This window comes from Fulvivirga sp. M361 (genome assembly GCF_007097395.1).
Lineage (GTDB): Bacteria > Bacteroidota > Bacteroidia > Cytophagales > Cyclobacteriaceae > Fulvivirga.
Map to the genome: position 1 here is coordinate 1 of NZ_VKDC01000039.1, position 101672 is coordinate 101672.

The 101672-nt window shown below is 42.5% G+C and carries 74 protein-coding genes; 22 read left to right on the top strand and 52 right to left on the bottom strand.

Going from position 1 to position 101672, the window contains the following annotated elements; all coding sequences use genetic code 11:
* Nucleotides 1-93: 93 nt before the first annotated feature.
* Complete coding sequence (locus FNH22_RS26595; RefSeq protein WP_185154427.1) at nucleotides 94-510, bottom strand: DUF4007 family protein; 417 nt, start codon at nucleotides 508-510, stop codon at nucleotides 94-96.
* A gap of 110 nt (nucleotides 511-620) precedes the next feature.
* On the opposite strand from FNH22_RS26595, the gene FNH22_RS26600 reads away from it, so the two are divergent.
* Complete coding sequence (locus tag FNH22_RS26600) at nucleotides 621-1781, top strand: cysteine desulfurase family protein (RefSeq protein WP_143401559.1); 1161 nt, start codon at nucleotides 621-623, stop codon at nucleotides 1779-1781.
* Here the strand turns inward: FNH22_RS26600 and FNH22_RS26605 are convergent.
* From FNH22_RS26605 to FNH22_RS26650, 10 genes are all read right to left on the bottom strand, one after another.
* A complete protein-coding gene (locus FNH22_RS26605; protein WP_143401560.1) occupies nucleotides 1778-2995 on the bottom strand; it encodes a DGQHR domain-containing protein in 1218 nt (405 codons plus the stop codon). The genes FNH22_RS26600 and FNH22_RS26605 overlap by 4 nt on opposite strands.
* Nucleotides 2996-3603: 608 nt before the next feature.
* A complete protein-coding gene (locus tag FNH22_RS26610) occupies nucleotides 3604-5199 on the bottom strand; it encodes an ATP-binding protein (protein ID WP_143401561.1) in 1596 nt (531 codons plus the stop codon).
* A 6-nt stretch (nucleotides 5200-5205) separates the two neighbouring features.
* Nucleotides 5206-5622, bottom strand: a complete 417-nt coding sequence (locus FNH22_RS26615) for a hypothetical protein (protein WP_143401562.1) — start codon at nucleotides 5620-5622, stop codon at nucleotides 5206-5208.
* Nucleotides 5615-7645, bottom strand: coding sequence for an AAA family ATPase (locus FNH22_RS26620; protein ID WP_143401563.1), 2031 nt, complete (start codon nucleotides 7643-7645; stop codon nucleotides 5615-5617). Before FNH22_RS26620 ends, FNH22_RS26615 begins: the two co-directional genes overlap by 8 nt.
* An 8-nt stretch (nucleotides 7646-7653) precedes the next feature.
* Nucleotides 7654-7851, bottom strand: coding sequence for a hypothetical protein (locus tag FNH22_RS26625; RefSeq protein WP_143401564.1), 198 nt, complete (start codon nucleotides 7849-7851; stop codon nucleotides 7654-7656).
* Nucleotides 7848-10013: a DEAD/DEAH box helicase family protein gene (locus FNH22_RS26630; RefSeq protein WP_143401565.1), complete on the bottom strand. Its 2166-nt coding sequence runs from the start codon at nucleotides 10011-10013 to the stop codon at nucleotides 7848-7850. The genes FNH22_RS26625 and FNH22_RS26630 overlap by 4 nt, the downstream gene beginning before the upstream one ends.
* Entirely contained in the window at nucleotides 10014-10415 is a 402-nt protein-coding gene (locus tag FNH22_RS26635) for a DndE family protein (protein ID WP_143401566.1), read from the bottom strand. It lies immediately after the preceding gene.
* Entirely contained in the window at nucleotides 10399-12462 is a 2064-nt protein-coding gene (gene dndD / locus FNH22_RS26640) for a DNA sulfur modification protein DndD (protein WP_143401567.1), read from the bottom strand. The genes FNH22_RS26635 and dndD overlap by 17 nt, the downstream gene beginning before the upstream one ends.
* Complete coding sequence (gene dndC / locus FNH22_RS26645; protein WP_143401568.1) at nucleotides 12452-13774, bottom strand: DNA phosphorothioation system sulfurtransferase DndC; 1323 nt, start codon at nucleotides 13772-13774, stop codon at nucleotides 12452-12454. Before dndC ends, dndD begins: the two co-directional genes overlap by 11 nt.
* On the bottom strand, nucleotides 13764-14102 hold the full coding sequence (locus FNH22_RS26650; protein WP_143401569.1) for a helix-turn-helix domain-containing protein: 339 nt from the start codon (nucleotides 14100-14102) through the stop codon (nucleotides 13764-13766). Before FNH22_RS26650 ends, dndC begins: the two co-directional genes overlap by 11 nt.
* A 342-nt stretch (nucleotides 14103-14444) precedes the next feature.
* Between FNH22_RS26650 and FNH22_RS32155 the strand changes: the two genes are divergently transcribed.
* From FNH22_RS32155 to FNH22_RS26675, 6 genes are read left to right on the top strand one after another with little or no spacing between them, the layout of a single operon-like run.
* Nucleotides 14445-14609: a hypothetical protein gene (locus tag FNH22_RS32155; RefSeq protein ID WP_185154428.1), complete on the top strand. Its 165-nt coding sequence runs from the start codon at nucleotides 14445-14447 to the stop codon at nucleotides 14607-14609.
* 44 nt (nucleotides 14610-14653) lie between these two features.
* Nucleotides 14654-15127 carry a RadC family protein gene (locus FNH22_RS26655; protein WP_143401570.1) on the top strand — a complete coding sequence of 158 codons (474 nt, stop codon included), beginning with the start codon at nucleotides 14654-14656 and terminating at the stop codon, nucleotides 15125-15127.
* Nucleotides 15124-17142: a DNA (cytosine-5-)-methyltransferase gene (gene dcm / locus FNH22_RS26660; RefSeq protein ID WP_143401571.1), complete on the top strand. Its 2019-nt coding sequence runs from the start codon at nucleotides 15124-15126 to the stop codon at nucleotides 17140-17142. Before FNH22_RS26655 ends, dcm begins: the two co-directional genes overlap by 4 nt.
* 55 nt (nucleotides 17143-17197) lie before the next feature.
* A complete protein-coding gene (locus FNH22_RS26665) occupies nucleotides 17198-18376 on the top strand; it encodes an antirestriction protein (RefSeq protein ID WP_143401572.1) in 1179 nt (392 codons plus the stop codon).
* Nucleotides 18369-18677: a hypothetical protein gene (locus FNH22_RS26670; protein WP_143401573.1), complete on the top strand. Its 309-nt coding sequence runs from the start codon at nucleotides 18369-18371 to the stop codon at nucleotides 18675-18677. The genes FNH22_RS26665 and FNH22_RS26670 overlap by 8 nt, the downstream gene beginning before the upstream one ends.
* Nucleotides 18674-19339 (top strand): hypothetical protein, encoded by a 666-nt coding sequence (locus FNH22_RS26675; RefSeq protein ID WP_143401574.1) that lies wholly within the window; start codon nucleotides 18674-18676, stop codon nucleotides 19337-19339. The genes FNH22_RS26670 and FNH22_RS26675 overlap by 4 nt, the downstream gene beginning before the upstream one ends.
* Here FNH22_RS26675 and FNH22_RS26680 read toward each other — a convergent pair.
* Nucleotides 19336-19575: a helix-turn-helix domain-containing protein gene (locus tag FNH22_RS26680; protein WP_143401575.1), complete on the bottom strand. Its 240-nt coding sequence runs from the start codon at nucleotides 19573-19575 to the stop codon at nucleotides 19336-19338. The two genes, FNH22_RS26675 and FNH22_RS26680, sit on opposite strands and share 4 nt — an antisense overlap.
* Nucleotides 19576-19703: 128 nt before the next feature.
* Between FNH22_RS26680 and FNH22_RS32160 the strand changes: the two genes are divergently transcribed.
* The gene (locus FNH22_RS32160) at nucleotides 19704-19874 is read left to right on the top strand and encodes a hypothetical protein (RefSeq protein ID WP_185154429.1); all 171 of its coding nucleotides are present in this window, start codon (nucleotides 19704-19706) and stop codon (nucleotides 19872-19874) included.
* On the opposite strand, the gene FNH22_RS26685 is transcribed toward FNH22_RS32160, so the two are convergent.
* From FNH22_RS26685 to nagB, 24 genes are all read right to left on the bottom strand, one after another.
* Nucleotides 19871-20089, bottom strand: a complete 219-nt coding sequence (locus FNH22_RS26685; RefSeq protein WP_143401576.1) for a hypothetical protein — start codon at nucleotides 20087-20089, stop codon at nucleotides 19871-19873. The two genes, FNH22_RS32160 and FNH22_RS26685, sit on opposite strands and share 4 nt — an antisense overlap.
* Nucleotides 20090-20109: 20 nt before the next feature.
* Nucleotides 20110-20997 (bottom strand): cation diffusion facilitator family transporter, encoded by an 888-nt coding sequence (locus tag FNH22_RS26690; protein WP_143401577.1) that lies wholly within the window; start codon nucleotides 20995-20997, stop codon nucleotides 20110-20112.
* Entirely contained in the window at nucleotides 20987-21370 is a 384-nt protein-coding gene (locus tag FNH22_RS26695; RefSeq protein WP_143401578.1) for a DUF3703 domain-containing protein, read from the bottom strand. The genes FNH22_RS26690 and FNH22_RS26695 overlap by 11 nt, the downstream gene beginning before the upstream one ends.
* A gap of 3 nt (nucleotides 21371-21373) precedes the next feature.
* Nucleotides 21374-22165: a cation transporter gene (locus FNH22_RS26700; protein ID WP_185154434.1), complete on the bottom strand. Its 792-nt coding sequence runs from the start codon at nucleotides 22163-22165 to the stop codon at nucleotides 21374-21376.
* A complete protein-coding gene (locus FNH22_RS26705) occupies nucleotides 22161-23378 on the bottom strand; it encodes an efflux RND transporter periplasmic adaptor subunit (RefSeq protein WP_143401580.1) in 1218 nt (405 codons plus the stop codon). The genes FNH22_RS26700 and FNH22_RS26705 overlap by 5 nt, the downstream gene beginning before the upstream one ends.
* 38 nt (nucleotides 23379-23416) lie before the next feature.
* Nucleotides 23417-27820 carry a CusA/CzcA family heavy metal efflux RND transporter gene (locus FNH22_RS26710; protein WP_143401581.1) on the bottom strand — a complete coding sequence of 1468 codons (4404 nt, stop codon included), beginning with the start codon at nucleotides 27818-27820 and terminating at the stop codon, nucleotides 23417-23419.
* 90 nt (nucleotides 27821-27910) lie between these two features.
* A complete protein-coding gene (locus FNH22_RS33000; protein WP_370513201.1) occupies nucleotides 27911-28219 on the bottom strand; it encodes a DUF6660 family protein in 309 nt (102 codons plus the stop codon).
* A gap of 45 nt (nucleotides 28220-28264) precedes the next feature.
* Complete coding sequence (locus tag FNH22_RS26715; RefSeq protein WP_143401582.1) at nucleotides 28265-28666, bottom strand: Fur family transcriptional regulator; 402 nt, start codon at nucleotides 28664-28666, stop codon at nucleotides 28265-28267.
* A 158-nt stretch (nucleotides 28667-28824) separates the two neighbouring features.
* Nucleotides 28825-29043, bottom strand: a complete 219-nt coding sequence (locus FNH22_RS26720; RefSeq protein WP_143401583.1) for a hypothetical protein — start codon at nucleotides 29041-29043, stop codon at nucleotides 28825-28827.
* Between the two features lie 35 nt (nucleotides 29044-29078).
* Nucleotides 29079-31094, bottom strand: coding sequence for a copper-translocating P-type ATPase (locus FNH22_RS26725; protein ID WP_143401584.1), 2016 nt, complete (start codon nucleotides 31092-31094; stop codon nucleotides 29079-29081).
* Nucleotides 31094-31642 (bottom strand): DUF3347 domain-containing protein, encoded by a 549-nt coding sequence (locus FNH22_RS26730; RefSeq protein ID WP_143401585.1) that lies wholly within the window; start codon nucleotides 31640-31642, stop codon nucleotides 31094-31096. Before FNH22_RS26730 ends, FNH22_RS26725 begins: the two co-directional genes overlap by 1 nt.
* Before the next feature lie 25 nt (nucleotides 31643-31667).
* Nucleotides 31668-33455 carry an efflux RND transporter periplasmic adaptor subunit gene (locus FNH22_RS26735; RefSeq protein WP_143401586.1) on the bottom strand — a complete coding sequence of 596 codons (1788 nt, stop codon included), beginning with the start codon at nucleotides 33453-33455 and terminating at the stop codon, nucleotides 31668-31670.
* A gap of 1 nt (nucleotide 33456) precedes the next feature.
* Entirely contained in the window at nucleotides 33457-34692 is a 1236-nt protein-coding gene (locus FNH22_RS26740) for a TolC family protein (protein WP_143401587.1), read from the bottom strand.
* The gene (locus FNH22_RS26745) at nucleotides 34689-38513 is read right to left on the bottom strand and encodes an efflux RND transporter permease subunit (RefSeq protein WP_143401588.1); all 3825 of its coding nucleotides are present in this window, start codon (nucleotides 38511-38513) and stop codon (nucleotides 34689-34691) included. Before FNH22_RS26745 ends, FNH22_RS26740 begins: the two co-directional genes overlap by 4 nt.
* 114 nt (nucleotides 38514-38627) lie before the next feature.
* Nucleotides 38628-38996 (bottom strand): hypothetical protein, encoded by a 369-nt coding sequence (locus FNH22_RS26750; protein ID WP_255518166.1) that lies wholly within the window; start codon nucleotides 38994-38996, stop codon nucleotides 38628-38630.
* A gap of 128 nt (nucleotides 38997-39124) precedes the next feature.
* Nucleotides 39125-39871, bottom strand: coding sequence for a heavy-metal-associated domain-containing protein (locus FNH22_RS26755; RefSeq protein ID WP_143401590.1), 747 nt, complete (start codon nucleotides 39869-39871; stop codon nucleotides 39125-39127).
* A 92-nt stretch (nucleotides 39872-39963) separates the two neighbouring features.
* A complete protein-coding gene (locus tag FNH22_RS26760) occupies nucleotides 39964-40530 on the bottom strand; it encodes an AraC family transcriptional regulator (protein ID WP_143401591.1) in 567 nt (188 codons plus the stop codon).
* Nucleotides 40531-40534: 4 nt separating this feature from the next.
* Entirely contained in the window at nucleotides 40535-40750 is a 216-nt protein-coding gene (locus tag FNH22_RS32745) for a GDCCVxC domain-containing (seleno)protein (RefSeq protein ID WP_143401592.1), read from the bottom strand.
* A gap of 1 nt (nucleotide 40751) precedes the next feature.
* Nucleotides 40752-41381, bottom strand: coding sequence for a mercuric transport protein MerTP (merTP, locus tag FNH22_RS26770; protein WP_143401593.1), 630 nt, complete (start codon nucleotides 41379-41381; stop codon nucleotides 40752-40754).
* A complete protein-coding gene (locus tag FNH22_RS26775; RefSeq protein WP_143401594.1) occupies nucleotides 41378-41752 on the bottom strand; it encodes a metalloregulator ArsR/SmtB family transcription factor in 375 nt (124 codons plus the stop codon). The genes merTP and FNH22_RS26775 overlap by 4 nt, the downstream gene beginning before the upstream one ends.
* Before the next feature lie 203 nt (nucleotides 41753-41955).
* Nucleotides 41956-43299, bottom strand: a complete 1344-nt coding sequence (locus FNH22_RS26780) for a site-specific integrase (RefSeq protein WP_143401595.1) — start codon at nucleotides 43297-43299, stop codon at nucleotides 41956-41958.
* A gap of 823 nt (nucleotides 43300-44122) precedes the next feature.
* Nucleotides 44123-45208, bottom strand: a complete 1086-nt coding sequence (locus FNH22_RS26785; RefSeq protein WP_143401596.1) for a phosphotransferase enzyme family protein — start codon at nucleotides 45206-45208, stop codon at nucleotides 44123-44125.
* The gene (locus FNH22_RS26790; protein ID WP_143401597.1) at nucleotides 45209-46135 is read right to left on the bottom strand and encodes a nucleotidyltransferase; all 927 of its coding nucleotides are present in this window, start codon (nucleotides 46133-46135) and stop codon (nucleotides 45209-45211) included.
* Between the two features lie 37 nt (nucleotides 46136-46172).
* Nucleotides 46173-48134: a glucosamine-6-phosphate deaminase gene (gene nagB / locus FNH22_RS26795; RefSeq protein WP_255518167.1), complete on the bottom strand. Its 1962-nt coding sequence runs from the start codon at nucleotides 48132-48134 to the stop codon at nucleotides 46173-46175.
* A gap of 140 nt (nucleotides 48135-48274) precedes the next feature.
* Between nagB and FNH22_RS26800 the strand changes: the two genes are divergently transcribed.
* From FNH22_RS26800 to FNH22_RS26845, 10 genes are all read left to right on the top strand, one after another.
* Nucleotides 48275-49324 carry a substrate-binding domain-containing protein gene (locus FNH22_RS26800; RefSeq protein WP_143401598.1) on the top strand — a complete coding sequence of 350 codons (1050 nt, stop codon included), beginning with the start codon at nucleotides 48275-48277 and terminating at the stop codon, nucleotides 49322-49324.
* Nucleotides 49325-49700: 376 nt separating this feature from the next.
* Nucleotides 49701-50270 carry an RNA polymerase sigma factor gene (locus FNH22_RS26805; protein ID WP_143401599.1) on the top strand — a complete coding sequence of 190 codons (570 nt, stop codon included), beginning with the start codon at nucleotides 49701-49703 and terminating at the stop codon, nucleotides 50268-50270.
* 142 nt (nucleotides 50271-50412) lie between these two features.
* Nucleotides 50413-51420 (top strand): FecR family protein, encoded by a 1008-nt coding sequence (locus tag FNH22_RS26810; protein WP_143401600.1) that lies wholly within the window; start codon nucleotides 50413-50415, stop codon nucleotides 51418-51420.
* 200 nt (nucleotides 51421-51620) lie between these two features.
* Complete coding sequence (locus FNH22_RS26815) at nucleotides 51621-54938, top strand: TonB-dependent receptor (protein WP_185154430.1); 3318 nt, start codon at nucleotides 51621-51623, stop codon at nucleotides 54936-54938.
* Nucleotides 54939-54961: 23 nt separating this feature from the next.
* On the top strand, nucleotides 54962-56458 hold the full coding sequence (locus FNH22_RS26820; protein ID WP_143401602.1) for a RagB/SusD family nutrient uptake outer membrane protein: 1497 nt from the start codon (nucleotides 54962-54964) through the stop codon (nucleotides 56456-56458).
* 114 nt (nucleotides 56459-56572) lie between these two features.
* Entirely contained in the window at nucleotides 56573-59200 is a 2628-nt protein-coding gene (locus tag FNH22_RS26825) for an alkaline phosphatase D family protein (RefSeq protein WP_143401603.1), read from the top strand.
* A gap of 37 nt (nucleotides 59201-59237) precedes the next feature.
* The gene (locus FNH22_RS26830; RefSeq protein WP_255518168.1) at nucleotides 59238-60881 is read left to right on the top strand and encodes an arylsulfatase; all 1644 of its coding nucleotides are present in this window, start codon (nucleotides 59238-59240) and stop codon (nucleotides 60879-60881) included.
* A gap of 2 nt (nucleotides 60882-60883) precedes the next feature.
* Nucleotides 60884-62317 (top strand): sulfatase, encoded by a 1434-nt coding sequence (locus FNH22_RS26835; RefSeq protein ID WP_143401604.1) that lies wholly within the window; start codon nucleotides 60884-60886, stop codon nucleotides 62315-62317.
* Between the two features lie 851 nt (nucleotides 62318-63168).
* Complete coding sequence (locus tag FNH22_RS26840; protein WP_143401605.1) at nucleotides 63169-63498, top strand: hypothetical protein; 330 nt, start codon at nucleotides 63169-63171, stop codon at nucleotides 63496-63498.
* Nucleotides 63495-65753 carry an alpha-N-acetylglucosaminidase gene (locus FNH22_RS26845; protein WP_143401606.1) on the top strand — a complete coding sequence of 753 codons (2259 nt, stop codon included), beginning with the start codon at nucleotides 63495-63497 and terminating at the stop codon, nucleotides 65751-65753. Before FNH22_RS26840 ends, FNH22_RS26845 begins: the two co-directional genes overlap by 4 nt.
* Before the next feature lie 42 nt (nucleotides 65754-65795).
* On the opposite strand, the gene FNH22_RS26850 is transcribed toward FNH22_RS26845, so the two are convergent.
* Nucleotides 65796-66662 carry an AraC family transcriptional regulator gene (locus FNH22_RS26850; protein WP_185154431.1) on the bottom strand — a complete coding sequence of 289 codons (867 nt, stop codon included), beginning with the start codon at nucleotides 66660-66662 and terminating at the stop codon, nucleotides 65796-65798.
* Nucleotides 66663-66754: 92 nt separating this feature from the next.
* On the opposite strand from FNH22_RS26850, the gene FNH22_RS26855 reads away from it, so the two are divergent.
* A complete protein-coding gene (locus FNH22_RS26855) occupies nucleotides 66755-67516 on the top strand; it encodes a sugar isomerase domain-containing protein (RefSeq protein WP_185154432.1) in 762 nt (253 codons plus the stop codon).
* 35 nt (nucleotides 67517-67551) lie between these two features.
* The gene (locus FNH22_RS26860) at nucleotides 67552-68580 is read left to right on the top strand and encodes a hypothetical protein (protein ID WP_143401609.1); all 1029 of its coding nucleotides are present in this window, start codon (nucleotides 67552-67554) and stop codon (nucleotides 68578-68580) included.
* Between the two features lie 334 nt (nucleotides 68581-68914).
* Here FNH22_RS26860 and FNH22_RS26865 read toward each other — a convergent pair whose 3' ends face one another.
* From FNH22_RS26865 to FNH22_RS26900, 8 genes are all read right to left on the bottom strand, one after another.
* Nucleotides 68915-70489 carry an arylsulfatase gene (locus FNH22_RS26865; RefSeq protein WP_255518169.1) on the bottom strand — a complete coding sequence of 525 codons (1575 nt, stop codon included), beginning with the start codon at nucleotides 70487-70489 and terminating at the stop codon, nucleotides 68915-68917.
* A gap of 72 nt (nucleotides 70490-70561) precedes the next feature.
* Nucleotides 70562-71959 carry a Gfo/Idh/MocA family protein gene (locus FNH22_RS26870; RefSeq protein ID WP_143401610.1) on the bottom strand — a complete coding sequence of 466 codons (1398 nt, stop codon included), beginning with the start codon at nucleotides 71957-71959 and terminating at the stop codon, nucleotides 70562-70564.
* 300 nt (nucleotides 71960-72259) lie between these two features.
* A complete protein-coding gene (locus tag FNH22_RS26875) occupies nucleotides 72260-74053 on the bottom strand; it encodes a RagB/SusD family nutrient uptake outer membrane protein (protein WP_143401611.1) in 1794 nt (597 codons plus the stop codon).
* 11 nt (nucleotides 74054-74064) lie between these two features.
* Nucleotides 74065-77535 carry a TonB-dependent receptor gene (locus FNH22_RS26880; RefSeq protein WP_143401612.1) on the bottom strand — a complete coding sequence of 1157 codons (3471 nt, stop codon included), beginning with the start codon at nucleotides 77533-77535 and terminating at the stop codon, nucleotides 74065-74067.
* 168 nt (nucleotides 77536-77703) lie between these two features.
* Nucleotides 77704-78768 (bottom strand): FecR family protein, encoded by a 1065-nt coding sequence (locus tag FNH22_RS26885; protein ID WP_143401613.1) that lies wholly within the window; start codon nucleotides 78766-78768, stop codon nucleotides 77704-77706.
* Nucleotides 78769-78905: 137 nt separating this feature from the next.
* Entirely contained in the window at nucleotides 78906-79523 is a 618-nt protein-coding gene (locus FNH22_RS26890; RefSeq protein WP_185154433.1) for an RNA polymerase sigma factor, read from the bottom strand.
* Nucleotides 79524-79786: 263 nt separating this feature from the next.
* On the bottom strand, nucleotides 79787-83215 hold the full coding sequence (locus tag FNH22_RS26895) for a glycoside hydrolase family 2 TIM barrel-domain containing protein (RefSeq protein WP_221420360.1): 3429 nt from the start codon (nucleotides 83213-83215) through the stop codon (nucleotides 79787-79789).
* 252 nt (nucleotides 83216-83467) lie between these two features.
* Complete coding sequence (locus FNH22_RS26900; protein ID WP_143401615.1) at nucleotides 83468-85270, bottom strand: sodium:solute symporter family protein; 1803 nt, start codon at nucleotides 85268-85270, stop codon at nucleotides 83468-83470.
* Nucleotides 85271-85556: 286 nt separating this feature from the next.
* On the opposite strand from FNH22_RS26900, the gene FNH22_RS26905 reads away from it, so the two are divergent.
* Together FNH22_RS26905 and FNH22_RS26910 are read left to right on the top strand one after the other, a co-directional pair.
* Nucleotides 85557-87182, top strand: coding sequence for a beta-N-acetylhexosaminidase (locus tag FNH22_RS26905; RefSeq protein WP_221420361.1), 1626 nt, complete (start codon nucleotides 85557-85559; stop codon nucleotides 87180-87182).
* 152 nt (nucleotides 87183-87334) lie between these two features.
* Entirely contained in the window at nucleotides 87335-88966 is a 1632-nt protein-coding gene (locus tag FNH22_RS26910) for an alkaline phosphatase D family protein (RefSeq protein ID WP_143401616.1), read from the top strand.
* Between the two features lie 766 nt (nucleotides 88967-89732).
* On the opposite strand, the gene FNH22_RS26915 is transcribed toward FNH22_RS26910, so the two are convergent.
* The 7 genes from FNH22_RS26915 to FNH22_RS26945 form a co-directional block, all read right to left on the bottom strand.
* A complete protein-coding gene (locus FNH22_RS26915; RefSeq protein WP_143401617.1) occupies nucleotides 89733-90230 on the bottom strand; it encodes a hypothetical protein in 498 nt (165 codons plus the stop codon).
* Nucleotides 90223-90843, bottom strand: coding sequence for a hypothetical protein (locus tag FNH22_RS26920; RefSeq protein WP_143401618.1), 621 nt, complete (start codon nucleotides 90841-90843; stop codon nucleotides 90223-90225). Before FNH22_RS26920 ends, FNH22_RS26915 begins: the two co-directional genes overlap by 8 nt.
* A 410-nt stretch (nucleotides 90844-91253) precedes the next feature.
* Nucleotides 91254-93539: a starch-binding protein gene (locus FNH22_RS26925; protein ID WP_143401619.1), complete on the bottom strand. Its 2286-nt coding sequence runs from the start codon at nucleotides 93537-93539 to the stop codon at nucleotides 91254-91256.
* Nucleotides 93540-94045: 506 nt separating this feature from the next.
* The gene (locus FNH22_RS26930; RefSeq protein WP_143401620.1) at nucleotides 94046-95653 is read right to left on the bottom strand and encodes a PD40 domain-containing protein; all 1608 of its coding nucleotides are present in this window, start codon (nucleotides 95651-95653) and stop codon (nucleotides 94046-94048) included.
* 16 nt (nucleotides 95654-95669) lie between these two features.
* Nucleotides 95670-96602, bottom strand: a complete 933-nt coding sequence (locus FNH22_RS26935; RefSeq protein WP_143401621.1) for a type IX secretion system membrane protein PorP/SprF — start codon at nucleotides 96600-96602, stop codon at nucleotides 95670-95672.
* A gap of 13 nt (nucleotides 96603-96615) precedes the next feature.
* The gene (locus FNH22_RS26940) at nucleotides 96616-99177 is read right to left on the bottom strand and encodes a LamG-like jellyroll fold domain-containing protein (RefSeq protein ID WP_143401622.1); all 2562 of its coding nucleotides are present in this window, start codon (nucleotides 99175-99177) and stop codon (nucleotides 96616-96618) included.
* A gap of 12 nt (nucleotides 99178-99189) precedes the next feature.
* A partial coding sequence (locus tag FNH22_RS26945; protein WP_143401623.1) for a T9SS type A sorting domain-containing protein occupies nucleotides 99190-101672 on the bottom strand: 2483 nt, incomplete at its 5' end.

Genomic DNA, 101672 nt, shown 5'->3' on the forward strand with positions numbered 1-101672 from the left:
CCATTAGAGTGGCTTACCCAAACCCTGAGAAAAATCCCTGAGTATAAGATCAACCAGTTACATGAATTACTGCCTATAAGAAAATAATCATAATTAAATACACGCCCAACACCGAAGGGATACCATTGGACTTCCTTTACGAAAATGTTTGTCGCTGTGAGGCATCATTTTCATAGCCAATTGATTTTGCAAATCTTCTTTAGTGAATGTCCTGTTCTTCTGTAAAAATGACTGAACAAAGAAGTGCCATGCCTCAGCATTTTCTTGATCAAAGGTCAATTTATGATGCATAAACCATTTCGTAACTGTATTTTGAAGCTTTGGGTCATTAGACCAGATTACTTCACCAAAAGTAGTTAGTTCAGCATGCCTTGAACTTTTAAGTATCCCGGTTTTAACCAGCCAAGTGCGATACTTTTGTGCAAAAGGGGCTTGGTATCCGAAGGGTACCGCTAATTGTTCCGGAGATGCATTTGGGCTTTTGAGTAAAGCTGTCAGAATACCTGACATATAAATGCGATTTAGTCCAAAACTACCATGGAAGTAAACAGACATTTTGTATAATTAGGAATAGTTATCAATATTGGAAGATAATGCTATAATATTTCAGAAGCAATCCGATGACAGAGGAGATAATATATTTAGATAATAATGCCACTACACCGCTCGATCCGAGGGTGTTGGAAGCTATGATGCCGTTTCTCACTAATCAGTTTGCTAATGCTGCTAGTAATCATGGGTTTGGACACCAAGCTAAGGAGAGTGTTAAGATTGCAAGGGAGCAAATGGCTTCACTGATTAAGTCTGAAGTACATGAAATTGTATTTACATCGGGAGCTACAGAAAGTATAAACCTGGCCATTAAAGGTGTTGCTGACTTTTACCAAGACAAAGGCAAGCACATTATCACAGCAGCTACAGAACATACAGCTACACTGGATGTGTGTCGCTTCTTAGAATTAAATGGCTTTGAAGTCACTTATTTAGATGTAGATAAATATGGACTCATTGATTTGGAAGAATTGAAATCTTCTATTGGGCCTAATACTCTTCTTGTATCTATTATGATTGTTAACAATGAGACTGGTGTAATTCAACCCATCAAGGAAATAGCTGATATCGTTCACAAGTCAGGGGCTTTATTGATGACCGATGGTACTCAGGCTTTCGGCAAAATGCCTATAGATGTGGATGAATTGGGAATTGATTTGATGGCATTCTCTGGACATAAAATATACGGGCCAAAAGGGGTCGGTGGTCTTTTTGTCAGGCAAAGAAGACCCTCTCGAATCAAGCTTACTCCACTTATCCATGGAGGTGGTCATGAAAAAGGAATGCGAAGTGGCACCTCCAATGTTCCGGGAATAATAGGACTAGGAGAAGCAGCTAAACTTGCAAAAAAAGACATGGGAAAAGACAATGTATCTATCGGTGGACTCAGAGATCAATTGGAATCTAAATTGCTTGAAATACCAGATACCGTTTTGAATGGCCATCCTGAAAAACGTCTTTACAATGTAAGTAGTTTATGTTTTAAAGGAGCAGACGCAGATGCCATAATGATTGGACTAAAATCAATCATGGTCTCCAATGGATCAGCCTGTACATCCACCAAAATTGAACCTTCTCATGTGCTTACCGCCATGGGGCTTTCTGAACAAGATGCCTATTCGACTATTCGATTTAGTTTGGGAAGGCTTAACGAGAAAACTGACATAACTAAAGTGATCGAGGATATAAACAGGATTGTTTTGAATTTAAGAGAAATGATCAAACCTTAGTTAACAGCACCAGATTTTGTTATCTGATTTTTAAATTGACTATAAAGTTCATTAACTCCCTTGCTACTTAATTGAACATTGAAGTTCACATCACCTATCTTTTCCAATTTTTCAATAAAATTCTCTTCACTCAAGTCATTTTCTATTACACCAATTTCAATTAAATCAATCATTACCTTAAACATAGCGTTAAAACCAACAGTCCTTTTGAAAATAGATTCCTCGGAATTCCATTGTTCGGTAAATATGTGTTTTACAGCTCGGTAGAAATTAATAATCACTTTGGCAATAACTTCTTCCTCTTCTTGAATGAAATACTTTCTAAGCGGAGGAGTTTTTTTTGAATATGGAGTATCCATTGTAAGTTCATCCTTTCTAGAAAGAACCATCATATCCTCATCGGCTTGTTTTGCATTTCCTGATATGAGTTGGAATATATTTTTATTTATCGTACTCTGCGTTACGAATCCCTCGTAGTGATCGGTGGATTTCCCAAGTCTTTTTATCCATTGCTTTATGGGAGACTCTTCAGACTCATTAAGAATCTTTGTTATTTCATGAGCACTTCTGTAGGGTGATCTTCTATCCGTAATTCCAAAAAGTTCGTAAACCAAAGATGATGTTACTCTAGTTTGTTTACCATTGATAGTAGAAAAAATCTCGGCTTGGTTCTCTACAGTCTGATCAACAAATATTGTCACAGGTAAATCAAATTCTATTTCATCATTTACATTAAATCCTGACAATCTATGCTGACCGTCTATTATTTGAGCTATAGATTTTTCATAAGGGAAGATCAATAGCGTTTGGTTTGAAGGTTCATTATCATTTTGGAGAAAGAAATCTACTGCATCTGGAAAATGAATATCTCTCTCTTTCTTAAAATCCACTGCTTTTAATGACACATTGATGTCAACGAGATCGATTTTTTCGTGAGGTAGATTTATAATTATTGATGTGGGAAAAGTAGCATATTCGAACTCAGTAACATATTTTCTAATCTCTTTCTGTCGGGTGCTGGAAAGAATTCTTTGAATTCCGCGATATATTTCATTCCCATCATCATCAACCCCGGTTAGTACTCTAGTATCAGCAAATGAAACATGATATAGTGTCTTCCAACTCAAGCAAGTCATATATAATAGGCCTATTGGCTGCTTTAGTTTTTGACAAATGAGACCTACGTATTTTCTATCGTTTATATTAAAAATCATAGCCTAGGTCGGTTAGTACTTGATTTATTTTTGAGCTTTATCATTTTCCTTTCTTTTTTTTGTAGCTGTATTTGTTCCTTATATGGATGAATAATAGAATAGTTAATTTTCATTGAAAATTTCAAGTAGCACACTACAAATAATGAAATGACAAGTAGTAATGTCGACACAAACATCACCCAGCGAATGAATTCCCAACTCCTATCAAAATTCAGCTGACTTTCCTTAAAAAAAAGAATTGCAATAACATAGACTGGAATAAGAAAAATGTACAGAAGGATTCTATTTTTATTATCGTTTATATTCTTAAACTCAAAAAGATGTCCGGTAAATGATACTAGTACTCCGAAGCAAAATATTATTACAGTACCATCTCCATAAAACGCTCGCTGCTGACAGTCATTTAAACTCATTACATAAAACCAGACTATAGCAATTGGAAGTAATCCTAGTATGAAATTAATTCCTACCAAAATCAACAGGTCTTTCCATTCTTTATCAATTAGGTATCTATAGAAGTAGACAAGGTATTCGACCTCTTCCTTGAAACTTCTTCTGACTAAAGTATTTTCCTGACTCATTTTAGTAAAATTTCTATGGCAACTTCTTTATTCTTTAGAAAAATTAAGATTGAACATCTTAGTTAAAGTGTATTCAACGTACTCTCGGTAATTATTTAATTCATCGTTGCTTATTTGAGTAGTTGACCTTTTATGAACTAAATCACATCTCTTAAGATAGTAGTAATCGATTATTTTCCATGCTTCCTTCTTAATTCTACAGTTGTTTTTCACTTCGCCTTGGAGGTCAACTCTATTCAGATTGGCAATTCGAGATTCTGAATACCTAGAACCAGTTTCATTCAGTAAAAACTCTTTAAAAGCTATTTCTAGCGTACTGTCCAGCACGAGAAGACTTATTCTATTATTTTGTTCCAGATTTAGTTTACTAATCTCATTCACCGCAATTACTGCTTCATATAATCCGACAACCCAAGGTTTTGAAACATTTAGTTCTTTGTTATTTCTCTTTATTAGATCAATGTATTTTAAGGTACGTGATCTTCGTTTGATAACTGGTACATGAATCCTTACAGATTTGGATATATCATTAAGTGATTCCCTTCTTACACTCCCTGTACTGTACTTAAAAACCTCCTCATCCCAACCCCCTGCTGCTGATGCACTTTTAGCTGTTACAGCATAAGCAAGAAACATTCTTTCAATATGTTCTTGAATTTCCAAAAAGGTTTTATGCTTAAAATCAACCTGAGATTTACTGCTATTCCATGGCATCAGGTCTACTTCACCCTTGAGTTTTACAATAACCCTAGCTATGGAATAGGTAGGGTGGGGCTTGCCTATTTTAAATGGTTTGTTAAAACCAATTTCATCCCCCTTATAAGCTTTGATAATTAATCTGTCATTGCAATAAAAGTACATTCCATACTCCTCTCCATCTGAGTCACTGATTTTATGTGATTTAGTAAGGCCTCCAGTGATTGATACTTCTATCTCTTTCCGCCCTTTAATTTTAATTTTGCCTGCACTTTCTCGAGGCTCAAAATCTGGCGGATATGACCAATTGTTAAATATGGTTGGAGAAACTAAATCTTCGTTCACTTGAATATCTATGTTTCCATTTTCAAGAAACATCGCATATGTTTCTCCTAACCGTTGAATAAGTTCTTCATGTTTCGACTCTTCAATTTTTTCTCGCAGGATACTTAAACCTATCTTAGTTGAACCCTCTTCAATTGGATCTACTTCAAAAGTGTCTATATCCCAATTGTCTTCCTCTCCAATCCAAGCATCATCTATTTCAATCATCAAGGTTTTTTTATCTAGATATCGGGACACAATCTTGATGTCTTTTGCCATGGCGACAACTGCTCTCTTAGAACCAACTCCAAAAACACCAATTATCTCATCTTCTTTGGAACTTCTTGATTTCCCAGGACCAACAATTAAGCCTATATCCTCTTCCTTAATTCCACCGCTGTTATCTATAACAGCAATTGTTTGTTGTTCATAGTTAAGATCAATATTAACTTTAAGGTTCTTTTTCCTGCCATTGAATATCCAATTGTCAATCGCATTATCTATTAATTCACAAATAGAAAGGTGCAAATGATAATCCGCAATGATTGATAAGTAGATTCTCTTTGAAGGAATCGCAGAAATTTCTTGAACCTTCTCTTTCATAATTTATTAACTCATATTTTCAATTAAAACCTCCATCAATTTCTCTGCGTTAAAATTGTCATTCATATGTGCGCAAAGCGTAGAAAAACCTAATTCGGCATAAGCTTGAATGACCTCCCGATACCGTTCATTATTCTCCTTACTTTTACCTAATACTTCAAACTCTTGGCAGGCTTCAACAGCTACCATGTTTAGGAAAGGTTTCTGAACTTCATCGTCAAAAGCACCCCAGTGGATTTCGCCCCTTCCTTTTTCAGATACGGGCATTGGAGCAGGAACACCTGTAGCGTGCTTATAACCTAGTGCAACACACCAAAAGAACATATCGGATCGTTGAGGAAATAGTTTTTTATCACCATTACTGTTTTCCTCATACACTTCTCGGGACTGTTTGCTGTAGTAAAATCGAAAGTCGTTATGCATATACAAGTTCTTTTGGTTCTACTATTGAATGTTGCCTGTTTTTATCCATCTCAATCCAGTAGCGTTTGCCTACTTTGTTTTGAAGTGATTTGGGTAGTTCGTTGGGAACGCTTCCATCTTTCAATATGACAATTACCTGATTAAATACTTTAGTAAACCCTGACAAGGCTGATTGGATAGCACTGTCCCCGATTTCTGAAGTAGGCGCATCCATCACCAGAGGATATTCCTCTTTCCAGGTCTCTTTAGCAAGCCTTGTAAGAGCAGAAATAAAAGAGAGGACTAGCAAAATTGAGTGCCCAGTATTCATGATAGACCGTGTCGGGTTGCCATCTGTATCATACACCTCGAAATAGTTATCCTCAGAATTCAGCTTAATTTTGTCATAATTAAGTTTATCATAAACCAATATATCCCAATGCTCCTGAGTGTATTTCTCCAAATCCTCGTAAATGGTCTTTTCATACAACCTCTTCAACTTTCGAATTTCTTTTAAGGCCTTATCAGCTAGATTGGCCTTAATAGATGGAAGTTTATTTTGCTCAAGCTTTTTTTGGCAGTCTTCCAGTTCACCCTCTAGCTTATCAATTTCATTATATTTTTCAGTTATTAGGTTTTTGGTCTGCTTAATCTTATCAGTAGTTTTTTCTTGCTCAGTTTTGGCAGCATCTTGTTTATCCTGTAACTCCTTTAAAGTCTCACTCGTATCTCCTATTTTCTTTTTCCATCCTTCTATGCGAGTACTTCGTTCTTGCATTTCTGACCTTATACTTTGTTCTCTTTCGGATTGCGCTTTAATATCTTGAGGGTATTGATTAAGTAGATTATCCACACGATTTACATCTCCCATCAGTGCTTCAATCGCCCCCATCAAGTGATCAAAGGATCCCACCTCCTTTAGCCGGTTGATCAATTCAAATTCTTGAGATTCCTTTTCTATATCACGTCCACAAATACATCTAAGATCATGTAGTATTTTGTCTATCAGCGTGATTTTTATGTCAGGAGGATAAATGCCTGAATTGACCGCTTGCTGATAACGTTGGTTTATTTTGGTGGTGACATCCTTAAGTAGTAATCCTCCCCATTTTTTTGTAATCAGCTTTCTTCGTTCTTCATGAAGGATATCAAGTTGGCTACCTAATCGTTTAATTTCACCTTCTTCTTTTTCAATTTTATTCTTTAGTTCAAGAACTTCGAAATTTTTCTTTATTAGGTCACGATATTTTTCGTACTCTTCTTTTTTTTGAAGCTCGATATTCTCCAGCCCTTTTAATGCCTCCTGAAAGTCAGAAAGAACTTTCTGTGCATCACTTTTACTGGATAGTGCTTCTTGTATTTGAGTTTTTAATTCGTCATCTGCTTCTTCAGCAAGTTCTCTTCTTAAATCATCTCTCACCGCTTCCAAATGCCTAACACTTCTCTTAAAAACGGCCACCTTGGAGAGTTCATCTAAAGCGTCTTGGAATTTTGTTTTCCCTTGAAGCTGAACCAATTCGGTTCTGTTTTCTCCTCTAAAAAGAAAGTAATTGGATAGAGAAGTAGGAAAAAGGTTTTCTATCTCTGCTACTGCTAATTCACCTTCAAAGCTTTTATTAGTACCATCTAATGAACTTCGTCTATCCAGTAGCAATTGAGAAAGGCGTTGGAAATTCCATCCTCCTTTGCTTTTGTAAGTACCTGATTGTGTCCTCTTCACTAAGTACTTATTGCTATCATCATCGAAAAATTCGATTTCAACAAGTATATCCACATGCTCTCCCTCACTACTTCTTTCTTTCAGAACCCCTTTATTAAACAGAAAAACGGTATTCGGATCAGGAGATGTTTGAAGTTCATGTTTGTCACTGTCCCAATATTGATCAAAAAGGCACCAGTAAAAGGCATTTAACAAATTGGATTTACCATGGCCCATTTGCCCTTCTATCACTGTAATGAATTTGTCCTGATCAATTGAAAATTTCACTACCTGATGATCTCGGTAGGACTTAAAATTTTCTAGTGTAATTTGTGAAATCTTCATGGCAGAAATTAGCTGAGGTTCTTAGCTTCTTTAGATATTATATCTTTTATCTCCTCTTTGATCTTATGAGGCCTTTTTAAACTCAACTTGTTTAGTTCAGCAATCACCACTTGACTTACAATTCTTCGGGTCGATTCTTCTACTTCTCCATCAGTCGAAAACCGAGACATCAGCTCATTATATATTTGGGTGTATTTGTTACTCATAATTCTAATCCGTATTTTTCTAGTATCGGCTTTAATGGTTCTACTGCCTCAACATAATTATAGGCATCATCAGCAAATTCACGATATCTGCGCAATTCCTGATTGAGAATAGCTTTCTCCACCCGTAATGTTTCTTCACTTTCTTGTAACTCGGGCGGTATTGCCAAAATATCATGTAAGTGAGCGAAACTTTTCTTTTTATGAGTTCTTAAAACCCTGCCTCTCCGTTGAATGTACTGCCTTGGATTCGTGCTGCTGGCTAAGAATATAGCTGTTTTTGTTTGTTTTACATCAACACCTTCATCCAGGCATTTCATAGCCAGTAAACACTGTGTTTTTCCTTCATCAAAATCTTTTAAAAGTTTCTGACGTTCTTCAGGAGACGTTTCTCCCACGAACTTTCCTATTCTTAGTCCTTTCTCTAGTCCCAAAAACTTTCCGTAATGATCAATGATTCTAGCATCCTCTTCAGGAGTACTTCCTTCTGGACAGTAGACCAATGTATGTTTGACTTCACCTTCAGACGAAGTGATAAATTCAATAATTTCATTAAGAATTACCAATTTACTTTCCGCTTTGTTCAATATATTTCTACGATCCCTTAATAACTTCTCAACATGAGGGTCTTGTTCTTCAAATTCCCCTTGTTTTAAATGTATTTTTTTAGCAATTCTTTTAGTAATTGATAAATACTCTGCGAATTCAGAATCATTGAGAGTGGCAAAGTGAGGGTAGAGTTTATACTGACATAAATGTCCGTCTGCTATGGCTTGTTTCAGGTTTAATTGATAGGTAGAAAAGTGTTCTGCATTGAAAAACTCTAATAGCCTGGATGTTCCAGAGTCATCAAAATGTCGGTGTGGTGTGGCTGATAGGCCAAGTCTATATTTAATACCATGTGGCATTTTTTGAAGCATCTGAGAAGCACCCATAGCATGGGCTTCATCAGCAATAAGCAAAGTTTCTGCTGGGAGTTTATCAATGTAAAGCTGGAACTTGTCTGTTTTGTAAGAGTCGTAAGTGCTGATACAAACCGTATTGTCGACTGCCCCTAGCTTAAAAGCGTTGATACTGCTAGCCAAATGCTTATCCCACCCAGAGTAGTTAGATGAAACCATTAAAATATTTTGATAACCTACTTTTCTTACTTCTTCTTTCCATTGTTCACCAAGGGATATCGTTGGAACAAGAATTAAGAGAAAGCATTTCTTATTCTTACTCTTCAGAGAAAGAGATGCGAATAGACCTGTAAAGGTTTTTCCCGTTCCTGTTGCCATTTCGAAAAACCCTTTGTATCCACTATTGATCCAATTGGCAATTGCTTCTTTCTGGTATTCTCTAGGTTTGATATCGTTTGTATCTCTCGTATTTAGAAGTTTACTTTTTCGGATTCTTCCCTGTAGCTGTTTTAACTTTTCTACACCTGGAATCTCAACATTCAATTGTTCCTCAATTAGCGAAAGCTCTGTTTTCAGTAATTCATCAATACCCGATGTAGGAAAAGAAGAAGTGATATGTGTTTTTACTTTATCAATCGATATGAATTGGACTGAGCTATTTTGTCCTGTCCATATTTTTCTGAATAAGGTATTGTAATAGTTTACACGTTCATTCTCTGTCGTCCATGAACGATAGCAACTGATTGTTTCTACATTATAGAGGAATGCGCTTTCCGAAAAATTCAATGATCCGGTAAAAGCGACTTTATCAGAGGCCTGATCACTGAAAACCCCAAACTTTTGATGTGCAATTCCAATAGCGTTATTTCTGGGTACGATAGCTACTATGGATAATTTGTCTTTTGAAATTAACCAGGATAAACAATTGAAAAAATGTTGATCTTGTTTCGATAAGGTCTTTTGAAGGGAAATGATATCTGCAACTAAACGATCCTCAATTAGCCGTTCAGTGCTAGTTTCCTGTCCTTTTTCTATTGCTTCTTTGTCTTGAGGAGTAAGAATATTATTAATTATTAACCTCATTTTTCCTCCTCTACTCAAGAAGTAAGCAAAACCATGGCTCAGAACCTTGAAGCCACTTGAGCTGAAAAAACCAAGCCCCAAATCCAAATTGTGACTTTCCATTAAAGCCTCAATATAGAAGGCAATGGGTTCATCCTCACCAGTGGCATAAACCATCCTAAAGTCTGCATCTCGAAGCATTTATTGGATGGATTTAAGACCTTCATCAATTTTTTGCACTAAAAAATCAAATCCACTCAGGTTGGGGTTTTCTTTTATCTCTTCCTCTATTAATTCCAACCCATCGTCAATGTGCATCTTGATGTATTTTGGAACGTCTTTGTCAGTCTTGTAAAGGTTATAGTGAGTACAAATTAGTGCTATATAATGGTTGGAATTGGTTCCAAACAAAACGTTTTTGCTGTACTCTTTTCCAGAAGAGTTTTGAATGTTTTCTAGTTTTAGCAATCTATCCTTGGACAAGGAATAAGTAAGTGCAATTCTGGCAATAACATTTTCCGGCCCCAATTGAAGCTTTCGGGTAAGCTCCGTTACCCTTACCTTGTTGTCGCCAGAGGTTTTTATGTTAGTAAACGTGCTCATTGTATGTTTCGAAAAGTTTATGAGGCAATACTTTTTGGAATTCGGAACTATCATGGTTCTTGTTCTTGATCAGGAAGGCGCTGTTGATATTAGGTAACAATTCCTGATACTCTTCAATACTCAATTCCTTTTCAAGCAAAGGAAACAAAACAACTTGTTCCGAGATGTTAGGATAGAAATCAGTAATGATATTCTTCGAGTGCCTTTTATCGAACTTCTGAAGCGGACTGTCTATGAAAATTGGAAATTTTACATTTGACTCATCAACCAAAGCTTTTAGTATCGAAGTGGCATAAAGTTGCTGCTCACCTTTTGAAAGAGACTCTTTCAAAATTAACTCTCCGACACTATCATAAAGGTTTATGTCTATTATTTCTCCATCAATATCGACTTCAACTTGGTCTATGAAATCAACTTTATGCATCAGTCGATTGAGTTCCTTTTTTATTCGCCTTTCAAGTGTTTCTTTTTTATCTGCCTTTAGCTTGCAAATAAAATCATCGAGATAGTCAATAAGCTTCTGTGCTTTTTTATCCTTCTGCTTGTCAGATTCATCAAGCTGGATTTTCTTTGATAATTCTGATACTTGACGAGAAAGAACCCCAACCTCTTTCTGTAGTCCTCCTATATCTTGGTTTAGTTCGGCAGTTTTTTTATCTATCTCAGAAATGCGCTTGTCAACAATCGTCTTTTCACGCCTTATCTCTTGGACTAAGAGGTCATTTTCTTTGGATTCAGCATTCGAAATTTTTCTAATCACCTTATTGTAGGCTACTTTATTGCTTTTATCCGCTTTAATTAATTCTTTGAAGAGATTGCTGTATGAGTGCCTTAAGTTTTCCCAGATGGCCATGAATTCATTATGCTCTGAATCATTGAATTCTAACAGGACTTTATGACCTTCATTCTTAGCTGAGAATTCACTCACTATGTATTGGCTAAGGGCATCTAGGAATTTTGATTTTGATTCAGTATTTACATCAATGTTTTTTAATTCATTCTCGCTCAATTTCAAGATGATATTTTCCGATTTTTCTTTTATTGAGATAGGGTCAATTCTGTTCACACTGTTCAAGGATTCGTTCAACACTTGAGCTTGTGTTTGCTTTAACTTGGTGCCTGCTATTGCGAAAGGAGCAAGTTCCAGTAGTTCCTTCAATTTTGAACGAATTCTTTTCCCTTCTTCAGATAGACTATCTCTTAGTTTCTTTATATCAATTAATTCCTCTACCGAAAGGGAGTTACCTTCTCTTATTAGTTTTTCTTGGTATTGTTCTGACTGCCTCCTCTTCGTTTCTTTTTCTTCTAAAAGATTGGCTATTTGTTCTTCATTGAACTCAACTAAACCTTGTAGTTTGTATATATCCTTTTGAAGTACTTCAAACCTGTCTCTATCTTTTTTTGTAGCAGAATCTCTTGTAAACCTTAGTCGTAAGTCTTCCAGATTGTTTTTTAAATCCACATATTTCTTAATACCCAATACTTCAGAATAGGCCTTACTGAGTTTTTGCTTATCCTCGATAGACTTCATTTCAGCCAGAGAGACTATTTTTTCGGCATCAAAAAAGAAGAACTTGGCCACTTCTTTAGGAAGGATGAAATCATGGATAAATATTTCAGAACCAACCTCTTTAGTTAACTCGTTTGGGCTTCCATCCACCAGAATTTCTACATGATCTTCCTTTTTCTCTAGGTCAAAGACTCTTGTGATTCTTACTTCCTGACATGGAATTGAAGGGATGAATATCTCTGATAAAGTAATACTCACAGAATACTTTTTTACTTCATTCGCTGATCTGTTTAGATTATTTGCTGCATATTTTTTATAACCACCAGCTTCATAAATCTCCCTTTTGTATTTCTCATCTACATCAACAATTAGTTTACCATAAAGACACCAAACTAATGCCGTGAGAAATGTTGTTTTTCCAAAACCATTTTCACCTGAGATAACAAAAACATTTTTCTCAGGGTGAGGGAAAAACTCAAGTTCATTTTGTCCCTTGTAAATTCTAAAATCCTCTAATTGAACCTTTTTAATTATCACTGGCTATACTTTTTCCTTTCACATATTGTTCAAGCCTGTTCTCCAAATCATTTTGAAGACCTCTATTATTCATCAAAATGGTTTTAGATTTTTGAAGAGACAATAATTCATTTATGAGTTTGAAATCTTCCTCGTCATTCTGACAGGATTCTTTCAACATTTTCTTTTCCTGAATCAGTCGGTCATCAGACCCTTCTAGTTCTATAGTCTGACCAAATACATTGCTATATATCTCAGCAACATTGTAGTTGAATACATTATCCCTATGCCATAAAACTTGAATGGCAACCAATTCTTGATAGTTGATCAAGTTAATATCAGGTTGTTCTTTTTGAATTTCTTTTTGACCTTTGAGAAGCATTTCTAAAAATCTCGCTCGAAATTCAGGTTTATATGGTCCGAGCTGTCCCTCTTTTTCCGTACCATCTCTTCTTCTTTTTTCTCTGACATTTTCATCATCTCTTGAAGCGGCTAAAAGATCCCTTAACTCCATCAAGGGTTCCATCCATTCCTCTCCATTTTCGATCAATGCTTCCATTGATTTATCTCGCTTAACCACCGTGCACACCCAGCATCCAAAGCGACTGTTTCCACATGATGGAGTAGTAGTATCAATTACCAATGGGCAATCTCCACTGTTTGCGTTTTTGTAAAGGGTGATAAGCTCTTTATTAGAAGATTTCCAAGGAGATGGAACTTGTGCTAGATATTGCCATAAATCGTCCGTTTTCACATCTTTAATGGCTGCATATACATAGGCATTGGGTAACACATGTTTTCTCAGTCTACTACCTTTAACTTCTCTCTTTTTTAAGTTTTTGGCTCTGTTGGCACTCTCATCACTTCTTGTTCCTAAAAGAATTATCACTTCCCCCGAGTCACTGATCTTCTCAAGAATGAATCTGGTAGTAGGATTGATTTTCAGTCTTTCAGTACACCATCTAAATATGTTATTAGGAGAGGGGTAACCTTTGCCTATAAGATTGACCCAAAATGTATCTTCCAGTGCAGGTGTGGTCTGCTTCACAATGATTGGCATAGACTGATTATGCGCCTCTTCTTGTATTTTTTTTAAAACACCTTCTACATAGTCAATGACTTTAGGATTCTCTACGAGCGTATTATTACAAACGACATAGACTTGCCTTGTTCTCATTTGTTCAGGAATTTGCTTTAAAGCAAGCCACGTTAATTGTAAGAGTAGTGTAGAATCCTTCCCACCACTAAACCCTACTATCCAAGGCCTATTATTATCTTCCTCTTGATATTGATGCCGAATTTCATCTATAAGTTCTTTATGATCAAATGCCATTGAAGTTCAGTTTTCCTTGGTTGTAATTTTTACTTTTTATGTACTCAAGTTTTTCTTTTGCTGTTTCCAAAATTCTCTCAGCGTTTTGATCAAACAATATTTGTTTAACCACTTTGTCACCAAAATATGACAATCTCATTTCCTCAAAATCAACTTCAAAATATTTGGCTATTTTAGGAATGATTTCTTCTTTGGGTAATCTCTCACCTCTTTCAAACTTGCTCAAAGTGGACTGATCAATATCCAATGCAGCTGCTACCTTTCTTATAGGAATATCCTCATCTTCTCGAAGATTCCTTAAATACTCACCAAAGCTCTCTTTCACCATTTTAGAAATTAAGTTTCTGGACAATTTTTGTCTATGCAAGATAAGGATTATTACTATTCAGATAAATAGTTATCTGTGAAAATTATTAAAGAAGTGACCTTTTATAGTGAGATTATTCAATCCATAATATCAACTCATTTCCTTTTTTTGTTAAAAATCACAATTTTAAGAAACATACTATACTAAAAAATCAAGCAACCTTTGTTTGATTAGGTGATAGTTTTTGATTGCATTGAGTACTAATAAATGGGACTGAACGCAAAATTGTACTAATCAGTCCTCATCCCGAACCAACCCGAAACTCCATTTTCAACTCTTGTTATCCTTACCTAAAAAGGTAAGATGATCTACAAGAAGAAACGCAAGTCCACTGCAGGCAAACGAGCCAACACCAGTAGGGTGACTATGATCAGTCGGAGGGCGAAGAAAATCCGAAAGAAAAATGAAGCCTGGACTAAAGCTATCCAGCGAGCCACCAAAGAATTGAAGAAAGAGGGTAAGCTATAGTGGGCAGGAAGAAGTACAGGAATACTACTAAAGCCCAGCTGCTGATGGGAGAACTCTCAGGTTTTAGCAAACAGTTGAAGCCTAATCTTGTACCGGAGATCAAACTTCAGTACAACAAAGGACGAAGGGTGTTAGGCAATGTAAAGTCCTCTGATGATGCCGCTGATTTTATTAGGGCACAATACAAGCGTGGTACGATTGAAGCCCAGGAATCTTTCAATGTCATCTACCTTGATAACCGGAACAGTATCCTCGGTTATTACCAGCATTCCAAAGGCAGTTTGACAAGCACCCTTGTTGACACCCGATTGATCTTTGCAGTAGCGTTGAAAAGCCTGTCGACAGGAATTATCCTTTCACATAACCATCCTTCTGGGAAACTAAAACCTAGTCAATCTGATATCAGGGTCACCAGAAATATTAAGTGGATAGGTGACATGCACAATATTAAAGTGCTTGATCACATCATCGTAACCAAGGATGGTCATTATTCATTTGCAGACGAGTTGATACTATGAGAGACTTAGTTTTACTCGATCTATTCAGCGGGATTGGTGGTTTTCCTAAAGGACTGACTGATGCTGGTCTTTCGTTTAGGAAACACTACTTCAGTGAGATTGATAAATACGCCATTGCCAATTATCAACATAATTTCAAACACGCCATTTATGTCGGAGCAGTCGAAGAAGTCAAAAAAGGAAACATCGAAAACCCGGATATTACCACGTTCGGATCTCCATGTCAGGATCTATCCATTGCTGGAAAAAGGAAAGGCATCAAAGGGAAAAAGAGCCGGCTCTTTTTTGAAGCAATTAGGGTCATCGATGAACTCGCACCCCGTCTGTTTATCTTTGAAAACGTCAAAGGACTTTTCTCCAGTAACCAGGGCAAAGACTTTGAAATCGTATTGCGAGCGTTTGCCGACCTTGGGGTTTATGACCTCCAATGGCAACTGCTTAATACTTCCTGGTTTCTACCCCAAAACCGAGAGCGTGTGTACCTTGTCGGATCTCTTAGAAACCAGCCCCGACCCCAAGTATTTCCTATCGGAGAGAACAATCAAGCGGTTAAAGAAAGCCATGAAAGCATCACACAAGCCAATATTGCTCCAACAATAAACACTAAGGTTGGCGAGTCAGGTAACTACTCCCCTTACATCCTTACACTTCGAGGTAAGAAGTATGAAAAAGGTGAGAATCTCAACGTGAGAAAGGATGGAGTGGCCAATTGCATTACTAAGGCAGATGACCATAATCTCATTTTGGATGAATGGCATCCTTTGCGCTCTGTCCGGACCGAAAAAGCTAAGACCATCAGAAGGATCAATCAAAAAAAGGGGATCGATTATGCACCCTTTAGGGAACGCCAATTTGAAGTGAGGGAAGATGGTATTACCGGGGCACTGACCACCAATACCGAACGTGAAAACCTACTCACCAATATGGAGACCATCCGCAGGTTCACACCACTGGAATGTGAGCGACTACAGGGCTTTCCTGATGGCTGGACAAGTAAAGGATTATTTGATGGTGAAGTAAAAGAGATCAGCGACAGCCGTAGGTACCAGCTATTGGGAAATGCTGTGAGTGTACCAGTAGTGAAAACAGTCGGGCAGAATATCAAAGAGAGTCTAGAGATGAATGTGAAAGAATCACCACTCGAAGGTTTGGATTTTGTAAAAACACCCATCACCTACTATGGTGGGAAGCAGCGATTAGTGAGCTTGATTCTTTCTCTAATTCCAGATCATAAACTCTACTGTGAGCCATTTGTAGGAGGAGCCGCAGTATTCTTTGGCAAGGAACCTTCTGAGATGGAAGTAATCAATGATCTGAATGGTGAAGTAGTCAACTTCTACAGGGTCTGCCATTCTGATTTCAAAAAGCTGGAGAAACTGATTCGATCTACCCCTCATAGCAGGCAAATCCATCGAGAGACTCATGACATCCTGAAACAAACAGGAAAGCATGATCAGATTACCAGAGCCTGGGCTTTTTGGGTACAAACCAATATGAGCTTTTCAGCTAGAGTCTTTGGAGGTTATGCTTATGAGCGAAAATCTAATGGTACACTCAAGCGATTTGTGAATAAGAAGCTCGCGTTTAACCAAGAAGTATACGAACGCTTGAGTATGGTAGATATTGAAAACAATGATGCCTTACAGGTTATCAAAAGTCGGGATACTAAGGACAGTTTCTTCTACTGCGATCCTCCTTATTTCAATTCCAATATGGGTCATTATAAAGGGTATTCGGAAAAGGATTTTGAAGAGCTATTAAAAATACTATCGAGCATACAGGGTAAATTTCTATTGAGTAGCTATCCCTCAGAAATTTTAGAGAAGTATACCAAGAAGTACAAGTGGTATACACTTGAAAAAAGCACCGGTATATCCGTAACCCATCAAACAGATAAGGTCAAGATCGAAGTGCTAACAGCTAGTTATCCTTTGAGAAGTGAGTTAGACGGAATTGATGAGCTACTCCAGCTAAAAGCAAGATCAATAAAGATCAAACTTGCCCTCACTCATTAAGAACAAACGGGAAGAAAGCAGAAACCTCATTTATAAATGAGCCTATCATTACTCTATGATCTCCATTTCCAACTATAACAAGTCTATCAAGCAGATCAATCTTTCAAGGCTGCCGAAAGTGTTTCAGGAAGGTCATGACTTTTTGATGGAGGCAAGAGACTGGTATGAGAAGGATAAAACGATCAAAGAATCCATTGACCTCTATCTAACAAGACTCAATGAACACCTCAGCCAAAAAAGAAGGAGATCGAATACTGGCAGAGATGTATCCTTTATTACCCGGTTTGTAAAGCTCAATAACAAAACGTTGACTCGAGAAGAGATAGGGAGGTTCATTCAATCCTTGCAACGAACCATCATCAAAAAGCAAATCCGAAAATCATCGCTGTATGCACGACACATTGAGAAAATTCAGGACAAACTCATCAGTCAATACAACATGCTTGGTGATGGTGAACAGATCAAGGTTCAAATCAGCAAGGATTGGTTAGCAGAGCTTACAACATGTCAAAAACCCACCACCTTAGATGGTATTCCGGATGCTTCGGCAGCCAAGATAAGAAGCCCAAAGAAATCATCCATCTTCGAATCGATGGATCACATACAAAGTGACCCGTCTGAGGATTCCTTTAAGCTGCCGGGAGACTTAGGAAAACTACTAGGTGATTTGGAGCGTTTTGAGTTGGCTATCACGCTTGAGGGAGATCAGGGTGGCGGTAAGACCCGGTTTGGTTATCAATTAGCTGACGCTTTTGCAGCACTAGGCAATCGTATAGCGGTATTCTCGCTGGAGATTGGCAAGCGATCTGATCTGATACGAAGAATGCGAGAGGAATATGTGCATCCTTCAAATCAAGACAAAATTTTCATCACGGATCAGTTGCCTGACGGATTTGAGACCATCCGGAAATCAGCCAAGGATTTTGATGTGGTGATCATTGATAGCTGGAACAAGCTCAATGTCCATTCTTCCTTGTTTGACAAACTAAGAAAAGAGTTTCCTGACACCATCTTTATTGTGATTTTTCAGCGTACCACCCAGGGAACGATTAGAGGTGGCACAGCTCCTCTTTTCGATGCAGGAATTAACCTGGAGGTAGTGAAAGTGGATGACACATTCAGGAATAACTATGCTGTTGCAACCAAAAATCGGTATGGAGAAACAGGCCTTCAGTATAACATTCACTCACGTCAGCTATTGCAGGAGGATTTTATTGAAGAAGGCGATGAATAAAGATAATATAGATCCATCCATAAGATTGAATACGACTTTGAATGTAGGGCATCTATTGATGAGCTCGATCAGTTTACTCATAGTCATAGTCGGTCTTTGGGTTAATGTCAATGTAAAATTGGCGCAACTTGAATTTGAAATCGCCAGTGAAAAGGAGAAAAGAGCCGGATTGGAAAACTCACATGAGAAGCTGATACTTCAAGTGACGAAGCATACCAATGAAGTGACCAAACTACTGTATGAGATCAAGCTGGAGCTAAAAGACAAAGCGGATAAGTCAACCAAAACCAACACCCCATGATTATGATATTGACTACACTGAGGTACGTATGGAAATATTATTGGATCGTTCAACTGCTCGTGATCATCATACTTTCTTACTTGTTAAGGAGGGAGATGTCTAAAACAGAAGATTATAAGGACATTTATGAGATCAGTCGAAAAGAGATCCAAATCTGGAGAGACGAATCAGGAAAGAACAGGGCAAGGGCGCAGATTGCAGAGATCGATGCAGCCAACGCTAAGTTGGTTTTAGAATCCAACCTCAAAGAAACCATTCGAAAGGAAGTGGGCAACCTGAAGCGGAATCTGATTAGCTATTCATCAGTCAGATCATCCACAGCAGGGACTTTTCAAACTGGCTCAATTGATACTGTTTATTTAATGGAACAACCTAAAGCCATGATTCCTATTCCCGCAAAGAAATTTTTGATTGACAAACCTGATTTGAAATTTCAAGGCCTCTATGTTCCCGATCTGGATACTTTGATGGCCAACTATCAGGTGATTCACAATTTTGATATTTTCTACTATTACAGAAGACCCGGAAAGAAACCTTTTAATCTATTGCGAAGAAAACGAGCAGTGGCAGAAATTAAGTTTGACAACCCTGGATCCAAAGCTGACAGTCTATACACTATAGTGCTGGACAGAAAAAAATCGTTGATTGGTAAAATTTTCTAGTCAAATCCTTCGCTAAAAAACTCAGGCAATGTCATGCCGAAAGCTTTAACAACCTTCACCAGACTGCTAAATCGTAAATCTTCACCTCGTTCATATCGGCCAAACTGCGCCCTGGGAATATTGTGTTCATAGGCGAAATATTCGTAGTTCGTATAACCTTTTGAGATCCTGAGAGTTTTTATGCGGTCTCCTAGTTTTTTTAGATGTTCTTTTGTGAATTCATCGTGTTTGGACATCCGGCAAATAAATAAGCCATCCTATTCATTTGTTACCACTTATTAATTCATACTTATTAGTAACTTTTTGATCAATATTTGAAAATCCATTTGGTATATTTAAATTCACGATTAGTCGAAAAACCATCATGAAACGTCAAAAGTCAAAGGAAGAGGAGAGAGAAGAGGCGGTTGAGGTGTTATACACCTCGCTTAAGGCCAAGCAACCTGTCTCAAAAGAAGAGTGTTACAAGATTTATGATAGAATGCAAAAGGAGACTTCTGCATCCGATAAAAGCAATAATTCTGACATAAACTAAATATCCACTTTCTGTTTATCCAGGTTATCGTTAGCAAATTCCATCAGTTCAACTAGTGACCTTTCATCAATTACGGTCACTCTCCTTTTACTGTCATAATATCCTCTCACGAGCTTACACCTGAGAAATATGCCTATATCCTGCTTTCTCCAGTTTAGTTTCGTCTGTAGTTCAGGATACTTAGCTAATATTTCTTCAGGGGTATATTTTGGCACAACAGTATTGCTAGAATTATTTAGCAGTCTTGCAATCCACAATGCTCATCTTGTCCTTCAAACTCAATAGTGATGTGATTGATGGATTCGTCTTTCAACTTAGAGCGTACGGTTTCCTTTAGTCTGGCTTGCTCAGATAGTTTGTAGTCTTTGTCCAATTGCAGGTGTATGGTCAGGATATTGTATTGACCATCCATTGACCAGGCATGGCAATCGTGAATGTCAATTACTTCCGCCATATCCTTGAGCTTCTGCCGAATGTCGTCTATGGATACTTTCTCGGGAATGCCCTGGAGTATGACTAATAAACTCTTTTTAAGATTTTTATAAACGTTGTACAATACGAAGAGCGAAATGAGCACAGAAAGTAATGGATCGATAAAAGGGGCATCAACGAGCATCATCACAATACTACCGATGAGAACTGCTACCCAACCTAAAACATCTTCCAGCAGGTGTAGTGAGACAACTTTCTCATTTAAAGATTCACCTTTTCTGAGTTTGAGTACTGCAGCACCATTGACCACAATCCCCAGGATTGATAGATATAGCATTCCCTGCACATTGGTTTCTTCGGGATTGAATAACTCTGGAATCGCTTTGGTTAGGATAAATATAGATCCTGCTACTAGTACAATGGAGTTGATAATTGCGCCAAGCAATGAGAAGCGTTTGTATCCGTAAGAAAATGTTTTGGTTCTGCCTTTTTTGGATAGCTTTTGAAAATACCAGGATAGCCCCAAGCTCAAGCTATCTCCCAAATCGTGTAACGCATCGGAAAGAATAGCTAAACTGTTGGTGTAAAGCCCTCCGATAATCTCAATAATGGTGAAACTCAGATTGAGAAAGAAAGCAACTTTTACATTGCCTTCTGAATGGTTATGTGAGTGATCGTGGTTATGTCCCATAGTTTTCTAGTCCTGCTTTTTTGAAAATCGATAGTAATTCTTCTGAAATCGGTAGGGGTTTCAATGGTGGAATATTTGCCCCACCTGTATTGCCCACGGGGATCTTCCCCACAAATGATTTAACCCCTCCAATCAAAAGACGTGGAATCTGGCCAATCACTTCTTTGGTGTCTTTGATTCGAATGCCGAACAAAAGCATTTTCCAGTGTACATAACTATGACGGTAAGGGTATGCTTGACCGATGATATGCGCTCGCTCTAAATGACACCATGCGGTTTGAAGGTTGCCTGAGTCCAAGTGCCTTTTATATTCCTTCAGTTCTTGATCGAAGTAGGGTTTCAGCGTTTTGGGTATTGTTGTATATAGCTTCATAGGTTACTTTGAAAGGTTTAAAATTCGAATAGCTCCCCGCATTACGAAACCGAAGACAATACCACCAACAATCAAGTCAGGCCATTTACTATCAAGCCAATAAACCAGCCCTCCAGCCAGTATTACCCCTCCGTTGACGATGATGTCATTTGAAGTAAAAATGGCACTGGCTTGCATGTGAGCCTCATTGCTTTTAGCCTTGTTGATCAGCCAGAGCGAGACCATATTGCCTACTAAAGCCAGAGTTGAAATGATAATCATCCACTGGAAAAGTGGTGTTTCACTTTCGATAAAGAACCTTCGGAGTACTTCTGAGAAACCAAGCAAAGCCAAGCCCATCTGAAAATAACCACTGATCTTTGCCACTTTTTTCTTACGTGAAATAGCAGCTCCGACAGCAAAGAGACTTAGTCCGTAGACTATAGAGTCGGCCAGCATATCCAGCGAGTCAGCTATTAGCCCCATAGACCGGGAAATCCATCCGGTGGTCATTTCGATTACAAAAAATCCGAAGTTGATACCCAGCACCCACCACAATATCTTTCGCTGATGTGAATCATCGGTTCCTATAGGAAGTTCTGCCTCTGATGTGTCCTCAAGTCGATCATTGAGGTTGAGTTCACTAATAGCTTCATGTATAGCTTGCACTTCCTCCTGATGGAAGACTTCCAACTTACGTGCGGGAATATCAAATTCTAAATGCTTTACCTGGCTAAGAGGTTCCAATTTCATCCGAATCATTTGCTCCTCAGAGGGGCAATCCATGTCCTTAATATGAAATGTGGTTTTATTAATGCTCATGTTCTGTTTCTCCTTTTTTCATTTCCGAAATGAGGTAATAGGCATTGTTCCAGGCGACTTTAGTCCCATCGGGAAGAGGCTCCAGCAATTTAATTTCCACCCATCCTTCATCAATTAAACCCGTTCGAATTTCAACAGCGTTGAAGCTCCACTCTGTCTCTCCATCTTTCTGACGAACCTCTGTAGTGAAAATGTAGGGCTTACCTTCCTCTTCTATGATTGCTGATTCAGGTAAAGCCATTACTGGTTTTTCTCCTGTATGGATTCTCCCATTGATGTACATCCCTGGAAGGAGAAAGTCCTCCTTTCCAGTTATTTCAGCATGAACGTGAATAGCCTTGGGGTTTTGCTCGAACTTTTTACCTACAGAGTAAATTTGTGCGGTAAGCTGAGAGTCTGGCACGGATGTTATAGTAAAGGAAATTTTTTGGCCTTTCTTCACCTTGTAAACGTCTTTTTCAAACACCATCAGGTCGGCATGCACATGATCTGTATTAACAATCATAAACATTTTAGTTTGGGGTTCTACAAACTGCCCAACCTGTATCAGCACCTTCTCAATATGACCATCAATGGGACTAATTACGGGTACATACTGGTAAATATCCCCCTCCTGAACTTTAGAAACATTCAGGCTAAGTTGTTTTAGTTGGACTTCATATCCTTTGACTTCTCCCTTCATTCCCTTATAATCTGCCAATGTTTCCTGATAGGTTTTTCCTGACCCAACTTCTTCTTCGTAGAGCCGTTTCTGTCGCTGCATTTCTTGTTCCAGGTATTGTAATCGACTGTAAGCCTTCACATAGTTCGTTTGAAGCTGTGTTAGATTTGGGTGTGATAGATATGCCAAAACTTGACCTTTACGTACCTTATCCCCTTCAATTACCTTGATGGAAGTAATATTTGCGCCAAGAATAGCGGTAACAGTTGCTTCGTGTTGAGGTGGCACCTCCAATTGACCATTAGCCTCAACTATGCCCGATAAAACGCGGGTAGGAAGCGTATCTATTTTGACCCCCAGGCTTTCAAATTTTAATTGAGAGAGGTGCACAGTTGCCATTTCACTTTCAGCGTGTTCTTCATGTTCGGTTTGTTCTTCATGTTCGGTTTGTTCTTCATTATTCGGTTCAGCTGAGTTGTTACCACAACCGGTAAACACTACAACTGAGATGATCAGGGTAACCAGGTATATAAATTGACTTTTCATTGCTTTTATATTTTTAGGGATTAATTAATCCGTGAATTCTAATTCGATGTTTTTAAGAAATATTCCAGTTGATAGCGGCTATCCAGATAGTTGCCAAATGCTTCCCATGCATCTACTTCCATGCGAATAGCATCCCGGATGTTTTGGAGAAACGAAACGTAATCAATAGCTCCTTCGCGATAAGCTATGATTGCACCCTGTCGCTGTTCCTCAGCCAGCGGAAGTGCCGTATCCTGATAGTATCTCCATGAATTACGCCATTTCAGGTATTGCTCTCTCACATTTAGATAAGTGGCGTTCAATTCTAATTGAGTTTGAAGCAAATTTTGATTGGCAATGTCTCGCTGAATCTTCGCAGATTGGGTTCTCCCTAGCTCAGGGCCAAAAAACAACGGTATGCGAACACCTACCTGGTATTGGTAGAACCCGGATCGACCATCCACTTGCTGACGTCCATACTGTCCCTGAAGCTGCGGAAGAAATTGTGATCGTTTTTCTTTTACTGAAGCATCAGCCACTTCCAATTGTTGTTTGGATAAATTCAATAGTGGGTGATTAACAAGTGAATCAGCTACATCATTTAGCGGCTGATCAAACGCACTTGCTGGAATATCCGGAACTGTGAAAAGGGTATCGCTTACAAACCAAAGGTTTAGCTGTTGCAGGGCACTTAAGTAATCACGAAAAGCCTGCTCTTTCTGTATCTGTACCTGTGTTGCCTGATTGGAAGTAGCGAGGTATTCTAGCTTGGAAGTTGCTTCTGTTTCCAATCTGATTTTGGCAGCTCGTTCGATATCCACAAACACTGAATCTAATTGCTCATAAACACGGAAGGTGTTTTTTGAAGCATATACTTGCGCCCAGGCCGTACTCACTTCTCGTTCCAACTCTATGACCGTGAGATCAAGTGCAGCTTCCGCCATTGCTATCCTTTCTTTTTGAAGTCTGAGCCTTGGGGCTATACCAAAAAGATCAATTTGCTGCTGCTGAATACCGAATTGGGTGACAACACCCTCTGATCCATTTCCTACTTCCTCTTTTCCAGAAAACACCTGTGTATTCCCAAAATCCCAGGCTGTCTTTTTTAGCGCCTCCTGATTATCTATTTCTAATCGTGCTGATTGGATTTTCGGATAATTATCAATTGCTCTTTTTTTGGCTTGCTCTAAAGTGATGGTTTGCAATTCGCGCCTGTCATGCCCTTGGCCGTTAGAGATAGTTGGCCCTAAAAAGAGACCTCCGAAGCAAATGAGTACCAGGATCAGATTGGCATTCGGCATCTTCAGACCTTTTCTTTCACTTCGCCCCTCTACGAATGTGTACAGCACTGGCAGTACAACAAGCGTAAGCAATGTAGCCGTAAGCATTCCGCCTATCACTACGGTAGCTAAGGGTCGCTGTACTTCAGCACCTGCCGATGCAGAAAATGCCATTGGCAGAAATCCAAAAATATCTGTGGTTGCTGTCAACATAATAGGTCTGATCCGTTCTTTTGTTCCTGTCAAGATCCGTTCTCGGATGCTGGTCACACCTTCCTCTTTCAGTGAATTAAAGCGGTTGATCAACACCAGTCCATTTAACACCGCCACACCAAACAAAACAATGAAACCGACACCTGCAGAGATACTAAATGGCATGTCTCTCAACCAAAGGGCAAATACACCTCCGATGGCTGCTAGAGGAATAGCGATGTAGATCATGATGGATTGAGTGAAAGAGCCTAGGGCGAAGTAGAGTAAAACAAATATGAGGAAGAGAGCTATTGGTACTACAATGGACAATCGGCTCTTTGCTCTTTCCAGGTTTTCAAACTCCCCACCATAGGTGATATAATAGCCAGCAGGAAGATCAAGTTGTTCATCCAGTTTTTGCTGAATGTCTTTCACTACAGATTCCACATCTCTGCCACGAGTATTTACACCGACATAAGTTCTCCTGTAGGTATTGTCCCGTGAAATCTGCATCGGGCCAGGTACGTAACTGATATCAGCTACTTCTTTGATGGGAATCTGAGTGCCATCAGGTAAGTCGATGAATAAGGTCCTAAGATCATCGATGCTTTTTCGGTGGGTTTCATCAAACCGGACAACCAGGTCAAATCGTTTCTCACCTTCAAAAACAACTCCAGCCACGCCACCGGCAAAAGCAGCACTCACATATTCATTGAGTTTTTGAATATCCAATCCATACTGTGCCACTTTCTTTCGGTTGTAGCGGACGGTCATTTGAGGAAGACCGGAAGTTCGTTCAGCATTTACGTCTCCGGCACCTGGCACAGTCGAGATGATGTCAGCCATCTCCTGCACTTTGGTAGCCAGAATGTCGAGATCTTCACCGTATAACTTCACGGCAATATCTTCTCTTACACCCTCCAGTAATTCATTGAAACGTAACTCCACAGGCTGGGTAAATACCAGGTTAACACCCACAAGTTGTTGATCCAGCTTATACTTGATTTTTTCAATCAACTCGTCCTTACTCTCAGCAGATACCCATTTATCTTTGTTCTTTTCCAAAATGAGGTACATATCCGCTATGTCCATGGGCATAGGATCTGTAGGAATATCAGCTACTCCAATACGGGCGGTCACCGTTCTGATTTCAGGGAAGTTGTCCAGCAAAATGTTCTCAATCTTGATCGAAACATCTTTGGATTCGCTAAGTGAACTACCAGGTCGGATTAATGCCTGCATCGCAAGGTCCCCTTCGTCCAGTTGAGGAACGAACTCCCCACCCATCCGTGAGAAAGTAAATGCCGCCAAGCCAAGTAAAATGATAGCTACCACGATTACCTGGGTTTTGAATTGTAGTGCACTTTTTAATACGGGTAGATAACTGCGATGAATCCCTCCGATGAGCTCATCGCTGACATTCTCTAGTGATCGCTCCAAACGTCCAAACCAGTTTTTCTTGTTCCGAATGGGCTTCATAAGCAGTGCGGACATCATGGGAACATAAGTCAGGCAAAGCACAATAGCTCCGATCATGGCAAAGCCAAAGGTGTAGGCCATAGGCTGGAACATTTTACCTTCAACCCCAGTGAGAAAAAGTATCGGTGCGAAAACAATGAGGATAATGATTTGACCAAAAAAGGCTGAACTCATCATAGTACTACCAGCTTCATAGGCCAGATCATCCATAACTTTTTGATCAAAGCCAAGCTTTCCTGACCTGATCCTTTTTTGGATTTCGTACACAGTACCTTCAATGATAATCACTGCCCCGTCAATGATGATCCCAAAGTCTATTGCTCCTAAACTCATCAGGTTAGCCCACACGTTGAACTGCTTCATCAAGATGAAAGCAAACAACAATGAAAGAGGAATGGTAGTCGCTGTAATGATCCCACCACGTAAGCTTCCCAGTAAAATCACCAGTGCAAAAATTACGATTAATGCACCTTCAATCAGGTTGGTTTTTACTGTGCTGGTAGTTCTGGATATGAGGTCGCTTCTGTCAATAATGGCATTAATCTCCAATCCTTCAGGAAGTGACTTTTCCACTTCCTCCATACGGGACTTTACATTCTGAATAACTGCATTGGGGTTGGAGCCCTTTAGCATCATAATGATGCCACCAACTGCTTCTTTACCATCTTGAGTAAATGCTCCGTACCTTACCTGATGACCGAAGTGTACCTTGGAAGCGATATCACCAATGGTGACAGGAATATTGTTTTCTGTTTTGACAACAACTTTTCGGATGTCTTCCAGCGAGCGAATGAGTCCTTCACCACGTATGAAGTTCGACATCCTGTTCTTCTCAATGTAGGCTCCACCGGTATTGACATTATTTCTTGCCAGAGCCTCGTAAACTTGCGATATACTTACGTTCTGAGCGTTGAGTTTGTCCGGACTGATGGCGACTTCATATTGCTTGATGTAACCACCGAAAGAATTAACCTCAACCACACCGTCCAGCAAGGTAAGCTGCCTTTTCACTATCCAATCCTGAATAGTGCGTAACTCAGTCGGAGAATACTTAGTCTCATAGCCCTCTTTTGGCTGAATAGTATATTCATAAATCTGACCCAAACCCGTGGAAATAGGCCCCATCGTTGGGCTGCCGAATTTTTCCGGTATTGTTTTCCCAAGTTCGTTGAGTTTTTCTTGTACCAGCTGCCGGGGCAGATAGGTGCCCATATCATCTTCAAAAACGATGGTCACCACAGACAATCCAAACCTGGAAATGGAACGAATTTCATCTACCCCAGGTAAATTCCCCATAGCAAGCTCCACTGGATAGGTTACAAATTGCTCAATATCCTCGGTAGCAAGATTTGGCGATACAGTCATTACCTGCACCTGATTGTTGGTTATATCCGGAACCGAACCCAAGTTGACAGTAGACATGGAGTAGATGCCTACTCCGATCAGAGCCAACGTAAGCAGACCCACAATGAATTTATTCTTTATGGAAAAAGAAATGATTTTATTAATCATGAATAGAATGATTTAATATCAGTGAAAATGATGTTGTATCGACTTTAGAAAATGTCGAAAAGGACAGAGCTGTCCTGTAAAATGCTGATATTAAACCTGTGGCGGTTGAAGTAAAGAACCAATAAAAGGCTCTGTTATAGGCTCCTTATAAGAGCTTTCTTGTATAGGAAATAGAAGGATTTCAAAATTGCCTAGCGCAACCTGGTGGACTATTAAATGTGTATGACAACACTGGCATACACAGAAAGGAGAGCAAAGATCGGATTCAGAACTATGCTGGTGTTCAAGCCCGTTCTCCAAAACCGTTTCAATAGTATCTCCTGCAACTTCTGCGTCAGTACACGGGATTACGGTTAATCCTGCAAAAAAGACTGCCAATATGAGTGCCACTGAACGCATAAAACAAACATAGGGTAAAAACAATGCAACCTGTTTGCAAAGTTGCTACGGGCAATTGGCGCAAACCCCTTTATATACCATACTTGCACTGGAAGCTCTAAACCCCGTGGGTATTTGAGTTTGAGGTATTTTAGATTGTGTTAGACAATAAGTCTCACCGCACTTGACGCAATGAAAGTGGATATGCTGGTCTTGCGGTTCACATTCACAACCTTCCTCGCAGAGTGCATATTTGACAGCACCTGTACCGTCTTCAATGCTGTGAATGAGCTTCTTGTCTTCAAAGGTTTTGAGGGTTCGGTATAAGGTTGCCTTATCCGCTCGTTCGAACTTTGCTTCAAGGTCACCCAAGCTAATAGCAGCACCCGATTCAACCAACTGGCGTAATACGAGGAGCCTCATAGTGGTAGGCTTGATATTTTTATTTTCTAGTTTTCTTTCGAGCATAATTCAATGACTGGATAACTCAACGTAATTCATGAGTGGAGCTCCAATATAACTATAACATATACAGACATCTGCTTCTATTGGTTACAAAACACTTCGTATAGAACAGCAGCTTGTCATTAATTTTTTAAATCAAGTGATACAATCATAATCCTGTTTCAAATGTCTACTTTCTGTTTATCCAGGTTATCATTGGCAAATTCCATCAGTTCAACCAATGACCTTTCATCTATTACGGTCACTCTCCTCTTGCTGTCATAATAACCCCTAACAAGTTTACACCTTAGAAATATGCCAATATCCTGCTTTCTCCAATTCAATTTCGCTTGGAGTTCGGGATACTTAGCCAGTATTTCTTCAGGAGTATACTTCGGCACAAGGGTTCAATATGATATTTTGGAAGTCAAGATATTTACGACTTAAACTTCAATCTCAGTAATTGAGCATTTGCCGCACAAACTATGGTACTCAAACTCATGAGTGCTGCACCAACTGCCGGGTTGATCATAATGCCTTGATAAAATAAAACACCAGCTGCTAATGGAATGGCAACCACATTATAACCAGTAGCCCAAACCAGATTTTGAACCATCTTCTTATAAGTGGCTCTACCAAACAGGATCAGGTTGGCAATATCAGAGGGGCTACTCTCGGTAAGAATAATATCTGCCGTTTCAGCAGCTACATCGGTTCCTGAACCCACTGCTATTCCAATATCTGCTTTGGCCAGTGCCGGGGCATCATTCACTCCGTCTCCTGTCATGGCCACAAACTCACCTTCTTTCTGGAGTTTCTCTATCAGTTCTGATTTCTCGTGTGGAAGCACCTGGCTGTAGTATCCATCCAGTTGGAGTTCTTTAGCGACTGCTTTGGCCGTCTGTTCATTATCGCCAGTGGCCATCAACACTTTGATGCCTTTATCTTTTAAGGTCTTAATAGCCTCACTGCTTTCTTTTCGTATTTGATCGGCCAAAGCGATGAATCCAATCAAATTACCTGCTTCCAAAATGAAAACAACCGTTTCAGCTTTGTCGGTTGTGGCTTCTTCGGGTAGCTCGATTCCCTCTTCTTTTAGATAACCAGGACTTACAATCTGATACGTTGATCCATCCACTTTTGCACTTACACCTTTCCCTTTCGTAGAGCTGAAATCAGATGTTGAAGGGAGTTTGAGTTCACGCTTTTTGGCTTCATTCACAATACCCCTGGCGATAGGGTGTTCTGAGCTTTGTTCAATAGCTCCAACCAAAGCCAATAATTCATCTTCCGAGCTGTCATCAAGAACCTCTATCCGGTTCACACCAAAGTTGCCTTCTGTGAGTGTGCCTGTTTTATCAAAGACTATCGCTGAAATCTTCCTGCTGTTTTCAAAAGCCGTTCGGTTCCTAATGAGCAATCCATTTTTTGCGGAAAGGGCTGTAGAAATAGCGACTACCAATGGTACAGCCAGTCCTAAAGCATGAGGACAGGTAATGATCATCACAGTCACCATTCGCTCCAATGCAAAGTCCATTCCCTGAGAGCTAAAGAAAGCCCAGGTGATAAAGGTGATAACTCCAACTCCGATTGCGATATATGCCAACCATCCAGCAGCTCTGTTAGCCAGGTTCTGCGTTTTTGATTTGGTCTGTTGTGCTTCCTCGACAAGCTTGATGACTTTATTCAGATAGCTATCTTCACCCGAGGATTTCACTTCCACTTTTATACTTCCGTCACCGTTGATCGCTCCTCCGATTACTTCATCACCTTTGGTTTTTTCCACTGGTTTACTTTCACCAGTCAATGCACTTTCATTCAGGTCGCTATCACCATTTACGACCTTGCCATCGGCAGGTACTTTTTCTCCTGGTTTGATCAGGATGATATCACCTTTTTTGAGTTCACTGATCTTGACATCATGTATGTCATCACCTTCTACTTTATGAGCTTCAGAGGGCATTAACTCAGCTAATTTCTCCAAGGCTTTTGAAGCACCCATGATAGAACGCATCTCTAGCCAGTGACCTAAAAGCATGATGTCGATCAAAGTGACCAGCTCCCAATAAAATACCTTTCCATTTAAGCCAAGGACAACAGCTGTACTATATGCCCAGGCTACTGTGATGGCTATAGCTATCAGAGTCATCATGCCCGGACCACCTTCCGATAGTTCGTCTTTCAGACCTTTGAGGAATGGCCAACCTCCATAGATGAAGATGAAGGTTGCCAATGCTGCTGCCACATACCCCATACCTGGGAAGCTAAATGAGAAGCCCAGGAAGCCCTGGATCATTTCAGAAAAGGCAAGGACAGGTATCGAAAGCGCAGTGTTGATATAAAATCGCTTCTTAAAATCCTCGATCATATGGGCGTGGTGGTCATGATGTCCACCTGAGTGATCAGCGTGATCATGATGATGTTCTTTGTGTTCGTGATTTGAATGATCCATTAGATTTCTTCTTTAACGCTTCCACATGTCAACATTCGATCCCCGAAATAGGGATTTCTGATCTCTTTCTCAGCACTCAACCAATAGGCTCCTTTGTTATCAAAAGCCATAGGGCAATATTGTCGGTATATCGTATTCTCGTTGGCAGAACTGCTTTTAATCAGCTCATAGATATTATCTGAAAGGGTATTGAAATGATCCCGTTGATGGCTTGCATCTTTGGTTTCATTGATGTGTTCCGAATCAAATCGTATTTTATCTAAAAGTTCACTCTTACCGTCTCCCAGGTTGTCCAGAAGCCCTTTTGCCGCAGCGCTGGCCTTTTCACCATCGGTTTGTACCAGAGCTTCTTTTATCGTGAGGTACGAAGCGAGGACTTGTTGAGTTTGTTCTTTTGTAAGCATCACGGATTGGTCAGAAGAGTGATCCATTGCTTGATGATCCGCATGGTCATTTTCTGCAGCTTGCTTTTGTGAATTCCCACAGCTTGAGAATGTGAAAATGATTACTGTTACTACTGTTGCTACTATTGATTTTCTCTGTATCATGATTATTAATTTTAGGTGTTTCTATTTATTTAAGTTCTTGTGTTACTTCCCCACAAGTGAGCATGGAAGCTCCGAAATAGGGATTTTTGATTTCATCTGAAAGACTAAGCCAATCAGCTCCATTATTACTATCTGCCATAGGGCAGTGCTGGACATACATGGCTTCATCTATTGGGTCGAAAGCCTTAGCCAACCCAATCATTGCGATGGATAATGGCTGGAAAGCTTCTCTCATTTCTTTGATATCCTGAAAATGCACTACATGCTGTACAGCTTGCTTCGCCTGACTGCTGTAGTCCATCCAAACTTGATGGGCATCACCTTTGAAAAGGGACATATTGATTTTGTCTAAGCTCTTCTGAAATAGTGCTGCAGCTTTTTGTGCTCCTTCCAAATTATCATTGACCAGTGCATCTTTTATCTTCAGATAATCGGTGAAAAGAGGTTGTAGCGTTTTCTTCGCTTCCCCACTGATAGTGACTTGTTTAATTGATTTTTCATGGGATTGATTTGTCTGTGGTGAAGTCGAAACAGAACCTCCGTGATTGTGACCTGTCATGGCAGGCCCTCCATCTGGATTCATCATACTTGGTTTTCCAGCAAGTTGTGCCGCAGCATCAATACTGAAAGTACCGTTTACGGCTATTTCTTCTCCCGGCTCCAGACCTTCCTCTATGAGATAGCTTTCACCAAGTACAGCTCCCAACTTAACTTCCCGCATCTGAAAGCTGATACCTTTTCCTGTGGTTTCCTTCACATATACCACAGATCGTTTTCCCGTCCACATGACGGCTGTTTTAGGGATAATCACAGCATCGGATTGAGCAGGTAGTTGTGCTTTTAACGTACCTGAGACAAACATTTCAGGCTTGAGTTTGAAGTCTCTGTTAGCTACTTCCAGTCGAGCTTTGGCCACCCTCGTCTTTGGATTAATTACCGGATCTATGAAGTCTATTTTACCTTCAAATTCCTCTCCCGGAAGGGAGGCTACCGAAAAAGTGATTTGGTCACCTTTTTTTACCCAGGTCATATCGCTTTCATAAAGGTCAAAAAGCACCCATACTTTGGATAGGTTAGCGATCTCATAGATAGATTGACCTCTTTTAATGTAATCTCCAAGGTTCACCTTCTTCTCAGTGACATAGCCAGAAATGTCTGCATTGATAGGAAACTGGTCTATTGGTTTTCCGCTGCTAATGATGTTGTCAATCTGTTCATCAGTCAGCTTCCAGTTTTTGAGTTTACCACGTGCTGCCTGATAAAGTGCAGGCTGACTTTCCCTGATCTTTACCGCTTCAAAGAGTTCTTCTTGTGCAGTAACCAAATCAGGCGAATAGATGTAGGCGATAGGTTTACCTTTTGTTATGTATTCTCCTGTAAAGTTGACCATCAGTTTTTCGATCCTGCCGGGAATGTGAGAGGATTGAGAATAGACGAGTCGCTCATCTTCCTGCACTTTACCATTCAGACGAAGGGATTTTACAGGTGTCATTTTGCCAACTATCTCGGTGGTTACATTGGCCAGTTGCATAGCCGTTGGAGACATACTTACAGCCATTGCATTGACTTCATGCTCATCTTGATCGACAGGAATTAAGTCCATGCCACAGATGGGACAGTCTCCAGGTTCATTACTTCTTATTTGCGGGTGCATCGAGCAGGTCCAGGTAGTTTCACCGGCCATTTCTGTTTCATGATTGTGTTCTTCTGTTGAGCTATTCCCTGTACCTCCAAAGAATAGCCAACCAAGCAATAATCCACCTGCAAGGGTAGAAACGGCTACTATGATTAATGTCTTTACTGTTATTTTCATCTTAGTATTTTTTAGCTGTGATGTAATCGAGTTTCGCCAGTGCCGTATGGTAGTTTGTGATCGCAGTGGCTTTCATTTTTTCATATTTCAGCAATTGCTGCTGCATCCTGAGCACCTCTTCAAATTCTTTTCCTGAGTTGCTGTAAGCGGTGTAGAGCAGGTTAAGGGCTTGTTGAGATTCTTCGATCTGCTGATCATAGAGTTCAATTAACTGCCTTTCTCTGTCCAGCTCAAAGGCCGTTGATTCATAGTTGGCAATCAGACGGTTTGTGTAGTCTTCCCGTTGAAGTTGATAGCTTTCCTGTGAAAGCTGCGCCTCTTTGATCGCAGCATTGTACTTCTTGCGAAAAATGGGAATGCTAATGGAAACCATAGGCATCAGAATGTCCTGACCATTATCTGGTAATTCCACTCCTGATCTATTTCCTACAATGGCGTAATCCAACCCTACTCCGAATTTTGGCAACCCTTGTTTGATAGCCACTCGCTCCATTTCCTCACTCGCCTTCAGTTTGAGTTCTATCTGTTTAAGGATCGGATTGTCCAGGAACAGGCTATCCCTTCGATAGTCATCCAGTAGTGTTTCGATTGCCAATGTATCGTTGATTGCCACTTCCTCGTTTTCATTTCTGTTTAGCAAAGCATTGAATGCTGCCAGCAACGGCTTTCTTTTCTCTTTCAGAATTTGAAGGTTAGTAGCGGCATCTTTGAGCATAATATCCGCTCGCAACACATCGACCATGGCACCATTACCATTTTCAAATTGCTTAGTGGAGATCGTTTTGTAGGATTCGAGTATTTCCATGTTTTCCTGCTCCAGTACAGTCCATCGTTCGAGCTCATACAATGGATAGTAGGAAGCTGCTACCTGGTAGTAGAGTTGGTTTCGGACATCCAGAAATGCCTCGTATTTTGCATCAGCCAGTAGTGCTGCTGCGTCTCCCTTTGATCTCAGTGTGCCGAACCATGGAAACATTTGAGTCAAAGAGAACCTGGCTCTTTGTGGACCGACCCTTGTCTCTACAGGTGATATGAAATAGCCGAATGAAAATGTGGGATCCGGTAAGGTGCTGGCTTGCGGTATCTTTTGAAGAGCTGCTTCAAAGTCTTTGTACCGGGCTTGCAGTCCTGGGTTATTTTCTGCGACCAATTTGAAATAGTCCTCCAGCGATTGCGCTTTGAGTTCGTAAAAGCCGCAAGCAAGGATGGTCAATAGTAAAATGATGTTCTTTCTCATGATTGTAGCTTTTTAAGTTTTCGTTCTTCACGTATGGCATAGAGCACTGGTACAATAAAGTAGGTGACGGCAGCTATCATCATGCCTCCAAAGGCTGGGATGGCCATAGGAATCATGATATCTGATCCACGTCCGGTGGAAGTCAAAATGGGCAGCAACGCAATGATGGTGGTTGCTGAAGTCATGATTGCTGGCTTAATCCGTCTTTGACCAGCTTCAACCACAGCCGCTCTTAATCCTTTGAGATTGTCCGTTTTGTTCCGTTTAAAACTTTGATCCAAGTAGGTGGCCATCAATACCCCATCATCGGTAGCAATGCCAAACAATGCGATGAACCCAACCCAGACAGCCACACTCAGGTTGATGGTGTGCATTTGAAAGAGGTCTCGGAAATTGGTTCCAAAAACAGAGAAGTCTGCAAACCAAGCCTGCCCGTATAACCATAGCATGATAAAACCACCACTGAAGGCCATGGCTATTCCCGTGAAAACCATGAGTGAAGTAGTGACAGACTTGAATTGGAAATAGAGAATTAGAAAAACGATACCAAGTACCAGTGGTACGATGATGGCCAGTCTTTTTTCGGCTCGAACCTGGTTCTCATAACTGCCTGAAAATTTGTAGCTGATACCAGCAGGTACTTTAAGTTGCCCTGAATCAATCCTTTCCTGAATCAATTCTTGTGCATCGTTTACCACGCTCACCTCCGAGTAGCCTTCATTTCTGTCGAATAGCACATAGCCTACCAGAAAAGTCTCTTCACTTTTGATAGCCTGTGGACCCCTGACGTATTCAAAATCTACTAGCTGACCCATTGGGATTTGCGCTCCTGTCGGGGTTGCGATCAATATTTTACTTAGCGAGTTGGGATCATCTCTTAGCTCCCGAGGGTAGCGTACCCGAACAGGGAACCGCTCTCTGCCTTCCACCGTGGAAGTGATTTTCATACCACCAATGGCCGTTTCAATGGTCTGCTGGATATCTTCTACATTCAGACCATATCTTGAGATTTCCTCCCGATCAATGTTCAGGTGCAAGTAGGGTTTGCCCACGATTCTGTCTGCAAATACTGCTTCTGCTTTTACCGAAGGGACTTCTTTTAATATACCTTCTAACTGCATGCCAAATGCTTCAATGGTCGCTAGGTCTGGGCCATAGACTTTGATTCCCATGGGTGCTCGCATACCTGTTTGTAGCATCACCAGACGGGTTTCGATGGGTTGTAGCTTTGGTGCTGAGGTCACGCCTGGGATTTTGGTTACCTTGATGATTTCATTCCATATATCATCAGGAGATTGAATATGAGAACGCCAGTTTCGGAAGTACTTGCCATTGTTGTCTGTGGTCAAGTCCTCAATACCGATTCCCTGGCTTAGTGCCTCTTCGTTGGTCAGTGTATCACCGGATTTGAGTATAAACCGTCCTTCTTTATCGACTTTAAACCGAACTCTGTGCCCTTTCTTATTTAGCAGGTATTCTGATTTGTAATTGATGGTGTTTTCATACATGCTGATGGGTGCCGGATCCAGTGCAGATTCTACCCGTCCTAATTTCCCTACTGTTAGATCGACCTCCGGAATATTAGAGAGCAGCATATCCAGCTGGCCAACCACCTTGCGGTTATACGCCATGCCGGAATGAGGCATGGACGTAGGCATGAGCAGGAAGCTTCCTTCGTCCAGTGAAGGCATGAACTCTTTTTCAATTCCAGGAAAAGTAGAGACCAAACCTGACCAACCTTTTGAATTTCTAATATCCCAGCTTACCGCTTCAGCTCCTTTGGCCACTAAGCCAAATACCTTATCAAACCCCAGCCAAATAGTAGCCCCAAATAGTACAATGAATGAAGGGATTAAAAGAAACTTGACTCTGTTGTTCAGGCACCAGTTTAGGATGCTCTTATATTGATACTCCAATAGTGTAAATCCACCTAGTATCACGCCAACCAGGATGGTCACAAATAAAAAGTTGAGTAATAGGGACTGTGAGGCACCTAGTGGCAGCCAATATTTGGCTAAGAGCCAGATTACGCCAATGAGTACAATGATTAACTCGGCATAATTAAAGAGGAATGATAAAGGCTTTGAGAAGCTTTCTTTTTTAGCGTTGAAAATATTCTTTAGGATTCCGATTGCCCCAAACAGTATAAGCAATACACCACCCCACACCTGACCAATGAACAGTCCTGCAATCCCAATAAGTACTAAAGCGTAGCTCCCATATTTTTTGAGGTACTTGTTGTTGATTTTGAAGCCAAAAAACCAATGTGCCAACGTGGGCATGATCAATAAACTCACCAACAATGCGGCTATCAAAGCAAAGGTTTTTGTAAAGGCCAATGGGCCAAATAATTTCCCTTCTGCGGCTTGCATGGTAAAGACCGGAATAAAGCTCACAATGGTGGTTGAAACAGCCGTCAGTATCGCTGTGGCAACTTCCGATGCTCCATTGTAAATCGTATCAATCAGTTTTTGACCAGGAGGTGCTTCATCTAAGTGCTTGATAATATTTTCAGACAGGATAACGCCCAAATCCACCATCGTACCAATGGCGATGGCGATACCTGATAGTGCCACTATGTTGGCATCAACGCCAAAATAACGCATGGCGATAAACACCATCAATACTGAAATAGGCAAAATACTCGAAATGAGAAATGAAGCTCTCAGATTATACACCATCACGATTACCACTAAAATGGTGATGATCAATTGAAGTGAAATGGCTTCCTCTAACGTTCCTAGAGTTTCATAAATAAGTTGAGAACGATCATAGAAAGGGACAATGGTCAGTTGACTTTCTACTCCATTGCTCAGGGTTTTCTTAGGCAACCCTGGCGCAATTTCTTTGATCTTGTCTTTGACGTTGTTGATCACCTGCAAAGGGTTGGAACCATACCGGGCTACAACTACTCCGCCCACTACTTCTGCTCCGTCTTTATCTAACAGCCCTCTGCGGGTAGCAGGACCCAGGATCACCACTCCAATGTCCTGAATTCTTATAGGAACATTGTCCTGAACAGCTACGACTGCCTTTTCAATGTCTTCAACTTTTTTGACATAGCCCAATCCACGCACTAAGTATTCGGCCTGGTTAATCTCGATGGTTTTGGCTCCCACATCTCGATTAGATTTCTTGACGGCCATCATCACCTTATGTAAAGGGATGTTGTAAGCTTTCAGCGCATCAGGATTTACATCTATCTGATATTCCTTTACAAATCCGCCAATGGAGGCTACTTCGGAAACTCCTTCTGTAGCATTGAGTCCATATTTGACATAAAAGTCCTGAACGGTGCGAATTTCATGGAGATCCCAACCTCCTGTTGGGTTGCCATTCTTGTCTCGTCCCTCAATGGTGTACCAATAGACTTGCCCAAGGGCGGTGGCATCTGGCCCAAGTGCTGGCTGCACAGCATCCGGCAATAATCCCGAAGGGAGCGAGTTGAGTTTTTCTAAGATGCGTGATCTTGACCAGTAAAATTCAATCTCTTCACTAAAAATGATATAGATACTCGAGAACCCAAAAATGGAGGAACTTCGAATGGATTTTACTCCTGGAATTCCCAATAGGTAGGTGGTTAGTGGGTAGGAAATCTGATCTTCAATGTCTTGAGGAGAGCGCCCTGGCCACTGAGTGAATACAATTTGCTGGTTTTCACCAATATCCGGAATAGCATCAACAGGGACAGGATCGGAGGGCAAAGCTCCCACTTGCCATCCGAAAGGGGCGGTCACAATACCCCAGGCAATGAAACCCATGAGGATGAGAACAGTGACCAGTTTGTTCTCTAAAAAGTACTTTATTATTCGATTCAGCATAATATGAATGATTAGAATTGAATTCTGGTAAAGCCAGAATAAATTCGTTCAAAAAGGCAAATAGCCTATTGACCCGGCAGGCATGCAGGGTTTCAGAAATCATATTATGCGATCCTATATTAGGAATACTTGATGCAAGACCGATATGTCCTGATCAATCAGAGGGGGCGAATAATTCGCGTATTGTGGCTCTTCGTTAGTGGAAGAAATGGGTAAGTGAAGGAAAGTAACAATGAATGCTGCTACAAACTCAACATTGACCATACTTTGAGCAATGGTTGGTTTGAAGTCATCTTCAGTATCAATAGATTGATACTTATTTTCACAGCAAGGCTTTTTGCTTAGATGCATGCCTTCCAGCGGAGGAGTTTTACAATCCTTATCCATATTGGCCATTCCACAATCCAATGCTTCATGACCTAATACCACCTTCGATTCTACTGCTAGACCACCGCAATAATGGGTTGCTACTGCAAACCCCATGTTGCTAGAAAGCAGAATCAGTGCTAATGATATGGATAGAATTTTTTTCACTTATACCAAAGATACGAAATTATCAGAGAGAAGGATTTACAGAATTTTGAGAAATGGTTATAGAATTTTGTAATTACCTAGATGAAAACAAGCATAACGGCAGCCATAGAAACCATGGATAGATCCTCTACAATGGTAACTGTACTCATGGGTAAATTGAATACTTCACCCAGGCAGGCACATTTGATTTTTTTCTTGTCCAGATTGCTTTTGATCACTCCGATACTACTTACACCTAAGACGATAATAGTTATTATATTGGTGTAAAACGGTTCTAAATTGATTAAGTAGAGTATTCCAAGAGCTAATTCTAAGAATGGATAGACGTAACCCCAGGTTTTCCATTTGGCAGCTACTATATCGTACATGCGGTAGGAGTTGGCAAATCCTTGAAGATTTAGCAGCTTGAAAAAAGCAAAGACAATGAAGAATCCTGCCATAAAATGGCGCATCCAAAGCATTCCTGAAAAGTCGCTAAATGGGTATTGGCTCAAAGCTGTTACTGCAGCTATAAAGCCTACAATGAGGATCAATGGTTTGTAAGTAGTGATGGACTTTTCGGCAAGTGATTCTTGTTTTTTAATCTCTGGAAGCGGAGCTTGTATAGTCTCCTGGTATTCTTCCGAAATAGTATAGTTACCGACTTTCTTGAGTGCCTGATTGATATCCTTCAGGTTTAAAGATTCATTAGCAGTGATCTTTGCCTGAGGATATTCCAACTGTATCGTAGCTTCTTGTATCTCTTCAATTCCATTAATCGTTCTTTTCACTTTAGCTAAACAGCCATTGCAAGTCATTCCTGTAACGGTATATTCTTTGGTCATCTTATTGTCGTATTAATTGTCACAATACAAAGATGACTAGAGAGGTACTTGTTGATGTTACACAATTTCGCAAATGGTTTACGAGATTTTGATTACAGCTGGTCCAGGGATTGTCGACCCGAATTCCTCATTTGCTTAAATGCTGTTGGTGTCATGCCAGTTTCTTTTTTGAACTGAGCAGATAGATGAGCTACACTACTATAGTCCATTTGATGGGAGATTTCTGATAGTGTCAATTCATTATAAAAGATCAATTCTTTAACTCGTTCTATTTTTTGTTTCAAGATAAATCGCTCGATAGTTATACCTTCAACAGATGAAAAGAGCCTACTCAGGGATGAATACTCTTGGTTCAGTTTATCTGATATTAGGGTCGAGAAGTTCACATTTAAAGCTTCTTTGTTGTGATGGATTTGATCGATAATGATTGCTTTAATCTGACCAATCAGTTTTGATTTTTGATCCTGAAGTAATTCAAAGCCTCGTGCCGCCAGTAATTTTTCTAACTGTGTTTTCTGATCTCCGGTGATATTTACTGGTGTATTGACTTCTCCCAGTTCAATAGATGTGGTTTCTATACCCAGATTATCGAAAATGTCCTTCACTGTATCAATACACCGAGGGCAAACCATATTTTTTATATACAGGGTAACACTCATTTTATTAACAACAATTTTTTCCTTTCTGCTGAATGGGGGGACAAGCGTTGGTTCCGTAAGAACAATACACACAACAATCACCTTGTTTTGGTTTCAGTACTTCTTGACATTTTTCACACTCATAAAAGTACTGGCATGCATCAGTGGGCATGGTTTCCTCTTTTTGATATCCACAGTTTGGACAAGTGATCGTGGATTCTAAAACTACTTCTTTCTCCATGTTACTGGTCTTTTGCATTGAGTATTACAGTATAACCTGTTTTATTGATGGCTTCTATAATCACCTTCTCTTCAAGTTCAGTAGGTGAATACTCAATAGTAGCTGAACCGGCAGAGTAGATAGCATCCACTGATTTTACTCCTTTGAGCAATCCAACTTCATGCTCGATATGGCTTTCACAACCTGCACATGTCATCCCTTTTATTTCAAGTATGATCTTGTTTGTTTTTGTGGTGTCTTGCTCGAAAACAAGTGATGTGCTTGGATTTCCTTCATTGGAATAAAACATGTGTGAATAGCTGGGGAAAACGAGCATCAATACTGCAAAGGCAGTAATAAGTCCTAAGAATTTCTTTGATTGCCAAAATGAAGGCTTTTGGTTTTCATCGCAGGCACAGGCTACCTCCTCGGCAGTACGAGGCTTTAACTTTTGATACCAGGTAAACCCTAAAATGCCAATTGTCAATACAATGAGATATGGCCTGAATGGCTCCATCCACGAAAAAGTGGCCGCTATTCCTCCAATACCGGCAAGCAATGAAAACACGGGCGTGATACAACACAATGAGGCTACAATTGCAGCGAATAGTCCAGCACTAGCACTTTTTGATGAAATGTTTGAAGTACTCATGATACTGATTCTTTTTGATTCTCTTTTGAAAGATTCTCCAATACAGGTTTAAGGATTTCGATATTCTCATTAACTAGAGAATAAAATACTGTTTGGCCAACTTTCTTATCCTTGACGAGCTTGCCATCTTTTAGTTTTCTTAAGTGCTGAGAGATACCACCTACTGAAATGTCCAGTATATCACTCAAATCACAAGGACACATCTTTCCTTCTTTGTAGAGAAGAAGTAGAATCTTAAGCCTTGCGGCATTTCCAGAAAGGTTGAAGATCTGAGTGGTGAGAGCAAGGTCTGCATCCAATCTGTTTAGGGTTTCTTTACATTCTTTGATCTGAACTGGGTCTGCCAATACTCTTATACATGCACTGCTCATATTTTAATATTTTAGTAATTACTAAAACGTTAAGTCAAGAAAAAGGTTCAGTATTTTAGTAAATACTTAAATACGAGTTAAGGTGTCATGATATCAACTCGGTTGTTAAGCAGAAGTGGCTATATTGGTCTGTAGTCCTTGAACTTTAGAGATCGCAAAGAAGTTTACCAATCTTCTCAAGTAATGACTTACTTGACTTTCAATTATTTTGATTTTCCTAAGAGAAGTTCATCAACCTGTCCTAGTAAATTCTCAATTTGAGATTCATCCAGTTGGTTAATTTTAGAAATAAGCTCTTGACGTTGACCATCAAGAGTTCTTAAATCGTTAAAACTATCCCACTTATCCATTTCCTTCTCTCTAAGCCGATCAACTACTCTCGCATAACGCTGGGTTGTGGTTAATTCAGAGTGACCTAGAATATCGCTGACTACCTCGATTTTTAATCCTAAAAGAAGGGAGTTAATTGCGAAAGTATGTCTGAACCCATGAAAAGTCACGTGCTTATCAATACCGGCAATTTTCAATATTTCTTTTAAGTAATTGTTAGTTGTTCCATTTTCCTGAACGGGCTGTTCAAACAATAGGTCCGATTTTTCATCGAGGTTTAATAACGAAAGCAGTCGAGCCTTAATCGGTATTCTTACCGTTTTCTTTTTGCCCAAGCGATCCTTCTCCATCGCTTTAACGATGTAACCGTTCTGAATGTGCTCCTTCCGAAGTGTCTTAACATCAGAATGCCTTAATCCACAATAACAGGCTACTAAGGCTTGCTGAAGCGTACTCTGATATCTTGCACCAATATGAAAATCCTGAGCATGCTTACTAGTCGCCTTTTTGATATGTCGAAGGAGCTCCTTGCTATCGTAAAGGTCATGAAGCTTGGTGATTTCTTCCGGCTCGAGGTAACTCACTTCTACTAGCTCTGGTTGGCCAACGGTGAAATTGGTAAATGGATATTTCTTGATCTCTCCGGATTTATGCAGTCGAAGGGTATACTTCCTCAAAAAAGAGAACACATGATATTGAGTGTTCGCTGCATATTTTGGCATGAGGTACTTTTTGAGTTTCCCCAAAAACTCCTCATCAATTTCATGGATCGTAAGTTTGCTTTGGAAGCCTTTGAGAATATCAATTTGATTTCGATAACCCCTGAGTGTTGATTCTTTGATTTGAGTCTCCTCCTTTTCTCTTTCCAATTCACCTTCTACATACTCGTAAAAATCATTCGTCTGAATTTTACCGGTAATCCCTCTGTAAACATCCTTGATCTTTTTGAACGTGATCGCCTGATCGGTTCTCTCCAGTTCATCAATAATGTTGTCGACTTTAACTTCCTGTCTTCTGATGAATGAATTGATCTGTGTATAACCTTTCGTGCCAGGCTTAATTCGTTTTAGCTTGGGATCATATTGGTCGACACTAATCTTCCTACCCAAATTCAGGTAGTTATTCTTACGATTCAGGGTAATCCTCAATGTAAGAGGGATAGTCCCGTTTTTTGAAACGTAACCCGGTCGACATTCAAAATTGATGCTTACGTTCATGATGTAAAGGTCAAAAATTAGTGAACAATTAGTGAACAGAATTCACAATTATTGAATTTAAGTCAACAATCGCTCCAAAAGAAAAGCTTAATTTAGCGATTTAAGGGGGTTTTTAGAGATAGGTCTCCAAATAGATTGATAAAACGAACGTTTAGGAAACCACTATTCTATCCATTGAACTACGGAGCCATTAATTGGCATTTTGAAGTTAAAAGAATAAAAAATTGAATAAACCAAAGGTAATTTTTTATGGCAAATTGTAATCCCTTAACTCCTGCACCATTTTTCTGCAAAAGAAACAAAATCCCTAGCCTAAGACAATCACTCCAACTATTTTCCACTTTTCTTTATTTTTTTCCTGTAGACACCGTGTAAGCCGGTAGTTTAATTTTTCAGAAGTTCCCGTAACCTTCCCTTACCCTACTACCATTACCCTGTCTTTATTCACCTGTCATGCGTAATGGAATGATCCCTCATTAGCATTCAAATTTAATTACGATACTATGACAACATAGGATCTAAGTCAACCAGCAACCCGAAAGGATCTGGAACTGCTTTACAATAGATTGATTAATGATATCGACGGAAGAACTTCAGGAAAGACTGGATGATCGTGATCACCACAACCACTGGCAGAAAACTCAGGGATGGCATAGGGCACTGTGGCCTTTCTCAACCCGTGAAATCCGCGAAATATTACTAAAAACTACTGAAGGCTGGGTAAATTTATGGGTAGAGATTCGTTAAGATACTAAAACTATGCAATGCATGAAGGCTCATAGGAATTTACGGAACACCCTTGAAGGTCTTTTAACATTCCACTTTAAACATGATATTGGATAATGGTTTTGAGGTCTTTTTTTCGCTTTAGCATGATCTTACCCAGGTGCAGTTGGTTAGCAGCTCTTTGCAGATTATGATCGGGAAATTGGATCTTATAGTAAATATCACCATTTAAATAATCCGTAATAAACCGGACTCCCATTATAAATGCCATAAAAGCTCCCGCCAAAGGCAGGTGATCTATCTCTATGGGGGTGAGTACTTTACGGGTAGTCTCAAGATACCCTGCTGTAAAGGCTTCATAACGATGCTGGTCCAATTCTATCAATGATAGGTCTGGCTCATCTTCTTCACATGCTACGGCACCCGTCCTCACCCCGTCTCCAAAATCATAATGTACTATTCCGGGCATTACGGTATCCAGGTCTATCACACACGCCGTCCTTCTGTTGGCAGTCAGAAGTACATTGTTAAACTTCGTGTCGTTGTGAGTGACCCTGGAGGGAATGCGGTTCAGAAGCGTCAGCTTGTGAAAAACCAATAGGTCATCTGCATAGTTATGTATAAAACTGAGTAAGTCTTTCGACGCCAACAGCCTTTCTCTATTGGCAGTAGGCACAGCCTGTGATAATTGCTCAAGCCTTAATTTAAGATCATGGAATCCAGGTATGGTAATGGCTAGCTTATTACCCGGAAAATCAGACAGATCTGTTAAGAAACTACCGAATGCCCTGGCCCCCTCATAGGCTTGCGACGGTGTTTCTGCATGATCTGATGAGACCGTATTCTTTATAAATCGGAATACACGCCAGAAGCACCCTCCATCAGGATAGAATAGTCCACCGTCATGGGTGTATATAAGACTGAGTACACTATCTTTATCATCATTCACATCTGACATCCTCCTTTTTTTTCGGATATGGGAAGTTACCTGATTAATGTTTTGCATTAACCCGGGAACATCCTTAAAAACATGATGGTTAATTTTCTGAAGAAGGTAATCTGGTTTGTTGGGATCAGCATTCACCAGGTGATAGGAGTCGTTGATATGCCCTGTTCCGAATGGTTCGCATTCTGTAATTACACCATCAATGACAAAGCCGTCAATAATTTGTTTGAGATCCATTTAGCTCCAGAGTTTACGAGGATATAGGCCTTTTTCAACCAAAGCATTAATCTTTTTCACAGCCATTGATTTATCTTGGCGGTAAGTGACCCCAAACCATACATCGTTACTCAATATCACGGGTATGGATATGCCTTGTAAACGAATGTTCTCTAAAACGGACGGGATATAATATTCAGATGTAAGATTATCATGATTTTTCTTAAGAAAGACAGGAAAATCCTGGCCGATCAGCTCAAATACCTGCGGTGAAAAACCCATAAGGTTCATGGATACTATTTCACTACCCGTTAGTGGGTATTGCTGTCCGTTTTCTTCAAAATAAGCCGATGACGATCCATTTCTATAAATATCCGTGCGCTCAATGATCCCCTGGAGCCACCCTCCGCCCTCCACCTCACAGATGCCCCTGGAAACTCTCCCGTGATCAGACAAGGTGTTTTTCAGAACATATCCTAACAGGCAGGCGTTGAGCCTAGTCCGGTCCATTTTTAAGAGGTGTGCGTAGATGCTATGTATGGATTGCCGCCCATAAAAATCATCCGCGTTTATCACGGCAAAGGGCTCATCTACATAAGGTTTCGCCATCCATACCGCGTGACCAGTGCCCCAGGGTTTTATTCTGCCCTCGGGAATACTGAAACCTTCTGGAAGAGTGTCCGGCTCTTGGAAAACATACTTTACGTTTGCCCGATCATAAAGAAATCCGAATACCTCCCTGAAATCATCCTCCATATCTTTACGGATTACGAAAACGATCTTCTCGAATCCTGCCAACAGGGCATCATAAATAGTGTAATCGACAATGGTTTCTCCTGAGGGACCGAATTTATCGATCTGTTTCAAGCTGCCGTAGCGGCTACCCATTCCTGCGGCTAATACCACCAGGGAGGGGTTATTCGCATTCTCTTGTTTCTGCTGCTTCATTTTTATCTGTTTCTTTCAATATCCGTCTACCGAAAGGCTAGAATTTATATCGAACAAAGGCTTCCATAGCCTCGTATTCTGTAAAACCTAATTTATCATACATTCGCGCAGTTTCATGGTTTCTATCCTCTGTCCGCTGCCAAAACTCCCTTGGGTCGTTACCTGGAAAAAGGGGGGTATCTTTCTGCGACTGGTGTTTGAAAATAGCCTTACGTTTTTTTTGGAGGTCGGAAGGGCTTAAAGGGATCGCCATTTCAATTTCATCTAACGGCCATTCGTGCCATGCACCTCGGTACATCCAAAGCCAGCATTCTTCAATCCATGACTCGCCCTTCAACTGCTTTAGTGCTGCCACAATAGCATCGAAGCATATTTTATGCGTACCGTGCGGATCTCTTAGGTCTCCGGCAGCAAAAACCTGGTGAGGTTTGACCATTTCTAACAGGTTTTTTAAAAGGTCAAGATCCCCATCTCCAATTACACCTTTTTTCACCATACCGGTTTCGTAAAATGGCATATTAAGAAAGTGAATATGATCGCCTGGTGTACCTACATAACGTGCCGCTGCGGTAGCCTCCCCTTTCCTGATCAGCCCCTTAGCGGTTCTCATCAAATGGGTATCCATAAGGTCCGTCTTGTTAGTTTTGCTATATTCTAAGATCTCCCCATACTTCTCATTAGCAGCGTTAGAGGTATTAGCGACTACCGCATTCATATCCCTGGCAAACTCCACAAAACGAATTACATCATCATCTGCAACGGCTATATTCCCGGAGGTCTGGTAAGCCACGTGCACATCATGCCCCTGCTCCACCAGTTTCAGGTACGTCCCCCCCATCGAAATAACATCATCATCCGGGTGAGGGCTAAAAATGATCACTCTTTTCCGGGCCGGGGATGCTCTTTCCGGCCTGTCGGTATCATCGGTACCTGGCTTACCCCCGGGCCAACCTGTGATGGTATGTTGTAAGGCATCAAAAATTTTGACATTTAGCTTCAATGCATCGCCGGCATAAGCTAATAGATCGTTAAGTCCATTTTTCCTGTAATCTTCTTCCGTAAGCTTTAGTATTGGGATAGAAAGTTTCTGACTTAACCATATTACAGCGCTTTTTGCCAGACTATCCGTCCAGTTAACTACGGAAACTACCCAAGGCGTTCTTACCCGTGTAAGGTCGCTGGCCGCATCTTCATCTGCCAGTACTTCCACATTTTCATGATTTTGTAAGAAGGTGGCTGGAATATCTTCTGAGACCGGCCCCTCTACGGCTTCACGCACTATAGGAGCCTTTTTTTCTCCCCAGGCCAGTAAAAATACTTTTCTTGCTTTGGAAATGCTCTTTATTCCCATGGTGATCGCACGACGCGGCACAAGATCCTCTCTTAAAAACTCCCTGGTTGCATCCATTATGGTTATAGGGTGTAGCTTGACAAGCCTGGTGACTGACTCACGGTGTGACCCGGGTTCGTTGAAACCAATGTGGCCCGTTCTCCCGATCCCCAGCAATTGTACATCAAGGCCACCACAAGCATCTATTTTTTCCTCATAATACCTACAAAAATCTTCAACCTTCTCAATGGGAAGTTCACCGTCAGGTATATTGATGCTTTCTTCCGGTATGTCTATGTGGTCAAAAAGATGATTCCGCATGAAATGGTGATAGCTCAGTGCTGAATTTTTTTGCATAGGATAATATTCATCCAGGTTGAATGTGATCACGTTTTTAAAGCTAAGGCCATCCTCATGATGCAGCCTTATCAGCTCGCGATACACCTCCACGGGGCTTTCGCCTGTGGCAAGACCTAAAACAGCCATTTCATTGCGCTGTTGTTTTTGCCTGATCAGGGCAGCCAGCTCGCTTGCAGCATACCTGCAAGCCTCGATCTTATCTTTTACTATACTTAATCGGAGTCTTTCCAGCATAGTAGAAGAAGCATCTTTTTTAGTAAGGATAGAAACCATTGGAAATGAGAATAAACGTGTTATACTTTTACTCAAAAGTGAAAAATTATTAATTCACAATCAAGTGTTTTTATAAATAGTGTTCGAAAACGATATAATTTTGTTCGAACACGAAATAAAATTAGACAGATTCATTATTATTGCATTAAAATACTATTATTGAGCCACAGCAAGGAATGAGTAAAAACCTCACGATCAAAGACATCGCCAAGCTCCTCAATCTTTCACACGGCACTGTAGACCGCGTGATCCACGACAGGTATGGAGTTTCAGATACTACGCGAAAAAAGGTGAAGGATTTCCTGCAAGAGATTGACTTTAAGCCCAATATAATTGCTCGTTCTCTCAAAGGAAGTAAGGCTCATTCAGTGGAAGTGCTTATACCAGGGGAAACTGGAGATAGCTTTTGGGAACAGGCAATCAGTGGTGTGAAGGCTGCACAAAAAGAATTCAACGAATTCACGTTATCTGTGAATATCCGACGCTACAACCCGGATAACACCCATGAATTTAAAAAGGTGGCCGATGACGCCCTGAAAAGTACACCTGACGGTATTTTAATTGCTCCCATGTTCTACCGGGAGTCACTCGACTTCTTTATGGAATGTAAGAATGCAGGGATTCCATACGCTATGTTCAACTCATTTGTGAAAGACGCACACGCTTTATATTTTATTGGTCAAGACCTTTACAAGAGTGGTAAAGTAGCCGCAGACCTGGTGAATCGTATTGGGTCCGGGGAAGGCAGGATACTTATCGTTCATCTTGATGAAGATCCAAGTAACTCTTCTCATATGTTAGAAAAAGAACGTGGTTTCAGGGATTTTTTCACTGAAAATACAAAAACCCAATATGAGTTAAACACGATCAATGTCAATATGCATAACCCAAAAGAAGCCAGGACATTCTCAGAATTGCTCAAGAGTCAAAATAACATTGCAGGTATTTTTGTTTCTACTTCCAAGGCATATGAAATAATAGAAATGGCACCAAAAGCAAGTTTAAATGAGATCCCTTTCATAGGTTATGACCTGGTAGATAAGAATGTTTCATTCCTAAAATACGGAGTGATAGACTTCCTTATCAACCAGAACCCTTTTCTGCAGGCTTACTACGGAGTTACATTTTTGTTTGAGCATCTTCTGTTCCAGAAGACCTTACCCTCAAAAAAGCTTTTACCTATTGATGTGGTGACAGACCAGAACTATGACACTTACCTGGATTAGAGCTAATTATAATTTTATGTTTTATGACGTCCGTTGTGGATCAAAATCATGACCTGTTCTTCTATAAGCACTCACCGGCGTTCTTTTGAAATGATCTTTACTTATTGAATATCACTCCAACCCACCGCTGCTTCACCACACAGTCACTTCCAGTGCTTCCACCTGTTAAACCAACTTTTCCTGTTGGGTCAGGTATGCTCCTCACTTGTCATTATGTTCTTTTTCAACTATTTCATTTTCAACACTTTTGCAATTACACATAGTATTCTTAATTTTTAAGATAAGTTCTGCAGATAGCAGTACATCCGGAGGCTTCCCGGTTCTGTTACATTGCAACCGGCTAAATAATTAATTATCAGGGTATTATTGTTCGGCAGTGAGGGAAAAAGACTTAATCAGAAAAATAAGAAATGGGAACGAAAAGGCTTTCAGGCAGCTTTATACACTTCATTTTCATAAGATTGCTAACTACGCTTTCCGGCTTCTCCGTTCCGAAGAGGATACCCGCGAAGTAGTTCAGGATGTGTTTTTAAAGATCTGGAATAAACGGCGGGAGCTTAACCCGGAGACACCTCTTACCCACTTACTCTTCAAAATAACCAAATTCACAGCTATAGATGCGATCCGGAAGCAGCAGACACGCCCAAGAATAGTGCCCCTGGGTGAAGCCCATCAGGAATATTTGCTTTCATTTGACAATGAGCTGAATAGCCGTGAACTACAGGCCACCTATACAAAGATGCTGGAAAGACTACCTGAAAAAAGAAAACGAATCTTCCAGATGAGCCGGGATGAAAATCTATCTCACAGGGAAATTGCAGAAAGGCTTGACATTTCCGTTAAAACAGTAGAAACTCATATCAGGCTGGCGCTCCAGCAGTTTCGGGAATACTTGAAGGATCAATCCAATACATTGATGCTGATAATATTGTTCCTGCTGGAATAATTACTACCAATCCCTTTCCTCACACCCTCCGAAAACAATACCTCCTTAAATAGAGAATCAACATTTTTTTAACACCCTTTTAAGGGTTGCCGCTTTTTTATGCGAATTAAATAGTAGAGACAAAATTTTTTCCCATAAACCAATGAAAAAGGAAGAGCTTGCATTGATCAGGAAATACCTGAACGGAAATACCTCCAAAGATGAAATTATTTCGGCCCGGAAAATACTGGTAAGCAATAAGGAAAACAATGACTTAAAAGAATTGTTAAAGAATGAATGGAATCGTACCCCGACAAGGCAGGAGCTTTTACTGGATATTGAAAAAGAGTGGCACTGGATGAGCAAAGTTATAAAAGATGATGTGCATGTATCTTCCGGGCGATCCCAAACTCCTACATGGCATCGTATGGCCATAGCTGCTTCCTTAACCCTGATAGTTACAGTAGGAGTAATTCTTTTGCATATATACAATGAAAACGACGGTAAAATACCCGTTAATCCCAGGCCCGAATTCATACAAAAAGTAACCGGCAAGGGAGAAAAAATGAATGTATCACTGCCAGACGGCAGCTTTATCAAGCTGAATTCATCTTCAAAGTTAAGCATCCTCACCAACTATCAATCAGGTCATGAACGAATAGTTCATCTGAAAGGGGAAGCCTTTTTTGACATTGCCGAATATGAGCATAAACCCTTCAGGGTGATCACCGGTAGAGTAACCACCACTGTATTCGGTACATCTTTCAATGTAAATGCACCTTCGGAAAGTGAAGAAGTGGAAGTAGCTCTTGTGACCGGTAAAGTAAAAGTGGCCAATGACAAAAACGAAATAACCCTGGATGTTATGGAAAAAACCATCTTGCTTCCTTCCACAACTGAGCTTTCAAAAAGCTCTTTTGACCTCGAAACCGTAACAGGATGGCGAAACGATATATTGGTCTTCGACGAGATCTCATTTCATGAGATCATAAAAAGACTGGAACAATGGTATGGTGTGGAATTTGAGATCACCGGCACACCACCCGACACGGATAAGACATACAGTGGCAGGTTTCAACACAAATCCCTGGCGACTGTTCTGGAAGGCCTTGGTTTCTCTTCAGAGTTCAGTTATGAAATAAAAGACAAAACAGTTCTTATCACATTTTAAATTGTTTTCTCACTCTAAAAAATATTGTATGAATCACATCGACTCCGGATAAAAGGTAAGTGGTAACGTGGCGGACTGTGCTCCGCACAAAAAAAGGTACCCGGTCAAAGTCCTGGCAAGGCGGCTATGACCAGAGTACCCCATGTTTAATTTAATTAGGTAAAAATATGAATTCAAATTCTACAAGACAACTTATCAGTATGTCTCGGACAATCTTTAATGTTATACTCGTCAACTGTTGTCTGGCAGGCACATTGGCGGCAGGTGATACGAAGGGGCAGGTGAAAAGCCTCGAAGAGATAACCATCTCCCTGGAAGCACGGGAAAAAGTACTAGCAAATGTGCTGAGAGACATAGAAGCTGCTACTGTATTTCGCTTCTCTTATTATCCTGACGACCTGGATAACAAATGGGTCACTGTAAATGCCCGCGACCAGCCCATAGCAGATGTGCTGAGAGCTATTTCGAAACAGGCAAATCTTGGATTTAAAAGGATCGATAATGATATATACGTGCGCCCGTTAAAAAACCGGCGAAAACCTTCAGTCACAGAAAATATCAGCGCTCCGGCCACACAAAGTATAACGATCACCGGCAGGGTTACTTCGGTTGACGGAGAAGGTCTGCCTGGTGTGAATATTCTTATAAAAGGAAATAGTACGGGTACGGTCACCGACGTGGAGGGCAACTACACTCTGGAGGTCCCTAATGAAGAAACCGTACTGGTATTCAGTTTTGTAGGCTTCCTTACCGAAGAAATTATTGTGGGCAGCCAGTCTGTTATAAATGTCAAAATGGTGCCCAATATTGAGTCCCTGGAAGAAGTAGTCGTGATAGGCTATGGCCAGGTACAAAAAAGTGACTTATCAGGAGCCGTTAGCACCATAAAAGCTGAAGATATTAACAATGTGCCGGTTCCAAATTTTGATCAGGCATTACAAGGACGGGCCAGTGGGGTATTTGTTACCTCTACCAGTGGAGCTCCCGGCGCAAACACCACCATCAGGATCAGGGGTGGGAACTCCATCACCGCAGGAAACGAACCCTTGTTTGTAATTGACGGTCTTATTGGTGGAGGCAACCTGTCCACTATCAACCCGGAAGACATCGAATCCATAGAAATACTGAAAGATGCCTCCGCTATAGCCATATATGGCGCCAGAGGAGCCAATGGGGTTGTGTTGGTCACTACGAAGAAGGGCGAAGCAGACGCGAATAATTTTACCATTCACCATTACAGCGGCGTACAGGAAATACCTTCCCTGATTGATATGATGAACGGCAGGGAATATGCCGAATTGGTCAATGAAGCAGTCGTAGCCGCCGGTGACGATCCTGTCTACGACGATCCCGCATCGATAGGAGAAGGCACCAACTGGCAGGAGGTAGCCACACAAAGTGCGCTGATTACCAATACCACCATCAGCTATTCCGGGGGGACTAAAAACACACAGGCCTATATTTCGGCCAATTATTTTGATCAGGAAGGTGTTATTAAAGAGAGCGGTTTCAAAAGATACCAGTTCAGGGCCAATGTTAACCAAAAAGCAGCTGATTTTATTGAGCTTGGATCAACCGTTAATGTCAGCTTCACCCGAAGTGAAAACAATAAAACCAATCTGAATACATTGCTCAGGCTGAATCCGGCAGATCCAGTTTACCTGGACAATGGTGAACTAAACACGGAGAATTCCTTTACAGGTACTTTTTTTAGTAATCCTGTAGCTGACATTGAACAAAGGACGGACCATACTATTAGAAACCGTGTATTTGGAGGTCTGTTTGCAAAAATTACATTCCTGGAAAATTTCACTTTCCGTCCTTCCTTTAATTACAATCTTTCTAATGTGACGACCAATATATTTCTGCCGGGCTCACTGCCCAACAGGGCCGTCAATGATAACGGCGGTTTTGCACGCATCACCCAGTTACAGTCACGGGACTTTCTGACGGAACATACGTTAAGTTACGATAAAGATATAGGACAAGACCATTCTATCAATGCAGTAGTAGGTTTTACCTATCAGCAGGACCAGAGCCAGAGCACCGATATCCAGGCAGATCAGCTTTTTACAGACATTACCAATTTCAACAGCGTAGAGTTGGCTGCCGCCGACCAAAGGACGATCAACTCCGGTATGGACGAAGCCGCATTAGTGTCATGGCTGGGAAGGATAAATTATATATATAAGGGAAAATACATTTTTACATTAACAGCAAGACAAGACGGGTCTTCCAAATTTGGCGCCAATGACAAATATGCCTTTTTTCCTTCGGCAGCAGCAGCATGGAACATAGGCGATGAGGAATTTATGCGCTCCCTGGACATATTCGATAATTTGAAATTAAGGGCGAGTTATGGATTTTCAGGAAACCAGGGTATCAACTCCTTCCAGACCATAGGAGCCCTGGGAACCAATACGGCCAGCTTTGGCGGTATTGAATTTGTTGGGCTGACCCAAACAAGACTACCTAACCCCGACCTGAAATGGGAAACCACCGAACAACTGGACCTTGGCCTCGAAGCCGGTTTTTTTGAGGGCATTTTAAACATTGAGTTTGATTACTTCCGCAAACGCACTGAAGACCTGTTGCTTGATGTAGAGCTACCTTTCCAGGTCGGCTTTGATTCACAATTGCGAAACGTGGGCATAGTTGAAAACCGGGGGTTTGAATTCATGATCAATGCGATTGTTGTATCGAAAGAGGATCTGAAAGTAGAACTGGGCCTGAATATTTCAAGGTTCCAGAATGAAGTGGTCTTTTTAAATGATGGTGTAGAAGAAATTATTATTGAACGAAGTGGTTTGCCTGAACAAAATGCGGCGTCGGCCCTGATCCCCGGGCAGCCCCTGGGTGCCTTCATTGGCCTTGAATACCTGGGAACATGGAAATCACAAGCGGAAATTGACGAGGTAGGAACAATGCCGACCGCACAGCCGGGTGATCAGAGATATGGTGATTACAATAATGACGGCACCGTGGATGCCAATGACGCTCATGTGATCGGCAACCCTAATCCTGATTTTTTCGGGGGGCTCAATACGGCCGTACAGTATAAGAATTTCCAGTTGAATGTTTTCTTTCAAACGAGTGTCGGTAATGACTTGTATGGCAGAGTCTGGAATGATTTTGCCTACGGAGATACCCGCGCGAATAATTATCAGTTTGTAGTAGATCGCTGGAGCCCGGAAAACCCCACTTCAGATATTCCGAGGGCTGATGCTGTTCAAAACATTCTGTCCAGTACTGCAGATGTACACGATGGATCATTTTTGCGGCTAAAAACTGTCAACCTTGCCTATAATATACCTTTGAAAAGCCAGGTCTTATCAAATGCCCAGGTCTATTTTACCGGAACCAATCTTTGGCTTTTGAAAAGTGACGAGTTTCAGGGGTATGATCCCGAAGTCAATAATGTAAACACAGCAGGAAGAAGTACACTGGAAAGGGGATTTTATCAAACGGACTATCCTCAGAACCGCTCCTTTATCTTTGGAGTAAGAGTAGGTTTTTGATCACAGAATTAAAAATGTAGCAAATGAAACGATTATATAGTATTAAAGTAGCAGCAGGTATCATTACCATAGTCATGGGAACCCTGATGGGATGTGACGACGCACTTGAAGAAAATCCGGAAGGTTTTATATCACCGGAAAACTTTTACCAGACAGAGGCTGATGCACTTACAGCGGTCACCGGTCTCTATGCACGATGGTCAAGTGGTGACCTTTTTGGCAGGGACCTCGAAATGATCACCATGCACGGTGACCCGGCTGTTACTCCGAACAGGGTAATTACGATCCCACAGTCTCGTTATGATTACACTCCTACATTTGGCGATTTTGCCGATATATGGGAATCACTATACAGGATAATAGGTGATGCAAACAAGGCGATAGGCCGGCTGGAAGAGTCACAACTTGACCAGGAAGCAAAAGATCAATTCATTGGGGAAGCTTTGTTCCACAGAGCCCTCGCCTATTATTATTTATCTGCCTTATATGGAGGTGCGCCTCTTTGGACTGTGGAGCTTACAGATAATGCTGATGAAATCGCGAATCTGCCAAGAGCTACTGCCCCGGCTATTCGGGCCCAGGTGATCACTGATCTTACCCGGGCGGCCGATCTCCTGCCAGATAACTATAGTGGTAACTTTGATAAAGTAAGAGCCACCAGGTGGGCCGCCAAATCACTATTGGCCAAAACCTATCTGTATGAAGAGGATTGGGAAAATGCCGCCCGGGAAGCGGATGATGTCATTACGGAGTCAGGTCATAGCCTTTTGCCGGACTATGGCGATGTTTTTACCGAGGAAAACGAATATTCCAATGAGATTATTTTTACCGTAGACTTTCAGCAGGAAGTTGTAACCACTAGTAGAGGTTTCAGGTATGCTCCAAGGTCGCGTGATGAAGATCCGGCTAACCGGGAAAACTGGATGAATGGTTTTGGGCATTACGTTATGCGGCAAAGCTTCATCGACACCTATGACCCAGCCGATAGCAGGTTAGATGCGATCATCCAGGACACGAATAATGCAGGGGAAGCGCTCAGATTCATCTATTTGAAAAAAATGCAGCGTACTGCTAATCCACTTGATAAACAAGGTGTCAATATGATCCTGTTCAGGTTTGCAGATATGCTGCTGGTACATGCTGAAGCCGCTAACGAAGACGACGACCTCGCGGGAGCTTTAACAAGCATTAACAGGGTAAGGCAAAGAGCGGGGCTCCCTGACCTTTCCGGATTAGATAAAGATCAACTCCGCCAGGCCATCTACCAGGAACGCTCATGGGAGCTTGTGGGAGAAAACCATACAAAAATGGACCTTGCCCGTTGGGGGTTACTTATAAGTGAAATCAAAGCTTTGCCGGCAAAAGCCGAAGCTGCAGGCGAGCCCAATGGACCGCAGGCAATGGCCCAGATCCAGGCGGATAATATCTCAGACAAACATCTGCTTCTACCGGTACCTCAGGCTGAATTTGAGAAAAATCCAAACTTAGGTCAGCAAAACCCAGGCTGGGAAGGAGGTTGATAATACACGTCGGATATTCATCCTGATACACCAGGACAACCGGTATCAAAGCCCGGTTGTCCTCCAACGCCCGGGATTTTCAAACTACAAAACCCATGTCAACCGAAAGAATAAATGATGGACAAAAAAAAACACTCACCTTTTTACAAACGTGAGTTTTTCTACCCTGCAGTACGTATTTACAGCTTACTTTTTTTATTCTTTTCGGTTGCCTGTTCCAATCATGACGCTACCCAGGATGAATCCGGCTTCGGAACCGGCAGCAGACATTGGATAGGGCCGGACTATTGGGCCAATCCACTGCAGGATTGGGAAATGCAGGATGGTTCAGTTATCTGCAATGTGGCCAAACCGGGACGTAATCTGCATCACCTTAGCTACGAGGTGAACGGCCGGCCGGGAAACTTTAGAACAACAGTAGAGGTAAAAGTGTTGAACGACCTGCCTCCTGGCAAGGATAATTGGGTAGGGTTTGAGATCGGAAAAAAAGGAAAGTTTGACGATTACCGTGATGACGCCATTTATGGAAAGGGCATTAAAACCGGAATTACAACCAGTGGCCGTGTATTTGCAAGAAACGATGTCACAGAGGTTACGGGAACAGAGAGTATTAACGCTGAACTGCTCAAAAACGGTCTGTCTTTGTCAGTAATTATTGACCATATCGATGGCGGAAATGCTCAAATGACTTTCAATGTGGCCCGTTTGTCAGGGGAAATTATTAGTTCATTGAAATTCAATGATTGGGAAGGTTCAGAGTACCAGGGAAGCTTTGCGCTGGTCAGTCATTTTACTCCACCTGACAGGAAGACTGTGCATCCCGGAGCAGCATTTACCAATTGGCAATCCGAAGGCAGCAAGCTGGTGTATGACAAAACGCGGAGGTTGGGGCCACTATTGTTTGCACAGTATACACAACAACAGGCGGAAGTAAAAATGAGCGTGCAAATGATGCCCGTAGGGGCAAATGACGGGAAAGAAGTCTGGCTGGAAATGTTGAATGATGAGCAATGGGTGAAGATCGGCACATCGGAGATCGATCCTGGCTCGCGTACGGCCCATTTTCGATTTGTAAACCCCTCTCCCGTGTCGGATACTCCTTACAGGGTATGTTACACCTACCAGGACAGACATACCATGAGTACCGATACGCTCATGGGCACGATCAGGGCGGAGCCCGGCAAGAAGGACGAGGTGGTCATAGCCGCGTTAAGCTGTAACAGGGACCTGGGCTTTCCTGCCAAAGATCTTGTCCAGGCCATCAAATACCATCATCCTGATCTTTTGTTCTTTGGAGGAGACCAGATATACGAAGGAAATGGCGGATTTGGAACACAAAGAACACCGACAGACAAAGCCACGCTGGATTACCTGAGGAAGTGGTATCAGTTTGGATGGGCCTTTGGCGAGTTAACCAATCATTTTCCCACTGTGACGATTCCTGACGATCACGATGTATATCATGGCAATCTGTGGGGAGAAGCCGGACGTCCCGTACCTGATTCCCTGGGGCAGGGTGCCAAAGCACAGGATTATGGCGGTTACAAAATGCCTGCCGAATGGGTAAATATGGTCCAGAAATCGCAAACGTGGCATCTGCCTGACCCCATAGATCCGGAACCGGTTCAACAAGGTATTAAAGTATACTTTACCGAGCTCAGGTACGGAGGCGTCAGCTTTGCCATACTTGAAGATCGAAAGTGGAAATCCGCCCCCAAAAACCTTTTGCCGGAAGCCGATATATACAATGGCTGGCCCCTGAACACGATGTGGGATGCACGGACACAATCAAATACAGATAAGGCTACGTTGCTCGGAGATCGTCAGCAACGTTTTCTGGAAGACTGGAGCAAAGACTGGAGCGGTGGCGCCTGGATGAAAGTACTGCTTTCGCAAACTATCTTCCACAACATAGGCACACTACCCAAAAGCGCCGTAAACGATAACGTTGTACCTAAATTGAAAATTATGAAGCCGGGAGAATACCCACCGGATGACCGTCCTGTATCCGATTTTGATACCAATGGCTGGCCACAGCAGGGCCGGGACAGAGCAATCAAAACGTTACGCAAGGCTTTTGCCTTCCACATTGCCGGCGACCAGCATCTCGGCAGCACTTCTCAGTATGGTGTGGAGGGGTACAGTGATGGCGGTTATGCCTTCTGTGTTCCCGCTATTTCCAATATCTGGCCCAGGCGATGGTTCCCTTTCCGGTCGGGCATTGATCCTTTCCCAACAAATCCGAGGGTTACCGGTGGCTTTCTCGATGGTTTTGGTAACAAAATGACCGTTCACGCCGTAGCCAATCCCGTATCGACAGGGCAAGAACCCTTTGAATTATATGACCGGGCCGCAGGATATGGAATCGTCCGGCTCAACCGGAATACGAGGGATATAGTCATGGAATGCTGGCCAAGATTCCAGGATCTGAGTAAAGGAACCGGTGTTCAGTATCCCGGGTGGCCCATACGAATCAACCAGTTGGATAACTACGGAAAAAAAGCTGTTGCCCACTTGCCTGAGATCGAGGTAGAAGGCATGGAAAACCCCGTCATTGAAGTGATCAGTGAGTCCGGAGGGGAACTGATCTATTCTGTAAGAATCAAAGGAAGATCCTTTCAGGCCAAAGTGTTCGATACCGGGACTTACACAGTCAGGCTGGGGGATCCCGATGTGGAAATGAAAGTAGTAAAAAACATCAAGCCAGGCTCGAATGAAAAAATCAGGTTCTCTTTTAAATAATGTCGTGAAAGAATTGTGGCACGTCTCTGGATATACCATGAGACAATTCAACCACGCCGGGGTCAATACGAGTGCGAGTATCCCCATAACCATTAAAACGATGTATACTATAATACTATTGAAAAGGTTTCGAACAAGGTTATTTGCCTTAGGATGCATCAGTGCTTTGCTATGGTCCTGCACTACCCTGGCACAGCAGCATAAAACAGACGAAGCCAAACCCAATATTATATATATATTGGCTGACGATCTCGGATATGGTGAACTGGGCTGCTATGGCCAGGAGAAAATTGAAACTCCTAATATTGATGCACTATCCCGAACCGGTATGATGTTCACCGACCATTACGCGGGCGCACCTGTATGTGCTCCTTCAAGAGGTGTTCTATTGACCGGAAAGCATAGCGGGCATGCCTATATAAGGGGCAACGACGGAATGTCTTCCAGGGGCGATGTATGGAACTACATGGCGATGGCCAGGGATTCTACCCTTGAAGGACAAAGGCCTTTGCCGGAAGGGACCATAACGCTGGGAACAAAGCTACAGGAAGCAGGTTACAAAACTGCCGCAGTAGGTAAATGGGGCCTTGGAGGTCCGGGATCTGAAGGAACTCCAAACAAGCAGGGTTTTGACCATTTTTACGGATACCTATGTCAGCGACAGGCACATACATACTATCCACTTCATCTGTATGAAAACGAGCACCGGGTATATTTGAATAATGATACGGTCGCATTCAGAACAAAACTGGCTGAAAATGCGGACCCACTGAATGAAAAAAGTTATGCTCCGTTCACATTGACTGAGTACTCCCCTGACCTGATGTTCGATGACATTAGCAAATTTATCGATACAAACCACGGGCAATCGTTCTTCCTGTACTGGGCCACACCCATACCACACGCCGCCATACAGGCTCCAAAAAGATGGGTGGACTACTATGTGGATAAATTTGGAGATGAAGAACCCTACACCGGAGATAAAGGATATTTTCCTCACCGGTACCCACGTGCCGGGTATGCTGCTATGGTTTCCTATCTTGATGAGCAGATTGGGCTGCTGATCAACCAGCTTAAGGAGCTCGGGGTTTACGAAAAGACATTGATCGTATTCACTTCCGACAATGGGCCTACCTACAATGGAGGTACGGACTCTCCGTGGTTTGACAGCGCCAAACCTTTCCGGAGCGATTACGGTCGCGGAAAAGGATTTGTTTACGAAGGAGGGATAAGGGTTCCAATGATCGCATCATGGCCAGGACATATAGAATCGGGTAGCACAACAAATCTAATCTCGTCATTTACAGATATGATGCCTACGTTTTGTGACCTGGCAGGCGTTTCGCCTCCCGAGGATATCGATGGCATCAGTATAGTTCCTACCCTGTTGGGAAAGCCCGGCCAAAAGACGCATGACTTTCTCTACTGGGAGTTTCCCTCCTATGGAGGACAGCAGGCCGTCAGAATGGGAAAATGGAAAATAATACGAAAAGGACTATTGAAAAAACAACCGGTAATAGAATTATACAACCTGGAGGAAGACCTGCTGGAAGAGCAAAACCTTGCTGAAAAACATCCCGATATCATTAATAAAGCTTTGCAGTTATTCCAGCAGGAACATGAAGAACCATTGGTAAACAACTTCAAAATACCCTTTTTGGGAGATCATAAGGAGATGTAATAGTGGATAAAAAAATAACCAAACACTGGCCGGGTAAACCAGCGATATGTCTTGTCTTTTTCTTAATGGGCTGGGGTCACATTTCACCATGCCAGGAAACGGACCACCCCAATATCATCCTGTTTTATGTGGATGACCTGGGTTGGAGTGATCTGGGCTATACAGGTAGTGTATTTTATGAATCACCCACCATAGACCTGATGGCAGCAAAGGCAATGATATTTACAAATGCCTATGCCAACGCTCCAAACTGCGCTCCGTCACGTGCGAGTCTTTTGAGTGGTTTGTACACCCCCAGGCATGGTGTGTACACTGTGGCGCCTGCAGCACGGGGAAAGTCATCCAATAGAAAACTGGTGCCAACACCTACTAAAACAGAACTATCTCCCTCTTTCCCAACCATTGCCAATATGCTGCAACAGCACGGCTATGAAACTGCACAGATAGGAAAATGGCACCTGGGAAAAGGGCCTTCAAATGCGGTTCATCAGGGGTTCGATATAAGCAGTGGAGGAACTGCCAGGGGTTACCCACCTTCCTATTTCAGTCCTTACAAAATACCTGGTTTTGAAGATGGATCCACGCGTGAATACCTCACAGATCGTCTGACCGATGAGGCGCTGCGGTTTATTGAAGATCAGGCTGAACAGCCTTTCTTCCTTTATTTGTCCCACTATGCCGTACACACTCCACTGCAAGCCAAAGAAGCAGACAAAACGCCGTTTTCAGACAAGAACTCAGCCAAAGATCAGGACAACATTACTTACGCCGCCATGATCAGGAGTGTAGACAGAAGTATGGCAAGAATAGAGAGCAAGCTGAAAGACCTTCAACTGACGGAAAAAACATTGATCATATTTTATTCGGACAATGGAGGTTTGGGTTCTGTGACTTCCAACAAACCCCTGAAAGGTGAAAAAGGCATGCTGTATGAGGGAGGAATACGGGTACCAATGTTTTGGTACTGGCCTGGTAAGATAAAACCCCATACCGTATGTAACGAACCGGTAATAGGTATTGATATATTTCCTACCCTAATGGCCGTAGCCGGTGTATCAGCGGAAGACCTCCGGCTGGATGGTGAAGACCTCACACCCCTTTTGTTTGAAAAAGGGATGTGGGAACAACGAAGTTTATACTGGCATTTTCCTGCCTACCTTCAGGGGACAAGATCCACAAAGTATCCCCAGGAGTTGGTACGTGGATGGCGTGCCGTTCCTTCCGGTGCCATACGCAAAGGGGACTGGAAGCTTATTGAGGATTTTGAAACCGGGGAGTTATTCCTGTACAATTTAACACTGGATATTTCTGAAAAAGAAAACCTGGCACTTAAGAACCCCACAAAGTTGTACGAATTGAAAAGAGAGTTGAAGAACTGGAGAAAGGAGATGAACGCTCGCGCGCCTGCTAAAATCAACTCCGACTACTTTAAATAACGTGAGTACCAGATAAAGAACGGGTTTATCAACGTATGAAAAAAGTGGCTGTTCCTTTGATGACCTTTCTCAAAACCAAAAGGTTGGGAAAGCGAGGCGAACGTATCTAATTTGTTAGTAATTTATTTTTTTCATGATTAACCCACGTCAAAATACCCGGGATGTAGAGCCTACGAAGAGTAGACTCTTCCCCTTAGCGCCTCCGCAATAGGAAAATTAAAATGCGTTTGCCTTGGGTCATCCGGATTCCCATACCGTGATAACTTTAAGCAGGAAAGACAGAACCAGGTCGGTGATCTTTATTTTGAGCCAGGCAAGACTGGGTAGATGGATATAGTTTCATGTTCCCTTTAACGGAGGTGCAGTTTGGTATTCACTGATTAGAAGTGTTCAAAACCAGTAAAATTCAGATCGGGAACTATTCTTTTTGAGTAGATCAAGTATAATACCTTTCATATCAAAAAAATGCTATAACACACAAAAGAACAATGTTTTATTGAGGTGTACTTATTTTTGGTGAGCCTATAAAAAATGTTAGGTAAGATGAGTACAGGTAGTAAATACCAAAGACTTAAGATTTCTCAACGAGCTTGTCATAAAATTTGAAGAAGAGCAAGCTTCATCACCGGAGAAGACAGCTATAAAAATGACGGACACCATTGCGGAAGACCGGCTGATATACTATTGATAATAAAAAAATGGGAAAGGAAACAGGAGTATTTTCCTCATCAACATATTCGTGAAAAAGGTATTTGCAACAAAGTCTAATACTTTTTCACAATCCCTTTGAGGGTGGTAATGTTTTCTACGAGTTAAAGTCTGAGAATAGAATTTAAACTCTTAATAAACCCATGAAACAGGAAGAATTTAGACTGATGAAGAAATACCTGGAGGAAAATACGCCGGAAGAAGAAAGCCTTACCGACTGTAAGGTTCTGTTAAGTAACAAAGAAAAATACTGGTCAAAGGAAGAAATAACCCGTGACGCTCTGCATCTCAACTCCGTTTCATCTGGCGGTATTCTCATGCTTTGTAATATAAAAGACATTATGTCAATTCTGCCCGGTAAAAACAAAATTTTTGGATTTTTAGCCAGCACCGGTGATTATGCTCCTAGAATTTATATTCCCGATGGCCACGGTTATTTTTATAAATCATTAACAATCGTCTCTGATCTATGATACACATTTTAAAAATATACTATGTCCAGTTTCTGTCCTACATTATTGTATTGGGTTTTGCCATTTCCGGATGTCAACCAGAGCGTCGTTCACTGGTAGTGACAGCGTCTAAAAAGCTTATCGGGCGATTGGTCCCTCAGCATGATGAAGCATTTATTGTAGAAGAGATCATGACCGATCCAGGAAAAGAAGTATTTGAAATTGAGCAGGCAGACGGACGCAAGATAATTATCAGGGGAAATAACCCCGTGTCCATAGCATCTGGTATGAACTATTATATGAAGCACTTTGCCAAATGCCACTTCTCTTGGAATGGAGACCAATTAGATCTGCCAGAAAAATTGCCCCCTGTAGATCAAAAAGTCAGGAAAGAAAGCCTCTACACCCATCATTTCAATTTCAACTACTGCACATTTAACTATACCATGCCATGGTGGACATGGGAACAATGGGAGCGGGAGATTGACCTGATGGCTACAAACGGGATCAATATGCCGCTGGCCATTGTGGGGATGGAAGGGGTATGGCTGAATTTTCTGCAACGGTTCGGTTATTCTGACGGTGAAGCCAGGGAGTTTATAGCCGGGCCAGCCTACACGGCCTGGTGGCTTATGGGTAACCTGGAGGGCCGTGGCGGACCAGTTACGAGTGAATGGATCACAAATCGTATCCACCTCCAGCAAAAAATCCTGGAGCGTATGCGGGAGCTGGGCATGCGACCCGCACTACCCGGATTTGTAGGCCTGGTACCTACTAATCTGGAGGATAAGCAACCCGCTGCAAAAATACTAGAGCAGGGACGTTGGCTTAACGACATACGGCCTGCCGTACTTGATCCGGAGGACCCACTTTTTGATCAGATGGCAAAGGCATGGTATGAAGAGTTGGAAAAGCTTTACGGTAAGGTGGATGTCTTTACCGGTGATCTCTTCCACGAAGGAGGGAGAACCCATGGGCTGGATGTAGGTAATATCGCCACCAAAGTACAGCGACTCATGCTGGATCATAACCCGGAGTCCACCTGGGCCATCCAGGGCTGGGGTGGTAACCCTAAACCTGCGCTCCTGGACGGCCTCACCACTGACAACACACTGGTATTAGAGCTGTGTGGTGAATACTTCAGGAACTGGGAAAGCTCCAATGGCTTTTATGGTAAGCCGTGGGTATTCAGTACGATTATCCAGTATGGCGGCAACATCGCACTCCACGGACGTATGGAGGCACTGGCAGATAACCTGGATGACGCCCTCAAAATAAATAACCCTCCGGCCGGTATAGGCACCACCTGGGAGAGTATTGAGATCAATGCAGTGGTGAACGACTTCCTGGCCGATATGCGATGGGAACATGAGGTGCCGGACCTTACCTCATGGACCAGTGAATATGCCGCACGCCGGTATGGTTTTGACTCTCCGGCGATAAGGAGGGCGTGGGATATTCTCTTGAAAACGGCTTATGGCAGTTTTGAAGGGCACCGGCGCCCTACGGAGCCCATTTTCTGCGCCCGACCGTCATTTCAGGTAAAGAAGGTCTCACCGTTTGCCGCTTCCATCGAAGTTCACTATGATCAACGGGAACTGCGTGACGCTGTTAAGTTGATGCTTGAAGGATCAGAAAAAGGACGCCACGCTCCCGGGTATGTTTATGATGTAGTGGATTTTACCCGTCAGTTCATGGCCAATGCTGCGCAGATCCCGTACTACGAAATGCTGCAGGCTTTTCATGAAAAAAACCTTGCTGAATTTGAAGAACACGCAGCCCGCTTCCTGGAAATGCTCGATGACCAGGACCGGCTACTCGGTACGGAATCTTCTTTCCTGCTCGGAAAATGGCTGGACGATGCCAGGAATATTGCACCGAATGAGGAACAAAGAAGACAAAACGAGAGCAATGCCCGTATGCTGATCACCACCTGGACCAAAGAAAGATCCGGACTGGGAGATTATGCCTGGAGGGAATGGAACGGCCTGCTGAAAACATATTACAAACCCCGGTGGGAGATGTTTATCAATGAACTCAGGAGGCGATTGCAAGGGGCGCCGGCACAAGAGATCGATTTCTTTAACTTTGAGTCAAAATGGGCTGCGCAAACCTGGGCAGACCAATCCTACCGAGTAGAACCTACTGGTGATGGGATAGCGCTGGCCCGCAAGCTGATCAGGAAATGGGGAGCGCTTCCGGATAAATATGACGGAAAAGTACCTGTTAAGTCTAAGGGGTCGTTCAAGAACGAAAAAGCTCAGGATGCCCGTTGATATGGGCTCTGAGATCTGATCAGACACTTCGATAGTCCTATCCTAATGCTCGGAGTAGTAGGTGGGTGTCTGGCCAACAAACTTCCTGAAAACGGTGGCAAAGTAGTTACTGGTTTCAAACCCCAAGGTATACGCTACATCGCGCGTCTTCAACCCTTTTTTGAGTAACTCTTTTGCCTTTTCTATTTTCAGACGCATGATGTATTCGCCAGGCGGTATTCCCAACTCCTCCTTAAAACGGTGTTTGAACCGCGAAAGGGACAGGTTTGCCCTGGATGCCAGCTCGTCCAGCACCAGTTCCTCGTAAATGTTCTCATGAATATGATCACAAATCCCTTTCATTAAATAGGACACGCAGTCTTGCTGCTCATTCTCACCCGCTTTTATCACTTTAAGCAGGAAGGAAAGCACCAAATTGGTGATCTCTATTTTGCGGTGTACGGGGTCGGCCGTGTTATTGTAAGCCTTAAAAATGCCCTTAAGATCATTGACCATTGTTCTCATGCCACGGAAGTGGGGCGTATGAAAGCTTTTCAACTGATGAATTAGGTAGTCTGACTCCATATCAGCTAGGTTTAAAAGTCCTTTTCCTTCTCCAGGTATTTTCAGCAGCATCCAATAAAGCTGGCCTTTCTCTTCCGGATAACCGCTTGTGCCATGCCTCCTGTCGGGCTGGGTGACTAGCACATCCCCGCCTTTCAGCAGGTATTCTGTTCCCTCTACTTGGTATACCTGTGTCCCACGTTCAAGGTAACAGATCTCAATCATCCCAGGGTGAATATGTGCTTCAAGCCCTTCCTGCACAGAGGTATAATTATAGCGTCCGATGGTCAGAACGTGTTCGAACCCAATAAGCCTCATGTCAAGGATCTTGCGGATTGCCGTAGAACGGGTATCAACTCCTTCCATGTTTAAAAAAATGCTATAACACACAAAAGAACAATATTTTATTGAAGTATACATACATTCGGTGAGTCTAAAATATAATTTTCGCAATGAGCATGGATAGCAAAACAAAAGATTTAAGATTCCTCAACAAGTTCCACGAAATGGCCATGAAATTTGAGGAAGAGCAAGCGTCATCGCTGGAAAAGGCCGCAGAAAAAATGGCAGACGCAATAGCAGAAGACCGGCTGATATACATTTTCGGAGGAGGTGGACATACTACCCTGGTAATGCAGGAGCTTTTCTGGAGGGCCGGAGGCCTGGCGAACCTGTGTCCTATGATCGATTTTGCCATCCACCCGGTTACACCAGCTTACATGTATTTGGCACATGAAAGAATGCACGGTGTAGGTAACTCTCTGGTGGATTATTACGGCATCTCGGAAGGCGACGTTATCCTAGTATTCCACAGTTATGGATTCAATCCCCCAACTATAGACTGTGCTTTACGAGCCGGGGAAAAGGGTGCAACAGTGATTGGCGTTTCATCGAAAGACTGGGATGTAAACATTCCAAAAGATTTCCCCATACGCCACAGTAGTGGTCATCACCTGTCCGGCATATCTGATATCTACATTGAAAATTACGTGCCTTTCGGGGACACAGTGATTAAACATGAAGGTTTTGATCAACCCACCACCGGTATTTCCAGCACGATCGACTTTTACATTGCACACCGGCTTGAGATGGAATGCGTTAAAGCCTGCCTGGCACGTGGCATCACCCCTCCTGTTTGGTCTAGTGCCAATATCCCCGGTGGCGACGAGAAAAATGAGGCCTTGAGAGACAAGTATAATTCAAGGGTAAAGTTTTTGTAAAGATCTAAGTCTGTAACCTATTGATCAATGGAAATATGGTAAAGGAAACCGGAGTAAGCTATTACGGCATCTCTTACACGGAGCATGCCCGAAAAGATTTTGAAGAGATGAAGGTGCACAACTGTACAGCTGTGCTGCTGGCGCTCACTGAGTTCGATCTCTTTTTTTGGAAGCCCAATATTCCAAAAATCGTGGATGAAGCAAAAAAAGTTGGGCTGAAGGTTTATCTCAATACCTGGGGGATAGGAAAATTTTTCGGAGGGGAGCCCCCCTCCGTATTTCTACAGGAATGCCATGTAAATGACCGGCAATGGACTGCTCTTACGGGTGAGCCGATTGCAGCAGCTTCTCCCAGCTCCCCTGCTTTCAGGGAGTACTTCTGGGGGCTGCTGGAAGAACTGGCGCTCACCTGCGATGCTGACGGCTTCTTTTGGGATGAACCTCATTATGCCATGCCGGTATATCCTATAAGCTACCAAAGCACCACTGATTTTACGTGTAGGAATCCTGTGACCAAACAGGTATTTAAAGACAAGTATGGCTATGAAATGCCTAAAACTCTTTCTAAAACGGTCTTGAAATTCAGGTTTGACCAGGCTAATGAAATTTTATCGGAAGGTAGCCGGATCGTCAAATCCATCAATAAGGACTTGACTGTAACTCAGTGTTCATTACCAGCTGACAATCATTTTTATGCCACACATGCCCGGGGATTTGACAATTGGGAAAAAATCGCTTTTAACGAAAATTATGACATATTCTCAACTTCTATACTGGTGGATGGCAATGACCCGCTTATCGCACATCGTAACCTGGCCCATAAAACAGTGGAGCTCGCCAGGCATAACAATAAGCCGTCGCAGCGATGGATACAGTCCTTCTTCCGCTCACCAAAAGACCTGAATACTATAGGTAAGATCGTCCATATCTATGCCGAAGAAGGAGTGGATTCCATCTTTTCGTGGACGTACCGAGCCGGTAAGGGCACTTTCCTTTCAGCACCTGAGGCAGACAGCGTGTGGAAGATCCTGGGCAAGGCGTATGGAGAAGTACTGGCCAGTTAAAATGAATTTAGGATATGACAACCTCATAAATCAATACTTACATTATTAAAACACTTCTTCGAAGTTAGGTTAGATTGAGAAAGCCGTGGCAGTTCTTATGTTTAATAAGATTGCCGCGGCTTTTTAACGCTTACCTACCCAACAGCTTTATCACATGTTTACCGGTAAGTTGCGAGATAATTTGATACAATGTTTCAACCCAAAGTCATGCCAAAACAGCATCAGTGTTTTCCAAGCCTTATATCAAGAACGGGTAAAAATTGACTTTTCTGATATAGTATGCTACTCAAGAATTTTATCATGGCGATTGACACCTTGAAGCGGGATCAGTTGATCAGAGGTCATGCTCACCAGGAACATTTAAACGGAAACTTTCTAACTCCGGATCAGTGCGTTCGGTTGCCATTAACCGCGCCATCTTTTTGATTATTTCCGGGTACTGGTCTGCCACGTTAACCTCCTCCTTTGGATCATTTTCGAGATTGTAAAGCTCAATGGTAAGGTTACCTTTATGGATGTTTTTGCGAATGCCCTTCCAATTTCCTATTCTTACTGCCTGCTGACCACCATATCCCGGAAATTCCCAATACAAGTGGTCATGGTCTGCTTGGTCACTATTTCCCAGCAAAGCAGGGACAAAGCTAAGGCCATCAGTGTTTTTAGGGATCTCGGCACCGGCAAGCTCTGCCAGTGTAGGCATTATATCCCAAAAAGCCGAGATGTGTGCAGTTTTGCTCCCGACTTTTATCCGGGCCGGCCAGTGTGCGATCATAGGCACACGGATACCACCTTCATACATGAAGCCTTTAGTACGTCCATAGGTATCCTGGAAAGGCCCGGCACTGTTAAAAAATTCCGGGTCCACCCCGCCGGCGTAGGTAGGGCCGTTGTCACTACTAAAAATGATCAGCGTATTTTCATACTCACCCAATTCCTTGAGCACTGCCACGATCTCACCTACCTGGTCATCAAGATAGGAGATCATACCCGCATAAGCCGCCCTTGGATAACGGTGAGGGAAGTACCCTTGATTTCCGTTATAGGGCTCTTTCTCTCCGAAAAGCTTTACATATTTATCCACGTACTCCTGCGGGACCTGCAAAGGGACATGAGGCAGCGGTGATGCATAGTAAAGGAAGAACGGCTGATCCTTACTGGCTCTGATAAAGTTCAGCGCTTCCTGGTGCATGAGTGCCGGAGCATAATCCTGTTGAGTATACACCTGGTAGCTGCCTTCAGCATACGGATCTGCTGTTTCGGGTAGTTTCGTGCCGGGCGGTATTACATCATTGTCGAGCAGTACCTTTGTTTCATTTTTCCAAAGATGGGGAGGGTAAAGCTGATGAGCCTGACGCTGGCAGTTGTAGCCATAAAAAAAGTCAAAGCCCATTTTGGTGGGAATGCTTTCAGTCATTGGCGCTCCGAGTCCCCATTTCCCTACTATACCCGTCCTGTAACCACTTTCCTGCAGCATATGCCCAAGGGTGAAGGTACTTTCAGGCAACGGAAGCTGTCCCTCAAGCCGTCGGTCTTCCGTAGCTTTGAGATAGTTCCAGACCTCTCCACGTTCGGCCCACTCATCGTTGCCACGTATATAGGCATGACCCATATGCTGGCCCGTAAGCAGTGAATAGCGTGCAGGCGCACATACCGGGGCTCCCGAATAATGTTGTGTGAAAAGCATCCCATTTGCGGCAAGATCATCGATATGCGGTGTCTGTATCTTCTGCTGTCCATACACCCCTGTTTCTCCATATCCAAGGTCATCGGCCAGGATGTAGATAATGTTAGGAGTGGAAAATTCCTTATGACCTACACCGCATGACACTAGCAATAAGACAAGCAGAGTAGCAGGCAGAAAATGTACCATACATGATGTATTGAGGTTTGCTCGAATCGTTGATTTCATTTTATTATCCTATTGAACACAAGATCTCCGGTTAAGATATCTGATCCGGTTGTTATTATTGATCTGATTATGTTACAGATAAGCCTCTACACCAAGCTTTCTTGCCTCTTTCCAGCGACCGCGTGTAAAATCCGGGAATTTGACCGGCACATTACCAAGTTCAATGGAAAGCTTTGACAGCGGGGTCACTGCAGACCATGCAGCAGCATCGTAAACATCCATGTCCAGCGGCCAGCCATTATTAAAACAATCGATCAGCCTGTATATCATAATAAAGTCCATGCCTCCATGACCCCCATGTTTTTTGGCTTCATCTGCCAGTTTAGTCCACAGCGGATGTGTGAACTTTTTGCGGTATTCGCCATATTCTTCTTTCGAAAGGAAACCGTGTCCCTTACCCAACAGCGAGAGCCTGCTAGGGTACCCTTCATGATAGGCTCTGGTGCCGGCAAGCGCATTGATACGATTGTAAGGGCGTGGGGTTATGACATCATGCTGAAGCAGGATGGTACGTCCCTTACCCGTTTTAATAAGGCTGTTGTTCATGTCGCCATGTGCATAATCCTTATGGTTGTGGAACTCATGGTCTTTGTCCAGGGTACTGGCCAGCTCGGTCAGACCCGCTTCACAGCTACTCATGGAGACCATATGCTGAAAATGATCCCCCCGGTTTACTCCCAGGTATTGCGCCACAGGCCCTAGACCATGGGTAGGATAAAGATTACCGTCATTTTTTATATGTTGCCGTACACGCCAGTCGTTGTAATAATGCTTGAAAAAATATCCCCTGAGGTCATGGATATAGGCGGCTTCAGCATAGGTGAGCGTACCAAACACTTCGTTTTGCACCATGTTCAGCACCCAGAGCTCCTCATTGCCGTAGCATACATTTTCCAGCATGATACAGTTGAGTTGTTTTTCCTCGGCCTTGTCTACCAGCTTCCAGCAATCCTCCACAGTAAGAGCCGCAGGCACTTCTACCCCTACGTGTTTGCCTTGATCCATGGCATAGAGACTCATAGGAACGTGGTATTCCCACGGGGTAGCAATAATGATAAGGTCTATATCATCCCTCCGGGCAAGCTCTTTCCAGGCATCTTCCTTACCATGATAGGTGGCAGGTTTCTGTTTTCCGTTTTTCTTAAGATACTCAAGAGCCTTGGTAACCTGCTGCTCCCTGATATCACATATAGCTGTGATTTTGGCTTTTCCAATATTACACAACGCATTGACCTGCCCCATGAGGCCAGAGCCTCTCATACCAACACCTATGATACCGACTTTTACCTGTTTGATCGGTGCTATTTTTAATCCTATGACGGACTTGTTAGCAGTAAATTTTACCTGCAAGTCCTGGAGATATGTGTCCGAAGGGTCTTTACCCTTGACAATCCCCGACATCCCCAGAAACAATCCGGCCAGAGCCGATTTTTTCAGGAATTTTCTTCTTTGATCATTTGATTTATTCATTTCTATATTGATGATAATACACGATACTTTTCTTTAAAAAAGAGAAATATTCGTGTAATTAGCAAGTCTTTTTTGATATAGTGTTCGAAAACGAAATTGTTTTGTTCGAACACGAAAACTTATTGATTTGACGGGTACTATTGGCTGATAATTTTTAAAAGTTTCAAAACCATGGTGCATACAGCAATCGTATGATCAAGATCGGTGAATCCGGACAATACAAAGTGTTTAAAAGGAATTATACCTAAGGCAAGTCAACTATTGACTTGCCTTAGGTATAAACTTAAGCTCTTCCTTCTGCTACCAGTTAGTGTTTTGCCTAATGTTATCATTCAAAACGATCTGGTTAGAGGGTATGGGATACAGATAATAGTGCTCCGGGAAAAGAGGTGGTGTGCCGAACCAGGAAACATATCCTTCGGCCGCCCCATTCTGCACAGGTACAGTATTGTTAAGATCGGACGCTACAATGTACCTACCCAACTTCTCCTTAGCTGCATAATCGTCCATTTTTCTCCACCTGCGTAGGTCATCAAAACGAAAACCTTCTGCCATCAACTCAACAGCACGTTCTCTTCTGATCTCCCATAGAATGGGATCAATCTCAGGATCTCTGACAGGATCAAAACCTGCATCTATATTAGCCACCGTCAGAGCTGCTACCTGACCCCTGGCCCTGAGCAGATTAATGGTCTGGTCCGCAACCGCCTGATCAAACTCACTCAATTCAAACTTCGCTTCTGCATAGTTCATCATAACCTCTCCCATCCGGAAGATAGGAGCATCTGCAAAATCCCGGTTTTGAACACCTGTATTCAGCGCGTTGTAATATTTGAAAAGCTTATAGCCCGTACGTGTCACGTTGTACGGTTGACCGTTGTTGAATGGCCTCCAGTGTGGGGTTTCCCGTACGATCAGGCCACCCCAGTTAGATGTAGGCAACTGCTTGTGTAATTCGTCAGACAGGGTAGCCATCAGGTCGATATACTCACGATCCGCGGGGTCGCCGGTATGTGACCATTCCTTTACATTCTGATTTCCCGGGGTGTTCACTTTGAAGGGCGGTACGGTAATAAAATACATCCTTCTGTCGCGGTCGCGGAACTCACTGTACGGGTCACTCTCTAGCCCCGAACCACCGGCAAAGGCAGGGTTTGCGCTTACCGGTGTACCGTCTGTATACAAGAACATATCGGCTGCCTTTTTGGTCAGATCCCAGTTACCCGCTGAATTCCTGTGCCGGGAAGTCAAGATTTGCGTCAGAGCACCTTCTTCATACTGCTTATAAAGCAATATACCATTAACACCATCCAAAGAAGCACTATTGAATACTTCATCATAGTTAGGATGCAACGTAGAAAAAGTATTGATAAGTTCAAGAGAGGCATCCGCACTGGCTCGCAGGAATTCAGTTTCTCCTCCAAGCTCATGGTATTTCCTCCAAGTACCTTCGAATAAACCAAAACGGGAAATGAGAGCCCTGACCACATGAACGTTTATCGTATTCTTTCCGTCACCCTCCTCCCGTATATTCTCTTCAGCATAAGTAAGATCACGGAGTATATTGGCCGCCACCTGGTCACGCGTATCCCGAGCGGCATAAAGCCGTGGATCTGCTTCGGTAAGCGTTTCCTCTACCCATGGAACATCACCATATTTAATCAGCAGGTTAAAGTAGGACCATGAACGGAAGAAAAGGCCTACGCTTCTCCAATGAGCCTGATCATTCTCGGTAAGTTGAGAACTTTCCAGGTTACCCAGCATTATGTTTGCTCTCCGTATCTGCTGATAGGGTATAGTCCACTCATCAGAATTGGTGGGTACATTTATACGGCCCCATATCCATGCACTAGCGCCGCTGTTATCAAAGGCAAAACTGTTACTGAACAGATCCCCATGAAATTCTGAATTAGGTACGCTAAGGTTATACGCGGGGAACGTCTCATAAAACCCCCATGCATAGGTTTTAAAATTTTCATAATTAACAAACGTGGTTTCCTCTACCAATGCATCTTTGGGAAGTTTTTCCAAAAAATTATCGTCACATCCAGTGCTTACTAGTATGGCAAACAGTATAAAATATATCTTCTTCATTGTCTTCACTTTTAAAATGTAATATTCAGACCGACCGCATAGCTCCTGAGGTATGGATACGTTCCTCCAAAGCCGAAATTCTGGAACTCGGGATGGATACCATCAGGCAGTTTGTCATTATCGATCAGATTTTCAGCAGAGACATAAACCCGCAGGCTCTCCGCAAAAATCTTATTCACGATCTGCTTGGGTAAAGTGTAACCTATGGTGATGTTTTGCAACTTCCAAAAGGCTCCATCAGAAAGATACCGGGTCTGCACCTCACGACTTCTAGGGTAGTTGCCGCCTCCACCTTCGTATACCCGTGGATAAAAGGCATCCGTATTTTCAGGCGTCCAATAGTCGAGGTGATGCTCAAAAACATTATTGAACCGGTTGAGGAACGGCCAGTAAACATTATTACTGATCCAACGCTCACGTTTTCCTACTCCCACGATACGGAAAGAGAGATCGAAACCCTTGAAGCCAGCACTACCGAAGACCCCAAATTGATACCGGCGTGTACTGTTACCAATTATTTTCCTGTCACCAGGGTCATCTAGTGTACCATTGCCTGAGAATATTTCGCCATCACCATTGAGATCCTTATACTTAATATCCCCGGGATTTGGATTTACTCCCTGGAAAGCAGGTATACCTTCTTTTAACATGCCACCAGTAAGATCATCATTTAGTGTGCCTTCTACAAAATCATCAATGGTATAGAATCCATCGGTTTCATAACCCCATATTTCACCGATTTCCTGGCCTACATAATACTGTGATATTAAACCTTCTTCATTGTCAAATTTCGTGATCTCCGCTTGGTTATCGAACAGGTTGAAACCAATAGAGTATTTAAATTGCCCTATCTCATCTCTCCAATCCATTTGAAGTTCCCAGCCATTGGTCTCAAGATCAGCGACATTCTGGCGTGGTGCGCTTGCTCCCAGTACAGCCGGTAATTCTGCTCCCGGGGCCAGCATATCCAGCGTTTTTCGAATAAACCGATCAAATGTTACAGCCAACTTATTGTCGAAAAATTCAGCATCTAACCCCAGGTTGAGCGTCTGTACCGTTTCCCATGTGAAGCTGGAGCTTACCAGTCCAGGAGTTCGTAATGATGTAAACTGTTGGTTAGCAGCCGGGTTTATCCAGCTTGCTTGGTAAGGATCAAGGGTAGGCAGGAAGGGATAGAGTATAGGATTACCAGCTGCATTTACTATATTTTGATTTCCGATCTCACCCCAGGATCCCCTGATCTTAAACCCATTCACGATGTTTTCAATAGAACTTAGAAAGGGTTCAGACATGACCTGCCATCCTGCGGATACTGAAGGGAAGAAACCAAAACGATCATCGGAAGGAAAGCGTGACGAACCGTCATATCGTCCGTTTAATTCAAGAAAATATTTCTGCTTGTAATTATAGTTGATCCGGCCAAAGTAACCGGCTACAGCCCATTCACCGAAACTATCAGAAACCCTTGGGTTATCCAGTGCTACTGAAAGTGAGGGAAGATCAGTGCTGATCAAGTTATCTTCTGTAGAACTGAAAAATTCCGTAGAACTGTTTTCCCGGTTCATCCCCACAAGTGCATCAAAATTATGATCGTCAATTGATTTACTATACTTAGCATATAGGTTTAAGGCGTAATAGTCACGATTTTCATTAGACCTGTTGTAAGAGGTAATTGCCGTAGCATCATTAGGCACAAGACGTACGGCAGAAAAAGTTTCGGGATTATTCCTGGTCCTTTTAAAGTTTCTTACACGATTTTCATAGGTGTATTCTGTCGTGATGGTGAGCCCCTCTAGCAGGTTGAAATCCAGCTTACCGGTAAGACGCAAGTTGTTTCTTTTCTCCTCATCTGCCGGTTGCAGCCTTGTCAGGTTTGCCGGGCTATCATAGGGCAAAAAAGTGCCGTCAGGCATTTCATGGCTCCCGGTGCGGGAAAAGGAATAAAATGTAATGGCACGGTAATAGTCGGTAGTAGGGTCCAGACGGGTACTGGCTCGGTAGTTTATCGCTAAACTTGACGAAAGCTTGTCTGATATCTCTGTGCTTAAAAAAGTATTCAAATTGTAGCGTGTAAACCGGTCTTTACTGGTGACCATAACCCCGTCTTCATCGCTATATCCTAGTGAGATCCTGTATGCCGATTTTGCAGAGCCCCCGGATACGTTGAGGTTATGTATATGAGTGAAACCCGGGTCATCCAAAAACTCATCGAGGGGATTGTTCTCTGTTAACGGGTAGATGGTTCCTGCCTCCTCGGCATATCCCAACGGGAAAGCCGAAGGATCCTGTTCGTATTGTTCTACAAAATCAAGCCAAGTAGGCATATCCTGGCCCGTCCACAAATTTGGATGTCCCCAACTATTCAAGGCCCTTACAAAATCAGCCGTTTTGGCTGCTTTAGGTATTTCTGTGGGATCACTTATACTCATCACATTTGAATAACTAAGGCGGGCGGGCTGATCTTTTTTTGCCTTTTTTGTTGTAATAAGTACTACTCCGAAAGAGGCCCTGGCTCCATATATAGAAGCCGCAGCAGCATCTTTCAACACAGTGACTGATTCGATGTCCCGAGGATTGATATCGTTCAACTCCACGGGAACATTATCCATTAAGATCAGGGGTTCTCCACCGTTTATAGATTCAAAGCCCCTGAGTTGGATATCGGTATCTGTCCCTGGTCTTCCTGAACCAAACGAGACTTGCAGCCCAGGTACGGCTCCCTGTAACGCACGTGCAGCATTATTCTCAGGGCGATCTCCAATAACCTCGTCCATTTGAACAGTAGCCGCTGCCCCGGTGATGTTGGCCTTTTTCTGTGTTCCATAGCCTACTACCACAACCTCGGATAAAGATTGTATGTCGGGTATCATGGCAATTTCAAAGGAGGTTTGATCTCCAATGGAGACCTCTTCGGTGTCATAGCCTACAAAGGAGACAAGCAGTACTTCGGCGTTATCAGGAACGGATAATGTAAAATTACCGTTGTAATCCGTTATAGTACCGACAGTAGTGCCTTTTACCAGCACCGATGCACCGGGCAAGGATTCACCTGTAACGAAGTCTGTTACTTTTCCGTTAAGTACACGATCCACTTCTTCTGTAACAGGGTCAAAGGCCTGTTGCTCCATAACCTTAATCACAGAGACTGTCTGGTTAATTCTTTTGAACTGTAGACGATGATTTCTTGAGAGCTCCATGAGGATATCTTTCAAAGAAACGTTAGACCTTACCATGTTTATGTTGGTAATATTACGTATCTCGGAATCCTTGTAAAGGAAGTTGAAGCCAGTCTCCGTTTCCAAGGAGCTCATGGCCTTTTTCATAGACACTTCCTCCCACTTGATGGAAAGAAAGATTTCACTTACACTCTGCGCACCACTTTCCGCAGCGGAAAGAGATAAATAAGTAATACACTGTACGAACGCTATTACAAGTACGTACCTGGACATTTTGACTGCTTTTTTTAGTAAATTTGCATTCATATCTGGGTTTTTTGATTGGAAATGATAAAGACCGGATAAGGGCCCTTATTATGATGTGCGACCAAACTCCTCATAGTACAGGGTCCTTTTTCATATTTTGAGTTAAACTCTTCTAGGTGGCACTCCATTAACCGGAGTCAAACAGTATTTTATTGATTTTCATAGCTACTACAGACTTTGTATTAAAATTATCTTGTCTTCTATTTGGTAATCGAAGGCTCCCTGGTGACGGAGTCCTTTGAGTACTACTTCAAGGGGCTCATTCTGGAAAGCCCCTGAATACGACTGGGTCAACTCTACCGTTTTATTAACCTCAAAGGAAACGTTGTACCAACGTTCCATTCTTTTCAATATCTTGTCGAGGCGTTCGTTATCAAAAACCAGCCGCCCATCCTTCCATGCAAAAGCATTTGTACTTTCCATGTCTTTCTTCTCAGCATACTTCCTTTCTACATCATAGATAGAGATCTGGTAATCCGTGAGGATGTGTTCAAAATTGGCCGTAGCACCAGGAAACGCCGTAACCCTCACTTTACCTTCCTCCACAGCCACGCTCACCGTCTTTTCCTGGGCAAAGCCCTTCACATTGAAAGATGTGCCTAATACCTGCACTATGACATCACCGGATTGTACCTGGAAAGGCCTTAACGTGTCTTTTTTTACTTCAAAAAACGCCTCACCTACCAGGACTACCCTGCGAATAGAGTCAGCAAATATGTTTGGATAGCTGATGGAAGAACCTGCGTTGAGTTTTACAGAAGTGCCATCACCAAGTACTGTGGTTAATTTTTGGCCCATAGAACTGGTCTTAGTGATCATTTTAGCAGTTACGTTTCCTGACCTTAACGCGTCGGACCTGTGTGTTTGATATTGGAAAACCAACCACCCGCTAATGGCAAGAAGGCACACTGCTGCGGCATACCTGTACCCTCTTCGTAAAAAGTGAGAAGGAAAAAACCTGTTGGATGATTTGCTTTCTTGTCGAGTCAAAAGCCTTTCAAAAAGGGTGTTATACTCCAAATCTGTTATTGAAAGCTCATTCTTATACTTCATATCCAGAATGAACTCTCTTGCCAGCGATACTTCAGTTAACTTTCCAGGATGGTTGTCCAGGAATTGCTTCCAAAACTTGTCAGAATGAGTATCCGGATAAATCACCCACCTTACAAAGTAAGGATCATCCAGGAAATCCCATTGGTTAAAGGAATTATATTTGCTTAAAGCCCGATCCATCTGGCAACAACTTTGCTTTATACTTAGGGTATTTGATATTCTCAATATATCCCATTTCGATAGATTAAATATTTAATCGGTCATTTTTTTACTTTATTGGTATTTAATTAACTTAATCGGAAAATAATCATTAGTCATCACTGCAATATTTTACGCAGCAACCGAAGACTTCGGCTGATCAATTTGGAAGCAGAATTTTTGTGTTTCAGGCCCATGATATCTGCCACTTCCTGGTGTGTGAAGCCTTCATAAAAATAGAGAAGTATTGCTTGCCTTTGCTTGCCGGATAGTCCGGTGAGAGAAGCATTCATCTTTTGCAATCGCTCTGAGTAGGTTTCATCAAAAATCATACGGGTTTGTGAGCTGAACTCTATTTCGAATTCAAATCCTGCCTTGTCCAACCGGGACTTTTCCAGCGGACGGTTACCTGCCAGTTGCTTCATTAACTGGTGATACAATGACTTATACAGGTATGGGCGGATGCTACGAATATTCTTCAGGTCATCCTTTTTGTCCAGCAAGTACAAAAACACCTCCTGAATGCTATCCAGAACAATATCCCTGTCAGTGGTGAACTGACTGGCATACCGGATCAAATTTTGTACATGGGTATTGTAAACTGACCCAAGTGCTGCTACGTCACCTGCTTTCAGATCTTCAATCAATTCTCTATCATCAGGTCTGTTTAAAGGGCGTAGCCTTGGCTCTTTTAGTCTGTAACCTTCTCCTCCTGTTGTCTTTGCTTTTTTGAACATAACCATTCAAGCCTCATTTCATATCCATCAATGGGGGTTTATGTTGGCAGGAGTGTTCAGAATAATCTCTTTTTCATCCTTGTTTTTATCATCAGACCCCTTTAAAACAAAAGGATGCCGAATACCGATTTATGCTCTATAATTTTCCTTGGTAATCATGTAAATTATTGAAAAACAATGCTTTATGCAAATCTCAATCCGACCCGACACATTGAAAACAAATCCATAAACTATCAATTGTTCCGCATCTACACCTTAGTTGGTTAATTCAATTTATCACCATGGTTATATTTCTTACCCAGCCTTATCACATCACCCGTTTTTTTATTCATGAATGGAACCAGGTAAAAGCCATAATGATAGGACCGATCACTTTTCAACAAATATGAATCTTGTGGCTTTGCACCCCAGCTATTATCCCCACCTACCCCTCTTTGAGACAAGTCAATGTTAAGTTGCACCAGGTCATGTTCCTTAATATCTGTGATGTGTTTGCGGTAATTGACATGCTTGTCCTCTTTCCACCTGTATTCCTTGTCCACTTCATAATTTTTGTCATACATCAATCCGGGGGTAACATCAAAATCTTGACCAGGGGTATGCGAAACACTCATACTTAACGGCTGTTTCCTGTTAGCTGCTACTACGATTAGCCCTGTTCCATTACTTGTAGCCAGCGCGAACCAGCGTACATCGGTTTTGTTTCCATTCTCCTGTGGCCGCACGTAAGGAACGTACTGATCTCGAACTTTCGAATGATAGATATCCAAAAAGGCAGAGGCTTTTCTGTCCTGGTAGTTTTCCCATGGCCCACGGCCATAATATGTCAAGTCTGTATAGGATTTGGGCATTTGCATTTGCATCCCAACCCTCGGGATATCCGCCCGGTATGCAGACGGATCCAGGGTATTGAAGATACCGATGACCCCGTTGCCATCTATCTTATAAATACTTTGATAAGAAGTATTTACTCCTGGCAATTCAAAACGCACGATTATCTCTACCCGGTTATCTGCCTTTCGGTTCATGTTGATATCTGTAACCCGCGAAAAGAGAGAAGCCTTCTTCCATTCGATATTCTTTTTATGCATCCTGTTCCCCAGGTCGTTGTCAGCAGGTGCCCTCCAGAAATTGGGTGTTGGGCCATGCTCGTTATTAAGGAGCTCTTCACCCCGGTAAGCATAAGAACTCAACCTGCCCTTTTCCTTATCAAACTGTATGTTAACCACACCATTATTAATATGCATAATGTTTCCCTCCGTTTTAATGCTTAATGGATCCCCATAATCCTCTTCCAAATCCTCGTGTTGGTACAGGGTTTCCATGAGAAACTGTTCACGTGCTACCTCGAACCCCGCCGGAAGAATTCCCCATGTCTGCCTGGTGCTGGCCGTTAATCGCACATGATATTCCGTATTGGGCCGGATGCTAATGTTCAATGGAACCCTGATCAGTTTCCCGGTATGGGGCTCAACTGATATCTTTTCAATATCAATGGTTTGAAGCGCTTTCCCGTCAGCGATGATCTCAGCGCTAAGATCAAACCGATCCAGGTCAGTAAAATCGTAGAGGTTTTCTACCAACACCCGCAATTCATTATATTTATTGATCCCTTTATCTTTAAAATTAATGTACTCATATGCCTTTTTAACCTCATAAAGCGCAGGTTGCGGAGTACGGTCAGGAAAGACGATACCGTTGTTCAAAAAGGAGTTATCAGTAGGCATGTTTTCGCCATAATCTCCGCCGTAGGCATAAAACCGCTCCCCGTTTTCGTTCGTTTCCCAAACAGACTGATCTACCCAATCCCAGACAAACCCCCCTTGCAGGTTGTCATACTTTTCGATGATGTCCCAGTAATCCTGGAAATTACCTGTGCTGTTTCCCATGGCATGAGCATACTCGCTAGGGATAAAAGGCCGGTCAGTTTTTGCCTGGCCCATAATTTCAAACGTATCAGGTGACGGATACTGGGGCACTATAATATCCGTATTCCAGTCCATATCAAACAGGTTTCCATCGCGTTCTTTGTAGGGCCTTTCGTACTGCACAGGACGCTTTGAAGCGTCCATCGCCTTGATGGCTTTGTAGCCGGTGTAAAAATTGACACCGTTACCGGCTTCATTCCCCATAGACCAGATGATCACAGAAGGATGATTCCGATCGCGGATCACCATGCGCAGCATACGTTCAACATGAGCATGTTCCCAATCCTGCTTTTTAGCAAGGGAATGTTCCCCGTAATACATCCCGTGTGACTCAATATTTGCCTCATCCACTACATAGATGCCGTACTGGTCGCAGAGTTCATAAAACCTTCTGCCCCGAGGGTAATGACTTAATCGTACCGCATTGATGTTGTTTTCCTTCCACATACGAATGTCTTTAAGCATAAGGGCTTCACTCATAACATGGCCTGTTTCCGGGTCATGTTCCTGCGCATTCACGCCTTTAAGAGTAATGCGTTGGCCGTTAACCAGCAATAATCCGTTTTTGATCTCTACCTCACGAAATCCGATCTTTGCCGGCACAGCTTCAAGAGTACTCCCTTTCCTGTCTTGCAATGTTAACAGGAGGGTATAAAGATCAGGATGCTCGGCACTCCATTGCATGGCATTCTCTATGGTCGTCTTAACGTGATGGACCGTCTCGGCATTTGGCTGTAACATAATGTCAGCCGCACCAGAATATTTCACCGTTCCTGCAGAGTCTATCACTTTATAAGTAAGCCTGGCCTTGGACGATTTTGACTGGTGGTTCCAGAGCATAACTTCGAGATCCAATTCCCCATGCCGGTAACCGGCATCAAGTCCTGATACTACTTCAAAATCCCTGATGCGCTGCCTGGGTTGTGCATATAAAAACACACTGCGTTCTATGCCACTGATACGCCAAAAGTCCTGACATTCCAGATATGATCCGTCTGTCCAGCGGAAGATCTGTAGTGCAATCGTATTCTTCCCTGCTTTTACATAAGGAGTGACATTGAATTCGGCGGGTAATTTGCTGCCCTGGGAATAACCAGCATACTTACCATTGATCCAGACAAATCCGCCCGACTTCATAGCACCGATGTGTAGGAACACTTCCTTTTCCAGCCAATCCTTTCCAAGGTCAAATTCCCTTCGGTATGACCCAACCGGGTTGTAATCATGAGGTACTTTTCCAGGGTACTTTGGGTATATCTTATCAACAAATTCCATCTGTTCGGATACTGGAGCTTTGAAGTCGGCGAATTCGTACTGATGATTAACATAGATCGGCACACCGAAACCTTCCATCTCCCAGTTAGCAGGTACCCTTATGCTATCCCAGGTATCTACGTTCTCATCTGGATCCATAAAACTCAACGGCCGTTCTTCCGGTGACTTTACCCAATGAAACTTCCATATTCCGTCAAGTGACTGGAAGAAACGCGCTTCAGCCGGCTTTTTATTCAAGGCTAAAGCTTCAGAAGTATATGATGTAAAGGAGGCATGAGCCTCTTCCTTATGCTCGCTCACCATTTTTTCGTTTTCAATGTAGCTCTTAATGTCATCAACATTAAGTAAGCCCTGAGCCCATACTGAACTGCCTACGCATAAGGCCATGAGCAGAGTCGTCAAAAATTTGTCTTTTGTTTTCATTCGCTTTTTATGATGTGTTTTTACCTCTTTTTTAGTACCTCTATCCCTCAGAGGCTCATTTTCCATTTTTCCTTATACTTACTACTTCACGCGGATCATTATTTGGGTTTTCCCACAATAGACTGTCCCAGGACATCACAGGTGAAAATTGTATGAACTCGGTGCGAGGTTTGTCAATCAAAACCAATAACAACTTAAAAACGCATTTTGCTCGATAACGAAATTTGATCATTGTGATACTTAGCATTTGCATATAACTAATACGGATCATCCTGCTTAAACTTAGCAAGGCATGAAAATGGATTCCGCTACCGATCTTTATTCTATATTTAATGTTGACCATAACCTAAACAGAAAGTAGATCAGCACAACAAAGACCAGTAAAAGACACAACCCTGTGACCACGTCGCCATAGATAAAGCTGCCAATGGCAAAAAGAGCGCTGTAGATGGCAAGACACCCAAGCAACACGCTTAATATACCCTGTGGTAGGTCCCATTTCTGATCAGAAGCCTGAATCGGATCCTCTTGATTATCAGCAAACTGAATGACAGCTTTCCATCCAGGGCCTCCGGGATGCGTCAGTTTGTAGAATTTTATCAGTGTTGCCATGTTCTCAGGAGCAGTGACAAACGTGGTTATGATCCATGCCACTGTAGTAATGACTATAGAAAGAAGTAGTTTCATTGTTGTTCCGTCAATCATTGCATTTGCCAACGCTTCGTCAGGAATAACGAGTACAAGGACAAAAGCACTGATAGTGGCTGTGACCATGGCAATGATCTCTGTCCAGGCGTTTATTCTCCACCAGAACCACCTTAAAAGATAGATAGCCCCGGAACCAGCTCCTGAAAGCAGTAGGATATCAAAGGCCTGCGTGGCGTTTTCCAGTACCGTCAATGCCATAAATGCTGTCAGGACCATCAGGACCAGGGTGGACATACGCCCCATGAACACCAATTCTTTCTCCGATGCTCCGGGTTTTACAAAGCGCTTGTAAAAATCATTGACTAAATAAGATGATCCCCAATTCAGATGGGTACCTATCGTGGACATGTAAGCAGCAACAATGGAGGCCACCACTAGCCCCAGCCACCCAGGGGAAAGCCGGGATAACATCGCCGGATAAGCAACATCATGTCCAAGGTACTGATCCGTAATCCCAGGAAATTCCTGTTGGATAGAGGCCAGGTCGGGAAACACGATGAGAGAGGCGAGAGCTACAACGATCCAGGGCCAGGGACGTAGAGCATAATGGGCAAAGTTGAATAATAAAGTGGCGCCAATAGCATTTCTCTCATCTTTTGCGGAAAGCATACGCTGGGCAATGTAACCACCACCGCCAGGCTCTGCTCCCGGGTACCATACGGCCCACCATTGCACCGCTATAGGTATGATGAACAGGGTAATTAATGTAGAAGTATCGTCAAAATTGGGAAGTATGGATAGCTTTTCCTGCAGCTGGGGATGTGCAAGCAAACTGGCAAGTCCACCCACTTCCGGTTGGTTAACAGCATCAATAGCGGCATATACCGCACCCAGCATAGCTATGCTGTACTGAAAAAAATCAGCCCATATAACTCCTTTTATCCCACCAATGGCCGCATAGACTACCACAGCAAATGAGGCAATACATACGGTAACTATCGGCGAAAGCCCAAACATTACAGCCCCGATCTTTATGGCTGCCAGAGTGACAGTCCCCATAATAAGGCAATTGAAAAACACCCCCAGGTAGAGCGATCTGAAGCCTCTTAGGAACGATGCCGCTCTACCGCTGTAACGAAGCTCATAAAACTCAAGGTCTGTCATGACATTGGAGCGCCTCCATAATTTGGCATAAATAAAAACGGTGACCATACCCGTGATCAAAAAAGCCCACCATGCCCAGTTCTTGGCCACTCCATCTTCACGTACCATCCCTGTAACAAGGTTAGGCGTATCAGCGGAGAACGTACAGGCAACCATGGAAACCCCAAGAAGCCACCATGGCATAGACCTTCCTCCTAGAAAAAATTCACCCGTGTTTTTGCCTGCCGTAAGTGAGGCTGCCCAGCCAATACCCAGCACTACAATAAAAAAAACAGCTAGAATGCTCCAATCAATGGCTTCAAGAATCATATTAAAATTAAGGTTTCATGATCAACAGTTGTGTTACGTACTTTTCTACCTCCAAAAAGGTGAATAATTATGTATTAAACAAGTATTTTTTAAAATAGTGTTCGAAAACGATATAATTTTGTTCGAACACGAAAAATGTAGTATATTTATAGGTGTGATATAAACGCGCTACCAAGCCACTGTAAGACTTAAAGTACAAGCCTTCAACTAATGATCAGAGTTCATACCAATCTAACTGTAAATTCCTATGTACAAATTAATGAGTTGCTTACTCATACTTTTACTAATGATGGTATCGTGTAGTCAGCCCGTGCCAGAAGAGCCTAATCAGTATCATTTAATTCCATTACCACAAAAAGTAGTGACCAGAGAAGGTAAATTTCATTTGAAAGCGGATACCAAGATCATTCTGACACAACAATCTGAAGAGACAGGCCCTATATCAGAATTCCTTCGTCAATTTTTAAAGGAAGCTACCGGCCATGACCTTGAAATAATGCATAGCAGCAAGCCAGAGAACGGCAGTATTTTCCTCACGCTGGACCCATCCCAAACCGCGCCGGAAGGTTATACCCTAAAGGTGGACACTGAGCAGGTTACTATTTCTGCAAAGGCGGCGGCGGGTCTCTTCTATGGTGTACAAACCATGCGTCAGTTGCTACCCGTTGCTGTTGAAGGGCCGGCAAGCCATGATGCTATAATAGCTATCCCTAATGTGGCAATCGAAGACACTCCACGTTTCAGCTATCGTGGTATGATGCTGGATGTAGCCAGACATTTTTACACCGTAGATGAAATCAAGCAATTTATCGAACTGCTGGTCATGCATAAAATGAACATTTTCCATTGGCACTTGACGGACGACCAGGGATGGCGTATTGAGATCAAAAAGTATCCTAAACTAACAGAGATAGGCGCCTGGAGGAAAGAGACTCGCGTCGGGCACGCGGGTGACGGATCGTCAAGGTATGATGGAAAGCGATACGGCGGTTTTTACTCCCAGGAAGATATAAAAGAAATTGTCACCTATGCGAAAAAAAAGTTTGTAACCGTGATACCCGAAATTGAAATGCCCGGTCACTCACAGGCAGCCCTGGCAGCTTATCCCAAGCTGGCCTGTAATCCCGGTCCCTACGAGGTATCGACTACATGGGGAGTCCATAAAGAGGTGTATTGTCCAAAAGAAGAGGCTTTCGGATTCCTCGAAGAGGTATTAAAGGAGGTATTTGCGCTGTTTCCCAGCAAGTATATCCACATTGGGGGTGATGAGTGCCCCAAAGACCGCTGGAAGGAATGTCTTGATTGTCAGACTCTGATCCAAAAAGAAGGCCTGGAAGATGAGCATGAGTTACAATGCTGGTTCATAACACGTATGGAAAAGTTCATTAACGACCATGGACGAAAGATCATTGGATGGGACGAAATCCTGGAAGGTGGTTTGGCCCCAAATGCCACCGTCATGTCCTGGAGGGGAGTAAAGGGAGGTATTGAAGCTGCAAAACAAAAGCATGACGTCATTATGACACCAACTTCCCATTGCTATTTCGATTATTATCAAAGTGAGGAGACAGATAAAGAACCGCTGGCCATAGGAGGTTTCCTGAATGTACAAAAAGTATATTCCTATGAACCCGTTCCTGATGAATTGACCGGCGATGAAACAAAATACATACTCGGGGCTCAGGGAAATGTCTGGACCGAGTATATCCCTACTTATGAGCACGTGCAATACATGGTACTGCCCAGAATGACGGCCCTCTCGGAAGTAGTATGGAGTGACAAACAAAACCGCAACTGGGATGACTTCAAGGAAAGGCTAAAGGTACAGTTAAAACGTTTTGATGCTGCAGGAATAAACTACGCTAAACATTCTCTTACTAAACCGTCGGCCGGCAATGAAAAAAATCAGTGAGCTGTTAGTGTGATAAAATGGCGGCGTTACTCCTGATTTTTTAAGACAGAGGTTGTAATGTAGCTGTGTTTTCCCTGTGGCCGACCTAACAAAATGTGTCCGGACTCCTTCGGTATCAACTATGATGTAAAACCTGAAAACAGATTAAAAAAATGAAAATTCACCTATCCGTACCTGTCCTGTTATTCTTCTGTTCAATGGCGTGCAGCAACACCGGAAATCAATATAAGGAAAAAGAGCAACGAATAAGTGATAACTACGTTCGTGCGACATTTAAAGGTATCGACACCCTTGCGACCAATGACTGGTGGAACCGGGGCAAAAGCGAGATCATCAATCTCAATGTTGATCGTGACAGTGTGGTAGCGTTCGGCATCTATACGGTTTCAAATAAAACCCTTAAACTAACCGCCCAGCTATTTCCTTTATATCCGGATGAGACGAAACAAGTAAGGCTGGAGGTGAAATATGCTGATGAATGGGAAGAAGTGCAAAAAAAGTCGGTCAATGAAATAGGCTGGTCTTCTACTTTTCGTGTCGAAAACTGGCCGGATTCTGCCGACGTCCCGTACAGGATACTACATGGTGAGAATGCTATGTTTGAAGGCCTGGTGAGAAAATCACCAGTAAAGGATGAAATAGTACTGGCAGCACTTTCGTGCAATAGTAATAAAGACCGTGGTGGACGAGAAAATTATGTAAGAAATATCAATTACCAGGACCCGGACCTCATCTTTTTTGCCGGAGACCAGTCCTATGATCATACCGAGCATACTGCAGCATGGCTCAAATTCGGTAGGCAGTTTCGTGAAATTTTTCGTAACCGCCCGTGCATAACCATTCCTGATGATCATGACATAGGCCAGGGGAATCTTTGGGGAGAGAGTGGCAAAAGGGCCAAAAATCCGGCCGGGGCAGATGGTGGCTATTTTTATCACCCGGAATATGTAAAAATGGCAGAGCGATGCCAAACCAGTCACTTGCCTGACCCTTATGACGCCTCCCCAATAGCACAGAGGATCAATGTATATTATACGAATCTCGTGTTGGGGGGAGTTGATTTTGCCATTATAGAAGACCGCAAGTTCAAATCAGGACCGGAAGGAAAGATACCGCAGCAAGGACCCCGGCCAGATCATATCAGGAACCCTGGTTACGATCCTACAACGGTCGATGTCGAGGGACTAAAGTTACTAGGAGACCGACAGCTCAGCTTCCTGGAAGATTGGGGGAAAAGGAAGGAGTCCGTCTTCAAGGCCGTACTATCACAAACAGGGTTTTGCGGTGGCGCGCATCTGCACGGTAGTAAAGAAAATCGCTTACATGCGGATATGGACTCTAACGGCTGGCCACAAACAGGCAGGAATAAGGCACTAAAAGCGATCCGAAACGCCAATGCCATCCACGTTGCAGGCGATCAACATCTCGCAACAGTGATAAAACATGGTATTGAAGAATATGATAACGGACCATGGGCATTTGTAGTACCGGCCATTGTGAATGATTACTACAGCCGGTGGTGGTGGCCAGCCGATGAAAAACCAGGACAGTATGCCAATAAAACACTGCCCTGGACTGGCCGGTATCTCGACGGATTTAATAACAAGATCACTATGCATGCCTATGTCAACCCCGACAGCGAAGCAAATGGGGCTGGTTATGGAATCATCCGCTTTAACAAAGCGTCAGGGAAAGTGACCTTTGAGTGTTGGCCCAGGACTGTAGATGTAAGGTCTGAAAATGCAAGGCAATTTGATGGCTGGCCAATAACGGTAACTCCGTAGTTTTAAAACCCTGGCAAGAAAACTGTACCTGATCGTTATTTCATTCGCACGGTAATTGTAATCCACAATTATGAGTACGAGGTGATGAGAATTAGAGATGTATCCCTGAAATTTGGCAATCAGATTTAATATGACTTCATTAAAAGTTATTGGGATAATGCGTATTACTCATTGACCCGTCTTCGTACAGGTCTATGATCGTATACCCTGGAGGTGTTTCATGATACCAGTATTTTTGGGCTAAATTCTCATCTCCTTCCCTCACCAAAATCCGCACATGGAGCCATTGCAATAGAAGGTCACATGATTACATATTACTTCACCCGACAAGTGAACATGGCCGGTGATACAATGTTTTTTTATTTCTATGTTTATAAAACAGCTTTGTAAGCTGTTTACTGTCTGTATAGTTTCCACCAACTAGAATAGTGGAAGCACCGTGTATGGGATAATGGTTCATAATCAGAACAGGTGTGTGTATCCATCGGCATTTGTTCTAATTTGTGCTCCAACCATTTCATTTGTTTTTCATCCAGAGAGTCAGCATTTTTATCGTTACTATCCAATACCACTCCTTCTTCTCGAAACTGTAATATCTACCAGGGATATGGATAATTGAAAACTTATCAAAACTACCTTAGGAAGCCAACTTAAAGCGGCACACATATTGGATGACCAGGTTCAGGGAAGTTTTGGTAATAAAGAGTATTATCCCAAAGGTGGCAGGTAGTTGGGCAAATCAGCCAGTGTTATGATATAACGGATCTCAAAAAATACAATGCAGATCTTGCGAGCATTGCTTCAGGGTCCTTGATTCATTTTGTCCACAGGTATGATTGTTGGGACTATGATTGGTACAAGTCCAGGAGCCCCAGGTATCAAATTTCAACGAACCGCCCTCCCATTTTAGCTTACCGGTATTATTTTCCAGGTCGAAGACATATTTTATCTGTCCCAATTCATTGTCAGTAGTCGTGATCTCCAGCTTATTTTTATTCCTTTTGTATTTTCGGATCTCAAATTCGTTATTGAATATCTCTGACAGCCTGGTGGCATCCATGTTGTCTGCATTATAACCTGAACCAGGCCTTGGCACCAATGTAATGGTGTTAGGAATTAGCTCTCCTTCCAGGTCTTTCTGCTCGGAAAAAATGCTTTTGTCTTCCAGTTCAATATTATATGCCGGGCTTTGAGCATATAAGAGTCCGGCCATGCAGCATAACATCGAAGCGAGCACATATTTTGTAATGTGGCGGTTATTCATTTTTACCATGTTGTTTTAAATAATTTGAAAATCTTGACTCAAGAAAAGCGAGGAATTCCTTTGAGTACATGCCCGCAAACATGCTTAGAAAAATAAGGGTCGTAGCCCTGATCTCTACCTCGGATTCAGTGGTGATAATTATAGGGATCAGGTAGCTGATGCCAAGTACAATAATGCCAATGAGAGCGCCTAACATAGGATGCCAAAAAGTTCGCAAGTCATCAATTCGCGCATTTTCCAGGGCCAGCTTTTTCACAAGCGATATTAATGAACCCAATCCTCCCAGGGCCATCGAAGTGATGAATAAGATTAGCTTATTGGGTAGCGTTTTGTACCAGTTGAAAACAGATTCCGCGGCCTCTTCCTGCCCTCTTAATTTTATCTTCTCCAGGCTGGTAAATTTTACGCCATTCATTTCGTAATAGGCATTACCCAGTGAATCGATCCCTTTGGTAACCCCAGGCGGAAGCTGCACTTCTTTCTTTACCTGATTTGATCCGCCTATGAATTCCTTTTCTTCCGTGAGGTCGGCGTATAATATTCCTGCCAGGCCAAAATAAAGGCCAAATAGCAGCCATAAGGTCAATGAAATGTAGCTAAATATTGATTTCAAGCCAGGATAAGGGGTTTAGTATGATGTTTATACCTGGTAATACAGCAAAATATTAAACTTAAAAGTCTTAACCAAATAACGGACTCGTTATACAGAAATCCCTATTATAAAATATTAAGGGGGAAATTAACCGGTTCATATTCGATTTTTAAAGCTAACGGCTGGTGTTATAAAGTACATGCCTCAGAGCTTCAGAATACCAAGGCTCTCCAAGCTGCCACCTAAGAGACCTATAATAGTACTGAAAGAAGGATTCAAAGTCCTCATTTCAGTACTATCAATGGCATAAAGCCCGAATTATGGCTATTGATATTTCAACAAAAGTTTATATGTCAGTAAGAAACAGTCCCAAAGACGATAAATAGTCTTTGTAAACATCTATTTCGAATTCAGGCATGATTGACGGTTTATTACTTCATCAGCATCTTCAATTTCCCAATTCGTTCACCATTGAGGTAAACGTGGGTCAGATACATCCCTTTGGCTCCCAGAACTGCTTCACTGACACTAATCCTGTGATTTCCGGCACTGGTTTGCTGATCATAAATTACATCGGTTTGTCCCTGAAGATTGGTGACCGTCACCCTTAACATGCCGGCTTCTGCTGTTTTTATTGCTAATACTGACTGGTTCGTCATAGGGTTAGGAAAGAATGAAATTTCATTGAGTTCCTTCCTGTCATCGATTGGAATATCATCTGCAAAGGTGCCGGTTCGTGCTGAAGAAGAACCTGAAGGACAGGCTGTGGTACAGTTGTTCGACCAAACTCCGGTGCTTTGCCCGCTACTTGTTCCGGTTATTCTGAACCAACCGTCCGTGCCCCGGGTAAGATCCTCTGTTTGCTGTCCGCTGCCATTGTTAAATACCACGCCAATGTCATTGCCCGAGACACCGTTCGGAATGGTAAACGTAAAGGTATTCCATGATGAACCACTAATATTACTCATCGAAGCCCCTGGCCAGCCTGAAGTCCCTGCTAATACACTATTGGTAGCTTTGTTATAAAGATAGATATTGGAGGCGCTACCCCAACCACTGCCCGGAGGAAGTAAGTTAAGAGTGACCTGGTTAGAAGATGTACCAGGGCAGTTTTGAAGGCAGTTATCAGACCAGGCACTGTCACTATACCACCCGTCTGTACTTCTGGATAGATCACCTGTTTGCTGAGTCCCATCATTAAAAATTACTCTTATGTCTGATGCGTTAACACCCGATGGAGGAGTTACAGTATACGCATACCATTCACTTCCCGTTAAATTGGCCATACTCTGTCCGGGCCAGGCGTTAATACCTGGAAGTACCGAATTAGATGCTGCATCAAAAAAATACGCGTTAATATTACTTCCCCATCCTGAGGGTTTAAGAAAGTTAACAGTGAATGGAGGCACGGTTACTACGGGGCCACTTCCCTGAGTCCAGACCGCATAGTCATTTCCGGAGGTACGAAGTACCCAGCCACTACCATTCGGAGACCAGTTGCCACTACCCAGTTTCATAGCGACTGTCCCACTTCTACCGTCAATATAAGCGGCATACAGGTCATTCCTGGCTTCAGCAATATTGATCGTTGAACCGGCATGAACACGAACACTTTTACGTATATCAATTAAATCGACAATCGCATTACGAACACCTAAACCAGCATCGAAAAAATGTGTCCAGAAGACCATAGGATTACCCGGATGGGTCAAAATATAAGCATACCCTTTTCTCAGGTTGGTCTCTCCTCCGGGGAATACAAAATTAGAACCACAGCATTGCTGTGCCTCTCCTGTATCGTGATTGTCCAAAAAAGTTACCGACTTTGAAGGGTTGACGCCAATCATCCCGGAAGGTCGGCCGTTACCATCCCGGAGGTAGGATAGGTTATTATCACGAAGGGCATTCTGTAGACTCACTTTTGTATTAAAATCAAATGCTGAAGATGACTGCTGTGTGAAATTTACCCAGTTGTTCGTTTGCACCCGACTGCTTTCTAATAATTCACCTACGGCAAAATAAGGATTTGTCGCGTCATTATACTCTTTGTTGTAGATAGGATCATATCCATGGACAAAGTCGTATCGCCAACCATCAAAGCCGATATCATTTTTCAGGAAAAGCATCCATTGAATGATTTCTGCTCTTACGGCAGGGTTTCTATGGTCCAGATCCCTGGCTGCCGCGAAACCTCCGCTTGAGCCGTCTGCTTTGAGCGCAGTTCCGGGAAAATAGTCGGGGTTAATGCTAAACTCTACAGGATAGCTCACGAAATCCCTTCCTTCATCATCAGCAGTGATGTAGAAAGTAGGCCAATCAGGATTCACAAATGTTACGGCATCGGGAGAACCGACACGGTGATTAATGACAATGTCACTCAACACTTTGACGTCCAGTTGATGATATTGACTGATCAAGTTACGCAATTGGGTCTCAGTACCATAAGCACTGTTTACATCATAAAGCTCACGCGGCAAGTAGCCTTGAGGAGCTGCCGAGTTGCTGGGAGGTGGCATCCAGATAACATCGATACCCGCATTACTGATGATATTCCTGTTTTGAGTTACTACATCATACCAGGTTTGACCCGGAGGCTGGTTCTGAACGTTCCAGTCAAACGCCTGAAACATAACGTCTTCATCCTGTGCCCATATAGGAACATAAGTTAGACAAAATGCCAAAGTCAATAGAAAAATTTTCGCAATAGGTGTTTTCATTTTGTAAGGTTTAAAGATTTGATATTCTTATTCAAGTTCTTTATTAAACCTCTTAAAATATCCAATAGGTAAGGTTATTGCATTTTATTTTATCGGAAACGATACCGCAAAGGTTTGAAAATTTTGATAGGATTTAGGTATGTAAGACTGGAAATAAACGTAAAGCAATCTCTAATCGATGGATGTGAGCCAGGTCGATTTCTGTCATATAATAAGGAGACTGCTGAAGTTGTATCCTCCTTCGCAGGAACGCTGTTTTTTTAAATTGTTGACATCCTAAAGAAGACAAGACAGGAGAACAAAAGCTAACCGAAAAACATAGTAAAATCTGAATAAAGAATAAAAAAAAACACGCGATGAGCATGCCTTACTCTGATATTTGAGCAGTTTTTCTTTGATACCAGAGTACCCTATCAATTCGGATCGTTCGACAATCTGGCCCAGATAAAAAGGCACAAAATTACCCGGCGATATCGGATCTCATTAAAAAATCAAAACGTTGCGACTCACTGATTCAGCAGCTTCCTCACATCACGTCCGGGGCCATGAGATAATTCAGGATAACGCGCCACTTTTCTGATAAAAGCATCATGATATCCTTTGCTCCTGATTATTTCCAGCGTTTCCAAAGCTTTGTCCAGCCCTGTATATTCTCCGAAAGTATAACGATGGAATCCATCTCTTCCATCATGTTTCAGCACACCCTCAAGGTCCTGCAAAAACTCTATGTATACCGTTTTCGGATTAAGAAGGGCAAGTATTTGAACGGTATATACATACTCTACTACAATGGCGGTGTCTTTGACTACAATTTCTTCCGGTATGACTTCTTCCGGTGGTTCAGGCTCTTTTACAGTGAACCTGTATATATCATCGTCACCAACACCTCCCGGGCGATTAGATGAAAAATACCCCCAATCCCCATCGCTATGTAATACAAACCCGAAATCATCCCTTGCTGAGTTAATCGGTTTACCTAGGTTTTCGACACCTCTTTGTTGCATCAAACTTGTTCTGAATACATCCATACCGCCCAGGCCTCCATGACCGTCCGAGGCAAAGTAAAGCACCCCCTCTTCACTCATAAAGGGGAACATTTCGTTGCCTTCGGTGTTGACCTCATTTCCCAAATTCATAGGTGCACCCCAGGTCTCATTGGAAAACTGACTTACATAAAGGTCCGTTCCTCCAAAACCTCCGGGTATATTCGATGAAAAGTATAGTTGTTTTCCATCCTGACTGACCGATGGGTGGCCTACAGAATATTTGTCCTCTACCAGGTCTAAAAGCACAGGTTTGCTCCATAACCCTTTCTCTGTTTTACTAGTGTGAAAAAGCTGTAAATGGATCGTGTTATCTTCATTTTTGCTGGCGCTTCCATGAAAGTTGTTACGTGTAAAGATCATCTGGTTACCACTGTCATAAATAACTGCCGGGCCTTCATGATATTTGGTATTCACCACTTTTGAGAATTTTTTGGGAGTTCCCAAAATACTATCGTTGGTATATTCACTCAAATAGATATCCAGATAGGCGCTATTGGTACGACCATATCGTTTTCCCTGGGCCACTTCTTCCCTGGCAGAAGCAAAGATAATCCCGCCCTCATAAAATGCAGATCCAAAATCCGCATAGATCGAATTGATATCTATTATATGGACCTCATAACCGGTTTCATTTTTATGATAAACAGCCATTTGATCCATGAAAGCGAGCTTTTTCTTAGTTCGGTTATCATGAGGTGCATTTTGACTATACAGCTCATACCATTTCCTGGCCTCCTCATATTTGCCATTCCCCATTAGCACTTCTGCAAAGTTGAATTGTTCTTCAACCGGTAGTTCCGCTACCGTTGCCTTTCGATACCACTCTTCGGCTGACTGCAGATCTCCGACTTTATAATAGGAAAGGGCCGTTTTCATGTAAATGAATGGGTCATCCTGAACTGATGCTATCTCTTCATATAGCTCAATCGCCTTAAAATACTCAAACTGATCAAAAAGTTGCTCAGCGTCATCACGTTTTCTTTTCAGTTTAGCCTGATCGCCCTGTGCACATAGCTCCGGGCAGAAAAATGCAACGACTAAAAAAAATACTACACCTGATGTCTTCATGTCAGAAGGGTTTATTTTAAAAATACCTGGGAGAAATGACCTTTTCGGGTACTCCTTTGAATACCCGGTAGTTCAACATAAATTCCCCCGAACCCGAGTTGACTTGTCCCAAATCAGAAGTAACAAAGTCATAGGCCAGCCCTATCTTGAGTCGTTTGCTCAATTGCATTCCAAGGATAGTATTCAAAGAATTCAAATTGCGCAGGGACAATCCCACCCATACCATTTCCTTAATGAAGAAATTCGCACTCAGATCAAAATTGACAGGTGCCCCTGTGACGGATTTTACTAACACGTGAGGTCTGAATTTCAAGGAAGGACTCAGGTCAAACAGATAACCTCCGGACAAAAAATAGTGACGAAGTTGCTGTGCTGCCGAAATAATGTCACTTTTATCAAAGGAGTTTTGGACCAGGAAGGGTACTGAAAAACCAATATCAAACCTGCTTGTACGATAGTACAGACCACCCCCGAAGTTAGGCAACAATGTTGAGACGTTTTCATCCAGGCTGGGATCTGTCACACCGGGTGGCAAAGCCAGGTCACTCAGGTTTTGTTTTTGATTCGTAACACCTGCCTGAAGTCCCATGGCCAGCTTGCCCCTGCCAATGGGTATCTTGTATGCGTAGGAAGCATAAAAATTCAGCACCTCGGTCACTGCGATCTTCTCCCGCTCCACCTGTAATCCTAACCCCATCCTATCAAGCAGACCCAGAGAAGTATGCCCGGAAAACATCTGGTTCGTTGGCGCTTCATCAAAACCTAACCATTGCTCCCGGGCCAATATTGTCAGGTTTAAAGTGGAATCACTTCCGGCATACGCAGGATTAAGCGCCAATCCATTGAACATGTATTGGGTAAACAAAATTTGTTGTTGCCCAAGACTTATGTTTGTGAGACCATGCAAGGCAACCGCACAAAAGAATACAGTGAAAAATTTGCCTCTCATAACGCTAAACTATTTATCGCTTAAGCACCACGTGACCTTTTAGCAATTCCTCACCATTTTGTAGGTCAAGAACATAAAAGTAGGTGCCGTCGGGGGCCTCTTTGCTACCAATTACAGCCCCTTTGCCCGTTTGCCCGGTCCATGCTCTTTCATCGTTGTTATAACCGGATTGCTGAAATATCAAGTCTCCCCATATATTAAAAACTTTAACATGGTTATTTGGAAAGCGCTCGATCCCCGTAATCTCCCAGTGGTCAAGTATTCTATCTCCATTGGGGGTCAGCGCCTCCGAGATAAAAAAATCACCTATCGGAGGTGGTGGAGGAGGTGGAGGCGTTTCCAACCGGACCGATACAACCACTTCAGTACAAAGTTGGTCCGGTCGATTATCACAAACGGTAACAGTAAACGCTTCCGTACCCGTAGAACCTTCTTCCGGAGTATAAGTAAAGCAAGTGTCGAGTGGTGTAGCAATGTCCGTATCACCCGTACCTGAAAGCACTCCTGATACTGAAATGCTGACGCTGTCACGATCGGCATCTGTGATATTCAGACAAACCACCAATGTGGAATCCGTCGGGATCTGGTAGAAGAGCGTGTCCGTTGCAACTACCCCCTCACTTGTAACTACCGGCGCACGGTTAGGAAATGAACACCAGGTAAAATTACCTATTCCTAAACTTTGTTCCGAAGGATTGGAAGATGCGCCACTTGCATTTGTGAAAACAACATGCATGGAATCGATCGGAACGAAAAAACATAAAGAAACATTTCCGTCTGTTCCAACGGCATCATCTACCAAAGTATTTCCGGTAAAACTATTCTGACCTTTAAAGTCGACAGCGGTTCCGGCGGTAAAATCACGCTCAGTTAACCTAACCAGATTACCCTCCCGATAGGCATTCACCACGATAGAATCTGCAAACCCAGCAGGATCAGCATCAATATCCATCAAATCCAGGCAGAATTGGTCTACTTTACGATTAAAAGTAAGTTTCGTAATACTCTCTTCGGTATTCGTTGAAGGGTCTTGTTTCCATACAAGTGCATTCGTACTTTGAAAATCACTTCCTATTATGAAAGAGGTCAGGATACCATTGTTATCGGTAGAAGAGAAATCAAAAAAGAGTCCGTTTTCAATAATGGTGGCCGTGGTCACATCACTGCCTGGTGATCGATCATTCCAATTTAACTCATCTCTTTGATTACATTGGACATATACGAATACCATAGCCGTATCTTTTTCCGGGGCGGTGTTGCAAAAAACTGCCGTGTCCGATACAATATATTTTACCGTATCTACTCCAAAAAAACCACTGTTTGGCGTGTAACTTACGGTGCTATCATTATTCATCAGGTTAGCATTTCCGGACAACGGATACCCTGACATCAAGGTCCCAACCAGAGGCATGGTACTAATACTGACATCATTACTTTGAATATTAATGGTACCGGAAGTATTTTCTGTAATAAGACCAAAGTCATCCCGGGCTACCGGGGTAAAGTCGATAATGTCAATATTGTTACCACCATTATTGGCGTTAGGCGTATAGTCATATACTACCGGGACTTCAACCTCTTCTTCATCAAAGTGCCATAATCCCAGCAGACCGGACTCATCTCCCCGGAACCGGGTACACTGGTCACTCATAATTTCTGCTGGGGTACGCACCCTGTCCCAAATATAAAGTTCATCCATATATCCATCAAAAAAACGATTATCTACTGTAACATCAGCACCGATTACTAACCGGCCATCCACACTGGACAAAGGATCCGCTATGATAGAACTCGTCTGATCATCAGTAGTTAATATTCCATTTATATAGATCTGAACCTCGCCAGGAAACACAAATGGACCAGAAGGATTATTATTGTAAACAACTGCAATGTGATACCAATTATTTTCAGTAAGTGTTTCCACCGTTCGTTTAAAACTACTAGCTGATCCATTTGTACGAAACTCTAATTGTCCCGTATTATTGAACCTTAAGGCATAAGTCTCATTATTAGTCCCATTTTGGAATCGTGATACCAAATATGCTTCATTTCCTCCGTCAGGCAAACTTTTGACCCTTACCCAAAGCCCGATCGTAAAAGACTCATTCGCTAATTGAAGTTCATCACTATTGTTGATAGTGACTGAGTCTGTACTTCCATCAAATACCATGAATTCTCCAAAATCACTTTGAGGCTCGCCTGCGTCTACTATCGAGGCTGGACCTTCACCTGTCCCATTTGTGGCTGTTAAATAGTAGAAGTAAGTTATGCCATTTTCCACTGTGTTGTCAGTATATTGTAGTGTGGATGAACCTGAAATGGTGGCAAGATTAGTAAAACTCAATTTGTCCAGTGAGCGATAAACCGTATAGTCTGTTACCCCCTCTGCTGCAGGGTTGGCTGACCAGGACAGTTCATTTTGACCATCCGCGCTGATTACATAAAAATTAATAGGGGCAGTAGGGACCTGCGCGGCAACTATGTGACATATTAACCAACCTATGGTTACCAGAAGGCCCCGCCTCAGCAGGCCTTCCGGTAACACTTTCAGATTAAAACTCTTACAGTATACCATTGATGTATTTAATTAATGTAACAAAATCCGTTGTTCACGTATGTTATTCCCATAGATCAGCCTACACAGATACAGACCCTTTGTAAGGTTTTCAGTATCCAGGGTCACTTTATGGCTACTATTGGCTTCCACCGTGCCAGCATCCAGTGTCATCACTAAGTTTCCAAAAGATGAATAAACCTCCACCCTTGCTTTAGCCTCTTCAGGCACGGTAAATTCCACCGTGGCAACATCACGCACCGGATTAGGATAAATATTGAATATAGTTTCCTGATATGTTTCAAACCATTCACTTTCAACCGTTGGAGTAGTAAGAGGTTCAGATTCAGGTTGACTAGCAAGCCTGATCTCTCCACCACCTTCAGAAGTGGATACAACTCCACCAGGCGTATTCTCCAGTTCTATACTACAATCCTCTCTACAGCCGGTGACTGTATTTAGAATATCGACGGTAAATAAGGCAATGGATCCCAGTGATCCTGGTGTGAAAGTAATATCAGTAGACCCTTGTCCACTTGCAATTCCCCAGGTTCCTCCGTCATCGTCCTCTACAGTCCACGTATAGGCACCGTTAGTTGTGGAGGCTACACTTAGCATGAGAACATCCCCCGCTGTATACGTAATCTCACATGTGGGTAATGTAGAATTATTCGTCACTGCTATGGTTTTGGAATTAACACAATCGTTGGCTGGGTTAGTAACAGTAACTGCAAACTCACCTGTGATGAATTCAAACGGTACAGTGAGGTTCTGCAAATTAGTAGTACTATCAGGGAAAAAGCCAGCCCACTGTGAAGGCACATCCCATGAGTACTGAGCGCCAGGCACTGAAGAATTCGCTTCAAGCACAAGATTGTTAGGTGCCGCCGTCAGGCAAGTGTGTTGTGCATCTTCTGCAACAAGGTCCGGTATTACGTCATCCTTGATCACCTCAACTACGGCTTCACTGGTACAGCCATTCGTCGGATGAGTAACCGTCAGTGTGTAAGTTCCGAGTTCAGTGACCGCCGGATTTTGTAAGGCTGAACTAAAGTCAGGACCACTCCACGAATAACTAACACCGGTGGTAGTTGAACCTCCCTGTAATGAAACACTGGTAACCGTACAGGTCAGCTTGCCATTTACATCAGCAGTTACATCGGGCCTGGTTGAACTTCCTTGTACCAACACCTGGGCGGTAGAGGTACAACTGTTCGCAGGATCAGTTACTGTCAATATATAAGTTCCGGGTTCAGTGGCCACAGGATTTTGCAACACGGAGGTAAAGCTCTCTGGGCCACTCCAGGAATAGGTGACGCCAGCCGTAGGGGAACCTCCCTGCAATGAAACACTACTAACAACACAAGTCAAATCGCCACTTACACCAGCTGTAGCGCCAGGTGCTGTAATATTCTGTCCTAATATTAACTGTGCGATAGAGGTACAACCATTGGTCGGATGGGTAACGGTAAGTGTGTAAATTCCAGGTTCAGTGGCTGTAGGGTTTTGCAACGATGAAGTAAAGCTTTCTGGACCACTCCACGAGTAGGTTACTCCGGGCGTAAATGAACCGCCTTGTAACATGACACTTTCCAGACTACACGTCAGTACATCACTGACACTGGCGGTTGCACCGGGTTCAGTTATATTCTGCTCCACCGTCACCTGGGCTGTGGAGGTACAACCGTTCGTCGGATGAGTTACCGTCAACTCGTAAATGCCAGGTTCCATGATGGATGGATTTTGTAAGGCTGAAGTAAAGCTTTCAGGGCCACTCCACGCATAGGTCACTCCAATTGTAGCTGAAGCTCCTTGCAACGTGACACTTTCCAGACTACAGGTCAATACATCACTGACACTGGCAGTTGCACCGGGTTCAGTTATATTCTGCTCCACCGTCACCTGGGCGGTAGAGGTACAGCCATTCGTCGGATGAGTTACCGTCAATTCATAAATGCCAGGTTCCATGATGGATGGATTTTGTAAGGCTGAAGTAAAGCTTTCAGGGCCACTCCACGCATAGGTCACTCCAGTTGTAGCTGAAGCTCCTTGCAACATGACACTTTCCAGACTACAGGTCAGTACATCACTGACACCGGCGGTTGCACCGGGTTCAGTTATATTCTGCTCCACCGTCACCTGGGCTGTGGAGGTACAACCGTTCGTCGGATGAGTTACCGTCAACTCGTAAATACCAGATGCGGTAACCGTTGGATTTTGTAAGGATGAACTAAAGTCAGGACCAATCCACGCGTAGGTTACTCCAGTTGTAGCTGAAGCTCCTTGCAACGTGACACTCTCCAGACTACAGGTCAGTACATCACTGACACCGGCGGTTGCACCTGGTTCAGTTATGTTCTGCTCCACCGTCACCTGGGCAGTGGAGGTACAGCCGTTCGTCGGATGAGTTACCGTCAACTCGTAAATACCAGATGCGGTAACCGTTGGATTTTGTAAGGATGAACTAAAGTCAGGACCAATCCACGCGTAGGTTACTCCAGTTGTAGCTGAAGCTC

Bases quoted from the DNA above. Each gene is read 5' to 3' on its own strand.
- FNH22_RS26595 (WP_185154427.1), bottom strand. From the start codon at position 510: ATGTCAGGTATTCTGACAGCTTTACTCAAAAGCCCAAATGCATCTCCG.
- FNH22_RS26600 (WP_143401559.1), top strand. From the start codon at position 621: ATGACAGAGGAGATAATATATTTAGATAATAATGCCACTACACCGCTC.
- FNH22_RS26605 (WP_143401560.1), bottom strand. From the start codon at position 2,995: ATGATTTTTAATATAAACGATAGAAAATACGTAGGTCTCATTTGTCAA.
- FNH22_RS26610 (WP_143401561.1), bottom strand. From the start codon at position 5,199: ATGAAAGAGAAGGTTCAAGAAATTTCTGCGATTCCTTCAAAGAGAATC.
- FNH22_RS26615 (WP_143401562.1), bottom strand. From the start codon at position 5,622: ATGCATAACGACTTTCGATTTTACTACAGCAAACAGTCCCGAGAAGTG.
- FNH22_RS26620 (WP_143401563.1), bottom strand. From the start codon at position 7,645: ATGAAGATTTCACAAATTACACTAGAAAATTTTAAGTCCTACCGAGAT.
- FNH22_RS26625 (WP_143401564.1), bottom strand. From the start codon at position 7,851: ATGAGTAACAAATACACCCAAATATATAATGAGCTGATGTCTCGGTTT.
- FNH22_RS26630 (WP_143401565.1), bottom strand. From the start codon at position 10,013: ATGCTTCGAGATGCAGACTTTAGGATGGTTTATGCCACTGGTGAGGAT.
- FNH22_RS26635 (WP_143401566.1), bottom strand. From the start codon at position 10,415: ATGAGCACGTTTACTAACATAAAAACCTCTGGCGACAACAAGGTAAGG.
- dndC (WP_143401568.1), bottom strand. From the start codon at position 13,774: ATGGCATTTGATCATAAAGAACTTATAGATGAAATTCGGCATCAATAT.
- FNH22_RS26650 (WP_143401569.1), bottom strand. From the start codon at position 14,102: ATGGTGAAAGAGAGCTTTGGTGAGTATTTAAGGAATCTTCGAGAAGAT.
- FNH22_RS32155 (WP_185154428.1), top strand. From the start codon at position 14,445: ATGATCTACAAGAAGAAACGCAAGTCCACTGCAGGCAAACGAGCCAAC.
- FNH22_RS26655 (WP_143401570.1), top strand. From the start codon at position 14,654: ATGGGAGAACTCTCAGGTTTTAGCAAACAGTTGAAGCCTAATCTTGTA.
- dcm (WP_143401571.1), top strand. From the start codon at position 15,124: ATGAGAGACTTAGTTTTACTCGATCTATTCAGCGGGATTGGTGGTTTT.
- FNH22_RS26665 (WP_143401572.1), top strand. From the start codon at position 17,198: ATGATCTCCATTTCCAACTATAACAAGTCTATCAAGCAGATCAATCTT.
- FNH22_RS26670 (WP_143401573.1), top strand. From the start codon at position 18,369: ATGAATAAAGATAATATAGATCCATCCATAAGATTGAATACGACTTTG.
- FNH22_RS26675 (WP_143401574.1), top strand. From the start codon at position 18,674: ATGATTATGATATTGACTACACTGAGGTACGTATGGAAATATTATTGG.
- FNH22_RS26680 (WP_143401575.1), bottom strand. From the start codon at position 19,575: ATGTCCAAACACGATGAATTCACAAAAGAACATCTAAAAAAACTAGGA.
- FNH22_RS32160 (WP_185154429.1), top strand. From the start codon at position 19,704: ATGAAACGTCAAAAGTCAAAGGAAGAGGAGAGAGAAGAGGCGGTTGAG.
- FNH22_RS26690 (WP_143401577.1), bottom strand. From the start codon at position 20,997: ATGGGACATAACCACGATCACTCACATAACCATTCAGAAGGCAATGTA.
- FNH22_RS26695 (WP_143401578.1), bottom strand. From the start codon at position 21,370: ATGAAGCTATATACAACAATACCCAAAACGCTGAAACCCTACTTCGAT.
- FNH22_RS26705 (WP_143401580.1), bottom strand. From the start codon at position 23,378: ATGAAAAGTCAATTTATATACCTGGTTACCCTGATCATCTCAGTTGTA.
- FNH22_RS26710 (WP_143401581.1), bottom strand. From the start codon at position 27,820: ATGATTAATAAAATCATTTCTTTTTCCATAAAGAATAAATTCATTGTG.
- FNH22_RS33000 (WP_370513201.1), bottom strand. From the start codon at position 28,219: ATGCGTTCAGTGGCACTCATATTGGCAGTCTTTTTTGCAGGATTAACC.
- FNH22_RS26715 (WP_143401582.1), bottom strand. From the start codon at position 28,666: ATGCTCGAAAGAAAACTAGAAAATAAAAATATCAAGCCTACCACTATG.
- FNH22_RS26725 (WP_143401584.1), bottom strand. From the start codon at position 31,094: ATGGATCATTCAAATCACGAACACAAAGAACATCATCATGATCACGCT.
- FNH22_RS26730 (WP_143401585.1), bottom strand. From the start codon at position 31,642: ATGATACAGAGAAAATCAATAGTAGCAACAGTAGTAACAGTAATCATT.
- FNH22_RS26735 (WP_143401586.1), bottom strand. From the start codon at position 33,455: ATGAAAATAACAGTAAAGACATTAATCATAGTAGCCGTTTCTACCCTT.
- FNH22_RS26740 (WP_143401587.1), bottom strand. From the start codon at position 34,692: ATGAGAAAGAACATCATTTTACTATTGACCATCCTTGCTTGCGGCTTT.
- FNH22_RS26745 (WP_143401588.1), bottom strand. From the start codon at position 38,513: ATGCTGAATCGAATAATAAAGTACTTTTTAGAGAACAAACTGGTCACT.
- FNH22_RS26750 (WP_255518166.1), bottom strand. From the start codon at position 38,996: ATGGGGTTTGCAGTAGCAACCCATTATTGCGGTGGTCTAGCAGTAGAA.
- FNH22_RS26755 (WP_143401590.1), bottom strand. From the start codon at position 39,871: ATGACCAAAGAATATACCGTTACAGGAATGACTTGCAATGGCTGTTTA.
- FNH22_RS26760 (WP_143401591.1), bottom strand. From the start codon at position 40,530: ATGAGTGTTACCCTGTATATAAAAAATATGGTTTGCCCTCGGTGTATT.
- FNH22_RS32745 (WP_143401592.1), bottom strand. From the start codon at position 40,750: ATGGAGAAAGAAGTAGTTTTAGAATCCACGATCACTTGTCCAAACTGT.
- merTP (WP_143401593.1), bottom strand. From the start codon at position 41,381: ATGAGTACTTCAAACATTTCATCAAAAAGTGCTAGTGCTGGACTATTC.
- FNH22_RS26775 (WP_143401594.1), bottom strand. From the start codon at position 41,752: ATGAGCAGTGCATGTATAAGAGTATTGGCAGACCCAGTTCAGATCAAA.
- FNH22_RS26780 (WP_143401595.1), bottom strand. From the start codon at position 43,299: ATGAACGTAAGCATCAATTTTGAATGTCGACCGGGTTACGTTTCAAAA.
- FNH22_RS26785 (WP_143401596.1), bottom strand. From the start codon at position 45,208: ATGGATCTCAAACAAATTATTGACGGCTTTGTCATTGATGGTGTAATT.
- FNH22_RS26790 (WP_143401597.1), bottom strand. From the start codon at position 46,135: ATGAAGCAGCAGAAACAAGAGAATGCGAATAACCCCTCCCTGGTGGTA.
- FNH22_RS26800 (WP_143401598.1), top strand. From the start codon at position 48,275: ATGAGTAAAAACCTCACGATCAAAGACATCGCCAAGCTCCTCAATCTT.
- FNH22_RS26810 (WP_143401600.1), top strand. From the start codon at position 50,413: ATGAAAAAGGAAGAGCTTGCATTGATCAGGAAATACCTGAACGGAAAT.
- FNH22_RS26815 (WP_185154430.1), top strand. From the start codon at position 51,621: ATGTCTCGGACAATCTTTAATGTTATACTCGTCAACTGTTGTCTGGCA.
- FNH22_RS26820 (WP_143401602.1), top strand. From the start codon at position 54,962: ATGAAACGATTATATAGTATTAAAGTAGCAGCAGGTATCATTACCATA.
- FNH22_RS26825 (WP_143401603.1), top strand. From the start codon at position 56,573: ATGATGGACAAAAAAAAACACTCACCTTTTTACAAACGTGAGTTTTTC.
- FNH22_RS26830 (WP_255518168.1), top strand. From the start codon at position 59,238: ATGAGACAATTCAACCACGCCGGGGTCAATACGAGTGCGAGTATCCCC.
- FNH22_RS26840 (WP_143401605.1), top strand. From the start codon at position 63,169: ATGAAACAGGAAGAATTTAGACTGATGAAGAAATACCTGGAGGAAAAT.
- FNH22_RS26845 (WP_143401606.1), top strand. From the start codon at position 63,495: ATGATACACATTTTAAAAATATACTATGTCCAGTTTCTGTCCTACATT.
- FNH22_RS26850 (WP_185154431.1), bottom strand. From the start codon at position 66,662: ATGGAAGGAGTTGATACCCGTTCTACGGCAATCCGCAAGATCCTTGAC.
- FNH22_RS26855 (WP_185154432.1), top strand. From the start codon at position 66,755: ATGGATAGCAAAACAAAAGATTTAAGATTCCTCAACAAGTTCCACGAA.
- FNH22_RS26860 (WP_143401609.1), top strand. From the start codon at position 67,552: ATGGTAAAGGAAACCGGAGTAAGCTATTACGGCATCTCTTACACGGAG.
- FNH22_RS26865 (WP_255518169.1), bottom strand. From the start codon at position 70,489: ATGAAATCAACGATTCGAGCAAACCTCAATACATCATGTATGGTACAT.
- FNH22_RS26870 (WP_143401610.1), bottom strand. From the start codon at position 71,959: ATGAATAAATCAAATGATCAAAGAAGAAAATTCCTGAAAAAATCGGCT.
- FNH22_RS26875 (WP_143401611.1), bottom strand. From the start codon at position 74,053: ATGAAGAAGATATATTTTATACTGTTTGCCATACTAGTAAGCACTGGA.
- FNH22_RS26880 (WP_143401612.1), bottom strand. From the start codon at position 77,535: ATGAATGCAAATTTACTAAAAAAAGCAGTCAAAATGTCCAGGTACGTA.
- FNH22_RS26885 (WP_143401613.1), bottom strand. From the start codon at position 78,768: ATGGATCGGGCTTTAAGCAAATATAATTCCTTTAACCAATGGGATTTC.
- FNH22_RS26890 (WP_185154433.1), bottom strand. From the start codon at position 79,523: ATGTTCAAAAAAGCAAAGACAACAGGAGGAGAAGGTTACAGACTAAAA.
- FNH22_RS26895 (WP_221420360.1), bottom strand. From the start codon at position 83,215: ATGGAAAATGAGCCTCTGAGGGATAGAGGTACTAAAAAAGAGGTAAAA.
- FNH22_RS26900 (WP_143401615.1), bottom strand. From the start codon at position 85,270: ATGATTCTTGAAGCCATTGATTGGAGCATTCTAGCTGTTTTTTTTATT.
- FNH22_RS26905 (WP_221420361.1), top strand. From the start codon at position 85,557: ATGATGGTATCGTGTAGTCAGCCCGTGCCAGAAGAGCCTAATCAGTAT.
- FNH22_RS26910 (WP_143401616.1), top strand. From the start codon at position 87,335: ATGAAAATTCACCTATCCGTACCTGTCCTGTTATTCTTCTGTTCAATG.
- FNH22_RS26915 (WP_143401617.1), bottom strand. From the start codon at position 90,230: ATGAATAACCGCCACATTACAAAATATGTGCTCGCTTCGATGTTATGC.
- FNH22_RS26925 (WP_143401619.1), bottom strand. From the start codon at position 93,539: ATGAAAACACCTATTGCGAAAATTTTTCTATTGACTTTGGCATTTTGT.
- FNH22_RS26930 (WP_143401620.1), bottom strand. From the start codon at position 95,653: ATGAAGACATCAGGTGTAGTATTTTTTTTAGTCGTTGCATTTTTCTGC.
- FNH22_RS26935 (WP_143401621.1), bottom strand. From the start codon at position 96,602: ATGAGAGGCAAATTTTTCACTGTATTCTTTTGTGCGGTTGCCTTGCAT.
- FNH22_RS26940 (WP_143401622.1), bottom strand. From the start codon at position 99,177: ATGGTATACTGTAAGAGTTTTAATCTGAAAGTGTTACCGGAAGGCCTG.